The organism is Dechloromonas agitata is5 (assembly GCF_000519045.1).
GTDB lineage: Bacteria > Pseudomonadota > Gammaproteobacteria > Burkholderiales > Rhodocyclaceae > Azonexus > Azonexus agitatus.
Genome location: NZ_KI912532.1, coordinates 2,933,077 through 3,047,536, shown reverse-complemented (window position 1 = coordinate 3,047,536; position 114,460 = coordinate 2,933,077). Strand labels below are relative to the sequence as shown.

Sequence of the window (114,460 nt, the reverse complement as noted above, 5' to 3'; positions counted from 1 at the left end):
GCCATCATCGCGCGCGTGCCGATCAACACCATGTTCCTGGCTGGCGTGCTGCCGGCGGTGGTGATGGTGGTCTTCCTGCTGCTCGCCGGCGGCTATCTGCGGCGCGGCAAGCTGGCGGTCCCGGCGCTAACGCAGCCGCACGATTTCGCGGCGGTGTGGCCGGCCCTCCGGGCGGCGAAGTGGGAATTGCTGGCGCCGATGGTGGCCATCGGTTCGTTGGTCAGCGGCATCGCCACGCCGACCGAGAGTGCCGCGCTGACCGCAGCCTACGCCGTGCTGACCCAGGCCCTGGCCCATCGCGAACTGGACTGGGCGCATATCCGCGCGGCGCTGGTCGATTGCGCCGAAGTGATCGGCGGCATCATGGTCATCCTCGGCATGGCGCTTGGCCTGACCAATTACCTGATCGATGCCGGCATTCCCGACCTCGCCATCGACTGGGTGCAATCGGTCCTGCCCAACAAGTTCGCCTTCCTGATCGCGCTCAACCTGTTCCTGCTGCTGGCCGGGGCGCTGATGGAAATCTATGCCGCCATCGTCGTGCTGGTGCCGCTGCTGCTGCCGGTGGCGCTCAGCTACGGCATCGACCCGGTGCACTTCGGCGTGATTTTCCTGGCCAATATCGAAATGGGCTTCCTGTGCCCGCCGGCCGGCATGAACATCTATTTCGCCTCGGCGATGTTCGGCAAGTCGATCCGCTATGTCGCGGTGTCGGTGCTGCCGGCCGTGCTGGCCATGCTGCTCGGTGCACTGACCATCTCCGCGCTGCCTTTCCTCGCCACCTGGCTACCCGGCCTGTTCGGGTTGGCCAACGGTTAGCCGCCGTTTCCGGCGACGGCGTGCCGAACGGCCACCATTTCGGCGGCGATGCTGACGGCGATTTCCTCCGCCGTGTGGCTGCCGATGGGCAGGCCCATCGGGGCGCGCAGGAAATCGGGCTGTGCCTCGCCGGCCAGCAATGACTTGAGCTTGTGCCGGCTGCCGAGCAGGCCGAGGTAGCCGAACGGGCGGCCGACCAGGGCGCGCAGGGCGACGGCATCGCGTTCGTGGCTGTGGGTCATGATGGCGACGAAGACCCTGTCGCCTTCGGGTACTTGATCGGCCAGGCTGCCATAGGGCGTGTGGTGTTTTTCGTGGGCGGCGGTGTTGGCGACAAAGGTGGCGATGCCTGGGCGTTCCTCGAAAACCTGTACCCGGAAATCCAGCCGGTCGAGCAGCCGCGATAGGGCGAGGCTGACATGGCCGCCGCCGATCAGGCAGGCGGTGAATTTCCGCGGGGGCGTGTGATGGTAAGCCCAGCCGTCGCCAATGATCGACCAGGGCTCGCCCGTTGCCGGGAGAGCCTGGCCGGGTTGCCAGAAGCCGACGACAACGGTCTGCTGGCCGCCGCAGATCATGCCGGAGGCGTTGCTGTCCGTGGTGTGATGGATTAGCGTCTGGCGCCAAGGCTGCAGGTTTTCGGCCTGCAGGGCGGCTTGCGCGGCGGCGACCAGCGTGGTTTCGGCCTGGCCGCCACCAATCGTTCCGGCGAGCGGGCCATGCCGGCTGACCGCCATCAGCATCCCCTGGCGGCCGGGCGAACTGCCCCGGTGTTCGGACACGACGAGCAGGGCGCCGGCGCGGCCGGCCGCGAGTTCGTGCTGCAGCGCCGGCCAGATTTCCCGTTCAGCCAAACCACACCTCGCTCATTGCGTAATAGACCGCCATGATCGCCGAAAAACCGGCGCTGGCGATCACTCGCCAGTGCAGTGCCAGGCGGTTCTGGATCAGGTAGTTGGCGGCCAGGGCGACCGGCATGTTCAGCGCGAAGGAGGTGGCGCCTATGGTCAGCAGGCTGAAGTCGATCTCGCTCGTTCGCCCGCCCAGCAGGCGGATGAACAACGCGTGGCGGGCAATCCACAGCGGATTGAACCAGCACCAGGCGAGCGCCGCGCGTTGCCAGCGTTGGCCGGGGCTGGCCGGTTCCGGGTAGCGTTTGGCCAGCCAGCCGAACCAGGTGTGGATTTCCGGGGCGTAGAGCAGGCTGCCGATCAGTGTCATGCCGATCGCCCGGGCGGGCGAAAAGCCGCCGCTGATCAGGCTGGCCAGCAGGTCGCCGCTGCCGTAAATGAGGCCGACGCGCAGGATGTCGCCGGCAGGTGCCGGCCATTTCATAGGTCGTGCAACTGCGTGAAGATGCGCTCGGCGGTCAGCGGCGTTTGCTGCACCTCGTCCGGCAAGGGGCGCCACGCGGCCATGGCGGCGCGCAGGGCGAAATAGGCGCCCAGGCCATAAATCAAGGGGGGCTCGCCAACCGCCTTGCTGCCGAGCAGGCCGGCCGCTCCGGCATCCTGACGCAGCCGGATGTCGATGGCCGGGGCATCGTAGAGATCGGGAATCTTGTAGCTGGCGAGCGTGTCGGTCAGCAGACGGCCGTTTTCGTCGTACAGGATTTCCTCGCTGGTCATCCAGCCGATGCCCTGGACGATGGCACCTTCGATCTGGCCGCGGTCGAGGGTCGGGTCCAGGCTGAGGCCAACGTCGTGCACCACGGCGACGCGGTCGATGCGGCCGGTGCCGCGCAAGACATCCACCGTCGCTTCGACCAGCGCCGCGCCCATGACGTGGTAGGCAAACGGCCGACCCTGGTTGGCGGAGGGGTCGAAATGCAGGCCGGGCGTGGCGTAGTGGGCCAGGGCCGACAGTGGTACGCGACGGGCGTAGGCGGCGACGATCAGTTCGGGCCAGGCGATGCGTCGGCCATCGGCTTGCGTCGCCGCATCGTGGGCGAAAACCACCGCCGCGGGCGGGCAGGCGAGCAGTTCGGCTGCCAGCGGGCGCAGGCCCGCCAGGATGCGCAAGGCCGCCTGGCGGGCCGCTTCACCATTGAGGTCGGCACCGGTGCTGGCGGCGGTCGGTGAGACATTGGCGACGCTGCGTGTGCTGGTGCTGGCGACATGGACGCGGGCCTCGTCGACGCCGAGCGTGAGCGCGACGACGCGGCGAATCCGGTGCTGTACGCCTTGTCCCATGTCGACGGCGCCGGTCGTGATGCTGACCGAACCGTCGGCGTAGACATGCAACAGCGCCTCGGCCTGGTTGAGCAGGGTGGCGGCGAAGGAAATGCCGAAGCACACTGGCACCACGGTCAGGCCCTTGCGCAGCGGGCCGCCGCTGGCGTTGAACTGGGCGATGGCCTGCTGGCGGCCGGCCAGGTCGAAATGGCTGCTCAGTTCGTCCCAGCAGGCGGTCGCCCGGTCGTCGGCGGCCGTCATGCCGTAAGGAAAGGCATCGCCGGTGTGCAGCAGGTTCTGCCGTTGCAGGCTTTCCGGCGTGATGCCCAGTTGCCGGGCGGCCCGGCGGATGGCGGCTTCGAGGACGAAGATCGCCTGCGGTGCCCCAAAGCCGCGGAAGGCCGTGTTCGACGGCAGGTTGGTGCGGCAACTGGCGGCGGTGACGCGGACGTTGGGCAGGCGGTAGGCGTTGGTGGCGTGGAACAGCGAGCGTTCGAGAATGGCCGTGGACAGGTCGGCGGTGCAGCCGGCGTTCTGGTAGAGCGTGGCCTCGTAGGCCAGGAAATTGCCCTGCGCATCGAGCCCGAGGCGGTAGTCGGCGGAATAGGGGTGGCGTTTGCCGGTCAGCCGCATGTCGTCCGGGCGATCGAGTTGCAGGCGCACCGGCCGGCGCAGGCGCAGGGCGGCCAGCGCGGCGAGGCAGGCCCACGGCGTGGCCTGCTCCTCCTTGCCGCCGAAGCCGCCGCCCAGGCGCTCGACCTCGACTTCGATCAGGTGCATGGGCAGCCCGCTGATGGCGGCGACCGCCTTGTGCACGCCGCTCGGCGACTGGGTGGCGGAATGGATTTTCAAGCCGCCGTCGTCGCGCGGGATGGCCAGCGCACACTGGGTTTCCATATACACATGCTCGGCTGAGCCGAGTTCGACGCGGCCGCTGACGACGGTGGTGCAGCTGGCCCAGGCGGCATCGACATCGCCCAGCGCGAAGGTGCGCGGCGGCTGGATCAGCTGGCCGGCGGCGTAGGCGGCGCGGGCATCGAAAATGGCCGGCAGCGGCTGCCAGTCGGCACGGAGTTCCCGGGCGCCGCGCCAGGCGGCATCGGCGCTGTCGGCGACGACCAGGGCGTAGGGCTCGCCGACACAATGTACTTCCTCAACTGCCAGCAGCGGTTCGCCACGGAACAGGTTGCCGATGTCGTTGGTGCCGGGGATGTCGGCCGCGGTCAGCACCGCGACGACGCCCGGTTCGGCCAGCGCGGCGCTGCGGTCGATGCCGTTGAAGCAGGCATGGGCCTGCGGCGATGTGGCGACCATGGCGTGCAGGGTGCCCGGCGGCAGCGGCAGGTCGCCCGTGAAGCGGGCTTCGCCGCGGGCCAGCAGGGCGAGAGGCGAGTAGGTCATCGCAGGCAGTCGGCGAAATGGAGTTGCGGGCAGAGGGCAGTCAGGTGTCCGACCAGCAGGTGTTGCAGCAAGCGGCGCTTGTAGGCGGTGCTGCCGCGCGGGCCGCTGTGCGGCGCTACCTCGCGGCCGAGCAGTTGGCTGGCGGCGCGCACCGTGGCCGGCGTGATCGGCTTGCCGACCAGGAACTCGGCGGTTTTCGGCAGCAGCATCGGGACCGGCCCGACACCGCCGGCGCTCAGTCGCACGGCACCAAAATGTCCGGCTTCGCCCGGCCCGAGCAGCAGGGCGGAATTGATGCTGGCGATATCGTCATGCTCGCGCCGCGCCACTTTCTCCGCATGCAGGCGCCAGGCGCCGCGGTGGCTGTGCGGAAGGTGAATGGCGGTGACCAGTTCATGGGCGTGCAAACCGGTGCGATGGAAGCCGAGGTAGAAATCGGCCAGTGGCAGGCGGCGTTCGCCCTGCGGGCCGGCCAGCGTCAATTCGGCACCGAGGGCGAGCAGGATCACGGCCATGTCGGCAACCGGCGAGGCATTGACCAGGTTGCCGCCCAGGGTGGCGCTGGCCCGCACGGCGGGCGACGCGAAAAAGCTCAGGAAATGCGGCAGGTCCGGCCAGTTGGCGGCAATCGTCGGGTGACGCTGGAATTCCTCGATGGTGACGGCGGCGCCCAGGCGCAGGCCATCGGCAGTCGCTTCGATGCGGCGCAGGCCGGGCAGGTGGTGCAGTTGCAGCAGGCTTTGGCCGCCGACGCGGTGCGGGTGCTGCACCGACCAGTCGGTATCGCCGGCGATCACCGCCTCCTGGTCGGGGAAATGCAGCAGTTCGCCATAGGGCACGCGCAAGGCATGCCCGGCCTGGGCGACGGCCGGCGGCAGCAGGCCGAGGTCGGCCGCCTGGTCGAGGCTGAACGGCCCGCTCGGCAGATGGTTGCGGATGGCCGCCATCGCCCGGCGAATGCCGCCGTAGCCGGTGCAGCGACAGAGGTTGCCGCCGGCGGCATCGGCCAGGGGCTGGCCGTTGAGCAGGGCGCCGGTCAGCGCGACGACCAGGCCGGGGATGCAATAACCGCATTGCACGCCACCCTGGTCGACCAGCGCTTGCTGCACCGGGGTCAGTTGGTCGCCATTGAGGCCTTCGGCGGTGATGACGTGGCAGTCGGCAACCTGGCCGGTGGTCAGCAGGCAGGCGCTCAGGGCGCGGTAATGCGGTGTCGTGTGGCCGGCTTCGATTTCGCCGACCAGCACCAGGCAGGCGCTGCAGTCGCCACTGCCGCAGGCTGGCTTGGCGGCAGTCAGCCCCCGATCCTGGCGCAGAAAGTCGAGCAGGCTGGTATCGGCCGCTGCCGGCAAGTCCACCCAGCGACTGTTGAGCATCAGGCGGGGCATGCCACCTCCGTCAGGGCGAAGGCGCGGCCGTCGAACAAGCCGCGGTCGCTGAGCTTGAGTTCGGGAATGACCAGCAGGGCCATGAAGGAAAGCGTCATGTACGGCGCCCGCAGCGGCGAGCCGAGGCGGTGGCGCACGCCGTCGCTCAGGGCGGCATAGTGGCTGGCTACGGTGTCGCCGGCCAGGTCGCTCATCAGGCCGGCGATGGGCAGGGGCAGGCAGTCGACCTGGCCGTTGCCATCAACCAGGGCCAAGCCGCCCTGCGCAGCGATGACGGCATTGAGCGCCGTCGCCAGGCTGGTCGCATCGCAGCCGACGCCGATGACGTTGTGCGAATCGTGGGCGACGCTGGAGGCCAGCGCCCCGGCCTGCAGCCCGAAGCCGCGCACCAGCGCCACCGCCGGGGCGGTCGGCGTGTAGCGATTGACGACGGCGATGAGCAGCACGTCGTCGGCGACGGAAGGTCCGGGCAGCAGCAGGCGCAATTCGCGGGTCAGCAACTGGCCGTCTTCGGCGGCGATGACGCGGCTGAGAGCGGCGTCGGATGGGGCAACGCAGAGTTCGTCGCGGCGCACCGCACGGGCGGCGAAGCGGTTGATCGGCTGGCAAGGCACGGGCGGCAAGCAGGTCTGGCCATTTTCCGCGGCCAGTTCGCCATCCAGCCAGGTGGCGCGGACGGTGAAGTCACGCAGGTTGTCGACCAAGGCGGCGTTGAACGGGTCGCCCACCCGCAGTTGGCCGAGGGCCAGGCCGTAGTGGCGCTGTGGCGTCAGGCAGGCCGCTTCCAGCACGGCAAACAGGTCATGGCCGTGGGCGATGGCCCGGGCGACCAGACGGTCGATATGGCCGCGTGCCAGGTCGTCCGGGTGGCAGTCGTCGGTGCACAGCATGATCCGGCCGGGGTAGCGGCTGATCAGCGGATGCAGGGTTTCAAAGTTGCGAGCAGCCGAACCCTCGCGGATCAGGATCGCCATGCCGGCGCGCAGTTTGTCCTCGGCTTCGCCCAGCGTCGCGCACTCGTGATCGGTGCCGATGCCGGCTGCCGCGTAGGCGGCGGCTGCCTCGCCGCTCAGGCCCGGGGCGTGGCCATCGACCGGCAGGCCGTGCCGGCGGGCGGCGGCGATCATGGCCAGCAAACCGGGATCGCCGGCCAGCACGCCGGGGAAGTTCATCACTTCCGACAGGTAGCCGATGCCCGGCGTCGCGAGCAGCGTTTCGATGTCGGCAACGCCCAGGCGGGCACCGGCCGTCTCGAAAGCCGTCGCCGGGACGCAACTCGGCGCGCCGAACAGTACATGGAAGGGCGTTTGCGCCGCGTTGGCCAGCATCCAGCGTACGCCGTCGAGGCCCAGCACGTTGGCGATCTCGTGCGGATCGGAAACGCTCGCCACCGTGCCGTGGCGCACCGCCAGGCGGGCGAATTCAGCCGGGGGGAGCAGGCTGCTTTCGATATGCACGTGGGCATCGATGAAGCCGGGGATCAGGCAGGGCCAGGCGGGATTTGCGGCACCCAGTTCGTCGATGCGCCCGATCACGCCGGCCGACCAGCCGATTTCGGCGGCCAAAATGCGCCGGGCCGCGATGTCGACCAGGTTGGCCCGAACACTGCCGGACGGGGTGGTCATGGCGAGTCTCCCTCGTGATGGACTGGTTGCCTTCATTCTAATCCCGCGGGGCCTGGCGAATTTCATCAATGCGCCATCTGCCGGAATCCTGAAGGCCGCAGACCAAACGCGGATTTCGCCGCCACCTTGTTCAGCGGCGCAGCATTTTGCTAGCGTCCGCCGAGGCGAGCCGCGTCGAGGCGGCGGATGTCGTCGTCGGGCAGCACCTCGAACAGGTTCACCACCTTGCGCACGCCGGCCGTGGTGCGGCCGATCGCGATCGCGGCCCGAGCCTCCCGCTCGCTGACGATGCCCATCAGGAACAGCACGCCGGCTTCGGTCACCGGCTTGACGTGGTTGCTTGCTACCTGGTTGGTATCGAGCAGCCGGGCCTTGACCTTCGACGAGATGAAGACGTCGTCGCCGCGCGAGCCGAGGGAGGCGGGTGGGGCAATCCGCAGTTCGTTGTGCACCTGCTGGATGCCTTCGATGCCGGCGGCCAGCCGGCCGACCGCCTCGCGGCTGGCTTCGTCCGGCACCTCGCCGGAGACCAGCAGCCGCCGGTTGAAGGCCGTGAAGTTGATGTTGGCCCGCTCGCCCAGACCCGGCGGCAGGCGGTTGCGGCCCTTCCATTCCGCCGTTTCGTCATCGGCCTGGGTGCCGGTCGACCGGCGGTCGTGATAGCTGATCGCAGTGCCGGCAGCCCCGCCGACGATGAGGGCCGGCACGCAGGCCCCGAGCAGCGGGGCGGCAAGGGCGAGGGTGACGAGGAGGCGGCGGGAAGGGGTGTGGGGCATGGTGACGAACCTGGGCGAGTGCAGACAGCCGATAGCTTCGGCCAGCCAGTTGTCAGTTCGATGACAAGCCGATCGACGAAACACGTCGCCTGGCCTGTCTCTCCGGTTTCACGGGTGGGAAACGTTCGGCCGGCAAAGTGCGGGGCATGGAAGCGACGCACGCTCTCCGCATGGCACCCGGCCGGTTGGCCACTGAGCGAGGGTGAGGCGGGGCACCTGATGCACGTTTTCGCACTGCAGTTCATGCGCCTGAGGGCCGAGCGCCTGCACCACACCAGCCGGCTGGTGCCGGCGATCAAGGAAATCTGAGCCCCGGACAAAAAAAGAGGCGGTTGCCCGCCTCAAAGAGATTTCCGCCACGAGGGAACGTGGTGGTCAGACAACGGTGGAGCCATCCTCCCGGACCAGGGTGACCGGAACGGCGCACGGGCGCTGGAGCAGCTTGCGGGCCAGTCCGGTCGGGAAGACGCCGAGCCAGTGCGTGGCCGGCACGACGATCTCGGTGCAAGCGAGCTCTTCGGCCAGATCGACGATGCCGGGTACCGTCTCCGCCTCGCGGAAGAAACTGCGCGAGGCGAGCCCGGCTTCCTGGAGGCGGGCGGCGGCTTCGTCGAGAAAGAGGGCCGAGCGTTGCTGGAAATGCCGGCGGACCTCTTCCTCGGTATAGAAGCGCAACACTTCCCAGCTGTGCACTGGCTCGGCGACAAACAGCAGGCAGATATCCGGCGGCGTGCCGGCCTGTGCCAGGCGACGGGCGTAGGCTAGCGCCCAGCGCGACGCTTCGGTGGCATCAATCGGGATCAGCAGGCGGGGACGGGCGCCGGGGAGCGGAGCAGGGTGCAGGTGTTTCATTTCGGCGAGATTTCCCATGTCACTTCCTTTCGTCGGGAGTGTCGGCGCTTCCCTCCCGTCCGGAGCGGGCTTCGCTGTCGAGTACCCGGCGAATCCGGCGCAGGAAGAAAGGGCCGGCCATCAGAAACAGCAGGGGCAGGGCGGCCAGCAGTTGGGTCAGGAAGACAACGGCGGCCGGGCTGTCGCTGTCGCTGGCCGGGCGCAGCAACCAGGTGGTGAGGACCATGGCAGCGACGATGCCGATGCGCTCGAAGCGATCGAAATCGGTGCTGCGTACCTTCTCCATCACCGCCGGCCACTTGCCGACCGGCCAGGCCCGCAGGCGCGGGAAAATCTGGACCAGCAGCCACTGCAGGTAGGGCGAGCGAAGGATGAGGCTGGGCCGGGGCATCACAGGGCGAGGAAGGCGAAGATGGCGACGCAGGTCGGCGGCAAGGCGGCCAGGAAGAGGCCGAGCGGGCTGACCGACTGGTCGTCGAAGCTCGATTTGAGAATCGCCACGCCGGCCGGGTTGGGTGCGTTGGCGATGATGGTCAGGCCGCCGCCGGTGACTGCGCCGGCCACGATGGCGTACTTGAATTCGGCCGAAACGCCTTCGACCAGTGAAGCCAGGTAGGTCAGCGCCGCGTTGTCGGTCACGGCGGTCAGCGCGGTGGCCAGGAAGTAGAGGACAGTCGGCTCGACGCCGGTGAGCGCGCTTTGCAGCCACCATTGCTGCAGGCCGCCGAGGACGACCAGGCCGGCCAGGAAGAAGGCGACGAGCAGGCCTTCACGCAGGATCAGGCGGTCCTGGTATTTCTTGTAGGCTTCGGTGTAGCCGAGGAAGAACAGGAAGAGGCCCATGAAGACGACGGCGTGGTGGGCGAAGACAACGACACCGACGAGGAAGGCAAGGTGGATGCCGGCGACGGTGCGCGGCACGGCGGTGGCGTTGGCCGTGCCGTTGGGCTTGCCCTTGGCCGCCAGTTCACGGCGGAAGAACCAGGTCAGCACGGCGGCGTTGGTGAACACGGCGAAGGCTGCTTTCCAGCCGAAGTGGGAGAGCATGTAGAGGGTGTCCCACTGCCACTTGGCGGCGACCATCAGGACTGGCGGCGCGGCGAAATTGGTCAGCGTGCCGCCGATGGAGATGTTCACGAAGAGCAGGCCGATGGTGGCGTATTTGAGGCGGTTCGAAATCTGCTGGCTGAAGAAGCTGTCGCGCAGCATCAGGGCTGCCAGGGTCATGGCGGCCGGCTCGGTGATGAAGGAGCCGAGCATGGGGATGAAGGACAGACAGAGGAAGTAGACGGCGACGGCGCGCTGGATCGGGATCATGGCCGCGATCAGGCGGACGGTGGCCATCACCGTTTCGAGGATGGGCCGGCTGGCGGCGATGACCATGATCACGAAGACGAACATTGGCTCGGTAAAATTGCGCGCTTCCAGGTAGTCGACCGCGGCATCCTTGCCGGACAGCGAGAACAGCGCGGCAACCAGGACGAAGGCCCAGAAGCCGAATACCACCTCGACTTCGGCCAGCAGGTGCCACAGACCGGCGTGGCGCGGCTGGACATGGGCCAGGTGGGCGAAGAACTTGGTCGAGAACGTATGGAGGACGGCGATGCCGAAGATGGCGGCGGCAACGATTTCCGGCGTGGAGACGGCTGAAATGGACATGATGGGATTCGCAGGGGTGATGCGTCCGACTATAGCCATCCGCCCCCGCGGCGATAATTCGGGCAGCGCGTACGGAAAACCCGTACGGCTTCTCCTTATCCGGCCCCGGAGTGGCTTGGGTTACATTGCGCCATGCATGACTCGCTCCTTCGCACCGTGACGGCCCCAGACCTTCCCGCAACGTGAACACGCTGTCTCTCAACCTCGCCTTCGCTGCGCTCTACATCGCTCTCGATGTGACGAGCTTCATCCACCCGCTGCACGGCCTCAACATCACGCCCTGGAACCCGGCGCCAGCCCTCGGGCTGGTCTTCATATTGCGCCGCGGCCGCGCTGCCTGGTGGCCCGTGCTCGGCACCGTGCTGCTCAGCGAACTGCTGGTCCGTGGCGTTCCACAGGCCTGGTGGGCCAGCCTGCTGTCGGCGGCCATCCTGGCCGGCGGCTATATCGCGCTGGGCGAATACCTGCGCCGCCGCCTGCTATCGACCACGCTGCTCGACGACCGTGTCGCGCTGATCGCCTGGATCCTGCCGGTTGCCGGCGGCACCCTGCTGGTCAGCATCATTTACCTGAGCAGCCTGCAACTGTTCGGTCTGCTGCCGGCCGAGGGCTGGCGCACCGGGGTCGTCCAGTTCTGGGTGGGCGACAGTGTCGGCATCACGGTGGCGATGCCGCTCTTCTGGTGGCTGAGCAGCGAGCGCGGCCGCTTGTTGCTGCGCACCGCCGCCCTGCGCTGGGAAACCCTGGGCTACGTCGCCGCCAGCCTGCTGGCACTGTGGATCGCTTTCGATTTCGGCGGCGGCAGCGGCTTCAAGTTCTTCTACCTGCTCTTCCTGCCGCTGATCTGGGCCTCGGCCCGGCAGGGCATGGCCGGTGCCATCCTTGCCGCTTCGCTGCTGCAGATCGAGGTCATCGTCGCCGTCCAGGTGCTGAGCTACAACGCAGTGACCATTGCCGAGCTGCAAATGCTGTCGCTGGCCATGGCCCTGATCGGCTTTTTCGTGGGTAGCGTGGTGGACGAGCAGCGGCGGACCAGTGACGAACTGAAGCAGACGCTGCGTCTCGCGGCGGCGGGAGAAATGGCCGGAGCGCTGGCCCACGAGCTCAACCAGCCGCTGACCGCGCTGGCGGCCTACGGTTCGGCCTGCGAACGACTGCTCGAGCGCGGCGAGCAGGGCGAGCGCCTGAATGCCGCCATCCACGGCATGCTGGTCGAGTCGGCTCGGGCCGGCGAGGTGGTCCGCCGGCTACGCGACTTTTTCCGGACCGGGGCGACCAAGCTGGAAGCCGCCCGGCTGCCGGAAATCGTCGACCAGGCCGCCCGCCATTACCAGGCGCGGGCCGCGCAACGCGGCATCGCTTTCACGGTCGGCACGATTCCCGACGTCAGCCTGCTGGCCGACCGTCTGCAACTCGAAGTGGTGCTGCGCAATCTGCTCGCCAACGCCTTCGATGCCGTCGATCACCCTGACTGTGCGCAGCGCGCGGTCAGCCTGCGGGGTGAAATCCTGCCCGGGGCGCGTGTCTGCCTCGTCGTGACCGACTCCGGCCGAGGGCTATCCGAAAAGGTCGCCGGCACGCTGTTCGAGCCCTTCAATTCATCCAAGTCGAGCGGCCTGGGCCTCGGGCTGGTGATCAGCCGCGCCATCGTCGAAACCCATGGCGGCACACTGTGGGGCGAGGTGGCCGAGCATGGCATCTTCAAGATCGTTCTGCCGATTCAGGAATCCATGAACCATGTCTGACAATCTGACTGTCTTCATCGTCGATGACGATCCCTCCGTACGCGATGCCCTGAGCCTGCTGCTCGGCGTCGAGGATTACCGGGTTGCCGTGTTCGGCGATGCGGAAAGCTTCCTGAAAGCCTACAAGAAGACCTGGCGCGGCTGCCTGCTGCTCGATATCCGCATGCCCGGCATGGATGGCCTGACCCTGCAGAAGCACCTGAACCAGTTGGGCAGCGACCTGCCGGTCATCGTGATGACCGGCCATGGCGACGTGGCCTCGGCCCGCGAGGCCTTCCGGGCGCTGGCCGTGGATTTCCTGGAAAAGCCGCTCGACCACCGCAAGCTGCTGGCTGCCATCGCCGACGCCTTTGCCCGCCAGCAAAGCCAGCTGGCCGCCGATCTCAACCGCTCGGCCGTCGAGCGCCTCCTCGCCGGGTTGACGCCGCGCGAACGGGAGGTGATGGCCCGGGTGGTGGCCGGGCAGCATAACCGGGACATTGCCGCCGAGCTCGGCATCAGTCCGCGCACCGTCGAGGTGCACAAGGCGCGCATGATGGACAAGCTCGGGGTCGGCAATGTCGCCGACCTGGTCCGGTTGAACCTCGAACTGCGCGCCTGAACGGCGCGCCGCGCCTCAGTTGGCGGTCGCCGGGCCGGAGAACAGGAAGTCCACGCGGCGCATGGCTTTCCGGCAGGCGGAGGCGCGGCAATCGGCCGGGACCTGCTCGTCGCCCAATACCCGCTTGCGGATCTGGTAGGCGGCGACCCCCAGTTTCTTCAGCGCGCTGGCGACAGCGCCGATCCGGGCATCGGCCACGGCCAGGTTGAATGAGCGGCTGCCGTTGTCGTTGGCGTGCCCGACCAGGGTGACGGTCTGTCGCCGGTCGGCCTGCAGGCGGCTGGCCAGCGGCTTGAGCTTGCGTCGTTCGGCCGAAGCGATGGCGCTGGCTCCCGGCGAAAAGAAGATGCTTTCTTCCGGATTGGCCGGCATGGCCGCAGCACTGCTCGCTGCGGGCGGCGCGGCCTGCGGCATGGCCTGGCTGGCGGCGTCTGGCGGGAGTATGGCCGGGCCGGATACCCTGGCTGTGTCGGCCGCTTTCTCCGGCAGCCGGTTGCCGGCACAACCGGCCAGCAGGGCAACGATGAGCAGGGCGGCGAAGCGGGGCAGGGCTAGTCTATTCCGCATTGCGCACCATCTCCGCCAGCGGAATCCGGGCGAACTGTTCATCCGTTTCCTGCAGGTGGCCGATCAGTTCAGCTAGATTGATATGCAATGTTTTCAGGGCGACCTCGGGCAGGCTGGTCAGCGCCGCCGGCAGCACGCCTTCGGCCGGGCCGGGCAGGCGTGCGATAAGTGCCCGGCCGCTGGCGGCGAGGATCAGGCCGACCCGGCGCCGGTCGCTGGCCGCCTTCTGTTTTTCCAGATAGCCCTGGCCGACCAGCCGGTCCACCAGCTGGCTGCAGGTGGACTGGTGGATGCCCAGGCGCTGGGCGAGTTCGGTGACGCCGATGGTGGGGGTGCGCTCGACTTCCTGGAGGATCCACATCTGGCTGCCGGGCAGGCCGCAGCATTGTTCGAGGGCGCGGAAATATTGCCGCATGGTGCCGTAGATGACGCGAAATTGCTGCAGCACTTCAAGTGGCAGGCTGGGGGTGTGAGATTTCATAAGAATTGCGCGAATCAGGTGCGGGAATTATATTGATAAGCAATGTAGTGTCCAAGCGCACTCTCCGGCCCTCCCCGTTTTCGGCGAGGCGAAGCGGTGGCAGGCACAGCCTGCCGCCAATCCGGCCGCAACCAATCGACAAGGAGTTTCACGATGGCACGACGTCCGTTACGCATCGGCCTCTCGGCCCGGATCTACCATCCCCAGCCCGGGGCGACCGGCTTGCAGTCCAAGTCGCTGCATTACCTCGAACAGTCGGTCGCCCACTGGGTGATGTCGCGCGAGGTGATGGTCTTCATGATCCCGTCGGTGAGCGGCGATGGCCTGCTGCACCGGAGCAGCATCCGCCTGTCCGACTACCCGCAGTATCTCGACGGCCTGGTCCTGCAAGGCGGTGCCGACATCAGCCCGCAGTCCTACGGCGAGGAACCCGTGCAGCCGGAGTGGGCGGGCGACCGCCTGCGCGACGCCTACGAGATGGAGCTGCTGCACGAATTCATGGAGGCCGGCAAGCCGGTGCTCGGCATCTGCCGCGGCGCCCAGTTGATCAACGTGGCGCTGGGCGGCACGCTGTACCAGGATATCGCGACCCAATACGACCAGCCGGACATCCACGTTCACGACGATTACGACAAGTACGCCCATGCCATCGCCTGGGAAGCCGGCGGCAGCCTGGGCAAGCTCTACCCCGAGCAAGCCGGCGGGCGGGTGGTTTCCATCCACCATCAGGCGATCAAGGCGGTCGGCAAGGGCTTGCGGGTCGAGGCACGCAGCGTCGAGGACGGCCTGATCGAGGCCGTTCGTCTCGAAGGCAAGCCCTATGTCCTCGGCCTGCAGTGGCATCCGGAATTCCACCCGCCGGGCAGTCCGGATTTGCTGAACTGCACGCCCATCCTGGACGAATTCCTCAACGCGGCGCGGGGCCGGCGATGGTGAGGGCGCCCTTGCCCATCTTGCGATGCACGGCCGGGGGGCGAGCATGATCGAACGCCTCCTCGCCCCGCTGCGCAGCGTCTGGGAAAGCCTGATCGAGCGCCTGCTCTTCCTACCGCCCTTTCCGGAAACCATCGATTCGCTGGCCCTGTTCAGTCTGCTGCTGGTCGTCGGCCTGCTGATCGGCGAGTGGCTGCATGCCCATCTCCGCTGGCCGAAGGTCATCGGCTACGTGCTGGCCGGCATCGTTTTTGGGCCGTCGGCGCTCGGCTGGATCAGCATCGAGGCGCTGGCCCAGGCCAGGCCGATTGCCGACGCGGCGCTCGGCCTGCTGATGATGGAGGTCGGGCGGCGCCTCGACCTGAGCTGGCTGCACCGCAACCCGGAGTTGCTGCGCAGCACGCTGGCCGACATCTCGCTGTCCTTTGCGCTGATCTTCGCCTTCGCGCTCTGGCTGGTCGGCCTGTCGCCGGCCTGGGCAGCGGCCACCGCGGCGGTCACGATGGCCTCGGCGCCGGCCGTGGTGTTGCTGACCATCGAGGAATCACGCGCCCAGGGGCAGGTGACCGAGCGCATCATCCTGCATACCGCGATCAGCTCGGCCGCCTCCTTCATTGCCTTCGCCTTCGTGCTGGGTGTCGTCCATGCCGAATTGAGCGAGGACTGGCTGAATGCCGTCGTCCATCCGCTCTGGGTGGTGGCCGGCGCAGTGCTGATCGGCGGCCTGGGCGCCTGGCTGGCACTGCTCATCGCCCGGGCGCTGCCCAAACGGTCGCTGGCCCAGGTTTTCGTCCTCGTCGCCAGCGCCTTGCTCGCCGTCGGCATCGCCCGCATGCTGGCCGTGCCGGTCTTCCTGACCCTCTTCCTGATGGGCGTGCTGCTTGCTGCACGCGACCGGCGGCAGACGCTGCGCTATACCGATCTGCCGGAAGGTCACTGGCTGCTCGCCATCGTGCTCTTTGTCATCGTCGGTGCCTCCTTGCCCTGGCAGGAGTTCACCTGGCTGGCCGGCCTGCAGGCGCTCGGCCTGCTGCTCGTCAGGGCTGCTGCCAAGGCCGCCGCGCTGGCCTGGTCGGGCGGCAGCCTGCCGTTGCCCAAGCGCCTGCTGGTGGGCGTCGGCATCCAGCCCCTGTCGGCGACGGCGGTGTTCATGGCGTATGAAATCGCCGGTCTGTATCCGGAGGTTGGCCGTTCGGCGCTGGCCCTGCCGCTGTTCGCGGCGGCGATGATGGAATTGCTCGGGCCGGCCCTCTGCCGGCTGGCCCTCGGCCGATCCGGCGAATGCGGCGCCGGCGAGAAGGGAGGCATTGCATGAGCGGCAAGGGACTGGAAAGCTTCAAGGACAGCGCGCCGCTGTCGCTCGGTGTCGAACTCGAACTCCAGCTGGTCTCCCGGCGCGATTTCGATCTGACGCGGGGCGCTACCGACCTGCTTGGCAGCCTCGATTACGACGGCCGCTTCGGTGAAATCAAGCTGGAAATCACCGAAAGCATGATCGAGATCAGCACCCAGGCGCAGCGGACGGTCGATGGCATCGCGGCCGACCTGGCCGGCCTGCGCGACACGCTGCGCCAGCATGGCGAGCGCAACAACATCGGCATCTGCGGCGGCGGCACCCATCCCTTCCACCATTGGCCGGACCGCCGGATCTGCCCGGGCGACCGCTTCAGCGGCCTGTACCAGCGCTACGGCTACCTGGCCAAGCAGTTCACGGTGTTCGGCCAGCACATCCATGTCGGCTGCACCTCGGCGGATGAGGCGATCTGGCTGACCCAGGCGCTCGGCGTCCATGTCCCGGCTTTCATCGCGCTGTCGGCTTCGTCGCCCTTCGTCGATGGCGTGGACAGTTTCTACCAGTCGGCCCGTCTCAACGCGGTATCGGCCTTCCCGCTCAGCGGGCAGTGCCCGCCGCTGAACGACTGGCCGGATTTCTGCCGGCATTTCGAATTCCTGCAGGCCTGCGGCATCGCGCAGGGTATCAAGGATTTGTACTGGGATGTGCGGCCGAAACCTGAGTTCGGCACGGTCGAGATTCGCGTCTGCGATACCCCGCTGAGCATCGAGCAGGCCATCGCCCTGGCCGCCTTTGCCCAGTCGCTGGCGCGCTGGCTGCTGCGCACCCGGCCGCCGCTGCATACCGACAGGCAGGCCCATGTTGCCCGTTACAACAAGTTCCAGGCCTGCCGCTTCGGCCTCGATGCCGAAATTTCCGACCCGGTCGGGCTCTGCCAGCAGCCCTTGCGGCAGACGCTGGCCCCGCTGCTCGAAGCGATTTCCGAAGACGCCAGCGCGCTGGGTTGCCTGCACTGGTTGAACCCGTTGAAGAACCAGCTCGCCGAGGGGGCGGGCGATGCGGCCTGGCTGCGCGAGCGCTTCCAGGAACAGGGCAACCTGAACGATGTGGTGCGCGAAGCCAGCGAACGGCTGATGCGCTGAACAACCTGAAACGGAGAATAAAAATGAATCGCCGCTGGCCAGTTGTCCTGCTCCTGTTCTCGCTGTCGTCGGCCGCCCTGGCCGCGACGCCCACCTGCCAGTTCGACAGGCTGCCGGCCGGCGAGCAGAAACTCGGGCCGTGGATCGACCAGGGCAACTGGCTGGCCATCGAGCACCAGCGCCTGACGCTGCAGGCGGCGACCACCTTCATGCCGGCCTGGCGTCTCGCCCCGGCCGCCGACCGGCCCGCCGTGCCGCTGGTCGAACGTTCGCTGGACGATTGGCCGGCCGTCGATCCCTATGACGGCAAGGCGCGCAGCCTGGGCTTCCTGCTCGACAGCCGGCTGGCCGCCGACGGCGTCGTCGTGCTGCGCAACGGCCAGATCGTCGCCGAGCGCTACCGCAACGGCCTGCTGCCCGACCGGCCGCGCCTGCTGCTCGACGCAACGCGCCCCTTGCTCAACCTGCTGGGGGCGATGAGTGTCAGCCAGGGCAAGCTCGCTGCCGACAAATCGGTCTCCCGCTACATCCCCGCACTCGCCGCCTCGGGCGGCCTGCGCAAGATAGCCATCCAGCGCCTGCTCGATGGCGACGAACGCCATACCTGGAGCCCGGAGGAACTCGCCGCCTGGCAGCAGGCTGCCGGCTGGGGCGAAGGTGCCAACGGCAACGGTCTCCGGGCCTGGCTCGCCCAGCCGAGTCACTGGGACAGGCCGCTCAGCGAAGTGCCGGATGCCCGTGCTACGGCCACCCCCGACGATGACCTGCTCGCCTGGGTCCTGGTCGAAAGCAATGCCCAGCCGCTGGCCAGGCTTTTTTGTGAGCAACTGCTGCGCCGCGCGCAGCCGGAACATGAGGTGCTGTGGCTGAGCGACGCCCAGGGTGTCGAGCTGGCCAACGGCCTCGGCCTCTCGCTGCGCGACTTCGCCAGGCTTGGCCAACTCTTCGTCGAGGCGCGCGGCAGCCGCAGCCGGGCGAGGATTCCCGGCTGGTTCATCGAAACCCTGGTCGCCTCGTCCGGCCTGCGCAGCGCCGAGATCAAGGGGCTCAGCAAGGGCAGTGCGCGGCGCTACGGTTTCGTGCATCTCGGGGGGGCCGCCAACCGCGTCGCCCTGATCGGCACGCACGGCACCAGCCTCTACATCGACTTCGACAAGCGCCTGGTCATCGCCACCTTCGCCAGCCACCCCCAGGCCTATGCCCCGGCGACGCTGGCCGTACTCGAACAGGCCTGGAAGAGCATCGAGCGCGGTGTGGTGCCGGTGAAAAAGGCGAAGTAGACTGCGTTTTTCCGCGGCAAGATCAGGATAAGGAAACGCGATGCTGAAATCGCAGTCACCGGACCGCCGAATCGCGTTGACCTGACCGGCTCAAATCGACCCAAAGCGGTAGTTCTCGTGCAAGCTCAGAGATGTCTGCAAGGTGGAAAGCTGCCGTATCTTGCAGAGGAACCACGCCACGCGGATAGGTCATTTGCATTCGACATGGGTAGCCCAATCTCGTCAAAATATGTCTGGCCACCGGATGTGCCGTAGCCAGATGAATTTCACGAATGCCTGCACTCCTGGCGCTTTTCACCGCCGCTTTGAACAACTGCTGAGCAACGCCCTGCCTACGCCAAGGGGCAGACACACTGGCACCAAGCTCTGCGGCGTCTCCGTGAACAGCCAAATGGATGAAGCCAATAATGCGTTCATCCGCACTCGCCACGGCCAAACCGATGTCCCTTTCGAGGTCAATACGGTTAACGTAAGACGTAATTCCGGCATTGGATAGTGAAGTGGCAAAGCGGCCGTATCGGTCATCGTCGTTCAGGTCCAGTAGATGCGTCAGCAGTGTTGGACGGTGATATGCAATGACCCGATACGGCTCACCGACTATCGGCAGGTGCATCACTCCCAAGCCAGCGCCCCACCCGTCTGATACTCGGTCACCCGGGTCTCGAAGAAGTTTTTCTCCTTGCGCAGGTTGGCCTGCTCGTCCAGCCAGGGCAGGACATTTTCGGCACCAGGGAAAGGCTCGGCCACACCGACCTGGCGGGCGCGACGGTTGGCGATGAAGCGGAATTGCTGGACATGGAGCTCGACGTTGTAACCCAGGATGGGCTCGCGCAGGATGTAGCCGGCATAGGCGGTTTCCGCCGCTTCCGCTTCATCCCAGAGTTGGCGCAGGGCTTGCGGGTCGAGGCTCAGGTTTTCTTCCTTGAGCAATTCGCGTACAACCCGGATGCCGAAGGCGCAATGCAAGACTTCGTCGCGCATGATGTACTGCAACTGCTCGGCAGCCCCTTTCATCAATCCCCGTCGTTGCAGAGCGAAGACCGGCGTGAAGCCGTTGTAGAACCAGCAGCCCTCGAAGATGACGGCAAAGAAGAAGTACGACAGGGCGAACTCGTGGAGATTATCGCGATTGGTCAAGTCGAAGTCCGAACGCAGCACACGTTCCAGACGTCGATTGGCCAGCTTAATCTTGCCGTGAATCTCCGGCACGACGCGATAGCGGTTGTAGATTTCCTGCTGGTCGAGGCCCAGGCTCTCGATGCAGTGCTGGTAGGTCCAGGTGTGCAGGGCCTCCTCGTAGACCTGGCGAGCCTGGTAAATCTGCAACTCCGGCGCACTCATTTTTTCCATCACCGCTAGGCCGATGTTGCGCATGGCCAGGATGTCGGAAGTCGTCAGATAGGCGAGCACGTTCGAGAAGACGTGCCGTTCGGCCGATGTCAGCTTGTGGTGATAATCATGCACGTCCTGCGCCATGCTGATTTCCAGCGGCGTCCAGTGGTTGCGGTTGGCCTTGAGGAAGAATTCCCAGGCCCACGGATATTTGAACGGCGCCAGCTGGTTGATGTCAGCCTTGCCATTGACGATGCGCTTGTCGGCGGCATTGACCGCCGTCAGGGCGGTGGCGGGCGCCAGTTCTTCCCGATTCGTCGCCGGTGCCAGAGCGGCAGGACTAGCGGTTGCGGTCGACGGCGAAGTGATGGCTGAAATGGTCGGGGTCGTTGCCGGATTGGGCGTATCCCAGTCATCAAAACGGTAGGCTGCGTTCATGGTATGTCCTCGGGAATCAGTTGCCGTAATCGGCCATGGTTTGGCGCAACTCGTCCAATCCCTTGAGGAGACCTGGGCCGGGATGCGTGAAGTATTCGCCGGTCAACGGCAGGATAGGGATGCCAGGCTTGGCGATGGCCGGATTGCAGCTTTCCGCCTTGCGGTCTTGCAAGGCGAAGAGGATGTCCGGCTGGCGCCCAGCAATCCAGCCGGCCACATCGCCGTTCGGGGTATCAGGCTGGAAGTTGCGTACATTGTCGTGGTCAGCTACGACCTCGAAACCGGCCGCCGTGAAGACTTCGTGGAGTGTCGTTCCTTTGCCGAACGAGTACGGTGCCTTGCCACACGCCGAGAGAATCAGAACGCGGCGCTGGCGGCTGGGGACGTTTCGGGCGGCGGCCCGCCAATCGGCGGCAAACCGGGCGATACGCTGGTCAATGTCGGCCACCCTGGCAGCGCGGCCAACCTCAAGCAGCATGGCCTCGACCCCGTTCATTCCCCTGAAGCCCCCGACCCGCAGGGCCTGGGCAGTAGGAGGTGTCGCCGACTGCGCGGCTTCTGCTTTGGTCCATTCGGAATAAATGACGACATCGGGCTCCAGGTCTTCCATCGCCGCACGGTCGGGGTCCATGACCCCGCCGGTATGGGGGAGCGGCAGCAAGTCGTAGCGACTGACTCCGACGATGCAATCAACTCTCCCCAACCATTCCAGGGCGCGGGTGATGTACGGCGACTGGCTGATGATGCGGGGGCAATCGGCCGCTTGAGCGACGCCGGTAAGGGCTATCAGGGTCAGCACCGCCAGAATGTGTCGCAAGGCTTTCATTGGCAAGCCTCGCACTCGGGGTTGTCGATGGAGCAGAATTTGGGTTCCTCCTGCGGCATGGCATCGTCCCGCCCGCCGGCCTTTTCTGCCTGGCTGGCCCCCAGGGTGCGCAGGTAATAGGTGGTTTTCAGGCCACGGACCCAGGCGAGTTTGTACAATTCATCGAGCTTCTTGCCGGACGGCAGGGCGAGATAGAGGTTGAGCGACTGCGCTTGGTCTATCCACTTCTGACGCCGGGCAGCCGCCTCAATGAGCCACTTGGGGTCGATTTCGAATGCTGTGGCGTAGCGCGCTTTCAGCGCCTCGGGCACGCGGTCGATGCGGGACAGCGAGCCGTCAAAATACTTGAGGTCGGCGACCATCACTTCGTCCCACAGGTCGAGCACCTTGAGGTCACGGACCAGGGCTTCGTTGACCACGGTGAATTCGCCGGAGAGATTCGATTTGACGTAGATATTCTGGTAGGTCGGCTCGATGCTGGCCGAGACGCCGACGATGTTCGAGATGGTCGCGGTCGGGGCGATGGCCACGCAATTCGAGTTGCGCATGCCGAACTGGGCAATGCGAGCCTTCAGCGCCGCCCAGTCGAGGCGGGAGTCGCGGTTCACTTCCAGATAGTCGCCACGGGTGGCGGCCACCAGTTCGATGGATTCATGCGGCAGGATGCCCTGGTCCCATAGGCTGCCTGTGAAGCTGGAGTAACGCCCACGCTCCCGGGCCAGTTCGGTCGAGGCCCAGTAAGCCTGGTAGCACACCGTCTCCATACTGCGGTCGGCAAACTCGACGGCTTCCTGGGAGGCATAGGGCAGGCCCAGTGCATAGAGGCAATCGGCGAAGCCCATGATGCCCATGCCGACCGGACGGTGGCGTAGATTGGCGTTGCGTGCCTTGGGCGTGGCGTAGAAGTTGATGTCCACGACGTTGTCGAGCATGCGCATGGCGATTTGCACCGTCCTCGCCAACTTGGCGTGGTCGAGTTCTCCATCCTTCAGGTGAGCGAGCAGATTGACCGAACCGAGGTTGCAAACAGCGGTTTCCGAATCCGAGGTGTTCAGTGTGATTTCGGTACAAAGGTTGGAGCTGTGCACCACGCCGACATGCTGCTGCGGCGAGCGCAGATTGCAGACATCTTTGAAGGTAATCCACGGGTGCCCAGTCTCGAACAGCATGGTTAGCATCTTCCGCCACAGTTGCACAGCGGGAAGCTTCTTGTGCAGCTTGAGTTCGCCGGCTGCGGCCTTGGCTTCATAAGCGAGATAGGCGGCCTCAAAAGCCTTGCCAAATTTCTCATGCAGGTCCGGAACATCGACCGGGGAGAAGAGCGTCCATTCGCCGTTCTCATGGACTCGCTTCATGAACAAGTCAGGAATCCAGTTGGCGGTGTTCATGTCATGGGTGCGACGGCGCTCGTCGCCCGTGTTTTTGCGCAGTTCCAGGAATTCCTCGATATCGAGATGCCAGGTTTCCAGGTAGGCGCAGACGGCGCCCTTGCGCTTGCCGCCCTGGTTCACGGCGACGGCCGTGTCATTGACCACCTTGAGAAAGGGAATCACACCCTGGCTTTGGCCGTTGGTACCCTTGATGCGGCTGCCCAGCGCCCGCACCGGTGTCCAGTCGTTGCCGAGGCCGCCTGCGTACTTCTGCAACAGAGCGTTTTCCTTGATGGACTGGTAGATGCCTTCCAAGTCGTCGGCCACCGTGGTCAGGTAGCAGGAGGAGAGCTGGGAATGCAGGGTGCCACTGTTGAACAGGGTCGGTGTCGAGCACATGAAGTCAAAGCTGGAAATCAGGTCGTAGAACTCGATGGCGCGGGCTTCACGGTCGATTTCGTTGAGCGCTAGGCCCATGGCGACGCGCATGAAGAAAATCTGCGGCAGTTCGATACGACGGCCTTCGATGTGCAGGAAATAGCGGTCGTACAGGGTTTGCAGGCCGAGGTAGCCGAACAGGTGGTCGCGTTCGGGCTTGAGGGCAGCAGCCAGGCGGCCAAGGTCATAGTCCTTCAGGCGCGGGTCAAGCAGTTCGGCAGCGATACCGCGCTGGATGAAGGTAGGCAGGTAATCGGCGTATTGTTGCGCGGTGGACCGGCTCGAATCCGTGTGACCCAGGACCTCCAGACTCAGGCTGGCCAGCAGCAAGCGGGCGGTGGCGAAGTCGTAGCCCGGCTCGCGTTCGATGAGGGTCCGCGCCGACAGGATGAGTGCCTGCTGCACGTCCGTCATGCTGACGCCGTCGTAGAGATTCTTCAGGGCATGGTCGAGGATGAGCTTTGCCGAAACCTCGCCTTTCAGTCCGGCGCAGGCGGCTTCGCAACTGGCGAGCAAGGCAGCGACATCGAGCGGGCAGCGCTCGCCATGGATGGTGACATGCAACACCGGCGCCTGGACTTCGGTCAGGGTGGCGCGCTCGTTGGCGCGGCGTTCGCGATACAGCACGTAGGCTCGTGCTACATCGTGTTCGCCAGAGCGCATCAAGGCCAGTTCAACCTGGTCCTGAATATCCTCAATGTGCACCGTGCCACCGTCCGGCAGGCGACGGGTCAACGAGCGAACCACGGTGCCTGTCAGCAGGGCCACCACTTCGCGCACCCGTGAGGAGGTCGCACTCTGAGTACCCTCGACAGCCAGGAAGGCCTTGGTCACGGCAACTGAAATTTTCTCCGGGTCGAAGGCAACCACGGCACCATTGCGGCGGATGACCTGGAGTGCCGCCAGTGTGGATTCGCTGTTGGCAGAAAGGGCTAGGATGTTCGCGGACACGACGATTCTCCGGGATGAGGGGCGGAGAATCGAAAGAACGTGGCAGATGTAAGGCGAGCGTCACCCAGGGAAAATCCCGCTGAGGCAGCAGCTTCTCGAATGCAAACGAACCGCAACACGTACAGACCTTTCGTCAGGGACACCCCGCCCCATCGTTGATTGGAAGGACGTTGCGGCAGGTCTCCTGGCTCTCGGGTCGGTGCGCTTCACCCGCCTTCCCGGACGCATCCAGTGGCAGAGGGTGGCGAAGCACTCGCCGATAACAGTTGCGGGGGCAGCTCCGGATTTCAGGCGTTAGCCTGGCACCGAATTCCCTTTTAATCCCCGGATGGGGAACCTTCAACGGGTTCTACTCTAAATGCACCGGGAGGCCGGCGTCAAGCCAAATAAACTAGAGGTAGTGGCTTCCGGCACTGAAGCTACTATATATAGTAAATAGCGGGAGTGGGTTACGTCACTATCCGGCCGCTTTGCCACGTATTCGAGCCATCCAAGGATGATTGGCTGTATTTCTGCTATTGGCCGAGTGCTGCCAGATGGTGCCCTGGTCAGGTACGATGACTTGATGTGGTCAACTCACGTGAGATTTCGCAGCACGATGCCGAAACGCCTGTTTTCCTTGTGGGCCGGGTTGGCGCTTGTCCTTGGCGGCCAGGCCCAGGCCGTCACGCCAACGGTCATCGCCAAGGGCCTCGACCACCCGTGGGCGGTGGCCTTTCTGCCGGACGGCAATTTCCTCGTCGCCGAGCGGGCCGGGGCGTTGCGCATCGTCGCCGGTAACGGAAAAGTCGGCGTCCCGCTGAGCGGCTTGCCGGCCATCGCGGTCGGTGGCCAGGGCGGGCTGCTCGATGTCGTGCTCGATAGCGATTTTGCCAATAACCGGGTGCTCTACTTCTGCTTCTCCGAGCCTGCCCGGCCGGGCAGTGGCAACAGCACCGCCCTGGCCAGCGCCCGGCTGTCGCGGGACCAGGCGCAGCTTGAGGCGGTGCGCGTCCTGTTTTCCCAACGCCCCAAGGTGTCGAGCGAACTGCACTTCGGTTGCCGTATCGTCGAGAGCCGGAACGCCGACGGGCAGCCGGACGGCAAGCTCTTTCTGACGCTGGGCGAACGCTACAGCCGGCGCGACGATGCCCAGCGCCTCGACAATCACCACGGCAAAATCATCCGCCTCAACAAGGATGGCAGTGTACCGGCCGACAACCCCTTCCTCGGCCGACCGGGCGCCCTGCCGGAAATCTGGAGCTATGGCCACCGCAACCCGCAGGGCGCGGCGCTCAGCCCGCTTGGCGTGCTCTGGATGCATGAGCACGGGCCGCGCGGTGGCGACGAAATCAACCTGCCGCAAGCGGGGGGCAATTACGGCTGGCCTCTGGTGAGCTTCGGCCGGAACTACGACTTCACAGCGGTCGGCACCGGCCAATCAGCCATGGCCGGCACCCTGCCACCCTTGCACCAGTGGACGCCGTCGATTGCGCCTTCCGGCATGGCTTTCGTGACCAGTGAGCGATACGGCAAGGATTGGGTCGGCAACCTGCTGGTTGGCTCGCTCAAATTCAAGTATCTGGCACGTCTGGTGCTGGAACGCCCGTATGCCGGCAAGGTCGTGAAGGAAACCCGGCTGCTGGAATCGCTCGGCGAGCGTATCCGGGATGTCCGGCAGGGGCCGGATGGCTTCATCTATGTCGTGACCGATAGCGACGACGGGCGGCTGATTCGGCTGACGCCCGATTGAGGCGTACGGCTGGGCTAGGTCCAGAGCGTCCATTAAGCGGCCCTGCTGCGCACCGCCCGCCGGCACTTCGCCAGCAGCGCGCGCCTAAGGAACCACCCGGGTTGAAATCAGGCCTCGATGGCCGTCCCCGTGAGATGGGCGTAAGTACGAAATTTCAGCTGGGCTGACCACCTGAGGTCATCGTGCCTGAGCACTGATGATTGATACCCAGACCAGCACGCCATCTGGCTGCATTCGGCAAAAACGGTCGATAACATCACCGATTGAAAGCAGCCGTACAATACCAATGGCAACTCACAGTAGGCGCCTAGCATTCAAGTTTTCGCGGTACCAGAAGGAATACATATGCCATACGTAAACGTTCAAATAACAAAGGGCGCCTCTCGGCAGCAGAAGGCCGAGATCGTTAAGGACATCACGGATTCCCTCGTGCGTGTGCTGGGCAAGAAGCCCGAGCACACGCACGTCGTGATCCAAGAGATCGCCGATGAGGATTGGGGTTTCGCTGGGATGCTCACTGACGATTGGAAGGCTGCACACTCCAAGCAGTAGTCATGCGGATAAGGGTTTATCCAAGCAGAACGATCAATCGCTTCGCGATTGGTGCAGTTGCTTAATTCACGCATTGAAGGTCCGCTTTCCCAAGTAGCCAACTACCGCTTTAGCTGAATTGGAGCACGTCAGGTCGACGTGATTCGGTGGTCGGGAGAATGCGATTTCGCTTAAGCTCGATGCCGCGTTGGATTGGCCCCGTCGGGGACGCCCAGGCCCCGGTGCAACCGGAGGTGAGTGAGCAAGGAAGGAATCATGGAAAACTTTACTTTTTTCAACCCGACCCGCATCGAATTCGGTGCCGACAAGGAGCAGTTGATCGGCCAGCACCTGGCCAGGCACGGCGTCCGGAAGGTGCTGCTCTGCTACGGCAGCGAGCGGATCAAGCGCGACGGCCTGTTTGCCGTGGTGACGCAGCGCCTGGCCGAGCAGGGCGTTGGCTTCGTCGAGCTGGGGGGCATCGTCAGCAATCCGCTGCTGTCCACGGTGCGGCAAGGCGTTGCCCTGGCCCGCGCAGAGCAGGTGGATGCCATACTCAGCGTCGGCGGCGGTTCCGTGCTCGACAGCGCCAAGGCAATTGCCGCCGGTGTCGCCCATGCCGGCGATGTCTGGGAGCTGTTCACCGGCCAGGCGCGCATCGAGTCGGCCTTGCCCGTGTTCGCCATCCTGACCCTGGCGGCGACCGGTAGCGAAATGAACTGTTCGGCGGTGGTGACCAACGACGAGACCCAGGAAAAATTTTTCATCACCGCACCGGCCATCTTTCCCAGGCTGTCCATCGTCAATCCCCGGCTGATGCGGAGCGTGTCGCGGGAGTATCTGGTGTATTCCGCAGCCGATGTGATCGCCCATTCCATTGAGGCCTATTTCACCGCGACGGTGCATCCCCGCTTGCAGTCGCGGCTGGTCGAGGCGGTGATCAACACCATCATCGAGACGACCGAAACCCTACTGGCCAACCCGGCTGACGACGACGCACGCGGCGAGTTCGCCTGGGCAGCGACGCTGGCCCTGAACGGGCTGACTTTTTCCGGGTGCGCCGGCTTCGGCTACCCCAACCACGCCATTGAGCATTCGCTCTCCGCGCTGTTCAACGTACCGCATGGCGCCGGGCTATCGGTGGTCATGCCGGCCTGGATGAAGTGGTATCAGGGTCGCAACCCGCCCCAGTTCGAGCGTTTCGCCCGGCAGGTGTTCGGCCTGGCCAGCGCCGGCGAGGGGATTGCCGCGCTGGAAGCGTGGTTCGACAAGATTGGTACCCCGACACGCCTGGCGCAACTTGGTATCCGGGAAAGCGATTTGCCGACGATTGCCGACAACGTCCGGCTCAGTGTCGAGCGCTTTGGCATCGCCGAACAGTACCCACCGGATGTCGTGACCGACATTTTGCGGCGGGCGTTGTAAGCCGCCTGGGGGGCAACAAAAAGAACCCCCACCGGGGTGGGGGCGAGATGGAGAGAGTTGTATTACCCGACCAGTGTGACGGCCAGGCGTGACAAGGATGTGACAGGGGGGTCAGGCCCGGCGGTTGCCGCGGTCGGCCTGGAGGGTGTCGTCGCTCAGGGCGGCGCGCAGGGTGCCGAACTTGGCTTCGATCTCGGCCAGTTCCTGAACCGGATCGGAGCCGGCGACGATGCCGGCTCCGGCCTGCAGCAGGGCCTTGTTGCCGTCAAGCAGGGCGGAGCGCAGGGCAACCGAGAATTCGCCGTCGCCGTCCGGGGTCAGGATACCGAAGCCACCGCTGTACCAGGCATGGCGCTGTTCGCCGTGGGCCGCCAGCCAGGCGCGGGCGGCGGCGGAGGGAAAACCGCCGACGGCCGGCGTCGGGTGCAGTGCCCGCACGACGTCGAACAGGCTGCTGTCCGGCCGGGCCGTGCCGACGATGCGGCTGCGCCAGTGGCGGAGCTGGCCGGCGGCGTGTTCCTCAACGGCGCCGACCTGCGGTGCGCCATCGCACAGCGGGCTGAGCGCCTCAACCACGGCCCGTACGACGAGCGATTGTTCGTGGCGGTTTTTGTCGTCGGCCAAGGCCAGCGAACCCGGCCAGGCGGTGCCGGCCAGCGCATCGACGCGTACCTGTCGGCCGTTCTTGGCGACCAGCCGTTCCGGCGTGGCGCCGAGGAAGACCTGGGCCCCGTTGCCATGGGCGTAAACAACACTGGCTGGTTGCTGCGCGTTGAGGCGGGCGAGGATGTCGCCGGCCGCGAAGGGGGCGCTCCCTTCGATTGGCCGGCAACGGGTGAGAACGACCTTGGCCAGGCTCCCCTTGCCGATGTCGCGCAGTGCGGCGACGACGCGCGCCATCCAGGCCTGCTCGGCGAGCGGTTCGGGGCGGGCCGGCAAGGTCTTGGCGGCCTTCGTCGCCGGTCGGGCGGCAAGCAGCGTCGGCCATTCGGCCTGGGCCTGCGACAGGCGGCCGGCTGGTGTGCTCAGCGTCAGCGTGCAGCGGCCGGCGCGGCATTCGAGCAGCAGGGTGGGGATGGCGACCAGGGCATTGGGCAGGGGCGCCGCATTGTCGGCCGCGAAGGCGAAACCGGAGAAGGCGAGGGCCGGGCCATTGCGCCGCCAGTCCTTGCAGAAGCCGGCGAAAGCGCCGTCCAGCGCGGCGAAGCGGTTGTCGCCGGCGCTCGCCACCTGCAGCGCATGGCCGATGGCCAGGCGATATTCGCCGTGTGCCGGGCGAGCGCGGTACCACCAGGGCTGGCCGGCCGGCAGCAGGGACAGCCAGTCGGTCTCCTGCCCCGGCAGGTCGAGGCACAGGCTGACGGGGGCTGATGCCGGGGCACCGGCGGCCAGTGCGGCGAGGTGCTGGGCCGTTTCTGGGGCGGTGATCTGGCGGAGCAGGGCGGCGATCATGCCGGGGCTCCCGCCGCCAGGCGGCGCAGCGCGCCGCGTTCGAGCTTGCCGGCGGCGTTGCGCGGCAGGCGGTCGAGGCGGCGGATGCGGCGGGGCAGGGCGGCCGACGGCAGGTGCTGACGAGCGTGGGCGAGCAGGGCGGCGTCATCGGCCGGGCCGACGACCAGGGCGACGATGAGGTCGCCCCACACCGGATCGGGCAGGCCGGTGACGGCGATATCGACGACACCCGGGCAGCCGGCCAGGCAGGATTCGATTTCCTGCGGATGCACGTTGCGGCCGCCGCTGATCAGCATGTCGTCGGCCCGACCGAGCACGGTCAGGCGGCCGCCGGCGTCGATTTCACCGAGGTCGCCGGTGATAAGCCAGCCGTCGGCGTCGGGGCCGCCGCCGCCGAGATAGCCGATCATGACCTGGGGGCCGCGCAGGCGGATGCGGCCGTCGTCGCCAATACGGAATTCGTGGCCGGGCAGGGCGCGGCCGACCAGTCCTTCGTGCCACACGCCATCGGCGGGTTGGAAGACGGCGGCCATGGCGGCGGTTTCGCTCATGCCGTAGCTGACGAACAGCGGCCAGCCGGCAGCACTGGCCCGTTCGTAAAGCGGCCGGGAGAGCGCGGCGCCGCCGATCAGGACGGCGCGCAGCGTAGACGGCGGGGCGATGCCGTGGTCGAGGAGCCGGGCCAGCATGGCGGGGACCAGCGACACATGCGTCACCGGCCGGGTGACCAGGTCGTTGGCCAGTTCGTCGATGGCAAAGCCTTCATGCAGCAAGACGCCGGCCCCGGCGCGGGCGCAACGCCAGAGGATGCTCTGGCCGCCAATGTGGTAAAGCGGCAGGCAGGCGAGCCAGAGGTCGCCGGCCCGCAGGTCGAGCGCCGCATTGGCCGCGGCAGCAGCGGCATCAAGCTGTGCGGTGCCAAGCAGCACGGCGCGCGGCTGGCCTTCGCTGCCGCTGGTCGAGATGATCAGCGCGGTGCCAGGCGGCACCTTGTCGAGCGCCGGCGCCTGGCGTTCCGGCGGTAGCGGGAAGCAGGCGCGGCCGGCGGCGCTGCAGCGATAGGCGGCGAGGGCGAGTTCGAGCGGGGTGCCGCTGCCGGCCCAGGGACGGGTGTCGTCGACAGCTGCGGCGGCGCTGGCTTGGGCGGCCAGTTCGGCGAAGGTCCAGCTGCGGCCTTCGGCCAGCAACGCCGGCCGGGCGGGCCCTTCGGCTGCGCCGCGGGCAAGATGCGCGTGGAGAGAGGAGGCCGGCTTCATAAGCTGGCCATTATACGGAGCCGGCGCGCCCCGGCCGGTGAGCCAGATCAAAAATCGCCCGGCCGGCGGCGGGCGCCCGGCGCCTACTGGTCGACGAAGGCGCGCTCGATGACGTAGTCGCCCATTTCGCCGATGTGCGGCGAGACCTGGAAGCCATAGCCGTCGAGCATGGCCGAGATTTCCTTGAGCATGGCCGTGCTGCCGCAGATCATCGCCCGGTCGGTGGCCGGGTCGAGCGGCGTGATGCCGAGGTCGGCGTAGAGCTTGCCGCTGCGAATCAGGTCGGTCTGCCGGCCTTCATTGCGGAAGGATTCGCGGGTCACGGTCGGGTAGTAGATCAATTTCTGGCGGATTTCGTCGCCCAGATATTCGTGATCCAGCAGGTCCTGCGCGATGTAGTCGTGGTAGGCCAGTTCGCTCGTCCAGCGCACACCGTGGATGAGCACGATCTGCTCGAAGCGCTCGTACATTTCCGGATCGTGGATCAGGCTCATGAAGGGAGCGAGGCCGGTGCCGGTGGCGAACAGGAAGAGGCGCTTGCCCGGTTTGAGGTCGCGCAGGACGAGCGTGCCGGTCGGCTTCTTGCTGACCAGCAGCTTGTCGCCCGGTTTGACGTGTTGCAGCAGCGAGGTCAGCGGACCATCCGGCACCTTGATGCTGAAGAATTCGAGGTGCTCTTCATAATTGGCGCTGGCGATGCTGTAGGCGCGCATGCGCGGCCGGCCCTCGACTTCCAGACCGATGGTGACGAACTGGCCGTTGATGAAGCGCAGGCCGGGGTCGCGCGTGGTGCGGAAGCTGAACAGCGAGTCGTTCCAGTGATGGACGGAAAGGACGGTTTCGGCGTTGAGGGAGCTCATGGCGATCAGGGCTAGTCGTTTTTGATGGCCCTAGTGTAGGGCTTGATTAAAGCTGTGTTATAGGATAATTTGGCTTATCGTTATCGATATTGTCGATATGAAACTCAGCCTGCGCCAAGTCGAGATCTTCACCGCCATCGCCCGCGAACAGAACGTGTCGCGCGCTGCCGAACGCCTGTGCATGTCGCAATCGGCGGCGAGCAACGCGCTGGTCGAACTGGAGCGGCAGTTCGATTGCCCGCTCTTTGACCGCCTCGGCAAATCCCTGCACCTCAATGCCACTGGGCGCGGCCTGTTGCCGCTGGCCGAGCAACTGCTCGACCAGGCGCGGCAGATCGAGTCCTACCTCGGCGGTGGCCAGCTGGCGCCGCTCACCGTTGGCGCGACGCTGACCATCGGCAACTATCTCGGCACGCTGATCATCGCCGAATACATGCGGCAGCACCCGGCTGCGCCGGTCAGTCTGCAGGTGGCCAACACCGAGGCGATCGCCGAGCGCCTGTTGCGCTGCGATTGCGATGTCGGCCTGATCGAGGGCGAAGTGAATCATCCCGACCTGCTCGTCGAGCCCTGGCTGGAGGACGAACTGGTCGTCTTCTGCGCACCGGGCCATCCACTGGCCCAGGCCGGCCCGGCCGATGCCGCAACCCTGGCCGACCAGGCCTGGATCCTGCGCGAACCGGGCTCCGGCACACGGCGCCAGTTCGACCGCAGCCTCGCCCCCGCCCTCGGCCGCTTTACCGTGCGGCTGGAACTGGAACACACCGAGGCGATCAAGCGCGCCGTCGAATCCGGCCTCGGTATCGGCTGCCTGTCGCGCCTGGCGCTACGCGAAGCCTTCCGGCGCGGTAGCCTGGTCGAAGTCACAACCCCCGCCTTCGACCTGCGCCGCCGCTTTCACATCGTCCGCCACGCCCGGCGCCACGCAAGCAGTGCGGTGCAGGCCTTCCGGCAGATGTGCGACGCGGTGTGCGGTGCGGCAGCGCGGACCTCGGAACTGGTGTTGCCGTTCATTCCGTAGCGGCGATGTGAAGAGGGGGCCGACCCCGGGGATAACCAGGTTTCCGGAATGTCATGCAAAAAGCCGGGTTTCTCCGGCTTTTTTGTGAACATCGAGAGTTTGAAAGTTAAGCGTTTTTGCGACGGCTGGCGGCGAGGCCGGCCAACCCGAGGCCAAGCAGTAGCACTGAAGTGGGTTCGGGAATCTGGGTGCTGCCGTTGACCGTGATGTCATCAACAAAGAAAAGGCCACCGCTGAAAACGACACGATCAACCTGGCTGAAATTCAGTACGACATCTTGCCATGTGCCATTGTATGCAACCACTTCCGAGTCGACCGTTTGGTCATTGAGAAGGCCCGTAATCGTCAGCGTGCCGGATGCCCCCTGCCACCCTGCCGTCCAGAAATCCTGGATCGAGAAGGTGCCGCCCCCGACTTTGCTCAGGGTGATGGCGCCGTTCCAGTCGTTAAAGCCGGCGTAGTTGCCACTGTGGGCGCTGCCCACCCCGGTTGTCCACCAAGGCACGGTACCAGACAGGTCGAGTACGTCCGCATTGGAGAAGTGGAAGCCACTGGAGTTAAACCCTTGGGCAACGCCATCCCAGGTTGCCGTAGCGGTAGCTTCGCCAGGCAGGCCGGCATCTTCGAAGTTGATCAATGAAGCCTGGGCAGCGCCGGAAAACGCCAATGACAGCAGTGCGCCGAGCAGTGCAGATTTGATTTGCATGTTTGATTCCTGAGAGTTGTATTTTTTTGGTGCCCGCGTGCAAAGCAAATGGCGTGCCAAAAAAATTCTCTATATTATTCAGCAGCTTTTTTGTTGCTCAGGAAGTCGGTGCAAGAAAATCCGACAGGCATTGTTGATGCGCTGGGAAGGGTTTCAAGCGAGCGTTTCGGCAACGCTCGGCGCCATTACACCGGCAGCGTCACAGGAATCAGCGGGGCCCGGCCGGTGGCGAGGTAGTTGGCACAGCGGTCGGCGTATTCCTGGGTGCTCTTGGGCATGGCGGTGCGGGCGCGGGCGATGTAGAAGATCAGGTCGCGGCCCTGGCGGATCAGTTGCAGGCCGTCCGACAGGTTGTAGGTCATCGGCGACGAAAGGGCGCTGGCATCGCATTGCAGGGGCAGGGTGCACAGGCGTTCGGCGGCGGTGACCATGCGGGCCCAGACGTCGAAGATGTCGCCGTCGGTGCGCAAGGTTTCAGTCTTGATCTTGGCAGCGGAGGCCAGTTCGCTGACCGGGGCCTCGATGTCGGAAAAGGCCGGGATGCCGCTGAAGGTGTCGATCATCACTTGCGAGATGCGGTCGATGTCGCGCAGGACGCGACCGATCTTGATGTAGCGGCTTTCGTAAAAGTCTTCGAGGGGAATCGAGAAGGCGCGGAAGGGTTCTCCCCACAGTTCGTCGATGCCTTCCTCGCCACTGCGGTGCAGGACGTTGCGGCCGAGTTCCATGGCTTCGAGCAGGCACCGGCCGCATTCGCGCATCAGCGGGCTGTCGCTGAGGATTTCGATACCGCAGGCCTGCAGTTCGACCAGCTTGCGGAAAATGTCGGCCGCCCGGTTGAACAGCGCACCGGCCAGCATGGCGCCCTTGACGCGTTTGCGGGCCGGGTCGGCTTCATTTTCGTAGCTGGCACGGGCTTCGTTGAGGCGGGTGCCGGGGATGTTCAGGCCGTGCTCGGTGTGGTTGAACAGGCGGCGCGTCAGCGCGTCAATCAGTTTCTTCTTGGCTTCCAGCGTGTCAGCCGGCACCGGGTAGGTCTTGATCCAGTAGCCATCGTACATGACACGTTCCATGCCATCGATCATGCGACGGGTGCCCTCCGGCACGTCTTCCGTGGTTTTCGGGGGCGGAGTCAGAATCTGGGCGGTGTTCATAAGTCGGTTACGGATTTGCCTTTTTCATGGGCCGGCATGAAACGACCGGTCGCTGATTGTAATGCGCCTGCAATGGTGCGGTGCAATACGCGGCGCATTGTAACGCTGAATCTATGTCTTTAGTCATAGGCTGGCGCGTGAAATTCGCCCCCCAACCGGATGGGGTCGCTTATTTTCAGACCAGCGTCAGTTGGATTTGATTTATATTAAAAATATGTCTTTTTATAACGCCTGACCAACATGCGCTTTTGGCCGGCCCTGCGCCTTTTCTTCATCCTTGGGGCCGTCCTTTGGCAACCGGCAGTTGCCGCCGAAACGGTGACCCTGCAACTCAAATGGAAGCATGGCTTCCAGTTCGCCGGTTACTACATGGCGAAGGAGTTGGGCTATTACGATGAGGCCGGGCTGACCGTCGATATCCGGGAGGCCGCTCCCGGGCAGGATGTGGTGGCCGAGGTGGTAGCCGGGCGTGCCCAGTTTGGCGTCGGGACCAGCAGCCTGGTTCTCGAACGCAATGCCGGCCAGCCGGTGGTCGTACTCGGCGTGATCTTCCAGCATTCGCCGCTGGTGTTGCTTGCCCGGCGCCACGACGCGCTGGCGAATATCCATGGCGTGGCCGGCCAGCGCGTCATGTTCGAGCCGCATGCCGAGGAGCTGATCTACTATCTGGCGCGTGAGGGGGTTCCGCTCGATAGCCTGCGCCGCCTGCCGCACAGCTTTTCGGTACAGGATCTGATCGACGGCAAGACCGACCTGATATCGGCCTATGTCACGAACGAGCCGTTTTTCATGCGGCAGGCCGGAGTCGATTACCAGATCTTCACGCCGCGGGCGGCCGGCATCGATTTCTACGGCGACAATCTGTTCACCTCGGAGACCGAAATCACCCGGCACCGGGCGCGGACCGAAGCCTTCCGCCGGGCCAGCCTGCGCGGCTGGGAATATGCAATGGCGCACCCGTCCGAGGCCATTGACCTCATTCTCGACAAGTATGCGCCACAGGCCGGGCGGGATTTCCTGCACTTCGAGGCCTCCCAGACAGCGCCCCTGATCAGTGCCGAGCTGGTGCCGCCGGGTTACATGAATCCGGGACGCTGGCGGCACATTGCCGACAGCTACGCCGAAATCGGCATGCTGCCCCGGGATTATTCGCTGGCCGGCTTCCTTTTCGACAGCGAACCGGCTGCCGACTTCAGCCACCTCTACCGTTATCTGGTCGGGGCGCTGGTGGTCAGCGTGCTGGCCAGCGGCCTGCTGTTCTACGTGATCACCGTGAATCGGCGGGAAGCGCGCAGCAAGGCTCAGCTGGCCGAGCGCACCCGGGAGGTGGAACTGCACAACAGCATCCTCAAGCTGGTCAGCGAGGGGGCGCCGCTGGGAGAGGTGCTGAACGCCCTGGTCCGGCGCGTCGAGGAGCTCCACCCGGGCTGTCTATGCTCGATCGTGCTGCTCGACGAGGAGGGGCGGCATATCCGCCATGGCGCGGCACCCAGCCTGCCGGAGTTCTACAACCGGGCGATCGACGGCGTGGCGATTGGCGACGGCGTCGGATCCTGCGGTACGGCAGCCTTTCGCGGTGAACGGGTGGTCGTCGAGGATATTCAGAACCATCCCTACTGGGCCAGTTACCGCGATCTGGCGCGACAGGCCGGCCTTGGCGCCTGCTGGTCGCAGCCCTTCAAGGACCGTACCGGGCGGGTGCTCGGCACCTTCGCCATTTACCACCGCCAGCCGACCGTACCGGGTACGGCCGAGATCGGCCTGATCGAGGATTACGCCAGCCTGGCCTGCGTCGCGGTCGAACGCGAGCTGACCGAAGCGGCGCTGCAACGCAGCCAGGCGCTCTACAAGCTGATTGCCGACAACTGCCGCGATACGATCTGGCTGCTCGAATTACCGAGCCGGAAGTTCATCTACATCAGCCCCTCCGTCGCACGCATGCGCGGCTGGACGCCCGATGAGGTCGTCAGCCAGCCATTCTCGGCCACCATGACGCCGGCGTCGTTGCAGCGCGTCGACCGGATGCTGGCCGAGCGCCTCCAGCGCCTGGCAGCCGGCGACCTGTCGGCCCGCTTCGCCACGCTGGAAATCGAGCAGCCGTGCAAGGACGGCAGCCTCATCTCCAGCGAGGTGGCCGCCACCATCATGCTCGACGAGCAGGGCCGGCCGTGGCGCATCCTGGGCGTTACCCGGGATATTTCCGAGCGCAAGCAGGCCGAGGCGGCGCTGGAAAACTACCGAGCGCAGCTCGAACGCAAGGTCGATGAGCGCACAGCCGCACTGTCCGTCGCCAAGGAAGCCGCCGAAACCGCCAGCCGGGCAAAGAGCACCTTCCTGGCCAACATGAGCCATGAGTTGCGGACACCGATGAACGCCATCATGGGCATGACCGATCTTGCCCTGCGCCGGGCGACTGACGAGCGCCAGCGCGACCAGTTGACTAAGGTGGTCCAGGCGTCCAGTCACCTGCTTGGCGTAATCAACGACATCCTCGACATCTCGAAAATCGAGGCCGACCGACTGGTCCTGGAAAACACCGTGTTCCGGCTCGGCGCCGTGGTCGACAACCTGCGTCCCCTGGTCGAAGGGCCGGCTGCCGAGAAGGGCCTGCATTTCGCCATTGACCTGCCGCCGGACCTGGCGGACTTGGCCCTGGCCGGTGATCCGCTCCGTCTTGGACAGATCCTGCTCAACCTGACAGCCAACGCCATCAAGTTCACCGCGGAGGGCCGCGTCGACGTTGCCGTGGGACGGCTGGTCGATGAGGCGGACCGAGTCAGCCTGCGTTTCACCATACGCGATACCGGCATCGGCATCGCGCCGGCCGATCAGGTGCGCCTGTTCAATGCCTTCCAGCAGGCCGATGGCTCGACGACGCGCCAGTACGGCGGCACCGGTCTCGGGCTGGCGATCAGCCGCAGCCTGGCGCGCATGATGGGCGGCGACATCACGGTCGACAGCCGTCCGGGTGTCGGTAGCGTGTTCGCCTTCACGGTGACGCTCGACAAGGCGGCCATGCCGGCCAGCGATACCGCAGCCGAGCCACGCTGGCGGGCCGCCGAGGCGATGTTGCGCGCACACTACGCCGGCCGCCGCATCCTGCTGGTCGAGGATGAGCCGGTCAATCGCGAGGTTGCCCGCGAACTGCTGGTGATGGCCGGCCTGCTTGTCGACCTGGCCGAAGATGGCCGCCAGGCAGTCGCCCTGGTCATGCAGAACGCCTACGACCTGATCCTGATGGACATGCTGATGCCCAACATGAACGGTATCGATGCCACGCAGACCATTCGCTCGCTGCCCGGTGGCGCGGATGTGCCGATCCTGGCGATGACCGCCAATGCCTTCAGCGAGGATCGCCAGCGTTGTCTCGAGGTCGGCATGAATGACCATATCAGCAAGCCGGTCGAGCCGAGACGGCTGTTCGAGACCGTCCTCAAGTGGTTGTCGGAGCGCTGAGCCGGCCTATTCGCCCGGGTTGGCCGGGCTGACCGCGGACAGCAATTCGTTCATGAAGGCATGGGCCGGCAGGGGGAGGATTTTCTGCCGCAGATGCACGACCGACCACGGCTGCTGCAGCGGAAAGCCGACGACATCGAGGATGCGCAGGCCTTCCTGTTCCGGATGATCGTCCAGCACGTGGCGGGACAGGATGGAGAGGCCCATGCCACTCGCCACCAGGTCGCGGATCGCCTCGTTGCTGCCCAGCGCCAGCTTGACCTTGAGCGAGAGACCACTGGCGGCCAGGTGGCGGTCGATTGCCTTGCGCGTGCCGGAGCCGGCTTCGCGCAGCAGGAAGGGATGGACGGCGAGATCGGCCAGGCTGAGCGGCCCAGCGGGCAGCGGCAGGCTGGCCGGCGCGACAACGACCAGCGGGTTGTCGAGAAAGGGTGTGGCGACGACATCGAGTTCCTCGGGCGGGAAGGACATGATGTAGAGATCGTCCTCGTTGGCGCGCAGGCGTTCGACGATACGCGCCCGGTTGGCCACCTCCAGCTCGATGTCGATGTCGGGGTAGCGCTGGCAGAAGGCGCCCAGCATGCGCGGCAGGAAATACTTGGCGGTGGTGACGAGGGCGACGCGCAGGCGGCCCCGCTTCAGTCCCTGCAGCGCGTCGACCGCCGACTCGAAACGATTCCAGCTGTCGTCCAGTTCGCGCGCCGTGCGCAGCAGTTCCTGGCCGGCGGCGGTCAGGCGGATTTCGCGCCCGGTTTGCTCGAACAGCGGCAGGCCAACGCTTTCCGTGATCTGCCGGACCTGGATCGACACCGCCGGCTGCGTCAGGTGTAGGGCTTCGGCGGCGCGCGAAAAACTGCCGAGCCGGGCGACGGTGACGAAGGTTTCGAGTTGGCGAAAAGTCAGGTGACGGCGCGGCATATAAGTATTTATAAATGATTTGTTCGAAAAAGTTTAATTGGATTTAATGGATTGAGGATGGAATAGTGCGGGCCATCGACATTGAATGGTGCATGCCATGCCTTTTGAACCCGTCATCCTGTTCTTCCTGCTTGGCCTGCTGGCCGGTCTGGCGCGCTCGGACCTGAAGATCCCGGCCGTGCTCTACGAATCGCTGAGCATCTTCCTGCTCCTCGCCATCGGCCTGAAAGGCGGTGTCGAACTGGCCCGCCAGTCGCTGGCCGAGCTGATCCTGCCGGCGCTGGTCATCGTCGGCATCGGCGCCGCTCTGCCGCTGATCGCCTTCCCGGTGCTGCAGCGCCTCGGCAAGCTGTCGCGGGCCGATGCCGCCTCGCTGGCAGCCCATTACGGGTCGGTCAGCGTCGTCACCTTCGCCGTCGGCGCGGCCTACCTGGCCAGCGTCGGGCAGGACTACGAGGGCTACATGGTCGTCTTCCTCGTCCTGCTCGAATTCCCGGCCCTGATGATCGGCGTCTGGCTGGCGCGGCGCGGCCAGGGCGAGTCGCCGCTCGGCAAGGTGCTGCATGAGGTGTTTGCCGGCAAGAGCATCGTGCTGCTGGTGGGCGGCCTGCTCATCGGCTGGCTGGCTGGTGCCGATGGTATCAAGCCGCTCGATCGTCTGTTCTTCGATCTCTTCAAGGGCCTGCTCGCCATCTTTTTGCTCGAAATGGGACTGGTTGCGGCCAGCCGGTTCGGTGACCTGCGGCGGGCCGGTACCTTCCTGCTCGGTTTCGCGGTGACCATGCCGCTCTTCGCCGGCACGCTCGGTGCGCTGACGGCCAGCCTGCTCGGTCTCAGCGTCGGCGGCGCGGCGCTGCTTGCCACGCTGTACGCCAGCGCTTCCTACATCGCGGCACCGGCTGCCATGCGCATCGCCGTACCAGAGGCCAACCCGGCGCTGTCGATCGGTGCGGCGCTCGGCATAACGTTCCCGTTCAATCTGGTGATCGGGATTCCGACTTATTACTGGCTGGCTCGCCAGCTCGAAGGAGTGGTGTGATGACGATGCAACCGACAACAACCTCGGCTACGCCCCCGCTGGCCAGCTACACCCGGCGGACCCTGCTCACCGTGATCTGCGAAGCCTCGATCGAAGGGCGCGTCGCGGCCGACGCCCGTCGTTTGGGGGCCCATGGTTACACCGCGAGCGATGCCCGCGGCTGGGGGCAGCACGGAACGCGCGATGGCGGCTGGCCGCTGAGCGGTAACGTGCGGATCGACATCCTGTGTGAAGCCGCCATCGCCGACGCCATTGCGGGCCACCTGCAGGCCAACTACTTCGCCAGTTATGCCATGGTCTGTTACCTGAGCGACGTATCGGTGCTGCGTTCTGACAAGTTCTGAGCGGATAGGGCGTCCGGCGTGGCGCCCTGCGTTCTGTTAACCACGCCACGACAGGGTATTGCATACTAGCCGTCGTCCCGCCACCGCCGCCTGCCGGATTGCGAACCGGCAGGCAGCGGTGGCAATTTCACGGTGAATCCGATAGACGGGGGAGTTATGCAACTGACGATCAGGCAGAAGTTGTTCGTACTCGTGTTTCTGGCCCTCCTGGCATTGCTCAGCGTCGGGCTTTTCGCTTTCCTGCAGGCGAGCAAGCTGAACGATGCATCGATCCGCAGCATGGAGCGTCATCAACTGCTCGTCGAAACCATCGACAAGGCGCGCGGTGCGCAAGTCCGCTTCAAGACGCAGGTCCAGGAGTGGAAGAACATCCTGCTCCGCGGCAAGGATCCGGAAGCCTTTGCCAAGCATCTCAAGCAATTCGACGAGGAAGAAGGCGTCGTCAAGGATCGCCTGAGGCAAGTCATGGCTTCGGCCACCCGCCTGGAGATCGCCGAGCGGCTGAAAGTTTCGGCGGTGATGGCCAGCTTCGAGGCACTGGGTCCATCCTATCGCGAGGCCTTGAAGCAATACGATCGTAGCGCGGCCGACCCGGCTGCCACCGTGGATAAACTGGTGCGTGGCATGGACCGTGCCCCGACCAAGGCGATTGACGATCTGGTCATTGAAATCCAGAAAATCTCGCAGGAAATGAATGCGGAAGAGGCTGCAATCGCGGCGGCAACCTTCTCGGCGGTCAAGACCGGCTTGATCGTTTCCCTGTTGCTCGCCCTGTGCGTGCTGGTCACGCTGTCGCTGGTCTTCGTCCGCTCGATCACCGGCCCGCTGGCCGAACTGGAAGGCACGATGACCGACATCGCCACGAGTGGCAACCTGACCCAGCGTGCCCAGGTACGCAACCGGGATGAAATCGGCCGGATGGCGACCGCTTTCAACACCATGATGGGCCAGTTGCAAAAAATCATTGGCGAGGTGCATCAGGCGAGCAAGCAGGTCGATGCCGCCTCCGAACAATTGGCTGGCTCGTCGTCCTCGCTGGCTGACGTGTCCGAACAGCAATCCAATGCCGTGGCGAGTAGTGCGGCGGCCATCGAACAACTGACGGTGGCCATTTCATCGGTCTCCGATACGGCGCAGGACGTCCAGCGCCAGGCCTCGGAAAGTGTCGAGCGGGCGGACGAGGGATCGCAGAAGGTCTCGCAACTGGTCGGCGAGGTCGCCCGGATTCACCAGAACATGGGCGAAATCGCCCGCACGGTGGATGAATTTGTCAGGAGCACGCAGGCGATTACCAGCATGACCAAGGAAGTGCGCGACATCGCCGACCAGACGAACTTGCTTGCCCTCAACGCGGCCATCGAGGCAGCCCGCGCCGGTGAGGCCGGGCGAGGTTTTGCCGTGGTGGCCGACGAGGTGCGCAAACTGGCCGAGAAGTCGGGCAAGTCGGCCAACGAAATCGATGCCGTCACCCAGTCGATCATGGCGCAGTCGGATGCCGTGCAGGCGGCCATCGATGCAGGCGAACAGTCCATCGCTGCCAGCACGCAACTGGCTGGCGAGGTGGAAGGTGTGCTTTCCCATTCCCGGGAGGCCGTGCTGCAGTCGCGGCATGGCGTGAACGACATTACCGAATCGGTCTCGGAACAGAAGGTTGCATCGACCGAAATCGCCCAGAGCATGGAGCGCATCGCCAACATGGTCGAAGAAACCAACGCAGCAGCCCAGAGCGTCAGCACCTCGACCGGCGACCTGCGGGCACTGTCCCAGAGCCTGGCCATGGCTGTTTCCGGTTTTCGCGTCGCCTAGGCCGGAGGGCAAGCGACCGGTAGCGGCTGGAGGAAAAATGAAACGCCGGCTCCTCGGGGCCGGCGTTTTTGCGTTTACCGAGGTTGAGTGGTTACTCCTTGATCGCCTCGATCGCCACCTCGATGCGCACGTCGTCGCCGACGTACGGCGCGTACTTGCCGGCGTTGAATTCGGAGCGCTTGACGACGGTGTAGGCATTGGCGCCGATGGCGTCCTTCTTGACCATCGGGTGCGGCATGGCCTGGAAGCTGGTAACGGTCAGGGTCACCGGCTTGGTCACGCCCTTCAGGGTCAGGTTGCCTTCGATCTTGGCCGGTTTGTCGCCTTCGAAAATCACGCGGGTGGACTTGAAGGTGGCGGTCGGGTACTTGGCCGTGTCGAGGAAATCCTCGCCCTGGATGTGCTCGTTGAAGGTGTCGCTACCGGTGTCGACCGACTTGGTGTCGATCACGATGTCGACCGAGCCGGTCTTGGCGACCTTGTCGAAAACGACCTTGCCGCTGTTCTTGTTGAAGCGCGACTGCTGGGTCGAGTAGCCGAAGTGGCTGTACGAAAAGCGCGAGAAGGTGTGGCTGCTGTCGGCGACATAGGTCTCCGGTGCAGCAAAGGCCGCGGTGTTAAGACTCGCAGCGGCGAGGGCGAGGGCAAGGGTGGTGAGTTGCTTTTTCATGGTGGTTTCTCCGTAGGGGTTGGGGTTACTTGCTGTTGGCGGTGATGCGGAACTTGATCACGACATCGTTGGCGACGATATCGAACTTGGCCCAGGAGCCTTCGCCGATGGAAAAGTCGGCGCGACGGATGGTGAAGCTGCCGTCGAACACGCCGGTGTTGACCTGGGGGGTGAAGGTGGCCGGCACGACGACATCCTGCGTCTTGCCCTTGATGGTCAGCTGGCCACCGACTTCATACTTGTTGCCGCCGAGCGGCTTGACGGCGCCGGAGACAAACTTGGCAGTCGGGAAGGCCTTGGTGTTGAACCACGGCTTGCCGGCAACTTCCTGGTCGCCTTCCGGGGCGCCGGTGTCGACGCTGGCCAGTTCGACCTCGAAGGTGGCCTTGGCGGTCGTCGGCTTCGTCGGGTCGAAATTCAGCTGGCTGGTGAATTTCCTGAACTTGCCATCGACCGCGACGCCCATCTGCTTGTAGGTGAAATTGATGGCGCTCTTGTCTGGCTGGACCTGGGTGTATTCGACGGCCTGGGCCGAGAAGGCAGTGGCCAGGGCAAGGGCGAGAATGATTTTTTTCATGTCGTTTCTCCGTTTGGGGTGGGGTGTCAGTGCTTGGGCAGCATCCGGGTCAGGATGTCGTCCTTGTCGATGAAGTGGTGCTTCAGCGCGGCGCCAATGTGGCCGGCCAGCACGGCGATGAAGAGGAGGTTCAGGCTCTTGTGCACCAGGGCCAGCAGGTCGCCGATCTCCTTGTTCTTGTCGAGCAGGTCGGGAATGGGCAGCACGCCGAAATAGACGGTCTGGAAACCCTTGGCCGAACTCATCAGCCAGCCGGACAGCGGGATGGCGATCATCAGCCCGTAGAGCAACAGGTGGCCGGCATGGGCAGCGAACTGCATCCGCTTCGGCATGCTGGCCGGCAGGGCCGGCGGGCGATGGGCCAGGCGCCAGAAGAGGCGGAAGGCAACGAGCAGGAAGGCAGTGACGCCGGCCCATTTGTGCCACGAATAGAGCTGCAGTTTTTCCGGCGACAGCGGCAGGTCTTGCATATAGAAGCCGAGGGCGAGCAGGCCGAAGAGCAGGGCGGCCATCAGCCAGTGCAGGGCCTTGGCGGTCTTGGTGTAGCTCATTGGGGTTCTCCTTGTTCGAAAGCGTAGGCATCCATGGCGATCACGTAATCATCGATGCCGGCATGAAAGCGCGTGGCACGGGCGTTGTCGCCGCCGGCACCGAGTGCGACATGGAAGGGCAACAGATGTTCCTCGCTCGGGTGGGCCTGCGCGCCGCCCGGCGCCTGGCGGCGGTAATCGAGCAGGGCCGGCACGTCGCCAGAGGCAACCCGTCCGGCCAGCCAGTCGGCGAACTGGCGCACGTAGGCTGGCGTCTGGCCCCCATTCTGCCAGGCGGCCTGGTAGTCGCGCAGGTTGTGTGTGAGGCTGCCCGAGCCGATGATCAGGAAGCCCTTGTCGCGCAACGGGGCGAGTGCCTGGCCCAGGCGGTAGGCCTGCTCCGGGCCGCCCCGGCTCTGTACCGAAACGGGAACAACCGGCACTTCGGCATGCGGGAACATCAGGCGTAGCGGCACCCAGGCGCCGTGGTCCAGGCCACGGCGGGCGTCGCTGGCTACCGGCAGGCCGGCCGCGGCGATGGCGGCAGCCACTTCGCGCGCGGCCTCCGGGCAGCCGGTGGCCGGGTAGCGGATGGCATACAGTGCTTCCGGAAAACCCCAGAAATCGTGGATCGTCTCCAGCTTCTCGGCAAAGCCGACGGTCGGCACCGCCGTGTCCCAGTGGGCGCTGACGATGACGATGGCGCGCGGCGAGGCCAGCATGGCAGCCTTGGTAGCCAGCGCGGCGCCGGCCGCACCGGGGTTCAGCGCGAAGGTCGGTGCACCGTGCGGGACGAAGAGGGCAGGTTGGGACGGGTTCATGGTGAGGAGTCCGTTGGCGATGGGCGTACTGTATTCGCCTTTTTTGCATCGAAATAGAGGACAATAGGCAAATCACTATTGCTAATAGGGCAACAATGGACCGACTCGATGCCATGCAACTCTTCGTCCGGGTGGCCGAACTGGGCAGCTTCGCCGCGGCCGCCCAGCAACTGGGCGTGGCCCGTTCCGTCGTTACCCGGCAGATCGCCGGGCTGGAGGCGCATCTCGGCGCCAAGCTGATGGCCCGCAGCACCCGGCGCCTGACCCTGACCTCGGCCGGTGCCGCCTACCTGGAGAAATGCCGCGTCATCCTCAACCTAGTCGAGGCGGCGGAAACCGGCATCGCGGAGGAAGGCCAGGCGCCGCGCGGCAACATCCGGCTCAGCCTGCCGCTCAGTTTCGGCCTCAAGCGCCTGGCGCCGCTGCTGCTCGATTTCTCGCGGCGTTACCCGGAAGTGATGCTCGACATGGATTATTCGGATCGCCGGATCAACCTGATCGAGGAAGGCCTCGATCTCGCCATCCGCGTCACCCGGCGGCTCGAGGCGGGCGATATCGCCCGTCGCCTCGGGGCTTGCCGCATGCTGACCCTGGCCGCACCGGATTACCTGGCGCGGCACGGCCGGCCGGCCCATCCTTCCGAACTGGCTCATCATCTCTGCCTGGGCTACACCAATGCCGGCAATACGCTGAGCTGGCAATTCGTCGTCGACGGCCAACTCGTCAGCGTCCCGGTGCGCAGCGGCTTGAACGCCAACAATGGCGAGGTACTGACCGAGGCGGCGGCGCTCGGCCTCGGCATCACTTGCCAGCCGGATTTCATCGCTGAACCATTTCTCGCCTCGGGCCGGGTGGTCGAGATCCTTGCCGATTTCCCCGGGCCGGAACTCGGCGTGCACGCGCTGCTCCCCGGCAACCGCCACGTGCCCCACCGGGTGCGGGCCTTGATCGATCATCTGGCGGCCGGCCTGGCATAACCCCAGATTGTCCATTCGGCGGCCGTACGGGCCTGCACGCGCGCTGGCGGCCGTTTTGCGGCATCTTGCCACCGTCGTTTCGCGCCCATGGAACCGCCATGGGCTTGGCGCGCCAGCGACAATCTGCTCGCAAGCCGCCTCGCCAGCATCCCGTGCCCTAATGAACAATCTGGGATAACAATTCTTTACCGTTTGCCGACAACCGCTGAAACAGCGTAGCGTTAACCTGAGTTGTCTCAACCGGCGCGCTCGCGCCACTCAAGAGGGAGGTACTTCATGGGTATCGTCTGGACCATCGTGGTCGGCTTCGTGATCGGCGTCGTCGCCAAGTTCCTGCATCCCGGCAAGGACAACATGGGTTTCATCGCCACCGTCGTGCTCGGCATGCTCGGCTCCTTCCTTGCCGGCATCATCGGCCAGGCCATGGGCTGGTATCAGGCGGGCGAAGGTGCCGGCTTCATCGCCTCGGTCGTCGTCGCCATCGTGCTGCTCGTCGTCTATGGCCGCCTGCGCGACAAGGGGGGCGTATGAACAAGAACTTGCTCGCTCCGCTGCTGGCTGCTCTGGCCTGCACCGCTCAGGCCGGCGCACTGGTCGATCTGTCGGCCGAAGCCAGCCGCCCGGCCACCAACGACATGGTGCGGGCCCGCGTCTTCAGCGAAGCCAGCGGCAGCAACCCGGCCGACCTGGCACGCCAGGTCAATGGCACGGTTGCCGAGGCGCTCAAGGCCATCCGCGAGAAGAAGGAGGTCACGGTGAAGACCGGCAACCAGTCGACCTATCCGATCTATACCCAGTCCCGCAAGATCGACGGTTGGCGCATGCGTAGCGAGCTGCTGATCGAGTCGAAGGATTTCGGCGCCGTGTCCGAACTGCTCGGCCGCCTGCAGCAGATGCGCCTGGCGGTGGGCGACATCGTCCAGATGCCGTCGCCTGAAACGCGCCGCCAGGCCGAGGACGAAGCCATGCGCGACGCCATCCACGCCTTCCGTAACCGGGCAGCGGTGGTGGCCGAGCAACTGGGCAAGGGCTGGAAGATCAAGCAGATGAATATCAACCAGGGCGGCGGTGGTCCGGTGCCGATCATGCGCGGCACCCGCGCCACCATGCTCGCCGCCGAAGCCGCCCCGGCCCCGATCGAGGCCGGCGAAAGCACGATCACCACTAACGTCACCGGGCAGATCGAACTGGACGACTGAAAGGCCTTACCGCAAAGGCGCGAAGGCGCAGAGATTCGCAGAGAAAGACAAAACCCGATCAGGTTCTATGTCATTCCTCTGCGCCCCCAGGCGTCTTCGCGGTGAAAAGCCCTTGATCGATCAGAAGTGCAGCGTGGTGCGCAGCATGGCGCTGCGCCCGAATTGCGGCATTTGCCAGCGGCGGGCGCCGAGGATTTCGTCGGTGGCGACCGGGTCGGTGTAGTGGCGGTCGAACAGGTTGTAGATGCCGAGCGCGATTTCCCACGGCTGGCCGGCCGGGGTGTAGAGCAGGTTGAGGTTGGCCAGCAGGTAGGACGGTACTTTCTGCGTACCGTAGTCGGCCGTGCGGGCGCTGATCCACTGGCTTTCCAGGCCGGCCATCAGGTGGGGAATGCCGGTCGGCAGGCCGAGGTTGGCCTTGACCATGTGGCGCGGCGAATTGTCGAAGCGGCGCGTTGCGTCGGCTGCATGCTGGATGCTGTAGCCGGTACGCAGGCGGCTGCCGTTGTTCCAGCGCTGCTCGTATTCGAGTTCGAGGCCGGTGGCCTCGACCTTTGAGCCGTCATTGACGGTCGTGCCATTCTCGTCGGTGGTCACCATCCGTGCGATGTGGAAGTGGTAAACGCTGGCCGTCAGGCGCGATTGCTGGGTGAAGCGTTTTTCCCAGGCCATTTCCAGCGAGCGCATCTTTTCAGGTACCAGCGCGGGATTGCCGTAGCTGAAGGACGGTGAGGTGTAGTAACGCTCGTAAACCGAGGGGACCCGGAAGGCGGTACCGTACAGCAGTTTGAAAATCCCGGCCTGGCCGGCATCGTGCGTCACCCCGAGGCGCGGGCTCCAGAACGAACCAAACTGGCTGACATGGTCGTAGCTGGCGCCGATGGTGAGCAGGGTGGCGGAGCCGATCTGGATTTCATCCTGCGCCATCACGGATACCTGCTGGCTGCTGCGCTGATCGTTCAGGCAGGGGTCGCTGCTCACGCCGCTGGTCGAGACGCAGCCATAGCCCCGGTCGCTATTGCGCTGGTTCTGCCGCCAGTTCGACTTGTATTCGATTCCCAAGGTGATGCGCTGGCCGTTCCATCGGGTATTGACCAGCCGGTTCTCGATACCCCACCAACTGCCCTTCGCCAGGTCGACGTTCATCAGGCGCGGGTCGGCGATGGCCGGATCAGCGGAGTAGTCGTAGGGAAAGACCCCGTCGTAGCGGTAATCACCCAGGTAGAGGCGCTGGTGCAGCGTGTTGGCAGCATTCAGCTTCCATTCTTTGCCCAGGTTGAGCAGGGTGTAGGTATCGGTTTCGGCATGGCCGTGGTCATCGGCGATGGTGTCATAGCTGGCGGTCGGCACGATGCGCTCACGCTTGCTGTGGATCAGCGAAAAGCTCCAGTCGCTGCCGCGCACCTTGGCGAACAACTGCCCGCCGTCCTCGCCACCGACGCGATGCAGGTCGCGCCGACTGCCATCCCCATTGACGTCGTCGACCGACAGCGTGCGGCCATGCACACCGAAGCCGGTGGCCGAAACCAGCACATCGGCTCCGCCGACCTGGCCGCCCCAGCTCAAACGCAGGCGGCGGTCGGCGCCGCTGCCCAGTTTGAGGCTGGCTACGCGGCCGACGCTGGTGCCGCTGCGGGTGACGACGTTGATCACGCCGAACATTGCATCGCCGCCGTAGATCGCCGCACTCGGGCCGCGGATGACCTCGATGCGCTCGATCAGCCCGAGATCGAGCGGGAAGGCCGAGTCGACCGGGGCGCTGGCGTAGATGTTGTCGTTCATCGATTGCCCGTCGATCAGGATCTGCTGGCGCGGCCGGTAGTCGCCGGGCTGCGAGATGCCGCGCACACCGCCATAGGCATAGGTGTGGTCGTCGGTGACGTTGAAACCCTGCAGGCTGCGCAGTGCGGCGCCCAGTGTGCGCCAGCCGTAGAGCCGGATGTCGGCAGCGCTGATGATCGACACGACGGACGGGATCTGATCTGGGTTCTCGGTGAATTTCGGTGCCGAAACAATGCTGACCTGCAGCAGGTCTTCCAGCGACATGTCGATGGCGTCCAGCGCCTGGGCCGGTGCGGCGGCCAGCCAGAGCCCGGCGGCGATCAGCCAGTGCAGGCGGGGGCGGGTATTTCGGCTCATGTTGACGCGGCCTCCCGGCCGGTTACGAATTCGATGAAGTCCGCTGCCGGCATCGGGCGGGCGAACAGGTAGCCCTGGAAGACATCGCAGCCGATGTCGCGCAGCAGGGCAGCCTGGGTTTCGGTTTCGACCCCCTCGGCCACCACGCTCAGGCCCAGCGCATGGCCGAGGGTGATGATCGCCTCGACCAGGGCCCGTTCACGCGTGTCGCCTTCGAGGTCGATGACGAAGGAGCGGTCGATCTTGATCTCGTCGATGTTGAAGCGGTTCAGGTAGCCGAGCGACGAGAAGCCGGTGCCAAAATCGTCGAGCGAGACATGGATGCCGCGCTGGCGCAGTTGGGCGATGACGTTTTGTGCCACATCGGCGTTCTGCATCAGCACGCTTTCGGTCAGCTCGACGGCGAGCATCTCGGTCGGCAGGCCGGTGCGCGCCAGTTGCTCGTCGAAGAACGGGATCAGCGCGTGTTCGAACAGGCTGTCGGCCGACAGGTTGATGCTGACCCGCCCAGGATTCAGCCCCCAGGCCCGCCAGTCGGCGAGCAGGTCGAAAACGTGGGCAATCAGCCATTCGCTGATCGGGTGGATCAGCCCGACTTCCTCGGCCAGCGGGATGAACTGGGCGGGCGATACCATGCCCATCTCCGGGTGCAGCCAGCGAAGCAGGACTTCCGCCCCGGCCAGCCGGCCGGTGCGGGCACACAGCTTGGGCTGGAAATAGGGTTGCAACTGGCCGCCCTGCTCAAGGGCCGTACGCAGGCTGCGCTCCAGCATCATGCGCTGGCTTGCCGCGCGGTCGTGCTGCGGGTCGAAATAGGCCACGCTCGACCCGCCACTGGCCGATGCCTGCAGCGCCACCAGCATGGCCCGGCGCATCAGGTCCGGGATGTCGTCGGCATGTTCCGGGTAAGTGGCGATACCGACGAACGGCCGGATCAGCACTTCCTCACCCTGCAGCATCAATGGCCGGCAGAGGTTCTCGACCAGTCGCCGGGCGAAGCAATCCACCTGCTCCCGGCTCATCCGGCCGGGCAGGGTGGCGACGAAGGCATGTTCGTCGTAACGCCCGAGTTTCACATCCTGCAGGCACTCCGCTTCCGTCACGCAACTGCCGTCGTGCTCTTCGAGCATGCCCTTGAGCCGGCGGGAGAGCGCCCGGATGGCCGCATCGGCGATTTCCTGGCCGAGCACGGTCTGCACTTCGCGCAGGTTGGCCAGGTGAATGAAAGCGATCGACAGGCGGTGGCCGTCGGTATCCTCACCGATTTCACGCTCGAGCAGCTCGATCAGGCGGGTACGGTTGCTCAGGCCGCTGACCGGGTCATGCCAGGCGAGGTGGCGTATCCGCTCCTCCTGGGCAACGCGCTCGGTGATGTCCTGCGTGAACCCCTCGGCCCCGACATACTGCTGCCGCTCGTCGAAACGCGGGAAGCCGCGCTCATGGACGTGGAGCCAGACACGGTCGTCGGTCGCGCTACGTAGCCGGTAGTCGATCTGGTAAGAGCGCCCCATGCGCATTTCGGCACGCTGGCGAAGCAGCACCGTGCGGTCTTCGCGATGTACGCGCAGCATCAGGCGCTGTTCCGGCACCGGCAACTGGCTGGCGCCGATGATGTCGAGGTATTCCCGCGAGGCGCGGACGATGTTGCCCTTCGTATCCATCCGCCAGTTGCCGAGGCGGGCGATCTGCTGTGTGTTGATCAGCGTGATCTGGCTGTCGTACAGCTCGCGCACGGCGAGCGACGAGCGCAGCAGGTAGCGGATGCGATGCGGCAGCAGCGGGATGTTGAGCGGCTTGGTGATGAAGTCGGTGGCGCCGCAGCGGTAGGCCTCGTCGATCGAGTCCTGGTCATCAAGCGCGGTGAGCATGATGATCGGCAGATGCTCCAGCCGGTGTCGCCGGCGGAGGATGCGACAGGCCTCGAAACCGTTCATGCCGGGCATCAGCACGTCGAGCAGCAGCAGATCGGGCACGAAGCCCTCGCTGATCATCAGGATGGCCTGCTCGGCCGACTCCGTCGTGCTGACCTCGAATTCGTGCTGTGCGAGCACCGATTCGGTAATCGTCCGCATGACGGGCTCGTCATCGACGACCAGGATGCGTGGCTTGTGGTTATCCATGCTCACCGACCTCCGCCTTGTGTCAGTTCGGCCAGCATGTCTTCCGCCGCCTGGCGGACGACTTCGAAGCCGGCGACGATGCCCGGCGCCAGTTCCCTGACCTTGTCCTTCTGTGCCGCCCGGGCCGCTGTTTCGGCGGCCTTGCAGCGTTCTGCGAAGTCCTTGAGGCCGAGTGCGGCGCTCGAGCTCTTCAGGTTATGCACGATGCGGGTGATGCGTTCGAGGTCGAAATCCTCGCCAATGGTGGCCAGCACAGTGACATGCGCCTTGCCCTCGCGCAGGTAGGAGTTGACGATGTTCGGAATCACGCTGTCCGCCGCTTTGCCCAGGCTGGTGCGCAGGTCGCGGAAATCGAAGGTGGGCACGGCGGGCAGGGCGGGGGCCGGCTGCGGAGTGTGGCCGGGGGGCTGTTCGCTCTCGCCCTCTCCGGCGACGATGCGGCTGGCCGGCAGCCAGCGCAGCATGGCCGTGCTCAGGCTGCCGATGGTGACCGGCTTGGGAACATAGTCGTCCATGCCGGCTTGCAGGCACATTTCGCGGTCGCCGGTCAGCGCATTGGCCGTCAGGGCGATGATCGGCCGGCGCGGCAGGCCCTGCGCCATCTCGCGTTGGCGAATCAGACTGGCTGCGGTGAGGCCGTCCATCACCGGCATCTGGACGTCCATCAGCACCAGGTCGAAGGCCTGCCGGTTCAGGATGTCCAGCGCTTCCTGGCCGTTGGTGGCCTGGCTGACGCTGCAGCCCAGGGCAGTCAGGATCTGTTCGAGGATCAGGCGATTGGTTTCGTTGTCCTCGACCATCAGCACGCGGGCGCCGAAATGCAGGGTGCCGCCTTCCTCGGCCCTTGCTTCGTCCTCCTCGGCCAGGTCCCAGACCTGGGCCAGTTCTGTCCACAGCGCAAGGTCGCCGAAGGGTTCATGCAATTCGCCCTCGACCCATTCAGGCATGGGCTGGGCCTGGCCTTCCGGGCTGCCTACGCCGAGCACCATCAACACCGGCGCATCCGGCCAGGTGTCGCGCAGTTCCAGGATGTTGCGGAAATCGGTGTCATCCTCGACCAGGAGGGCATCGGCCATGAAGCCGGCAGGTTTGGCGTTGCCGATGCCGGAAGTGGCTTCGATGCCCGCCCAGCGCAGCAGGTTCAACCAGTGCTGGCGGCGTGCTGCATCGTTGCAGGCAACCACGACGCGCCGGCCACGCAGTTGCGGCATCCATTCCGGCAGGCGGCGATTGAGTCCGGTGCCATGGGTCATCGGCAAGGCGATGGTAAAGCGCGACCCCTTGCCGAGCGTGCTGTCCACCTTGATCTCGCCGCCCATCAGGTGCACCAGGTCATGGACGATGGCCAGGCCGAGGCCGCTGCCGCCGAAGCGCCGGCTCATGCTGTTGTCGGCCTGGCGGAAGGGGGAAAAGATGTCGTGCAGGGCCTCGTCGCTGATGCCGATGCCCGTATCGCGGACCAGTATCTGCAGATACTCCCGTCCATCGGCTGCCGTTGCGGGGTGGCAGGAAATGCGGATGCTGCCGCTGTTCGTGAATTTGACGGCGTTGTTGACCAGGTTGTTGATGATCTGGCCCAGCCGGTACTTGTCGCCGAGGATGTGCTCGGGTAGCGATGGATCGATGTCGAACCACAGGGCCAGCCCCTTCTTGCGAGCCGCCGGGGCGAAGGACTGGGCGACCTGGCCGATCACATCACGGAAATTGAAGGGCAGCTTTTCCAGTTGCAGGCCGCCGGCCTCGATGCGCGAGAAGTCGAGAATGTCGTTGAGCAGGAAGAGTAACGAGTCGGCCGAGCCGCGCAGGGTGGCCAGCTGGCTTTGCTGCTGGGGCGTCAGGCGGCTGGCAGCCAGCAGGTCGGCGACGCCGATGATGCCGTTCATCGGCGTGCGGATTTCGTGGCTCATGTTGGCCAGGAAGGCGCTCTTCGCCCGGTTGGCGCCTTCGGCGGCTTCCTTGGCGAGCAACAGTTCCGCGGTGCGGCGGGCGACTTCCTCCTCGAGGTGCTCCCGATGCCGGGCCAGTTCCACGTCCCGGTCGGCGATCTCGATCAGCATCGTATTGAAGGCGTCGGCAAGTTGGCCGATCTCGTCATTCGAGTGCTTGTGCGCCCGTTCGCTGTAATTCTTGGTGCTGGCGACGCGGTTGGCCGTATCGGTCAGCGAGCCGAGGGCGGCGAGCAGCGAGCGCTGCATGCGGTGGGCGATGAGTAGCGCAATGAGGAAGGCGGCGATGGCGGCCACCGTCATCGTTGCGAACTCGACGGCAACGTCGCCCCAGACGCGCTGCAGGCTGGCGGTCAAGGCCACGGAGCCGACCCGCCTCCCGTTCATCACGATCGGGACAATGGTCGTGACGTGCCGCCAGTCGGCGATCTGCCGGTGGCCATTGGCCAGCCTCGGCTGGCGATGTTCGGCCGCGGGCGGCTGGGCACCCGGCTGCTGGTAGGGATAAGAGAAGCTGCCATCGCTGTTGCTCATGTCGGCAGCGACGATGTCCGGATACAAGCCGAGCGGTGCGAACAGGTGTTCGGCGGCCGGCCGGTCCTGGAACTCGACGACGGCCGTTGCGTTGAAGGCGATGACCTCGGCCATCGAGCGCAGTTCGGTCAGCTTGGCGCTGCGTCGGTGGTCGATCTGGCGGGCGGCGAAGAACAGCGAGGTGAGCAGCAGGCTGATGCCGAGCGAGACGGCAATGATCAGGGCCAGGCGGCGGCGGATGGGCAGGTCGCGTTTCATCGGCTGCCTCCGACGATCTGCCGCGCCAGGCGCAGCATTTGTGAACTGGCTTTCAGGCCGGCCCGGCCGATCGCCTCGTGATTGACGTCGAACTGCAGGCGGCTGTCGGTGCGGATCAGCGCGATGGCACCGCCGTCACGGGTGAAGGTTTCGACATCGCTGACCGTCAGGATCGGCTGCCGGTCCACCCAGCGCAGCACCGCGCCGACGCGGGCTTCCTCGGTTTCCGGGATGAACAGTTCCTGGCAGTCGGTCAGTTGTTCCGGGCTGCTAACCTTGCGGATACGCAGTTCGCGGCCGGCGATCTGGCGACCCTCGTAGCCGGCGAGGTAGGGGCCGAGGCTGTCGCGGCCGAACAGGCAGATATTGATGGTGCTGCGGCTGGCCGGCCATTCGACATATTTCAGGAAATTGACCAGGTAGGCCGCCTTCAGTTGCGACTCCGAGGTCACTTCGCCGAAGGTCGACGGTATCGCCAGTGCCAGGCAGATGGCCAGTGCCAGGCGATGGACGAGGCGTCGAAGCAGTGGGCGGGCCATGCTTTGCTCAGAACGCCCAGCGGGTGGTCAGCATCAGCGACGGCGCCAGTTCGGTGGCGACGCTGGAGATGTAGTCGGAAATGTACTCGAAGCGGCGGGCACCGATCAGGTTGCGCCCGATCAGGGCGACTTCGAGATTGCGGTCGAAACGGTAGGCGTAGCGCAGGTCGATCGTCACATAGCCGGGGACGCGGATGGACGTGGTGTAGGGCGCGTTGTAGCGCTCGAAACCGCCCGATGTGCGCAGCCAGAGATCGAGTTGTTGCCGGGTATCGATATTCCATTGCGAGCGCAGCGAGCCATAGTGGCGGGGCGTGGACTTTTCTTGGAAGCGGGCCATGTTTTGCTGGGCCGTGTTGCTGTACTCGTTCATGTCCAGCTGGCTCCAGCTGTACGACAACTGCAGGCGCCAGTCGGGGGTGGCCAGCCAGTCGATGGAAAGCTCGGCGCCATTGCTCCAGCCGGCCAGTTCATTGGCCACCTGGCTTGTCGCGTAATAGGCAGCCTTGCCCTGGAGTGCTGCCGGACAGGCGCCCGCCACATAGCCGGGAAAGGCTGGCGAGCAGCTGTAGAGGCTGCCCAGGGAGCCGCCGCGCAGGTCGGTGTAGCGGTAGCGGTAGAGACTGATGTCCCCGCTCAACGCGGGCGAGAACTGTTTGCGGTAGCCAATCTCGACGCCTTGCGTCCGTTCTGCCCGCAAACCGGCCCGGCTGCCCGGCAAGGCAAAAATGAAGGTCGGGATGCTGAGACCACCGGAGTTGGTCACGTTGACGCTCGAAAAGACCGAGATGTCCTGCTCGGCGCGGGCCATCGTGCGTGGAGCCTCGGCGTACTTGAACCAGATCGAGTCGCTGCGCGACGGCGTCCACAATAGCGTGGCATTGGGTGATATGTAGCTGCCGTTGCGGCTGGCATGATCCCAGCGGATGCCGAGTCCGAGCTTGAGGGTCTCCGGCAGGAGTGTCCAGTCGTCGTGCAGGAAGATGCCGGAGTTGCGCTGGGTGTAGGCGGTTCGATCGATGCCGAGATAATCGGTTGCCGTGCCCGGCACGGTGATGTCGTCCGATGAACTGCGGTGGGAGAAGCCCCACAACAGGTCGTGAGCGGCGAAGGAGTAGCGGGACTGGTAGTCCACATCGAAGGTGGTGCGCTCTTCCTTGATGACGTGGTCGATATCGATGCTAGAGCGGTTGGCCGATAGCTGCACCGAGGACTCGACGCCGCTATCGCTCAGCCAGCGATAGCGGCCGACCAGGCTCTGGCTTTCCGTCGTCTGGCGCAGCCTGATCGGGGTGATGCCGGCGAAGACCGCAGTCGGGCCGAGACCCGGAATGGTCACGGTCCGGAATTGCGGGTTGATCATCCACAGGTCGTCGAGCGTCGAAAGCGAGGCGTTGGCCCAGACGCTCAGGTCGCGGCCGGCGTTCAGGTCACGGTCGAAGCGAAAATCGACGACGGCATTGCTCAGCCGGTCGTCTGAATCCTGGCGGTTGGCATATTGCTTCGAGGGTTCCTTGTGCCGCCCCTGGGCAGACAGCTTCCAGCTCGAGCCGGATTGGTCGGCCCGGCCGAGGCGGGCGTAGACATTGCCGGCTCCCTGCGTTCCCGCCCCGACGTTGATCGCCCCGCCAGCCTGGCTGCGGCTGTGGCGGGTAATGATGTTGATCACGCCATTGACCGCATTGGCACCCCACATCACGGCGCCGGCTCCGCGGATGATCTCGATGCGCTCGATGTCGTCGAGCGGCGCCGGATCGAGCTCCCACATGACGCCGGAGAACAGCGGGTGATAGATGCTGCGGCCATCGACCAGCACCAGCAGCTTGTTGGCGAAACGGCCGTTGAAGCCACGTGCCGAAACGGCATAGCGGCCGCTGTCGATCTGCGCCACCTCGATGCCGGGCGCCATCCGCAGCACGTCGGGCAGCGCCTGGGCTCCGGAACGCCGGATATCCTCCGACGAAATGACGAAGGCCGCCGCCGCCACGTCGGCCAGGCTCTGGCTCTTGCGCGAGACCGAGGTGATGTCGGTCTTGACCAGATCCTCGAGGCCGAGGTCCTCGATGGACGGGGGGGCTGCCTGGCTGTTGGCTGTCCAGAAAGCAGCGAGGGCGGAGAGAAATATCGCGGACTTCATGCTTCGTTTCAGGATTGCGCTGCCAAAGATCGCTTTTTTCATATTTTCTGGACGTGTCAGCTATTGTCGTCATCAGCCGGCGGCAATGCAAGCAAAACTATGACTAAAGTGACAAATTCACTGGAAAATTCGTGAGGATGTGCGCACTCCCCGGCCGTGGCGGCTGGCGCGAGGTGGCTGCTTGCTCAGGCGAGCAAGGCGACCGACTTGATCTGGGCACGCAGCGCAAGGCCAGGGCGGATGCCGAGTTTTTCGGCTGAGCGCCGGGTGATGCGGGCGAGCATCGGGTCGCTGCCGACGGCGAGGCGGACGAGCATGTGGCCGGGCGTCTCGGTCGGGGCAAGATCGACCACCGTGGCCGCCACGCAGTTCAGGATGCTCGACTGACTGGCCGGAACCAATGCCAGGCTGACGTCCCGGGCGTGGATGCGGCAACGCAGGCGGGTACCGACCGCCTCCGGGCGCCGCGACACATAGATCGTCCCGCCAGGAAACTCGAGCCGCGTCAGGTCGTCTGCTTCATGCTCGGCGACGCGGGTTTCGAGCACAACCCCGGCATCGTCGGCGAAGACGGCCGACAGGTCGGTGCGGCTGAGCACGCTGTTGAGCGGGCCGCTGGCGACGACCCGGCCGGCATCGAGCAGGACGAGATGATCGGCCAGGCGGGCCACTTCGTCCGGCGCGTGACTGACGTAGATGACCGGAATGTCCAGTTCCCGATGCAGGTTTTCGAGATAGGGCAGGATTTCCAGCTTGCGCTTGAGATCGAGCGCTGCCAGCGGTTCGTCCATCAGCAGCACGCGCGGCGCGGTGAGCAGGGCGCGGGCGATGGCGACGCGCTGCCGCTCCCCACCCGACAGTTGCGCCGGTCGTCGGTCGAGCAGATGAGCGATGCCGAGCAGCTCGGCGATGTCGCCCAGGGCGACCGATCCGGCGGCGGCCCGCCGCTGCCCGAACTCCATGTTGCCGCGTACCGACAGATGGGGGAACAACCCGGCATCCTGGAACACCATGCCGAGGGCGCGCCGGTGGGTCGGCAGAAATAGCCCGCGCGCTTCGTCCTGCCAGATCTCGCCGTTCAGCGCGACATAGCCGCCCGGCGTGCGCAGCAAGCCGGCCATGGCGCGCAGGCAGGTCGTCTTGCCCGAGCCGGAGTGGCCAAACAGCGCACTGACACCGTGACCGGGCAGCGCCAGGTCGACATCGAGCCGGAAGTCACCGCGGTCGAGACGGAAGCGGGCTTCGATTTGGCCGCTCATGGCGTTTTCTTCCGTGCCGGGTTGAAGGTGTACAGCGCCATCAGCACGACGAAGCTGAACAGCACCATGCCGCCGGCCAGCCAGTGGGCCTGGGTATATTCCAGCGCCTCGACATGGTCGTAGATCTGTACCGAGACGACGCGCGTCTTCTCCGGAATGTTGCCGCCGATCATCAGCACGATGCCGAATTCGCCCACCGTATGGGCGAAGCCGAGGATGGCGCCGGACAGGAAACCGGGCCTGGCCAGCGGCACGGCAACCGACCAGAAGCTGTCCCACGGGCTGGCGCGCAGCGTGGCGGCGACCTCCAGTGGTCCGTCGCCAATCGCCTCGAAGGCGTTCTGGATGGGCTGCACGACAAAAGGCAGCGAATAGATGACCGACGCGATGACCAGGCCGGGAAAGGTGAAAGGCAGCAGGCCGAGGCCGAGCGCCTGGGTCAGTTGCCCGATCGGCCCGTTCGGCCCCATGGTGATGAGCAGGTAGAAGCCGAGGACGGTCGGCGGCAAGACCAGCGGCAAGGCGACGACCGCACCCACGGCCCCCTTGAAAGCCGAACGCGTGCGGGCCAGCCACCAGGCGAGGGGCGTGCCGACGATGAGCAGCAACAGGGTGACCACCGTGGCAAGCTTCAGCGTCAGCCAGACGGCGGCGAGATCGGGACTGTCCATGGACCGGGATCGGGTGAGCGGTGGGCGCAGTTTACACAGGGGCGGCCACTTTCCGAAACGCCGGGTGCCACGGCGTGTGATTCCATGTGAATTTCATCACGGCAGAATTGCGCTGGCTGGGTAAAACTGCAGTCGAGTCACCAAGGAGCACGATCATGTCAGCCAACCATCCCCAGACGTTACGCCCGCAACCCGCTAACGCCAGCACTGGCCGGGGTGTGGCAATGGCCGGGCAGGGCGACAACGGCCCATTCAACCTGCGCGACACGCTGAGTTGCATTTCGGTGCGGGAAACCAGCTTCAGCGAATTCCTGGCTGCCCTGAAGCAGCGCATGCCGCAGGGCGCCAAGCCCTGACAGGGCTTGCCGGCGGGGACAAGCTGGAAACCGGAGATTCGGCCGCAAGGCCGTAAGCGGGTGGTGCCCATGGGCAGGATCGAACTGCCGACCTCTCCCTTACCAAGGGAGTGCTCTACCACTGAGCCACATGGGCAACCTGGTGCTCCTGACGGGGTCAAAGTAACCGCTGTGTTGGCCGTGGTTACGTTGTTTCATCCGGTTCGATCTTTTCGATACCATCAGATATACCATCAGGTGCAATGCGCTTGAGGCTTGATGCTGCTTTCTTCCTCAGATCGTGATCGGTGGTCACGACTCAAAGCGGGGCGGATTGTATCAGTTAAATTCGTCTAGACAAGAAAAAGCAGAGTATTTAGCCCAGCCAAGCCTGAGATGAGGATTCTTGGCTACAAGAATTTGTTTGACTCAAGCTATCAATCGCTAACTCTCTGGATACTACTTCGGCATCGTTATCGGCAACTCAATAAGGCACTTAGCATGTTGCCGCAACGCGAGCATCGAGTCTTTCCTTAGGTCGAGGCGATGAGTTTTGCCACCTTTGTAGTGACGTTATGGCTTCAATCGATATAGAGGTGTACGGGTCCAGCTCAAGTGGGAATACTGCGGCTATAACATCAACATAGCGGCTGCTGAGTTGAGTTGGTCCTGGACAAAGGTGTATGACTATCAGGCGTCTTGCTTAAAAAACCTAGCAATCGCCAATGTCCGTTGTTCAGTATGCCTCTGTCCAGCGATCTCGGCTGTTTCCGATGAAGGGGATGGAGTTAGCACCTTTTGCCATCTCGGGATCCTTAGAGGGCAAATGATGACACCGATACGCAGTATTTCGATTAATGATTTATTCTTAAAAGTCAATGGTTTGTGATTGTTTTGATGCCGGAAATTGACGGATTTAAAACTTTATTGACTTTCTGTTTCATTAAGCTTGTGCCATGTTTAACAACGTCCAAGAAGGCACAATCATGGAAAATACCGTTCTGAATACAGCACTAATTCCGTTGGAGGGGTACGCACGATTGCCCCAAGTCCTAGCGGTTATCCCGGTTAGCAAATCCGCATGGTGGGCGGGGATCAGATTGGGCAAGTTCCCCGCTCCGGTCAAATTGGGCCCCCGAACGACTGCATGGCGCGTGGAGGATATCCGCGAATTGATTAAACGGATGGGGTAGTTTGGTTGGTGGGGTAATCCCCCCAGAATTAGGGGCGATCAGAAGTAGAGCTACGCGGCCATGGCCAGCCGCTGTTTTGGCGTGATGCCGCCCAAGGCCATGTTTGGGCGGTCGTGATTGTAGTCGTACATCCACTGGGTGGCGAAGAGCTGGACTTCATCGAGGTCTGCCCAGCAATATTGCGATAGCCACTCGTAGCGCACTGTCCGGTTGAAGCGCTCGACGTAGGCGTTCTGCTGGGGCTTGCCCGGCTGGATGTAATCCATCTTGATCTGCCGCTTTTCTGCCCAGTTTTGCACCAGGCCGCTGATGTTCTCCGGGCCATTGTCACATCGAATGGCGGCTGGTTTCCCCCGCCATTCGATGATCTGCTCCAGGGCACGGATCACCCTCTCGGCCGGCAGCGAGAAATCGATCTCGATGCCCAGGGCTTCCCGGTTGAAGTCATCGATCACATTGAACAACCGGAAACAGCGCCCGTCTTCGAGCTGGTCATGCATGAAATCCATAGACCACACCTGGTTGATGGCAGTCGGCACGGCCAGCGGTTCCGGTTTCTCCCGCACCAGCCGTTTCCTGGGCTTGATCCGCAGATTCAATTCCAACTCCCGGTAAATCCGATACACCCGCTTGTGATTCCAACCAAAGCCCTTCACGTTGCGCAGGTACAGGAAGCACAGCCCAAATCCCCAGTTGCGGTGGTTGTCGGTTAGCCGCATCAGCCAGTCGGCGATTTCCTCATTCTCGGCATTCTTCTTGGCCGAATACCGATAGCAGGTCTCGCTCACCTGGAAAATGTCGCAGGCCAAGCGGATCGAAATTCGCTTTCCGGCCACCACTTCCTTGGCCATCTCACGCCGGCGAGATGGCCGACCTACTTTTTTCCCAGGTACTCCTTCAGAATATCCGCCTTCAGGCGCTCCTCGGCGTACATCTTTTTGAGCCGCGCATTCTCGGCTTCCAACTCCTTCATCCGGGCCATCATGGACACGTCCAGGCCGCCGTATTTCGCCCGCCATTTGTAGAACGTCGCCGAGCTGATTCCCAACTCCCGGCACAACTCCGGCACCGATAGCCCACCCTCGACCCGCTTCAACGCCTCGATGATCTGGCTGTCCGAAAACTTCGACTTCTTCATGCAGAACTCTCCCTTTACGAGAAAATTCTACCTCTGACCGCCTTTATTGGCCGGGGGGATTACCCAGCCGCTAGCGGAAGTCAGTTAGTGACTTGGTTAGTGCCGAATCCTGGCCTTGGGGCAGCCTGATTAAGGAACAATCTGTTCGTGGATCTGTGTAGCAATCGGCTTCACATACGGCTAAGCAAAATGCTTTAGTTGCATATGCCTGGTTATATAAGCAGAGCCATGTAATGGAATAGGTTACCAAGCGGGTTACCAGAGAATTGGATGCAATAATCACACTTTCGGAAGTTACAGATGCAGCTTCACCTACTGAGATGCGTTGCTAATTGGCTTTTACGGCGGAAACTCAAGCCGTCGCGTCTTCAGGTTGTACGGGGGTACGCGAATTCGCGATTCGGGTATTTCGGGAATTCGAACACCGGCAGCGGTGAATAGAAATCTCCAGCACTTGGGTGGATGAGTACGATATCGCCGTTGATATAAGGCTGGATTTGGGCCGAAGCGGACCGTGGAGTGCTGGCCAGAGTCAGGCGGCAATTTACTGCTTACCGGTCTGTCAGCGGGTAAAGGCGTTCAAAGTCCTTTATCGTCTCTGGCGTAGGAGGGAGGGCTGACTCAAAAATTCATCTTGGCTATTTTAGTCTGCCGATGTCTCGTACTTACTCCTCGCGGCCTGCTTTACACAAAACATTCAAAATACGTCATAAATTGGACGTAAACCAGCTTAGGTAGGCGGACTCCGTGTTATGCCGTGACTGATGTGAGATAGACTTACTCGTTCGGCATTAGCAGCCAGCCTATCAAGCAGATTCACAGAAAACAAAGACAAAGGAAGCAACTTGGAAATCGAAATTTGGGACGGAGGTCTTCAAGAACAAGAGATTGAGGCGATCAAAATAATTGGGGCGGCGTTCTCCGATACCCAGGCTGATGACAAGTCCCAAGCAAGAGGCGGTTCACTTCGAGATCAGCTTCAAATGTTGACGCTCGTTGAAAACTGACCAGAAAAGCGAGGTTGTGCGCGCTGAAAATTGACCAGGGTGATTAACTCGTCCGCTCATTTTTTGAGCAGGATTTTAGGAGATGATCACCATGAAGGATCTGGGAAGGATTCGGCGGTTGTTTTATCGGGATGGCCTGTCGCTGTCCGAGATTTCGCGGAAGACGGGGTATAGCCGGAACACCGTCAAACGTTGGTTACGGACACCGGAAGGGACGGAGCCGAGGTACGAACGGCAGAACCCGAACGTCAAGATTGCCCCGTATGCGGCGCGCCTGATCAAGGCACTGGAGGCGGATGCCCGGCGCCCGAAACGGGATCGGCGTACCGCGCTGAAACTCTTTGGCGAATTGCAGGCTGCCGGATTCACCGGCACCTACTGCCGGGTCACCGAGTTCATCCGGCGCTGGCGGGCCGATGGCGGTGCAGCCGTCAGTAAAGCCTTCGTTCCGCTCCACTTCGAGTTGGGCGAAGCCTTCCAGTTCGACTGGAGCGAAGAGCATCTGGTCATTGGCGGCGTCTGGCGGAAGATACTTGCCTCACATCTGAAACTCTGCGCCAGTCGGGCCTTTGTCGTTCAAGCCTACCCGACGCAAGGTCACGAAATGCTGTTTGATGCCCACACCCGCTCGTTTGCTGCCTTGGGCGGCATTCCCCGACGCGGCATCTACGACAACATGAAGACGGCCGTCGATAAGGTGCAGAAAGGCAAATCCCGCATCGTCAATTCGCGCTTCTCGGCGATGGCCTCCCACTACCTGTTTGATCCGGATTTCTGCAATGTCGCCAGCGGCTGGGAGAAAGGCGTTGTCGAGAAGAACGTCCAGGATAGTCGGCTGCGGCTCTGGCAGGATGCCGGTAAGGAACGGTTCAGTTCGTTCACCGAACTGAACGTTTGGCTGCTCGAGCGCTGCCGGGGGCTGTGGCAGGAATTGCGTCATCCCGAGTACGCCGATCTGACGGTGGCCGAGATGCTCGAACACGAGCAACCCAGCCTGATGCCGATGGTGGCGCCGTTCGATGGCTATGTCGAAACATTGGGCAAGGTATCGAGCACTTGTCTGGTGACACTGGATCGCAACCGCTACTCGGTCCCTTGCGAACTCGTGGGCCAGGCCGTCAGCCTGCGTCTTTATCCAGAGCGGATCGACATTGTGGCGCACGATACTCGGGTGGCCAGTCATCCCCGCAACTTCAGTCGCCAGCAAACCCTCTACGACTGGCAGCACTACATTCCGCTGATTGAACGAAAGCCCGGTGCCTTGAGAAACGGTGCGCCGTTTGCCGACATGCCGGAACCGTTGCAACGATTACGCAACTTGCTCCTGCGCCGGGAAGGTGGGGATCGGGTGATGGCCAAAGTGCTGTCAGCGATTGCGCAGTTTGACCTGGAAGCGGTGCTGGTCGCCGTCGATCTGGTGCTGGAGTCCGGCCTACCCAGTGCCGAGCACATCGAGAACATGCTCAACCGCCTGAAGTCGGGTCCCATGCCGCCACCGGTGGAAACGCCACTCACCCTCAGCGAAGTGCCGATTGCCGATACTGGCCGCTATGACCGCTTGCGTACCGAGGTGACTGATCATGCGTGAGCTGATGAGCGAGTTCAAGGAACTGCGTCTGCACGGCATGGCCGGTGCGTGGGAGGAACTGACAGCCAACGGTGGCAGCCGTGTCGAAGCCTCCCGCTGGCTGATCGAGCATCTACTGCAAGCCGAGCATACGGATCGCGTGATGCGTTCGATTGGCTATCAGATGCATGCGGCCCGCTTCCCGGTACATCGTGATCTGGCCGGATTCGACTTCGAGCAATCGAAAGTGGATCAGAAGCTGATCCGGCAACTGGCCGACCTCTCCTTTGCCGAGGAAGCCCAGAACGTCGTGTTCATTGGCGGTACGGGCACCGGCAAGACGCACCTGGCCACGGCGCTGGGTGTCTCGGGCATCACCCATCACAGCAAACGGGTGCGTTTCTTCTCGACAGTCGATCTGGTCAATGCGCTGGAACAGGAGAAGGCTGCCGGCAAAGCCGGGCGGATTGCCTTGGGGCTGCTGCGTATGGACCTGGTCATTCTCGATGAGTTGGGCTACCTGCCGTTCAGCCAGGCCGGTGGCGCCTTGCTGTTCCACTTGCTCTCAAAGCTCTACGAGCACACCAGTGTGATGATCACGACCAATCTGACCTTCGCTGAATGGCCGAGCGTCTTCGGTGATGCCAAGATGACCACCGCCTTGCTCGACCGGCTGACGCATCACTGCCATATCGTGGAAACGGGCAACGAGTCGTTTCGCTTCCGGCACAGCACGGCCACTGCCAAGTCGAGGATCAAGGCACGGGAGCAGAGCAAGCGGGGAAATCCACCCGAAGCAGATCCGTTCTGATCGGGGCCGCGTTGGGAAATCCGTTCCGGACTTCGTCCTCCACGGCTTCCCCAACGCATTCGTCGTGGCTCGGAAATCAGTTGTTCTGAGCTACACTTATCCACAAGCCAACCTATGTCAGGCGGCTATCACACCTGGTCAAAATTCAACGCGCACAGGTGGTCAAATTTAAACGCGCGCCGACAGCCAGGTACAGGAAAGACGGAATTCATCGCAGCATTCGTCCACTTTCTCGTTGAAAAACTGAATGTGCGAAGAATCCTGCTGGTCAGCCAGTCTCACGAAGCGGTCAATACGGCTGCCGAACGGATAAGAAAGCACTGTGGAAGGTTGGGGACTCCGCTTGAGGTCGTCAGATTCAGCAACCGAGAAGGCGCGGTTTCGCATGGCCTGAAAGACGTCTATTCCCACGCCATCACCGCAGAAAAGCGCGAGTTGTTCAATGCCGAATATCGCTATCGAGTTGAGGCACTGTCGGATGCTCTAGGTCTCGACGCCGAATTCATCTCCAAGGTCGTTGACGCAGAGTTGAAGCTGTTCAAGCAAATTGACCATCTCGAATTTCTCCTCAAGAGCTTTGAAAACGTTGACGACGAGGGAGATATCAAAGCCCTGAAACCGATCGCCGTTGAACTGGATGAAGGCATCCGAACCAAACTTCACACGGACTATGGAATCACGCTCTCGAAGGAAAGCTCCGTTTCAGAAGCGAAATCCATCCTGCTCTCAAATATTTGTTCCGAGTATGGAGTCCGTCCAAATGAGGCCAAAAGGGTTCGGGCGTTGGCTCGTATATCCCGTGACATCCAAGATGCACTGTCGGCTGAGAGGGTCAATATCGACGAGTTTTATGCTCGTTCAAGACAACTGGTAACAGGTACCTGTGTCGGCATTGGGCAAGGACACATTGGCATTCATGACAACATCTACGATTTCGTGATTATTGATGAGGCGGCTCGTTCAATCGCGAGCGAACTGGCAATTGCAATGCAGTCTGCAAAACGCGTTCTTCTGGTCGGCGACCATTTGCAACTGCCCCCTTTGTACTCCGACGCTCACAAATCTGCCTTGGCTCGCCGGCTTGGGATCAATGACAAACACACCGAGCTTGATGAGGTGCTGCGAAGCGACTTTGCGCGTGCCTTCAACTCGGGATATGGAAAGCAAGCGAGCGCCACGCTGTTAACTCAGTATCGGATGGCTCCTCCCATCGGCAATCTCGTTTCCCATACCTTCTACGACGGCAAATTAAATAATGGGAATCGGGCAATTCCCGATATCTATGCGGGTGCTCCGAGTCCGCTTCGCTCTACCGTGACATGGCTAGACACATCATCGCTTGGTGAACATGCCAATCACCAGAGCGACCGTGGCGTCAGTATTTACAACCGTTGTGAGGCAGAACAGGTCATTGACCTGCTCAAGCAGATTTCTGAGAGCGGACAATTCCTGAATGACCTTTCAGATCTCAACGACAAGGATGATGCGCTGATCGGTGTCATCTGCATGTATGCCGAACAAAAGCGGCTGATTCGCCAGAAGTTCAATCAGGGTATCTGGAGCGACGGGTTCAAGGCATTGGTGAAAATCGACACTGTCGATAGCTATCAGGGCAAGGAGAACCGAATCATCATCCTGAGCCTGACGCGTTCCGATAAACAAAAGAGTCCTGGCTTCCTGCGTACCCCCAATCGAATCAACGTGGCGATGTCCCGAGCAATGGACAGGCTGTTGGTCATTGGCAATGCGGAAATGTGGAAGACACATAACAAGGACAAGCCTCTCGGACAGGTTGTTTCCTACATGAACGATATGGGCGAGGGTGCCGGCTACAAGTTCATGTCCGCGAAGAAGACACGCTAAGGTGACGACAATGGAAAACACGACGATTTATCACGAGATTGACTTCCTGTTGCCAGCGCAACGCTTCAATATCCATTTCTCGTACATCACTGAAAAAGGGCTGCCGTTCGTTCGGGAATTCGTTCTCCGACTTATCCACCTTGCTCCAATGTCCATGTCGCAGGTCGCAACCTTCTTCGGCTTCTCGCGCAAGGAAGTTCAAGAGGCGATTGATGACCTCGTGGAGCGGGATGAATTGACTCTGTCTGAAAACGGTCGCCTGACTCTTACGGAAAAATCGAGCAGCTACTTCACTGAACTCGGTGAGGTTCCGCGTTTGTCGCTGCTTCGAGACAGTACGGCTTGCTTGTCTTTCGACCTCGCAACCTTCTCTTGTCTTGGCAAAGACAAATATTCGGACAAGTGGAAGGCGGGCATTCCAATCAAGGTCGACGACGAGAATGCATCTTGCAGCCAGACTCACGTAAGAAAGCATTTCCAGCGTCAATTCCATGAAATCTTGCAGAAGGGGTTCCTTTCCAAGGCACTGACCCAAGACGACAAGGACTCGCCGAACGTCTACACCGTGAACTCGGTGAACAAGATTAAGCATATGCCCGTCAGACTGCCGGTTCATTTCCAGGTGGACGAGGAAGGGCGAAATGTCGAGCGAGAGGATTTTGAGAAACTGAAAAGCTCAGATTACGTCCATGAGCAGATTTCTCTCGAACTGGATCATCTGGCACGACCCAGCAATTTCGGTGAGATTGCAAAAATCATGATCGAAATCGGGGACGGTGACACGCTGAAACTCTTCGACTCGAAGGGCAGTTCCGTGAGCCTTCAATTCTTCGAGGACTTGGCAAAGCTTGAATCCAATAGCCAGAAGAAAAGAACCACCTTTATCGGACCAATCTACTCGTCAGCAAATTGGAAACTGCTCCAGAATTACTTGGCTCCGGTTATCAAGTCAAGACAGGAGAGCAAGACCGACATGGGACAGACCCCATTTCTTTGGGTCGCGCCCAGCGACCCGTATTGGGGAATGAGCAGCAATCTGCAAGTCAGAGTCAGTCAGCTTCTTGAGCAGGCGAGTACGAAGGATAAGAAGCTCTATTCGCCGACCATCTATTTGCCCGTCGGCGGTCCCGATGACCATAGGGCAGCACAACAGTGGAAAAGGGAGTTTGAACCCAACGCCAGCAAGGTTCACGGACTCATTGAGGGGTTCCTTGGTGGCAGTGTTGAGGTGCTGCATTTCGAAGGGGAATTCGTAGTGGTCGTGTATCACGTCTCGCTTCGCGACTCATACCCCGTCAGCTTCCCCGTTGGGTTCATCAGTGCAGAGAAGGGCGTGGTTTCTTCCATCAGCCGGATTTTGAAGTCTTATGTTGAGGGGGCCTCGGGGTTTGAACAGCCGAATGACTGCGGGTTAATTTCCAAGATTGGACGGGTTGTATAGGTGTCAGCATTAGTTGGCTTCCAATCGCCAGTGAGGTGCCCCCGGTTTTAGTGCCAAGGGCGTTTTAGTAAAAGTCCTTGGGTTGTACCGTTAAAGACATTCTTCGGCGGCTGGCTGGGCAGAGGTGGTTGCCCGATGCTCGGCCGCGAACTCTGCCGGGGTTTGATAATTCAATGCGCTGTGCGGCCGATGCTGGTTGTAGTCCCGGCGCCAGGCGGCGATCAGGATACGAGCCTGTGGCAAGCTCGTAAACCAATAGTCATTCAGGCACTCATCTCGGAAGCGTCCGTTGAAGCTCTCGATGAACGCGTTCTGCGTGGGTTTCCCGGCCTGGATCAGTTTGAGCTGAACGCCATGCTGGCAGGCCCACTGGTCGAGCGCTTTGCCGGTAAATTCTGGTCCCTGGTCAGTTCGAATGGCCTTGGGGTAGCCCCGGAAGCGAGCCGCCTGATCAAGAACACGCGTAACGTAATGGCCTGAAATGCCGAAGTCGACCGCGAGATCGATGGCCTCCTTGCTGAAATCATCGACGATGGTCAGCACCTTGATCCGGCGGCCATTGGCCAGCGCGTCACTGACAAAATCCATCGACCAAACTTGGTTGGGCTCGGTAGGGCGTTCCAGTGCCTGCCGCTCAACAGCCACACCATGTCGCTTTTTGCGGCGCCGAACTGACAGACCGGCATCACTGTAGAGCCGATAAATCCGTTTGTGATTGGCTCGAACGCCCTCTCGCCGAACCAGCGCATGCAAGCGGCGATAGCCGAGCCGGCGGCGCTCGCCGGCCAGTTCGACCAGCCTGGCTTGCAACTGCTCGTTCTCCGGCTGCGCCTTCGATACGTAATGCAGGACCGTGCGTGACAAACCCACCAGCTGGCAGGCACGGCGTTGGGAAATTGCTGTCGCTTTCCGCATCACCATGACTGACTCACGCTTTTGCTGGGGGCTCAGCGCTTTCGGCCCAAGGCCGCTTTGAGAGCTTCGGCATCAAGGATCGATTCGGCCAGTAGGCGTTTGAGCTTGGCGTTCTCGGCTTCCAGTTCCTTCAGGCGCTTCGCATCCGGAACTGACATGCCGCCGAATTTCGCCCGCCAGTTGTAGAACGAGGCGTCACTGAAGCCGTGTTGCCGGCACAGTTCCTTGATCGCCACGCCGGCTTCCGCCTGCTGCAAAAAACCGATGATCTGCTCTTCTGAAAACCGCTTCTTCAAGTCCATTCTCCTTCTCGAAAACGGACTTTACTAAATTGCCGGTGGCACTGATTACGGGGGGCACCTCAGGCAATACATATGATTTCTCGCCTGGACGATTTTTGTCCTCACGATGGTGCAGGAGAAAATTGTTACCCAACCGAATAAACGCCCATGCAACATGTACCGTTCTGATTGTCTTGGCCTGTGGGTTGAACTTTAATCGGCCGAGTTCTACCCGATGCAACAGAGAACGCTGCTCCTCTTTTATCTCGGGAGGACGGCCATCCCCTTGTTCCCAATAGTCAGTGGGCAGCAGTACTTGACCGGGAGTGGCTAGGGTCATTAGCCAGGAACGCCCCAGCAAGGATGCTGGAAATGAAACAAACGCCCACTTGCCACTCCGAAGCTCAAGCGGATCAAGCAGCGACAACGCTTCAAATTGGCGTCGTAACGTGAAGACCAGCGACAGGGCAGTTTCCTCTGTGGCGCTGTCATGGGCAATAAGCGCTGTAACGAGTTCAGCTTCGGGGAGGCTATCTCGTTGCCGCCCCTCTTCCGCATGTAGCGGGAGCATCGCAAGCACGACACTAAGCAGTGTCGCTGGATCAGCCTTGATTTCGTTTTTTTTCACGGGAATGTTATCCGCTGACTGCTGGCATCCCCATTCATCTCCCCTAAGTCTCCTCTAACGTTTTGTTTTCTGCGCCCATAGTTCGTTCCAGCGAGCAGCACATCCCGTGTTGCCAACCAAGCAAGGAGTGAATCATGGCACAAAACAATTCGAACGGCATCATCATCGGCAAGAGCAATGCCGGCCACAGCGCGGTGGTTTCCAAAACAGCCTACGAAGGCACGGTCATCGCACGAGCAATGGAACGCGCCGGCCGCAACCCCCACCTCAAGGGACACATCCACGAGGTTCTGGTGAAGGATGTGCGCAATGCCTGCAACCTGCTCACCCTGAACGGCGCCAGCACCGAACTGACCAAAAGTACCACGGCCGGTACCGTCGATCTGGTGACCACCAAGGGCGGCAAGGTAATTGAGCGCCTTCAGGTCAAGGATGTCACCAGTCAGGCGGGTATCGACAAGCTGGTCAAGCAGTGCGCCGACGGCAAGTATCGCAGCGCGCAACTGGTCGGTTCCGAGGAAAGCGCACAGGCATTCAACAAAGCCGCCGAAAAGGCGGGCATCTCCAAACGCATGACCAGTACCGGCGTGTCGTCGAAAAGCACTCAGTCGCTGGCCCAGCGCGCCGGTGCCACCGGTAGCGGCAGTCTCGGCAGTGCCATGGGCCAGGCCGCCAAGGCGGGCGGTGCCGCCGGAGCAATCATCGGCGGGGGCGTCGCGGCCGTGAAGGGCTGCATCGACCTGATCGACGGTCGGGCGGATGCCGTGGAAGTAGCCGGCACCGTGGTCAAGGCCGGCGCCAAGGGTGGTGTCAGCGGCGCTGCTGCCGGGGCTGCTGCGACAGCGACAGGGGCTGGTGCCGTAGCCGCAGTCTCTGCGCTTGGCATGACCGGAATAGCAGCCACTGCCGTCACAGTCGGAGCACCACTTGCCGTCGCCGTCGGGGTGGGCTACGTCGCCTCGGAAATCTTCGACTGGATTTTCGACTGAACGAGCGATCGCCACAACACAGGAGAAACCACTATGAGCCTCACCGTTCGCAGCGCCACAGGAGAATCCGTCCAGTTGTCCGACACTCCGTTCGCCCAGGGCGGCGAAGCGGCTGTCCATGCAGTCCCCCGGTTTCCGGGCGTGGTAGTCAAACTGTACCACCCGCAAGTGCTGCAAAAGCGGGCCGACACCCTGCGCGCCAAGATCGATGCCATGAGCAGCGATCCCAAGCTCGTCAGCCTCAAGCAGCATCCGGGTCTGGCTTGGCCGCGATTTTCTGTGTTCGATGAGCGTGGTCAGTGGCGTGGCTATGCCATGCGTAAGGCTGCCGGAGTGCGCATGAATGTGCTCGCCCATGCCATGGCCTATCGTGAGCAGTTCCCTAACCTTGATCGCCCGGCTGTGGTGGCCTATCTGCTGAGTCTGCTCGGCACACTGCAGGAGCTGCACACGGCGGGCGTGATGGTCGGCGATTACAACCTGGCCAACTTTCTGTGTGATCCGAATAGCGATACGGTCACGCTGATCGATTGCGACAGCTGGCAGGTCAACGCGGCGGGCAAGACATTCCGCTGCCCGGTGGCTGCCCCCGACATGCTTGCTCCCGAGTTACAGGGCAAAGAGCTTGGCAAGGTCAACCGGACACTGGAAAGCGAGTACTTTTCATTGGCCATCCTACTCTTCAAGGCACTGATGCTCGGCCGTCATCCCTACGACGTGGTCGGCGGTGCCGGCCCCGTGGAGAACATCCGCAAGGGCTACTTTCCCTACGGCCAGGGTGGTGGCGGTATCCCAAAGGGGCCGTGGTTCAACATCTGGAGTCATCTACCCTTCAAGTTGAAGGAGCAACTCATCGGCACCTTCAAGGAAGGCGCTCCGAATGCGTCTGCGCGCACGTCCATCCCGGAGTGGATCGACTTCCTCAAGCTCTACCAGCGCGAACTTGGCAAGGGGTGGCACGACACCCAGATCAAGCCCGCCAACCCCAAGACCAAGGAATACCGGGGCACCCAGTCCATTTCTCAGCCGATTGCGGCTTGAACAAGGAGAACACCATGTTTGCTTTTGCCAATTTCATGAACACGCCCAAGGAGACGACCATGAACGAATCGCACGATGACCTCATCGACAATCCTACGCCGCGCTGCCCGGTGGCGCTGGTGCTGGATACCTCCGGCTCCATGTCCGGCCAGCCCATCGAGCAATTGAACGCCGGCATCGAGTTATTCATCGACGAAGTGAAACGCGATGACTTGGCGCGCTGGTCGGTGGATTTGGCGGTCTATACCGCTGGCGGTTTGGCTGACTGCATTCAGTCGTTCATCGGTGTCGAGCAGATTGTGGGATTTTCCCCGCTCGATGCAAGTGGAGGCACTCCGCTCGGGCAAGCAACACGCATGGCCCTTGACGACCTGGAAGCGCGCAAGAAATCCTACCGCGATGCTGGCGTGCCCTACTACCAGCCGTGGTTGGTGCTGATCAGCGACGGGGCGCCGGACTATGGCTGGCAAGATGCCGCACAGCGTGCCAGCGCGCTGTCCGCCCAGCGCAAGCTGGTCAGCCTGCCCATCGGGGTGCAGGGTGCCGATCTGAGTGTGCTATCGCAGTTCTCCAGCAAGCCCGCAGTGGCGCTTGACGGACTCAAATTCCGCGAGTTGTTCCAGTGGCTGTCGGCATCTATGGCGCGGGTTTCGGCCAGCACTTCGTCCGACGCCTCGGTGCATCTTCCGAGCGTGGACAGCTGGGGGAGTGTCTAACATGGCACGCACGCACAAGCCCCTATTTCGGCGTAAAGCCGAAGTCGTCGCCACGAACGCAACCACGTCGCCAGCGTCATATGCCTGCCCCATGTCAGATATTGAAGCTGACACACCACTGCTCATACCTGAAGTCGATACACCGGCATCCACCAGCGCGCCAGCAGCAGTGAAGATACCCATGACGGACTGGCAGCTTTGTGGCGACACCGTCATCGGATTGGCTCACCGGCGCAAGGGCATACCCTGCCAAGACGCCGTGGCCTTTCGCAACTTGCCGCGTCCGATTCTCGGTTTAAGCGACGGCGCGGGCTCTGCGGCCATCAGCGAGCGTGGTGCCCAGGCGCTGGTCATCGGGATCACCCGTTTTTTGCGAACCTTGGAAGATGACCTCGCGTCCTGGCTGGATGGCGATGACGACGCATCGCAGGCACAGTCGACGCGCTGGGCAGAAAGGCTGCGGATGCACGCGAAGGGGCTTCTTGCTGACCTGGCGAGCACGGAGCGACGCGATGTGCGTGACGTTCGCGCAACCCTGCAGGTTGTCGTCATCGGCGAGCGCCATGTCTTCTGGTGGAAAGTCGGTGATGGTGCCATTGTGGCCAGGAATTCCGAAGGATTGTGGTCGCTAGGTAACCAGGCAAGCGCAAAGGGCGAGTTTGCCAATCAGACCTGTTTTGTTGATACGGCAAGCACAAGCGACGTCCAATTCGGTGTGTTGTCCGCCAGCGAAGTTTTCGGTATCGCCCTGATGAGTGACGGTGGAGCGGAACGACTGGTTTCCCACGACGGTAGCAAAGTGGCAAGTCGCCTTGGCGAATGGTTCGATGACGTGGCGGAACAGAGATTCACTATCGATAGAATTGCCCTTGCCTTTCATGAACCCGCCATGTGGGAACGAACAAGCCTGGATGATCGTTCCATAGTGCTCGCCGCCAGAGCGATTAATAAATTTTCGTTGTAAATTGAACAGGCTTCATCCACACATCGAGAGGATTGCTTTGAGTCTGAAAGCGGTCGGAGTCTGGAGCAGAGTCGAATGTCAGCTTTGGCCGAGGAGTTCGCGTTCAGTCAGCGTTCTGAACGCCTGCTCCGCTTTGTAAGCTGCCGTTGCACCGCCTGAGCGTTGAAGGTCAGCCGAGGGCTCGGATCTGCTGTAGCCTGAATTGGAAAGCGGTAATTGCCCACGACTACGACGGAATGGTAGAGAGGTGGCGCATTGCTGCCCAACAATACTTATGGGGCAATGACCGCAAAGGCCGACCTGTTGCAATGGGCATCAGGTCGTTGTTCGGCCTTTCCTGTCGTTGGCTAAAACAATAGGTCCGGCCGCAATCCCCCGTTTTCCAGCTGTTCAGCCAAGAATGGGCGCCACCGCCAGCTATTCTTGGCAGTGAAAGCGAGTTCCCGAGCCAGAGCTGAAGTTCGCCTCATCAAAACTGGCAGTCTGTCCGTCTGCCAAAGCTCTCGTGAGCACTAGTGTCTGAATCTGATAGCGATGTTGTCGGCTTAGGAAATCGGCTAAGATGCCGCGCGTATAATTGGGCGACATGTGATGGATTGGACGGACGCTCAAAAAGGCCCAGATGCTTGTTTGCCACCAATGTGCAGAGTAGTCGTTGGAACGTTGAGAGCTGCAAGATATTACTAAGAGCTAGAGGATTGGGAATGAACGACCTTATCAATGAACCAGACGCTCCACGACTGATTTTTGGTCTTCGCGACACAGGTTATAACGTCAAGACAGCCGCCGCGGACATCATTGACAACTCGATCGCTGCTAAGGCGGACACGGTAATCCCCCCAGAATTAGGGGCGATCAGAAGTAGAGCTACGCGGCCATGGCCAGCCGCTGTTTTGGCGTGATGCCGCCCAAGGCCATGTTTGGGCGGTCGTGATTGTAGTCGTACATCCACTGGGTGGCGAAGAGCTGGACTTCATCGAGGTCTGCCCAGCAATATTGCGATAGCCACTCGTAGCGCACTGTCCGGTTGAAGCGCTCGACGTAGGCGTTCTGCTGGGGCTTGCCCGGCTGGATGTAATCCATCTTGATCTGCCGCTTTTCTGCCCAGTTTTGCACCAGGCCGCTGATGTTCTCCGGGCCATTGTCACATCGAATGGCGGCTGGTTTCCCCCGCCATTCGATGATCTGCTCCAGGGCACGGATCACCCTCTCGGCCGGCAGCGAGAAATCGATCTCGATGCCCAGGGCTTCCCGGTTGAAGTCATCGATCACATTGAACAACCGGAAACAGCGCCCGTCTTCGAGCTGGTCATGCATGAAATCCATAGACCACACCTGGTTGATGGCAGTCGGCACGGCCAGCGGTTCCGGTTTCTCCCGCCCCAGCCGTTTCCTGGGCTTGATCCGCAGATTCAATTCCAACTCCCGGTAAATCCGATACACCCGCTTGTGATTCCAACCAAAGCCCTTCACGTTGCGCAGGTACAGGAAGCACAGCCCAAATCCCCAGTTGCGGTGGTTGTCGGTTAGCCGCATCAGCCAGTCGGCGATTTCCTCATTCTCGGCATTCTTCTTGGCCGAATACCGATAGCAGGTCTCGCTCACCTGGAAAATGTCGCAGGCCAAGCGGATCGAAATTCGCTTTCCGGCCACCACTTCCTTGGCCATCTCACGCCGGCGAGATGGCCGACCTACTTTTTTCCCAGGTACTCCTTCAGAATATCCGCCTTCAGGCGCTCCTCGGCGTACATCTTTTTGAGCCGCGCATTCTCGGCTTCCAACTCCTTCATCCGGGCCATCATGGACACGTCCAGGCCGCCGTATTTCGCCCGCCATTTGTAGAACGTCGCCGAGCTGATTCCCAACTCCCGGCACAACTCCGGCACCGATAGCCCACCCTCGACCCGCTTCAACGCCTCGATGATCTGGCTGTCCGAAAACTTCGACTTCTTCATGCAGAACTCTCCCTTTACGAGAAAATTCTACCTCTGACCGCCTTTATTGGCCGGGGGGATTACCACACGATCAATGTCGAAATCGTTCTGCGCGATGACGGACGCAAATTAGTCTACTTTGGAGACAATGGCCATGGTATGGACGCGAAAGGTATTCATGCAGCAATGCGCTATGGTGCTCCAGCTCGCGAAAATCCGGAAAGTCTCGGAAAATTCGGCCTAGGGTTGAAAACTGCATCCAGTTCTGTCTGCCTTAAGTACACCCTTATTTCACGCAAGGCATCCAATCAAGAATTAGAAAAGCTTGCTTGGGACCTCGAACATGTTGCCGATGAAGGGGTATGGGCAATGCTTCGGGAGCCGATTACCGCCGATGAACGTGAAATGTTTGATGAATTGTGTGGCGCCAAGGGAACCCTTGTCATCTGGGAAAAATGCGACCGAATTCTGACTAAGGAATATGAACCCGGCGGAGCCAAGGAGATGGCCGCCATCGGTAGGCTCGCGGACAGTCTTGCGAAGCATCTTTCTCTCGTTTTTCATCGCTTCCTCGATAAGGCGGACGAACGGGAGCGTGACATTAATATCGTTATCAATGGGAATCCCATCGAACCATGGAACCCGTTCTATCCGGCACGTTCAGAACAAGTCCTGCCGGAGAAGAAGCAAATCATCGAGGTGGAATTGCTGGATGGTTCGGTGGAGACCGCAAGAATAAGGGCATGGATTCTTCCGCATCGCAATGATATGACCAAGGAAGAAGAAAAGACCCATGCGCGTATTGCGAACCGCGCGCAGGGCTTTTACGTATATCGCGAGGGTCGCCTGATCCAAGATGGCGGATGGATGGAAGTTTTCGGTGTGCCCGAACCGCACTATTCGTTGCTGCGTATCGAATTTGACTTCGGTCATGAGCTGGACGATGCATTCCGGATTGACGTGAAGAAGTCCCGCATTCTCTTCCACCCTGAACTGGCAGAGGGCCTACACACTCTGCTTCAACCTATCTACCGTGAAGCGGGGCAGCGCTATCGCAGGAAGAATCGTGAGCACGCAAACTCTCATGGGATCGACCACACCAGTGCAAATAAGAACATTGCTGATACAAACAATGCGCAGAAACCACAAGTAACCTCGGTTGATCCAGCGACGCAATCGGCTGTTATTGCTAACAATCAAGGTCCCAAGATCACGATCAAATTGGCAATTCAAAGCCACGTTAGTATTGACACAGTATTTGTCGACGCAGTTGAGGACATCACTACAGGTGAGCTTTGGCAGCCCGCTTTACGAAGTGCCGGCGACAGCGGTCATATGCCAGCGGTTCTGCTCAACAAGCATCATGACTTCTACCAGAAGATCTACCAGCGGGCGGCGGCCAACGGCTACGCGGTGGAAGGGATGGACCTGCTTCTTTGGGCTTTCGCAGTTGCTGAACAGAACAATACCAATGAAGAGTTGGAACCCATCTTCGAGGACATCCGAACCGAAATCTCAAACAACCTAAGAAAGTTGTTGCGCAAAGTGCCTGATCCCGAGCCGGACGAGCTGAACGGTGACGAAGCGGACTGAGATGATTTCAGGCAAAAAGGAGCTGATTCTTAGGGAGTTGGAAGAGGGGACCGGCGCCGCTATGGCAGCAGCTGTCGACCGAAGTGGTCTTCGCTCCGGCCTACGGATCTGGTTTGACGATCTGGATGAAAAGCATGGTCCGGTCGCCGATCTTCGCCCTTTTGGACTGAAGGGGCACCGTGTGGAACTGTCATTTGGCAACTTCTCTGGAGAGGTTCTTGCGCAGATCAGGAATGCCGTACCGGAGGATATTGATCTGGCGCGAGCATTGGTGGGGTCGATCCGGGCAGACGTCGAGGTCGAAACTCCCGGGCAAAGTCTTGCCGAGTGGAACGTTACTGGTGGTACCTTTAGGATGACCGCGACAATACGTGCTCAGGAGCATCCACAGGAGGACGCAGCGATCATCGCCACATGTAGAGATGTAATCGTGCCGATGATGGCTGCTATGGCAGAACTCATTGGCTATGATGTTATCGAAGAGCCTGCGGACGACGAAGTACCGGCTTTTGAAGGAGCCATACTGCGGTCTGTCGTGAAACGGCGGGAACGCAACCCACGGAACCGCCTTCTTTGCATCCGCCTCCATGGCGAGAAATGTGCGGCTTGCGGTGCGGAGCCAAGGCTGACGTATGGAGATGCCGGTTCGATAATTGAGGTTCATCACCTTGAACCCGTAGGGTTGCTTGTGAAACCCCGTCCGTACGATCCGCGAACGGATCTGGTACCGCTGTGCCCGAATTGTCACCGAGCGGTCCACACGAAGCGTCCGATCCCGATCAGTATCGAAGAACTCAGAAACTTGATTGAGGCTTGCCGTGACTGATATTTCCGGCCTGCCGGAGACTGTCGAGGAGCTGCGTGTAAGGCCACCCGAGGGCTTCACGCTTTCGGAACGCGTGATCTCACCAGTCATTCTCATCGATAAGATCGGACGGAACATCGTGGCGCGTCTTGCAGGTGTCCGTGTGCAGGGCGGAAACAGAATCATCCACTTGGCCCCTGGCAATGGCCACGCTTGGGTCTTGGATGGCACTACGATCCGTCCTCTACCACGCGATGCGGCCCGCCTATTCGCTGAGATGCTGAATGGTTTAGACCCGGACAATATGCCCTACAGCGAGGCGATCCGCCTGATGCGCAATACGGACACCGCGATAGGCGTAGAACCTAGTGAGTCGTTCCTCAAGGCGGGACGGGTTGCAGCTGAGAATCTCGATGACAATTTTGCAGTTCCCGGTCTGACTGCGGTCCTTTTTCCGTATCAGGCGCGCGGTGTCCGTTGGATGTGGGAAACCATCTGCCATACCGGGGGGCTGATCCTTGCCGACGAGATGGGATTGGGTAAAACTCTCCAGATCATTGCACTGCTGCTGATTGAACCGCCGCAGACCGAAGCTCCGGCCTTGATCGTTTGCCCTACAAGCCTTATAGCCAACTGGGTACGGGAGTTCGCGCGCTTCGCTGCAGGCATATCTGTCAAGGTGCATCGAGGTCCGGACAGGGCCGGTGTCTATCGGGGACTTCAAAAGACCAGTGTCGTGATCACTACCTATGACACGATGGTCAATGACATCTCAATCTTTTCTTCTTTCGAATGGTCATGGGTGATCTGCGACGAGGCACAGGCAATCAAGAATCCGGACTCGAACCGGCGGCAGGCCATCGTGACCATCCCCCGCCGGCGAGCTATTCCCATGACAGGGACACCGGTAGAGAACGGGCTTTTGGACCTTTGGTCTCTGGCTGATTTTGCCATTCCAGGCCTGCTTGGCTCACGCCATGACTTCGAAGTGGCGTATCCCGACAATATTGATTCGGCACAGGCTATTGGGCGTTTCACAGACCCATTGATCCTTAGGCGCCGAGTTGCTGACGTTGCTAGTGATTTACCCGAACGCATCAACATCGATGTGCCCCTCGAACTGGACGATCTGCTGGCGGAGCACTACCTGCAGGTCAGGAAACAAACTCTAGCCAAGTATCCTGTTGCAGGTGCGTTGGTGGCAACACTTCAGCTGCAATTGGTTTGCGCCCATCCATGGCTCCGACGCGCTGATGAAAACGACACCCACGGTGAGGATGCGGAAATCGTGCGTGCGCGCGCATATCCTCTAATGACCCAAAAAATGGAACGTGCAACAGATCTAATTCGAGAGGCATTTTTCAATGGGCGAAAGGTAATTGTTTTTTCATTGTTTAACCGGATCGGCGATTTGTTGATAGATGCTTTCTCCGGGTTTCGTGACGTCCATTGGGGCGCAATCAATGGCTCGACTCCGCAAGATAGGCGGCAGCCGATAATCGATGCCTTCGCGGCGCATGATGGCCCAGCATGCTTGGTATTGAACCCCAAAGCTGCCGGAGCCGGCCTCAACATTACTGCTGCGACGGTAGTAATCCACTTCACTCCAGTTTGGAACCCGGCGCTGGAAGCCCAAGCAAGCGCTAGAGCCCATCGTCGAGGTCAAACGCAACCCGTTACGGTATATCGTCTTTTCTATAAGGACACTGTGGAGGAAGTGATGATTGATCGATCCCTTTGGAAAAGCGAACTGGCGAATGAAAGTGTCCCCATTTCATCTAGGGATGCAACCGATCTGAGACGTGCACTCGAAATTGCACCGAGGAAAATATGACGAAAAAGACTTTCAGCAAGATGCTTAGCGCCAACGATGTGGGCTCGACCGGCGGACACCAAGGTGGAATTCTCGTTCCAAAATCGGAAGCGGAGCTTCTGGCTTTCCTGCCGCATCTCGATCCTGCAGTGAAGAACCCTGATGCATGGATCGAATGTGAGGATGAAGTTGGGGGCTTACGTCGTTTCAGGTTCGTCTACTACAACAATCGACTTCATGACCCAAACGGCACACGGAATGAATATCGTATCACCTATATGACGAAGTATTTTCGTGAAGTTAGGGCGCGTGAAGGCGATACCTTCGAAATATCCAGAGAAGAGGGGTCTCGTTACAAAATTCGGATCGTCCGCCCCATAGCAGAATCTGTTACTCCGCAGGACGAAAAGGCATTTCGGATTCGAATTACCTCGGGCTGGTCCCGGGTTCACTGATATGGAAACAGGGAACCCACTGGCCATGAAGTTATTGTCCGACTCTTTCAAGAGTCGACGTCCCCCCGTTTTCAGTAGCAGAGTGCTTTAGAGTCCGTGGGTAATTTACCCGATTTTTGGGTGAGTGATTTGGCATAAGCCGCAGGCGTCAAACCGCCCAGGGATTTTTTCGGTCGCTCCTCGTTGTATTCACGGCGCCAGCCTTCAATAACAATCTGAGCATGGCGTAGGCTGGTGAACCAGTGTTCGTTCAGGCATTCATCCCGGAAACGCCCATTGAACGATTCGATATAGGCGTTCTGATTGGGCTTGCCGGGTTCAATGAGGAAGAGTTGAACGCTACGGGCATGCGCCCAGGTCAGCATGGCACGACTACAGAACTCCTTGCCGTTGTCCGTCCGGATCGCCTTGGGCAATCCCCGTGTTTTGGCTAACTGATCGAGCACTCTGGTGAGTTGCATGCCACCGATCGCACGCTCCGGGACAATCGCAACCGCCTCGTGCGTTGCATCATCTACAACGGTCAGGCTTTTGATGACTCGTCCTTCCGCCGTCCGGTCAAACACGAAATCCATTGACCAGACCTGATTGGCTGCAGAAGGACGCTCTAGCGGGTGGCGATCCGATACAGGGATCTTCTTACGCTTTCGCCTTCTCACTTGCAGACCGGCCTCGGCGTAGAGCCGATCCACCCGCTTGTGATTCACCACCATGCCGGCCTGCCGCAGTTTCAAATAGATCATCCCGGCTCCGTAGCGCCGATGGCGTTGGGCGAGTGTGACGATCCGCTCCTTCAAAGCCGCATTGCGATCCGTCACCGGCCGGTAACGGAATGAGCTCGGACTCATCCCGATAAACCGCAATGACCTTCGCTCGCTGAGCCCCTTGTCGATCAGATAGCGCACCAGATCACGCCGTGATGGTGCGCTCACCACTTTTTTCTCAGGGCTTCCTTGGCGATCTCATTTTCCAGCATCGTTTCGGCCAGCAGCTTCTTCAAGCGCGTGTTTTCCGTTTCGAGCTCCTTGAGCCGCTTGGCGTCCGACACACTCATGCCGCCGAACTTGCTGCGCCAGAGGTAGTAACTCGCTTCTGAGAAGGCGTGTTTGCGGCACAGTTCCGCAACCGGCATCCCTGCCTCCGCTTCCCGCAGGAAACCAATGATCTGTTCTTCGGTGAATCGCTTCTTCATGTCCAATCTCCTTATCGTGAAAGATTGGACTCTAAAGTCAGCCGCTACTCAATTCCGGGGGGACGTCGGAGTGGCGCTATGAACCATCGATCGGAGCCGGAAATTTCCAGTTAAGGCTGGTACAAAAACCGGTGCAGCCTCAAACCGGGGGTGCCTAAGTCTTTTATCGATCTGAATGGAAATGACTGCTTTACACAAACTTCTTTACAAGCTCGTTCGCGGACATGGCCGAAGGCTGAGCGCCGCGCCTGGTGCGCGGTTCGGTCACACCTTTCTAGACCAGCCTCCTCCTGCCCCGTGATGTGCACTGCGGCCACGGCGAAAAACGTGTTCAGGTTCGGTTCCGGGATGGCACGCTACGCCTTGGCCGCGACAAGCCCCTTTGCCATCCACAGAGGCCAGCGCTCCACGGCAATGTCGGCCTCGAAAAAGGTCTTGAACGAGAGGACGGACGAGTGCTTTTTATACTCTGTCGTGTCTGACGTTTTCAGGCTCTCGGGGACGACGAGTTTGATACCTTGTGCCGCCATGTCCTCAATGGCGTTGGCGGCGATGTTCTCGTCCACCGTGGCGAGGTAGAGTTCGCAGTTTTTCATTTCCGTTCCGACCTGCTTCCAGCGCTCCCGCAGGGTCGTCTTGGCGCTCAAAACAAGGGCCTCGCAGCTGTCGATTCGGTCCGGGGCGGCATAGAGGGCTAGGGAAGGCAGGATGAAGTCCGGGCGCTTCTTCGCCTCGATGACGACCTGCTTCTCGAAGGGGACTTTGCCGGCCTCTAGCATGGCCTCGATGTGGTGCTCGAACGAGTAGCCCGCGCGGGACTTTCGCTGCTGGGCGGCGGAGAGTAGGATGGCGTCGATTCGCGGATACTCGAGGATGATCGCCCGGAGAGCCTTTTCGGGCGAGACCGCCTTGGGGTCGTCCCCAAGGATGATCCGCACGAGGTCGAGGGCCCGCCCGCGGCTCTGCAACTCCTTGAAAATCTCGTATTCCACGCCCCGACTTATCTCGCGCAGAGCATCGCCCGGCTTGTCCATGGCGAACGGGTCCAGCTTACCTATACCGTGCACTTCCATGAAGCGCTTGCGGGCAGCTAGGGCAAGTTCGGTCGTGGAGGGCATGGCGGCATGGGCTGCGGCAAGCTCTGCGATCCTGCCCTCGAAAAACGCCTTTACGGCGTCCTCGATGAACAAGAGGACCTTCTCCTCACGTTCAGCCTTGACTACTGAAAGGGTGAAAACCCCGGAGCGAAAGTCCGGCGGAAGCGAAAGCATGTCGTGGAGCAGGTCGTAGTCCGTGCTCTCCGAATCGACCGTTACCGCGCGATAGGCACCACCCCGCAGTCCAATGACCAGAAGGGACGCTGGGGAAACCTCTCGAAACGGAGGCTTGGGAAGTCCGGTGAGATGAGTCTCCTCGCCTTTACTCCGAAAGTTGACTAAGTGGGCAAGCTTGCTCTCCCCGACGGTCGGCCATTCGATTTCGAAGTAGGCTTCGCGAATCTCCGCAGCAGGCTTTTTCCGGTCCTTGATAGCCAACGGAGGGAAGAACCCGCTATCTCGCTCTTCCACCGGGACATAGATTCCACCCTGATGCTTACCGGGAAGTCGTGCCCAATCCCAGTCGTTGAGTGAGAGCTTCTTGACGTAGAGCGCCTCGGAGTCCTCGAGAACGGAGGCAAGGAGACCGTCCGGCTCGCTCTCCACAAAAAACTCGGGTGTGGTGAATATGTCGGCCTTTTTTGTCTTTGTCATGGACCGGGATGCTACTAAACGCCGGGCACCCGGTCCATCCCCTCAAGCTCCAGTAGGCCCCCGGAGCCTCGAATCCAAGCCGCAAGCTCCGAGCAGACCTCATCCATGCCGCGCCGTCCCCGGCCCCGGATCGAGCACTCTCGGACGACCCCGACACGCCAGCCCAAGGCTGCAAGCTCCGCGAGGACGCGCCGATCCCGCTCTCGGTTCCCGCCGATCTTCTTTTCCCAGAACTCCGTCCGCGTCCCCGGAAGCCTGAACAACGCGCACCCCTCGTGCCCGTGCCAGAAGCATCCGTGGAAAAATACCGCGACCCTGTGCCTGGGGAAAACCATGTCCGGCTTCCCGGGCAGCTTTGAGCCGAGCGTGAAGCGCAGCCCGAGGCGGTGAAGCCTGGAGCGCAGATCGACCTCCGGCTTCGTGTCCCTCCCCTTGATCCCCGCCATCATGCGCGAGCGCATCTCCGGAGGGACTATGTCTACCATGGGCTATGCAGCGAACAATCGCGGTGTTCCCGCGTCCTTCTCGATCAGGGAGAGGATGTGGGGCCTCATGTGGGCGGCGACTGCCGAGAAGACCGGGACGGCCACGGCGTTCCCGAACTGCCTGTAGGCCTGTGTGTCCGAGACCGGGATTTTCCAGTCGGAGGGGAAGCCCATGAGCCGAGCGCACTCGCGGGGGGTGAGGCGCCGAGGGTTCTTTCCCTCTCCCCTTGAGACAAGAATCTCCGAACCGTCCTTGTGGTAGCGCGCGGAAAGGGTGCGGGCCACGTCATTGGGGCCGACGAGGCCGAACCCGAAACCGTTCCCGGCTGCCTTGTGCTTGGCGGCATAAGCTTGGAGGTAGGCCCACAGGTTGTCTGTAAGCGTGTATTTGTCGGCGACCTTGGCTTTTTTTCCCTCGGTGAATGGGGCCTCGGCCTCCTCGCTACCGTCCTCGGGGTGCAGGATGGACGAGAGCCGTGGCCCCTCCTCGGGAAGCTCGAGATCGTCGAAAGAGAAGCCGGTGTCCTCGCGGAAACCCACGATCACGATTCGCTCGCGATGCTGGGGGACGAAGCGCTTTGCGTCGATGACCTTGGCTTGGACGGTGTAGCCTAGTTCGTCCCGCAGCGTCCGCAGGATGACGTCGAACGTGCGGCCTTTGTCGTGGCTGAGCAGGTTCTTGACGTTCTCGAGCAGGAAGGCTTTCGGCTTTTTGGCTTCGATGATCCGGGCAACGTCGAAGAAGAGCGTTCCCTGCGTCTCACAGGCGAAACCGTGGGCCCGGCCGAGCGAGTTCTTTTTCGAGACTCCGGCGATGCTGAAAGGCTGGCAGGGGAAACCTGCCAGAAGGACATCGTGCTCGGGGACCTCGTCGGCATGGACCTTTGTTATGTCGCCGTTCAGTTCGTGGTCTTTGCCGAAGTTGGCCTCATAGGTCTTTTGCGAGTAGGTGTTCCACTCGCTCGTGAAGACGCAGCGGCCGCCGTTCTGCTGGAAGCCGAGGCGAATGCCCCCGATCCCCGCGAAAAGGTCAATGAAGGTGAAATCGGCTTCCTGGCGCTTGTCGAGGACTGGGGGCGGGGTCGCGCTCTTCGTGCGCAGTAGTTCGCGGATCGCAAGTCCGACCATTGCTGGAGGTGGGACCTTGCCGCTCTCCCAGCGGGAGACTGTCTTCGCATCCACGCCGAGAAGGTCCGCGAGGTCTTTCTGTGTCCAAGCCTTGCGCGCTTCGGCAAGAATATTCTCGATCTCCATCGGGTCGCCCATTTTTTTCTCCGCCGTCGCTGGGAATAATGGCGGACATTATGACCACAAACAGTCCCATTGTCTATGCGACACTGTATATATAATCAGTTTTATTGAACGGTGCGTGGATGGGGTTCTACATATGGCGAGGGGGGGGGCTTTGGACCAATTGGCGGATAAATCGCTAGTACGCAGCGAAGTACGCATGGAAAACGCTGTTTTCGGAATTGTGCTCAGGCTTATGACTCACAGAATCTAAGCGGCTGTGCCAACTAACGGTATGACTTCTGCTCCGGTTTTCAGTTTGTCCAGGTAGCTCGCCCAGTCCTGCATCATTTTCTTTCGCTCGGGTAGGTACTCTGCGCGGTTGTAAGCTGCGCGAACTTGGTTTTGCTCCGAGTGTGCAAGTTGACGCTCGATAACGTCATGCCGGTAACCTTGCTCATTCAGGATCGTGGAGGCCACAGAACGGAAGCCGTGTCCAGTCATGCGGCCTTTGAAGCCCATGCGAGCGAGGGCATAGGTAACTGTATTCTCTGAAATTGGACGGCTACGATTCGTGGTCGACGGAAACAATAATGATCCGTTGCCTGTGAGCGTTTTAAGTTCCTGCAGGATGGCAATAACTTGCTTGCTGAGTGGAACGATGTGTGCCTCTCGCATCTTCATGACTTCGGCGGGAATGCGCCACAACGCTCCATCCAGATCGAATTGCGACCATTCGGCAAACCGTATCTCTTTCGTGCGCTGAAAGGTGTATGCCAGCAACTGCATTGCGACTTTGGTAGTTACCTCGCCCCGATAATTGTCGATGCTACGCAGTAGCTCTGCATAGTCTTTGGGGTCGGTAAGCGCAGCGTAATGCTCAGTCTTGACTGTTGAGAGCGCACCATGAAGGGCAGGGGTGGGGTCGGCGCCTACTGTGCCAATGCTCATTGCAAAGCGAAAGATCGCGCCACAGTGCTGTTGGATACGGTGCGCCATGTCGACAGTGCCACGCTTCTCGATGGCTCGCAGCATGGAAAGAAGCTCGGGGGCGGTTATGTCTTTCATTGGCTTGCTGCCTATTACCGGAAAGGCGTGGCGTTCAAGGCATGCCTTCGTTTTCCGGGCGTAGGTGTCAGACCACTCTTTGCCCTTGATCTTCATCCATTCACGCCCGGTGGCTTCAAAGGTGTTCTGCTGGTCAATCTTTCTTTCCAGCTTCTCTTGCTTGCGCTGAGCGCAGGGATCGATTTCTTGAGCTAACAGCTTTCGTGCGGCATCGCGTTTTTCTCGGGCGAGGGCGAGTCCGGTGTCAGGATAGGTGCCAATGGCGAGCGTTTGTTGTTTTCCGTCGAATCGGTAATTCATCCGCCATAGCTTCCCGCCATTGGGCCGGATCAACAGGTACAGGCCTTTTTCGTCAGTCAGCTTGCGGGCCTTCTCAGACGGTTTGGCTGTACGGATTGCAACGTCGGTCAATGCCATGTCTTGCCTCCAATTTGGCTGTTTTCAGGGTGTGTACCATCACCCCTGCAAAGTACCATCAGAAATACCATCACCGCTGATGGTATTTCATGGATCAACTTTAGACCTTGTTGGACGACTGGGCAATAAAAAACCCCGCCGGAGCGGGGTTTTCAGGACTTCGATGACTTTCATCGGAGTGGTATTTGGTGCGTCCTGACGGGGTCGAACCGCCGACATTCGCCTTGTAAGGGCGACGCTCTACCAACTGAGCTAAGGACGCGAAAGGGCGCGCATTATAACCAATATCCGCCCGGCGTCGACTTTTTATTCGGAGGTCTGGCCGAAGGCGGGGCAGGGAATCGACCATTGAATTTCTATCGATTCTGATGAATCATCTCCTGTCATGGTTGCCCGTCTCCTCCATCCCGCCGCCGCTGTATCGACCGACCGCTTGCAGCTTTCCGAACTCATCTCGGCGCTCAGTCACGCGCTGGACATCACGGAAGGCCAGCCGGAGGGGCATTGCGTACGCTGTTGCTGGATCGGCATGCATATCGGCCGACAGATCGGGCTCGATGACGATGCCCTGTGGCATCTCTACTACACACTGCTGCTCAAGGATCTCGGCTGCAGCAGCAACGCGGCGCGCATCTGCGAGCTGTACCTGACCGACGATCTCGCCTTCAAGCGCGATTTCAAGACGGTGGGCGACAGCCTGCCGCAAGTGCTCGGCTTCGTGCTCGGCCACACCGGACTCAAGGCGCCGCTGGCCGAGCGTTTCCGCAGTGTGCTGACGATCTTCAAGGACGGCCGGCAGATCGCCGATGAGCTGATTTCGACGCGCTGCCACCGGGGGGCCGATATTGCCCGTCAGCTGCGTTTTCCGGAACGCGTTGCCGCCGGCATCTTCAGCCTGGACGAGCATTTCAACGGGCAGGGACGCCCCGATGGCTTGGCCGGCGAGGCGATCCCGCTCTTTTCGCGCATTGCACTGCTCGCCCAGGTGGTCGACGTTTTCCATACGGCGGGCGGCCGGCAGGCCGCGCTGGCTGAGGTGCGCGGGCGTTCCGGCAGCTGGTTCGACCCGGCGTTGGTCGCCGCTTTCGAAGCGGTGGCCGTCGCCGAGGATTTCTGGGCGAAGCTGGCCGATCCCGGGGTGATGACTGCGGTGCTCGCTCTGGAGCCGGCGGCGCATGTCGTCGAACTCGATGACGATTATCTCGACGACATTGCCGCTGCCTTCGGCCAGGTCGTCGACTCGAAAAGCCCCTACACCAGTGGTCACAGCGCCCGTGTCGCGCTGTATGCCGACCTGATCGCCGAAACCCTCGGCCTCTCGTTGGAACGTCGCCGCTGGCTGAAGCGTGGCGCGTTGTTGCACGACGTTGGCAAGCTCGGCGTCAGCAACAGTGTGCTCGACAAACCGGGCAAGCTCGACGCCGACGAATGGGCGGCGGTGCAGGCGCACGCCGCCTACACCGAGGCCATCCTGATCCGCATCAGTGCCTTTGCCGAACTGGCGGTCGTTTCCGCCGCCCACCACGAGCGGCTCGATGGCCAGGGCTATCCGCGCGGCCTGACGGCAGAGCAGATCACGTTGGAAACCCGCATCATCACGACGGCCGACATCTTCGATGCGATCACCGCCGAGCGTCCGTATCGCGGCGCCATTCCGATCCCGAAAACGCTTGAGATGATGGCCGAAAACGTCGGTACCGCCATCGATCCCGCCTGTTTCGCGGCACTGAAGCAAGCCATCGACCGCCTGCCGGATGCCTTCTGCCGGTAAAATACGGCTTTTGCTCGCCGGCCGCGCCGGACAAGGTTTCTTCGCATGACTATTGAACAGAAAGTGCCGACCGTCGGCATCGTTTCCCTTGGCTGTCCCAAGGCAGGTTCCGACACCGAACGCATCCTCACCAAGCTGCGCGCCGAGGGCTACAACCTGTCGCCCAATTACGACGATGCTGACCTGGTGATCGTCAACACCTGCGGCTTCATCGATGCCGCCGTCGAAGAATCGCTCGATGCCATCGGCGAGGCGCTCAACGAGAACGGCAAGGTCATCGTCACCGGCTGTCTGGGCGCCAAGGGCGATATCGTGCAGACGACGCACCCGGCCGTGCTCGCCGTCACCGGCCCGCACGCCGCTGACGAGGTGATGGGCTACGTACACCAGCACCTGCCCAAGCCGCACGATCCCTACACCGACCTCGTGCCGCCGCAGGGTGTGCGCCTGACGCCGGACCACTTCGCTTACCTGAAGATTTCCGAAGGCTGCAACCACAGCTGCACCTTCTGCATCATCCCGTCGCTGCGCGGTCCGCTTGTCTCGCGCCCGGTCGGCGATGTGCTGGCCGAGGCCGAGAACCTGGCCCGCGCCGGCGTCAAGGAACTGCTGGTCATCTCGCAGGACACCTCGGCCTATGGCGTCGATCTGAAGTACCGCACCGGATTCTGGGGTGGCAAGCCGGTGAAGACCCGCCTGAAGGAATTGTGCGACGCGCTGTCGCAATTCGGCATCTGGGTCCGCCTGCACTACGTCTATCCCTATCCGTCGGTCGATGACGTGATTCCGCTGATGGCCGAGGGCAAGATCCTGCCTTACCTGGATGTACCCTTCCAGCACGCCAGCCCGAAGATCCTCAAGGCCATGAAGCGCCCGGCCTCGGCCGAGAACACGCTGGAGCGCATTGCCAAGTGGCGCTCGATCTGCCCGGAAATCGTCATCCGCTCGACCTTCATCACCGGCTTCCCCGGCGAGACGGAAGAGGATTTCGACCAGCTGATCCAGTTCCTCGAAGATGCCAAGCTCGACCGCGTCGGCGCCTTCGCCTACTCGCCGGTCGAGGGGGCGGCCGCCAACGACCTCGGGCTGATCCTGCCGGAAGATGTCCGCGAGGATCGCCGCCGCTGGCTGATGCAGGTGCAGGAAGACATCTCCGCGGAAAAGCTCGCTGCCAAGATCGACACGGTGATCGAAGTGCTGGTCGACGAGGTGGACGAGGAGGGTACCATCGCCCGCTCCAAGGCCGACGCACCGGAAATCGACGGCCTGGTCTACATCGATGGCCATTTCGATGCCCAGCCGGGCGACTTCCTGCAGGTCAAGGTCATCGACGCCGACCACCATGACCTCTACGCCCAGCTCGCCTGACCTGATCCCAACCCTTGTCGGCATCGTCGGCGCCGCGCAGGTGCTGACCGAGCCGGCCGACATCGCGCCTTTCGTCAACGACTGGCGTGGGCGTTACCGGGGTGCGGCGCGCTGCGTCGTGCGGCCGGGCAGCGTCGAAGACGTGGCGGCAGTGGTCAGGGCCTGCGTAGCGGCCGGCGTGCCCATCGTGCCGCAGGGCGGCAACACCAGCCTGTGCGGGGCGGCGACCCCCGATGCGGCCGGGCAGGCCGTCGTGCTCTGCCTCGGCCGCCTGAACCGCGTGCTGGCCGTCGATACCGGCAACAACACCATCACCGTCGAAGCCGGTTGCACGCTGGCGGCAGTACAGGAGGCAGCGTACGCGGCGGGACGCCTCTTCCCGCTCGCCCTGGCGTCGGAAGGCAGCTGCCAGATTGGCGGCAACCTCTCCACCAACGCCGGCGGCGTGCAGGTGCTGCGCTACGGCAACATGCGCGAACTGACGCTCGGCTTGCAGGTCGTGCTGCCCAGCGGCGAAATCTGGGATGGCCTGCGCGGCCTGCGCAAGGACAATACCGGCTACGACCTCAAGCACCTGTTCATCGGCGCCGAAGGCACGCTCGGCGTCATTACCGCTGCGGTGCTCAAACTCTATCCGCTGCCGGCCCGGCAAACCACGGGCTGGCTCAATGTCGCTTCACCAGCTGCCGCCGTCGACCTGCTCACTGCCGCCAAGGGCGCCTTCGATGCGCAATTGACTGCCTTCGAACTGATCTCGGAAACCGCGCTCAGCCTGGTGCTGCGCCACATTCCGGGGGCCTGCCGGCCGAGCGGGGTCAGCCCGTGGTACGTGCTGGCCGAGTTTTCCGACGCCGATCCGGAGACGGTCGAACAGTGGCTGGCGGCGCGCCTGGCAGACGGTGCGGTGATGGATGGCACGCTGGCCCGTTCCGAAGCCCAGGTCCGGCAACTGTGGGCGTTACGCGAGACCATTTCCGAAGCCCAGAAGATCGAGGGCGTCAGCATCAAGCACGACATCGCGGTGCCGGTATCGCGCATTCCCGAGTTCCTGCACCGAGCCGATACTGCGTTGAGCGAGGCCTACCCGGGCATTCGCGTCGTCGCCTTCGGCCACGTTGGCGACGGTAACCTGCATTACAACCTGTCGAAGGCCGATGCTCAGGATAACGCGGCCTTCATGGCTGCCCAGCCGAGGGTCAATCTTCTGGTTCATGACCTGGTGCATGCCCTGAATGGCTCGATCTCGGCCGAACATGGCCTGGGGCAACTGAAACGCGAGGAAATCCTGCGTTACAAGAGCCCGGTCGAAATGGCACTGATGCGCAGCATCAAGCAGGCACTCGACCCGGCCGGCCTGATGAATCCGGGTAAGCTGATTTGATTCGGTGTTAAGTATCACAAATCTCGGAAGTAACAAAATTGCGTTCATTGGTATAATAGGCTCCTCGTCATGAAGGAGTCTTGCCGATGGCGCCGTCGAATCAGGAGCACATTGCACAACTGCTACCCGCAGATCACCGCTGGTTGACTGTCGAATTGCTCGAGCCCGGCATGGTGCTGGCCAGGCCCGTGGTGGCAGTAGCCAATCGCGTGTTGTCGTTCAAGCTCGGCGAAGGAAGCGAGTTGACGCCGTCGATGATTGGTCAGTTGTATGCGCGTGGCATCGAATGCGTCGCGGTCGCCATCCCGCCGCCGGACGAGGTTGAGATGGAGGCCTGGCGGGCGCAATGTGCCGCTTATGCCCAGCGTCTCGATATCATTTTTTCCGACGGCCAGGGCGGTATCGATCCGTCTTGCCGGCCGCTGTATGACCTGTTGCTCACCCAGGGGCCGCAGCGATGACGAACCGGATTACGCCAGCCCTGATCCCGGATATTGCCACGCGCCTGCCAGCCTTTCCCCGCGTCGTGCCGGAACTGCTCGACCGCCTGCAAAGCGATACCATTTCGGTGGACAGCCTGGTGCACATCGCTCGTCAGGACTCAGTCATTGCTGCCGCCATCCTGTCGGCTGCCAACGGCCTGCGCCGGCTGCGCGCCCAGCCCGATACCGCCGACCTGTTCGCGGCCGCCTCCCTGATCGGGACCAACAAGCTGAAGCAGATCATCGTCCGGATCGGACTCAACAAGCTACTCAGTGAGGGGAGCGGTCAGGCCTTCTTCTTCGAGCACTCGCTGGCAGTCGCGATCGTTTCGCAGGAGCTGGCACAACTGGTCCCCGGTGTGTCGCCGGACGAAGCCTACATCGCCGGCATCCTGCACGACATCGGCCAGCTGGCGTATTTTGTCGTCGATACCGAGGCCTATCGTCGTGTGCGTCATCAGGCCATTGGCGATGGCCTGTTGCTGGCGCACGAGGCTGCCGCCTTCGGCCTTGATCATGCCGAAGTCGGGCGACTGCTGACCAGCCACTGGCAATTACCGACGAGCATCCTGCAGGCCATCGGGCGACACCACGAGACGGACGGCATCTGGCATAGCAAGCTGGAGGCCGTGATCAACCTGGCCGAAACGCTGAGCCGGGCGCTCGACATTCCCGCCTCGCCGCATAACCGGGTGCTGTCGTTGAATGCGGCGGCGCTCGACTATCTCGGCCTGAACTGGGCGATGCCTGAAATGGCCGACCTGATCGGCCGCAGCCGGGCCCGCTTCACCTACGCTTGCAGTTAGCGCCCCCTGAGTCGACGTTCGCTTGCGCGCAGGGCAGGGCGCTGGCCGAAGGTACAGCCAGGCCCCGGCCTGGCTGTCGACCTCGTCGCAGAGCGTGGGCCTGTCGATCTACTGGCGGCCGATCGGGGGAGCAAGACGGGCAATGACGATCGAAACGGCTGCGGCGTGCAGCCGTTTGCGCTAGAGAAGGTCGCGCCGCCGGGCCAGGCTGTACGCGTCGTTTGGCCGGATCAGTTCAGGGCCTTGCCCTGACTGGCGGCGAACAGGTCGGCAACGTCCTGGGCTGAGAAGCGGTAGGTCCGGTTGCAGATATCGTCATTGATGACGATCTCGCCATGCTCGGCCAGGATGGCCTCGGCGTCGGCCCGGCCGATGCCGCGGATCATGTCGCGCACCTTCTCCCAGTTTTCCGGGCAGTGGTAGGTCACCGGCAGCGGGTCGTAGAGGCGGATGCCATGTTCGGCGATGTCTTCGTGGAACAGGCGGCCGAGCAGGCTTTCGGCGTCGAGTTCGAGCAGTTCCGCCGTCTTGACCGTGGACGCCAGCTGGGTGACACGGTGCCAGCCGTCCGGGTCGCGCTGGTCGGCGTCCGGCATTTTCTGCAGGAAGAGGCAGCAGGCCGCCTGGCGGTTGGCCGTGGCGAACAGGCGCGATGGCTGCTGTTCGGATTGCTCCAGGTAATGCTCGAAAATGGCTGCGATGCTGTCGCCGACCAGTGGCACGTAGCTCTGGTAGGGCTGGCGGGCGGTCGGCAGATCGAGGCTCATCAGCAACTGGCCACCCTGGTGGGCGCCGAGCAGATCGGGCACCGGTGCCGGCAGGACGACCGGGTTGCTGCGTGCCATGCCGCGCATCTGCAATTGCTCGTTGCAATCCATGACCAGCATCTGGACCGGACCGTTGCCGCGCAGTTGCAGCGTCAGGCGGCCGGGTTGCTTGAGCTGGGCAGCGATCAGTGCCGTGACGGCGGCTGTTTCGCCGAGCAATTGGGCGACGGTCGGTTGGTAATTGCGGCCGGCCTGCATGCCCTGCCAGGCATCGCCGAGGTGAACGATGGCGCCCCGGATATCGAGGCCTTCGAAGAGGAAGCGGCGAACGAAACTGGCGCTCATTGGAGTTGCTCCGCGTAGGTTTCCGGGGTGAAGCCGACGATCAGCCGGCTGCCGGTATCGAGCACCGGGCGTTTGATCAGTGCCGGATATTGCGCCATCAGCGCCAGCGCCTTGGCTTCGTCGACATCGGCACGCTCCGCCTCGCTCAACTTCTTCCACATCAGGCCGCGCGTGTTGAGCAGCTTCTGCCAGCCGGCCTTCGCCGCCCACTCGGGGAGGTTGGCCTCGGCCACGCCGGCTTTCTTGTAATCGATGAATTCGTAGGCGATACCCTGCCCGGAAAGCCAGGTCATCGCCTTCTTCATGGTGTCGCAGTTCTTGATGCCAAATAGTTTGATCATGGTTATATTCTCGGTGGGATGGAGAATTTTAGCATTCACGAATCAGGCGCAACGGGCTGGCCAAAGAGGATGCATGGCGAGCGGGGTTGTGACGGAAGCGCACCCGTTTCGGCCGGGTGTTCGACAGGAAGTCAACAATATTGCCAGTTTGTTTTATGGTGCTTTTAAATTCATATTGATGTTGAATTTAATATTTAACTGCCCTTGCCTATGACTCCGGATCCACTTGTTCGCCACAAGGTCACGGTGACCGGCAAGCCCGATGCCGCAAGGACGATCGTGTTCATCAATGGCATCGGCACCGATCAGTTGGTCTGGCGTCATGTCACACCGGCTTTCGCGGCGGAGTACCGCATCGTCACCTTCGATCATGTCGGCAGCGTGCCGTCCAACTTCGCCGATTTCCGCGGTAATCAGGTGCGCTACCTCAACGCGAAGGGCTATGCGCTGGATCTCCTCGATATTTGCACGGCGCTCAATCTGCCGGACGACACCTTGCTGGTCGGTCACTCCCTTGGGGCGGTCACCGCCATGCTGGCCGCGGCAAGGCAGCCGGGGCGGTTCGGCCAGTTGATCCTGATCGGGGCTTCGCCACGCTATCTCGATGCCGACGACTATACGGGCGGTTTTACGAGCCGCGATATCGAAAAGGTGTACGAGGCGCTCCGGCTCAACTACCGCTCCTGGGCCGAGGCGTTCGCCGCACACGCGATGGGGGCCGCTCACGGCCAGCCGACCGACAGGATGGCCGACGCCCTGGTCAGCGTTCCCGAGGACATGATGCTGACCACATTGTGCGCCGTCCTGCAGGGCGATCATCGGAGCATGCTGTCGCAGTTGAAGCTGCCGACGCTGATCGTCCAGTCGCGGGTCGATTACTTCGTGCCGCTGGCGGTGGCCGAGTACCTGCAACGGCAGATTGCAGGCAGCGAACTCGCCGTGATCGACGCCGAAGGGCATTTGCCGCACATCTCCGCGCCGGATGCCCTGATCGCCGTCATGCAGCGTTTCATGGCCGCTCATGGCTGTCCTCCGGCAACACCTCCTGGCGCAGGGGCGCCGGGCGAGGCTGCGTGAGCTTGCGCCGCCTCTCTTCCTACCTGGTGAGCCTGATCTGGCTCTGCATGGCCCCCTTGTTGTTGCTTGCCGCCTGGTTGGCCAACGACCAGTTGCGCGAACAGGAATCCCGCCATCTGCGCGAAGCAGCCGATCTGGCGCGCAATATCGCGTCGACGCTGGATACGCGGCTGCAGTGGTATGTCAATGGCCTGAACGCGCTGGCGCTGTCGCCCCGGATCGACACTGCGGCGGGTTGGCCGGAAATCTTCGAGGAAGCTCGGCGATTCCAGAAAAGTTTCGGCACCCATGTTGCGCTGGCCGATGCGGAGGGACGGGTGCTGTTCACCACGCAGCAGCCATTCGGCAGCCCAATTCCCAGGCTCCCCGTCCCGCAGGGCAAGAGTGCTGCTCGCAGTGCGCTGAATACCGGTCGGCCGCAGGTTGGTGATCTGGCCAAAGATGCGTCCTTGCTGGCCGTCGCCGTGCCGGTATTGCGCGATGGCAGGTCGCCGCGCCTGGTGCTGTTGAGCATCCTGGAGACATCATCGCTCCAGGAGCGCATCGAGCAGTTTGTGTTGCCAGCAGGGTGGGCGTTGAGCCTGCTCGATGGATCAGGCGCCGTTATCGCCCGTCGGGCGCCACCGGGCACCGCGGTTTCCCCTGCGCTGGCAGATGATCATCGGTTTGCCGTTCCCCTGGAACAGGCTGCCTGGCAGGTCGTCATCGAAGTGCCGGTATCTGCCTACCAGGAGATCACGAGTCGGGCCTTCTGGCCGCTGGCCTGGTCCATCCTGTTCGCCTCCGCCCTCGGTTTCGTTGGCGCGATGCTCGCCAGCCGGCGGCTTGCCAGGCAGATACGCAGCCTGGCCGACCCGGCCGGGGCGCCGCGCGTGCGGCTTGATATTGCGGAAATCGCCAGCGCCAGGGATCTGCTGCGCCAGGCGACGGACGAGCGTCGGGCCAGCGAGATACGCTTCCAGCGCTTGTTCGAGCTGATTCCCCTGCCACTGGTTTATGTTGCGCCGGATGGTCGATTTTTGGCCAGAAACGAGCGTTTCATGCAGGTTTTCGGCCATCAGCAGGAAGATCTTCACTGCCTGGAGGACTGGTGGACGTTGGCGTATCCCGATCCGGATGACCGTCAGCGTGCCCGGACAGCCTGGGAAGCGGATGTGGCGGCTGCCTTGCGCGATGGTTCCGACATTGTGCCAAAGGAGTATCGCATCACCTGCCGGGATGGTAGCCAGCGTGACATGGTCGTTTCCGGAATCGCCATGCCGGAAGGCTTTCTGGCCACTTTCTACGATGTCACCGAGCGCAAGCGGACCGATGCCGCATTGCGCGAAAGCCAGGAACGCCTGCAGTTGCTGATCGACCATGCGCCGGCGTCGCTTGCGATGTTCGACCGGGAGATGCGCTACATGGCGGTCAGCCGCCGCTGGCGGGACGATTACCGTCTGGGTGAGCGCGACTTGATCGGCCAGTCGCACTATGTGATTTTTCCCGACATTCCCGTGCGTTGGCGGGCGGTGCATCGTCGTGCCATGGCGGGCGAAGTGCTGAGCGCCGCGGCTGACCGCTTCGAACGGGCCGATGGCGGCGCGTTGTGGCTGCACTGGGAAGTCCGCCCCTGGCACAAGGATGACGGCAGTATCGGCGGCATCGTCATCTTCACGGAAGACATCACGGAGCGCCGGTTGGCGGATGGCGCGGTGCGCAAATTGTCGATGGCTGTCGAACAGAGTCCGGAGAGCATCGTCATTACCGATCTGACCGGCAACATCGAGTACGTCAACGAGGCAGTCGTCCGGCAGACAGGCTACGCCCGCGAGGAGCTGATCGGCCGTAACCCGCGTGTTCTGCATTCCGGCAAGACGCCGGCGGAAACGTATGCCTCTTTGTGGGATTCGCTCCAGCGTGGCGAGACCTGGAAAGGCGAATTCTGCAATCGGCGCAAGGATGGCAGCGAATACACCGAATTCGCGATCGTCACACCGATCCGCGGCGAGGACGGGCAGCCGACGCATTACGTGGCGATCAAGGAAGACATTACCGAGCGCAAGCAAGTCGCCGCCGAATTGGCCGCCTACCGCTTCCATCTCGAAACCCTCGTCGCCGAGCGCACGGTCGAACTCGAGCGGGCGCGTGAGCTGGCGGAGGCGGCCAATGTGGCGAAATCCGCCTTCCTGGCCAACATGAGCCATGAAATCCGGACGCCGATGAACGCCATCATCGGCCTGACGCACTTGCTCCACAAAGAGGCAAGCAGTCAATCGGATATCGCCAGGCTGGACAAGATTGCCGGTGCTGCCGAGCATCTGCTGGGCGTCATCAACGACATCCTGGATCTCTCGAAGATCGAGGCCGGGAAGCTCCTGCTCGAAGTGCGCGATTTCTCGACGACGGAACTGCTCGACGAGGTCGCGACGATGATCGGTGAAGCCGCCTCCGCCAAGGGACTGCAGGTTGCGGTCGATCCTGGTGGTGCCGGCTGGTTGCGCGGCGACGTGACCCGCCTGCGGCAGGCTTTGCTCAATTTTGCCGGCAATGCGGTCAAGTTTACCGAACGCGGCAGCATCACGCTGCGCTGTTCGCTGCTTCAGGAACAGGAAGGCCGCTGCGAGGTGCGTTTCTCGGTCTCGGACAGCGGCATCGGCATTCCGGCGGAGGCCTTGTCGCGTCTGTTCAACACCTTCGAGCAGGCCGATGTCTCGACTACCCGGCGTTTCGGCGGTACCGGCCTGGGCCTCTCGATCACCCGCCACCTGGCCCGCATGATGGGCGGCGAGGCAGGTGCCGAGAGTGCCGTCGGGGTTGGCAGCACCTTCTGGTTCACCGCCTGGTTGACCCGTGGCCAGCCGACCGGCGACAGCCGGCCCAGCCCGCGCCAGCAGGCGAGCAGTGAGGAACAGGTACTGGCCGAGCATGCCGGCCGGCGGATACTGCTCGCCGAGGATAATCCGATCAACGGCGAGGTGGCGCTCGAATTGCTGCTGGGCGCGGGGCTGGTGGTCGATGTCGCCAGCAATGGCCGTGAGGCGGTCGACCGGGTCGTTGCCAACGACTACGCCCTGGTCCTGATGGATGTGCAGATGCCCGAGATGGATGGCCTGGAAGCGACGCGGGCCATCCGGGCGCTACCCGGCCGACAGGCGCTGCCGATTCTGGCGATGACCGCCAACGCCTTCGACGAGGATCGCGCCGCCTGCGAAGCGGCGGGCATGAATGGCTTCGTCGCCAAACCGGTGAATCCGCCGGCCCTGTTTTCGACCTTGTTCGACTTCCTGCCGCGACAGGCACCAGCGAGCCGTCCGGCATCCGTCGTGGCTGCCGTTGCGGCAAACGCCGGGGACGGCATCGATGCCACACTGCGCCGCCTGGCTTCGTGTGGGGCGGTCGATGTGGCCCACGGCCTGAGCATCCTGAAAGGCAAAGGCCAGCGTTTCGTCCAGCTCCTGAGGTTGCTGGACGAGCAGCATGGCGACGATCCCGGCAAGATTCGGCAGTGTCTGGAGGCCGGCGATCTGAGCGGAGCGCTGCACGTCGTCCATTCGCTGAAAGGCGTCAGTGCGACACTGGGGGCGGTGTCGCTGGCCGATTCGGCCGAACAGCTCGAAGCAGCGATGAAGGAGGTACGCGGCGATGCGCTGGCCGATCTGGAGCCGTTGATCGCCGTGTTGGCAGGGCAACTCGGCCGACTGCACGACGATCTCGCGGCGGACTGAGTCGTACCCCCCGATCCTGAACGGGTTGCCGCCTCACTTTTTCAGCTTGGCGAACGCCGCCGCCATGGCGTTGCCGGAGGGGGGCGGAGCATTGTGGCGGGCCTGTTGGCGCGAGAGCGGGGCACCGCGCTGGGTGCCGGCCTCGTGGCTCCGCCCCTTGCCCGGTTCGTCGCTCATGCGCATGGTCAGTGCGATGCGCTGACGCGGCAGGTCGACTTCCAGCACTTTCACCTTGACCACCTGGCCCGCCTTGACCACGTCGTGCGGGTCCTTGACGAAGGTGTTGGAGAGGGCGGAAACGTGTACCAGGCCGTCCTGATGCACACCGATGTCGACGAAGGCGCCAAACGCTGCGACGTTGGTGACGACCCCTTCGAGGATCATGCCGGGCTGCAGATCCTTCACCTCGGTGACGCCGTCGGCGAAGGTAGCCGTCTTGAACTCCGGGCGCGGGTCGCGGCCGGGCTTTTCCAGTTCCTTCAGGATGTCCTGCACGGTCGGCAGGCCGAAGCGCTCGTCGGTATATTGGCTGGCGTTGACGCTCTTCAGGGTGCGGCTGTCGCCGAGCAGTTCCTTGATCGGTTTCTTGAGGTCGACAATGATCTTCTCGACCACCGGGTAGGCTTCCGGGTGCACCGACGAGGCGTCGAGCGGGTTGTCGCCATTCGGCACGCGCAGGAAGCCGGCGGCCTGCTCGAAAGTCTTGTCGCCGAGGCGCGGCACTTTCTTGAGGTCGTCGCGCGTCCGGAAAGCGCCGTGGGCATCGCGGTAATTGACGATATTGGCCGCCAGCCCGGCATTGAGGCCGGAGATGCGGGTGAGCAGCGGCACCGAGGCCGTATTCACATCGACGCCGACGGCGTTCACGCAGTCCTCGACCACGGCATCGAGCGAGCGGGCCAGTTTGGTCTGCGACACGTCATGCTGGTACTGGCCGACGCCGATCGATTTCGGCTCGATCTTGACCAGTTCGGCCAGTGGGTCCTGCAGGCGGCGGGCAATCGAGACGGCGCCGCGCAGCGAGACGTCAAGCTCGGGGAATTCCCTGGCGGCGAGTTCGGAGGCGGAATAGACCGAGGCACCGGCTTCGGAGACGACGATCTTGGTCAGGCGCGCTTCCGGGTACTTCTTCATGACGTCCTGGACCAGCTTGTCCGTTTCGCGGCTGGCCGTGCCGTTGCCGATGGCAACCAGCGAGACGCCGTGCTGGCTGGCCAGGCGGGCGATGGTATGGATCGAGCCGGCCCAGTCGCAGCGCGGCTCGTGCGGGTAGATGGTTTCGGTGGCAAGCAGCTTGCCGGTGGCGTCGACGACGGCGATCTTGCAGCCGGTGCGGATACCGGGGTCGATGCCCATCGTGACGTGCTGGCCGGCCGGGGCGGCGAGCAGCAGGTCCTTGAGGTTGCGGCCGAAGACGCGGATCGCTTCTTCCTCAGCCCGCTCGCGCAGTTCGTTCATCAGTTCGAGTTCGAGGTGGGTGTAGACCTTGATTTTCCAGGTCCAGCGCACGGTGTCGGCCAGCCACTTGTCGGCCGGGCGGCCCTGTGCCTTGATGCCGAACTTGCTGGCAATGCGCATTTCACAGGGGTTTGGGCCCGGCTTGACGGCTTCTTCGTCGAGTTCCGAGTCGAGGACCAGCGTCACCGACAGCACGCCTTCGTTGCGGCCGCGCAGCAGGGCGAGGGCGCGGTGCGAGGGCATGTCGGCGATGGCCTCGGCGAAGTCGAACCAGTCGCGGAATTTGGCCCCTTCGGTTTCCTTGCCTTCGACCACCTTCGAGCGGACGAGGCCGTGTTCGTTGAGGTATTCGCGCAGGCCGCGCAGCAGGTCGGCGTCCTCGGCGAATTTTTCCATCAGGATCTGGCGGGCGCCGTCGAGCACCGCCTTGCTGTCGGCAAAGCCGGCCTCGGCGTTGAGGTATTTTTCGGCTTCCTCGTCCGGCGTCAGTTCCGGATTTTCCAGCAGGGCGAGCGCCAGCGGCTCGATGCCGGCTTCGCGGGCGATCTGCGCCTTGGTACGGCGCTTCTGCTTGTAGGGCAGGTAGAGGTCTTCGAGGCGCTGCTTCGTCTCGGCGTCGTCGATCTCGGCCTTCAGTTCCGGCGTCAGCTTGCCCTGTTCCTCGATGCTGGCCAGGATGGCCGCACGGCGGTCTTCCAGTTCGCGCAGGTAGCCGAGGCGCTCTTCCAGCGTGCGCAGTTGCGTGTCGTCCAGGCCGCCGGTCACTTCCTTGCGGTAGCGGGCGATGAAGGGCACGGTGGCGCCTTCGTCGAGCAACTGGATGGCGGCCATGACCTGCGACGGACGGACGTTGAGTTCGACGGCAATGCGGTGTTCGATGGGTGCGAGCATGGGTGCGGCGGAACGGCAAAAAAGGGGCGTGCACTATGCGCAATCCGGCTGGAAAATACAACCGCCGATGCTTGGTGTAGGATGTCCGGGCTAGTAATTCCAATCGAATGGAGGAGAGGGCTAATGAAAGTGGACACCTATTTGTTCGGCGCTGTCGAAGTCGATCCGGCCAAGGTCATCGAATTCCCGAACGGCTTGGTCGGTTTCGAGGAAAGCAAGCGCTTCATGCTGGTGCACGAGGACGACCAGGCTCAGCCGGCCAGCTACACGCTCCAGTCGCTGGACGAGCCGACACTGGCCTTCCAGATCGTCGATCCGGCGTCGCTCGGCTTTCACTACGAACTCAACCTGAGCGATGCCGAAACCGCCTTGCTCAAATCGCCGGCCCCCGAAGACGTGCAGGTCATGCAGGTGCTGTTCAAGCAGGAGGATGGCGGCCAGTCGCAGATCACGCCCAGCTTGCGTGCCCCGCTGCTGATCAACACCAAGGCTCGCGTCGGCCTGCAGAAAGTCATGGAAACGCTGCGTTCCAACATCACCCTGAGCAACCTGGCCAGCGCCGTCTAAGCGCCCGCCGGATCGATCAGGCAAGCCCGCCGGGCGGTCACCGGCGGGCTTTGTCGTTTACGGGGTGGCGGCTTTGCCCGGTTTCAGCCGCTTGCTGATTTCGCCATCGCAGGCATTGGCCACCCGGTCGTATTCCTCCGGCGTATCGATCAGCGCCTGGGCCGCCTCGACCTTGGCGATTTCACGCTGCACGTAGGGAAGCCAGCGCGTGTCGAGTTCCTGCTGCAGGCGGCGGGCCAATTGCCCGGCCTGCCCGCGCCAGGGGCTGCTCCCGGCGAAACGTCGGTTCAGGGTGGCGGTGAGGTCTTGCTCGATGGCCGCCAGATGCGCCTGGTAGGTCTCGACATGGCGCATCTCGTGGGCGTGGATTTCCTTGTAGGCACAGGTGTCGGGCGGGAATTCGCGGGCGACATGAACGGTCAGCGGCGCGAAGCCGTAGGTCAGCGTGATCTGCGGGCTGGCGCATTCCCAGCGGCCGTCGGCCGAGACGATCACCGGCGTCGTCGAGGCGAAGCGCACGCTGGCGTTGCCGCGGGTCAGCCCGAGTACCTGCTGCCCCGGTCGTGCCTTGGCGCTCCCCAGGTTGGTCAGCGCCCGGTAGCCGTAGCGGAGATTGAACTCCGGCGCGCTCTCCAGGCGCTTGACGACGACCGAGGGCTTGGGCAGTTCATCGCAGGGGTCGGCAGCCCAGGCTGGCAGGGCGGCCAGCAGCCCGAGCCAGAGTGGGCTGGTCCGGCAGGCGCTCACAGGGGTTCGAGCGTTGTCCGGTAGCGGCGGGCGTTGTCGACGTAGTGCTCGGCCGATTTCTTGAGTTTCGCCACATCTTCGTCGCTCAGTTCGCGCACCACCTTGCCGGGCGACCCGACGATCAGCACCTTGTCCGGGAATACCTTGCCTTCCGGAATCAGCGTATTGGCGCCGACGATGCAGCCCTTGCCGATCACCGCCCGGTTGAGGATGACCGAGCCGATGCCGATCAGGCTGCCGTCGCCGACCGTGCAGCCGTGCAGCATGACCAGATGGCCGACCGTGACGTCGTTGCCGATGTGCATTGGCACGCCTTCGTCGGTGTGCAGCACCGAGCCGTCCTGAATATTGGTGTTGTCGCCGATGTGGATCGGATCGTTGTCGCCACGCAGCGTGGCGCTCCACCAGATCGAGGCGTTCCTGCCGAGGCGCACGTCGCCAATCACGGTCGCGTTGGGCGCGACCCAGGCGTCGTTGCCGAGTTGCGGGGTCTTGTCGCCGAGTTTGAAGAGGGGCATGGAGTTCTCCTTGGACTATCGGGGTTTCTCGCCTGGCCGGTCGACCGCAGGCAAACCCGCACATGTTACGCTGACAGTCGCCTGCGGGGCATCGTCAAGGAGTCGACATGAATTTTCGCGCCATCAAATCGTGGCAATGGGTACTGATCGTCATGGCGCTGCTGGTGGCGCTCGACTGGGCCATCCGCCGCCCCGATGCCCGCACCCGCGAACTGAACCACATCCTCGAAACGCAGGCCAGCCAGAAGTTGAAGGATTACCCCTACCAATTCCAGGTCCTCCGGGTGGAAGGTACGACGGCGGTGATGACCACACCGCGCAATGTCGATGTGCCGGCCTTCCGCTTGCTCGGTGTGCTCTACCCGGAGATCAACGTCAAGGATGCCAACAACCCGGCCTTCATTGCCGTCCAGAACCAGCTCGGGAGGATGCAGGACGAGGCCAAGGACATCGTTCTCGCTCAGCCGGGCATCGAGCAGGTGCGTTGGGAACTCGACAAACAGTGGCTCCGGCGCAAGGGTATCGAGGTGCCGGATCGCTGAGCGTCAGCTCTTGGGGATGTCGCCGGCCAGCTTCTGAACGATCAGGCTGCCCACCATGTCGCCTTCGACATTGACGGCTGTGCGTACGGTGTCGAGCAGGCGGTCGATGGGCAGCAGGATGGCGATGGCCTCGGTCGGCAGGCCGACCGATTCGAGAACCAGCACCATCGACAGCATGCCGACGCTGGGAATGCCCGGCGCGCCGACGGCGCCAAGCATGGCGACGAAAAACACGACCATCTGGCTGGCCAGGTCGAGTTCGATGCCGGCCAGGCGGGCGACGAAGAGGGCGGCAGCCGCTTCGTAGAGGGCGGTGCCGTCCATGTTCATGGTGGCGCCGAGCGGCACGACGAAGCTGGCGATATCCTTTTTGACGTGCAGGTGCTGTTCGGTGCAGCGCAGCGTGACGGGCAGCGTTGCCGCGCTGGAACTGGTGACGAAGGCGGTGAGCAGCGCCTCGCGGGCACCCTTGAAGAAATGCAGCGGCGAAACGCCGGTGACCAGCCACAGGATGCCGGGCAGCACGATGGCTCCGTGGAACAGCGTCGAACCGACGACGACGGCGATGAAATGCCCGAGGCTGCCGAGCAGCGCGCCGTCCTGCGTGGCAACCAGTTGCAGGAGCAGGGCCGCGAGGCCGAGCGGGGCGAGATGCATGATCCAGCCGACGACCATCAGGCAGAGTTCCTGCAGTTCCGTCATCAGGTTGCGGATGTTGCGATAGCGCTCGCCCCCGACGACCAGTGCGATGCCGAGGAAGAGGGCGATCATCACGACCGCCAGGATCTCGCCATTGGCCAGCGCCTTGAACGGATTCTGAAAGAGGCCGCGCAGGAACTGGGCGATGTAGTCGGGCAGGGGCATCTGGCGCGTCTGGTAGTCGCGCGTCGCCTCGGCGAACATGGCCAGGTGCAGGCCCTCGCCGGGCCGGAAGAGGTGCGCTGCGCCAAAACCGATGACGATGGCGATGGCCATGGTCAGCACAAAAAAGGCCAGCGTCGTCGTCCACACCCGATGCATCTGGTGATGGGCGCGCAGATTGGCCACCCCGGTCACGATGGAGGCGAAGACCAGCGGCACCAGCACCATGCGCAACAGGTCGAGGAAGAGGTTGCCGGCCAGGCGGGCACCGTACAGCACGTGGCCGGCCAGCGGCGTCGCGCCCTCGGCGGCCAGCCAGCTGCCGCCGGCCAGCCCGAGCAGGCAGCCGAACAGGATCTGGGAATTCAGGGATGGGCGTCGCATGGCGTGATTCTAATGGCGTTGTCGTCGCAAGCGACGGCTGGCATGATCGCCGCTTCGACTGAAAGGAAACGGGAAATGAGCGATATTTCGGCCCTCACCGCCGCCGTGCAGGCCTTCCGCGATGCGCGCGACTGGCGCCAGTTTCACTCGCTGCGCAACCTGATCGTCTCGCTCAACCTGGAGGCAGCGGAGTTGCTCGAACTGACGCAATGGCGGAGCGATGCCGAAATCGACGCACTGCCCGACGATCCGCAGGCAGCCGAGGAATTGCGCGACGAATGTGCCGACATCCTGTTGTTGCTGTTGCTGGTTGCCGACAAGGCCGGCATCGACCTGACCGCGGCGGCCTATGCCAAGCTGCGCAAGAACGAGCAGAAATACCCGGTCGACAAGGCCTACGGTTCGCGCGCCAAATACACCCAGTTAGGCTGACTCGCTCTCCAGCACGTATTTCGCCCCGTCGCCCTGGGCCAGCAGTTCGGTCAGGCGGGGCAGGGTTTCGTGCAGCTTCTTCTCGAGTGTCCAGGGCGGATTGATGATGAACATCCCGCTGCCGTTCATGCCGAAACCGTCCTTGGCCGGCGCTTTCACTTCCAGCGTCGCATGCAGCCAGTTCTTCGCACCCAGTGATTTCAGGCGACCCGGCAGCTGGCGCGATTCGAGCTTGGCCAGCATCGGGTACCACACGGCATAGGTGCCGGTGGCAAAGCGCTTCAACGCCTCCTGCAGCGCCTTGATCACGGCCGCGTAGTCGCCCTTGGTTTCGTAGGACGGGTCGATCAGTACCAGGCCGCGCCGGGTCGGGGGCGGCAGCAGGGCCTTGAGGCCGGCGAAGCCGTCGCCTTCGGAAACGGTGACGGCCCGCCCGGCGCCCTTGAAGCATTCCTGCAGCAGCTTGATATCGGTGCTGTGCATCTCGAAAACCCGCAGGCGGTCGCCCTCGCGCAGCAGCTGGCGCGCCAGCCAGGGTGAGCCGGGGTAGTGCTTCAGCGGCCCGTCCGGGTTGAGCTGGCGCACCAGGTCGACATAATCGGTGACCGCCGGTGGCAGGCCCTTGGCGTCCCACAGGCGGCCGATGCCGTCCTTGTATTCGCCGAGCTTGGTGGCATGTGGCGATTCCAGCGCGTAGCGGCCGGCTCCGGCGTGGGTGTCGACGATCCAGAACGGGGCCGGCTTCTCGCCCATGTATTCGGCGATCTGGATCAGGATCAGGTGTTTCAGCACGTCGGCGTGGTTGCCGGCGTGATAGGCATGGCGGTAGCTGAGCATCGGGGGCCTGTGTCGGTGAGGTCATGCCCGCTGCGGGGCGGGTGAGGCGCGGATTGTGCAGTGTAGCGAGGGCGGCGGGCAAGCCGCAACGGCCGGCCGGCTGGCCGGGGCTAGTCGGGGATTTGTTCGAGGGTGAAGAATTCCAGCCCGTCGTTCGCCTCCAGGCAGCTGCCGAGCTGGCGATGCAGGGCCCGGCCGGGCAGCTGGATGACGATGCGCTCGCCAGCCCGGTAGATGCGCGGCGGGATGATCAGGCCGGCGAACTTGCCGTAGGCGGGCAGGCTGTGCAGGAAAATGGCGCGGCTTTCCTGGGCATCGGCACCGACGACCTCGACCACGCTGACCTGCGGCGACATCAGTTGCAGGCCGATCTCCAGCCGGACCTGCGACGACGCGATGCGGCGCACCAGGCAGACGTGGATCTTGCTCGATTCGCGTGGCTGCAGTGCGACGATGTCGCCAGCCCCGAGCGTTTTCTTCTCGCCCTTGATGAAGCGCAGGCGGAAACCGTCCGGACTCTCGTCGACCAGCGCCCATTCACTGGAAGTGAATTCCCGCCCGTCGTCGCGGCTGGCTGCATCGACCGCGCGCCGCGAGAAGGCGTTGCCGTCGACAAAGCTGATCACCGCAGCGAGCCCTGCGACGAGATCGCCGCGCGGCCGGAAATGGGTGCGGCTGAAGCGCCGCGAGCTCTTGCCGCCGATCGCGACACGCAAGGACTGCAACATGGCCGGCGCAGCGTTGAGGTCGGGTTCCACGGCCTTGCCGGGGCGTCGCGTCAGGTTGCGGTCGAGGGCGGCCAGCACCTGCGAGCAATCGACCAGCAGGCCGCCGAAGGTCGAGACACTGGCCGGCAGTCGCGACAAGGGGTAGCCGGGTGCGGCTTCGTCGGGCCGGACGAGAAAGCAGGAGTCGGGATGCTTGACCGCCGCCGGGTCAGCCAGCGCATCGCCGATGGTGGCGTAGGCAGCCAGTTGGCGCGAGCAGGCGTGGATGGTGTCGAGCTCGCTGCGCGGCAGCTTGCTCGGTTCCAGGTAGGCGAAGAGCAGGGCGCCGACATATTCGTGCTCGATCGGTGCCGTTTCGCCGTTGAGCGGCGTGTTCAGCGGCCCGCGCACGAGCTGGTAGAGGTCGTGCAGGCTCTGCCAGGAGGTGGCCGATGGCGCGGCGTAGGCGCGGTAGGCCAGCAACTGGCGCCGGGCGATCATTGCCATCGCGCGATGGATGTTGCGATGGAAGAGATGGCTCAAGCCGCCTTCCAGTTGGCTCTTGAGCATGCTCCGGGCGATGCCGGCGTAGGCAATGGCCAGGCCTTTCAGCAGGTTGTCGGCCTGCAGTGCCGCCGCCGTCACTTCGTAGGGCAGGGGCAGGACGGCCTGGCAGACTTCGTTTTCCAGGGGGGGGAGGGCTTGTTCTGCTTCGTGCCGGATGTCTTCCAGCAACTTGAAACGCATGTGCAGGTTGGGCTGCTGGCTGGCCGTGGGGAGCACGCTGGAGGCCAGCTTGGCGATGGTTTCCTGGGGCGACAGCCCGGCCACCGTGTCCAGCAGGCCACGGACTGCTGCGGTACCCTTCTGCTCGGCACTGCTCGGGCCGAACGGAAGCAAGTCGCGGAATATCTGCAGCGGCGAGTCCATGGTATTTGGGTAATTTTTGACGAACGAATTATCAGTGAAAAATGATTTATTTTCTGTGGAGAATTTCCGCCTTTCGTATACTTACGCGATGAATTGGTTCGAATTACTGCTTCTCTGTGCCCTGGGCGCCGCCCTGTGGTTCTGGCTGGACAGCCTGCGGGCGCGTGAAATCGGCATCGCGGCGGCACGCCAGTCGTGTGCCGAGGAAGGCCTGCAGTTTCTCGATGAAACGGTTGCCGGCCGTTCCCTGAAACTGGTTCGCGATGATGACGGCGTCCTCCGCTGGCAGCGGGTTTTCGCCTTCGAATACAGCGATACCGGCAATAACCGTTGTTCTGGCAGCGTGACCATGCTCGGCCATCAGGTCGAGTTGCTCCACGTCCGCCCCCACCTTTACGTTGTGCCGAGTGCTCATGAAACCCTCCATTGAAGAAATCGAATTCCACGGTATCGCCGCCCTGCGCCTGAATGGCCCGCAGGGCGCCAGTGCCGTCATCAGCAAGCTGGGTGCGCAAGTGCTCTCCTGGACTACGCCGGACGGCCGCGAGCGCTTGTTCCTCTCCGACAAGGCCGTGTTCGACGGCAGCGTCGCCATTCGGGGCGGCATTCCGGTCTGCTGGCCGCAGTTTGCCGGGCTGGGCGACCTGCCCAAGCACGGTTTCGTGCGAACCCGCGAATGGCAGGTCAGTGCCCGGCGCTGTGGTGACGACTATGCGCTGCTCACCCTCGAACTGGCCGATGACGAGGCGACCCGCGCCCTGTGGCCGCATCCCTTCCGCCTTGAGCTGACGGTGATGATCGAGACCGATCGTCTCGATCTCGAACTGTGTGTCGCCAATACCGGTACAGCCGCGTTCGCCTTCACCGGCGCGCTGCACACCTATCTGCGCGTCGTCCAGGTCGAGGATGTGACGCTGGAAGGGCTTTACGGCCACGATTATCGCGATGCCGCCAAGGGCGATGTCGTCGTCCGCGATACCGGCACGCACATTGCGGTCGAGGCCGAGATGGATCGCGTCTATCGCCGGGTCAAACGGCCGCAACTGCTGCAGGCCGGTAATCTCAGCCTGGCCGTGCAGGGCCAGGGCTTCCCCGATGTCGTGGTCTGGAATCCCTGGGTCGAGAAGTGCGCGACGCTGACCGACATGCCGGCCGATGGCTGGCGGCACATGCTGTGCGTCGAGGCGGTGGCCGAGCAGCCGGTCGTCGTGCCGGCCGGCGAGGAGTGGTACGGGCGGCAGACGCTGGTCGCCGTGTAAACGCCGGCAATTTTGATCTGCATTACGGTTGTCGGCAGTGGGCTGGGCTAGGCTCCTGCCGAGATCGGCCAGCCTGGCCCCTTTTTTCCGGAAATGCCATGAAAACCCAAGCGCTCAGCCTCGATAGCCTGTTCGACGCCCTGGCCGAAGGCTGGCGCGTTGCCAATGAAACCCGGGGCATCAGTATTGCCTACACCGCACTGTTTGTCGTCGGTGGCGTGCTGATCATGGGGGGGCTGCTGGCCCGTGGCTGGACACCTTTCGTCATCGCCGCGGCGGGGGCCTTCATGCTGGTCGGGCCGGCGGTGCTCGCCGGTTATTTCGGCATCGCAGCGGCGCTGGCGGCCGGGCAGCGTCCCGGCCTGGGCGACGTCGCAGCCGGCTTTGCCGGAGCCAGCCGGACGCTGTGGGCGCTGGCCCTGGTTTGCGGCTTGTTGTTCATGATTTTCGTGACCGATGCAGCGATCCTCTATGCCTACATGATCGGCGACGTACCGGTCTGGCTGGGCGAGTTGCTGCCGGTTGCAGAGGGCGTTTCGCGTTTCGTGCTGTGGTCGTCGGTGTCGGGCGGTGTCGTCGCCTTCCTGCTGTTCACCGTGTCGGCCTTTGCCGTGCCGCTGCTCTGCGAGCGTCGGGCGACGCTGGTCGAGGCGGTGGTGAGCAGCGTGCGGGTCGTCTTTGGCAATTTCTTCATCGCCATGGTCTGGGCGGTCCTGCTGTCGACGACTGTCATGGCCAGTATCCTCTTGCTGCCCCTGCTGCTGCTTACCTTGCCCTGGCTGGCCTACGCCAGCCGGGCGCTCTACCGGATCGCGCTGCCGGTCTGAGGGGGCGGGCTTCGCGGGTATAATCTCCGGTTTCCCCGATTTTCCCTGCCTGCCGTGTCCGCTCTCGACCAAGAAATCTCCCGCCGCCGTACCTTTGCGATCATCTCCCACCCCGACGCGGGTAAAACCACGCTGACCGAAAAGCTGCTGTGGTTCGGCGGCGCCATTCAGGTCGCCGGCGAAGTACGCGCCCGCAAGGCCTCGCGCCACGCGACGTCGGACTGGATGGAGCTGGAAAAGCAGCGCGGCATTTCGGTGACCTCGTCGGTCATGCAGTTCCCCTACCGCGAGTGCATGATCAACCTGCTCGACACCCCGGGCCACGAAGACTTCTCGGAGGATACCTACCGCACGCTGACCGCCGTGGATTCGGCGACCATGGTCATCGACTCGGTGAACGGGGTCGAAGCGCAGACCATCAAGCTGTTGAACGTCTGCCGCATGCGCGACACGCCGATCCTGACCTTCATCAACAAGCTCGACCGCGAAGGCAAGGAGCCGATCGACCTGCTCGACGAAATCGAGTCGGTGCTCGGCATGCAGTGCGCGCCGATCACCTGGCCGATCGGCATGGGCAAGCGTTTCCGCGGCGTTTATCACCTGTACGACGACACCATCGCCTTCTTCGACCCGCAGGCCGAGAAGGGCACGGCCGAGATCATCCAGGGGCTGGACAATCCGCGCCTCGACGAACTGATCGGCAGCCAGGCCGACGAACTGCGCACCGATATCGAACTGGTGCGCGGCGCGTCGCATCCCTTCGATGCCGATGCCTACCTCTCAGGCAAGCAGACGCCGGTCTTCTTCGGTTCGGCGGTCAACAACTTCGGTGTGCAGAGCTTGCTCGATGCCGTGGTCGAGTTGTCGCCCGCCCCCAAGGCGCGCAATGCCGTGGTCAAGGGCGAGGCGCGCGAAGTGGCGCCGAACGAGGCCAAGTTCTCCGGCTTCGTGTTCAAGATCCAGGCCAACATGGACCCCAAGCACCGCGACCGCATCGCCTTCCTGCGCGTCTGTTCCGGTCGTTTCGACCGGGGCATGAAGGTCAAGCAGGTGGCGACCGGCAAGACCCTGTCGATCAACAACGCCATCACCTTCATGGCGCGCGACCGGTCGACGGCCGACGAAGCGTGGTCGGGCGACATCATCGGCATCCCGAACCACGGTACCATCCGCCTCGGCGAAACCTTCTCGGAAGGCGAAGACTTGCGCTTCACCGGCATCCCGTCCTTCGCGCCGGAAATGTTCCGCCTCGCCCGCATCGGCAACCCGCTGAAGATCAAGCAACTGCAGAAGGGCCTACACCAGTTGGCGGAGGAGGGCGCGACCCAGTTGTTCCGGCCGATTTCCGGTTCCGACATGATCCTTGGTGCGGTCGGCGCACTGCAGTTCGATGTGGTGGCACACCGTCTGGAGCATGAATACGGCGTGCAGGTCATCTTCGAAAGCTATAACTGCTCGACGGCGCGCTGGATCGTCGGCGACCCGGCCGAACTGCGCCAGCTCTCCGAGCGCTACAGCGCCAACGTGGCGCTCGATGGGGCGGACGATCCGGTCTACCTGGCGCCGAACAATGTCTATCTGAACATGGTCAAGGAAAAATATCCCAACCTGCGCTTCCTCGAAGCGCGCGAGGTGGCCTGATCATGGCGGTCCGGGTGCAGGAGGCGGATTTCGACGTCGGCGCCGAACTGGCGGCCCTGCGTGCGCAGGATGCCCGGGTCGGTGCGCTGGCCAGTTTTCTTGGTCTGGTGCGTGATATCAACGACGGTGCCCGTGTTGCCGGCATGACGCTGGAGCACTATCCCGGCATGACCGAAAAGGCACTGGAGGCCATCGTTACCGAGGCCAAGGGCCGCTGGGATATCTACGAAGCACTGGTCATCCATCGTGTCGGGCCGCTCAAGCCGTGCGACCAGATCGTGCTGGTCGCCGTGACCAGCGCCCATCGCGGCGAAGCCTTTGCCGCCTGCGAGTTCATCATGGATTACCTGAAGACCCGCGCTCCCTTCTGGAAGAAGGAAGAAACGCCGGATGGCGGCCGCTGGGTGGATGCTCGCGAGACCGACGACAGCGCCGCAGCCCGCTGGCAATAATGAAAAAGGGGAGCCTCGGCTCCCCTTGTTGTTTCCGGTGCGGTCGGGATCAGGTCCGGAATTGCGCGACAGCCTGATGCAGCGAGGCGGATAGCGACTGCAGGTGGCGGGCGGCATCGGCGGTGTGGCGGACGGCGACGGCGCTTTCTTCCGACATTTGGGCGATGGTTTCCAGCTGTTGGGCGATTTCGTTGCTGGCGATGCTCTGCTCGGCGATCGAGTCGGAAATGCCATTGACCACGACGGTAACGCGCAGTGCGCCATCGCGAATGCGGTTGATCGAATCGCCCGCCTGATTGGCCAGCTCGACGCCCTTGCTGACCTGTTCGACCCCCGCCTGCATGCTGTTGACAGCATTGCGCGTGCCAATCTGGATTTTGGACACCATGTCGGTGATCTCGGTGGTGGACAGGCTGGTCCGTTCGGCCAGCTTGCGCACTTCGTCGGCGACGACGGCGAAACCGCGCCCTTGCTCACCGGCCCGGGCCGCCTCGATGGCGGCGTTGAGAGCCAGTAGGTTGGTCTGGTCGGCGATTTCCTTGATGGTATTGACGATGGTGGTGATGCGATCCGACTGGCGGCCGAGTTCCTCGACGATTTCGGAAGAGGACTGCACGGCCTGGGAAATATTGCGCATTTCGTTGGCGGCGCCGTGGATGACGGCCGCTCCTTCCTCGGAAATTTGCCCGGAGTCCTGCGAAATGCCATGCGCCTCGGTGGCGTTTTCCTTGACCTGATCGATGCTGACGGCCATTTCCTCGACCGAGGCGGCCATCGATGAGGCGGCATCGCTCTGCTGGCTGGCGCGTTGCGAGACTTCCTCCGAGGCGTGCAGCAACTGGTCGGCGGCGCTGGCCACCTGCTCGGCATTGTTGACGATGGTCGCGATGATGCTGCGCAGCGTTTCCTGCATGGTGCGGATATTGGCCAGCAGGCTGTCCTTGTCGTCCGCCGGGCAGTCGACCGGTGTTGCCAGGTCGCCGCTGGCGATCCGGCGGGTAATGGCCGAGGCGAGGCTCGGGTCACCGCCCAGCGTGCGGATGATGTTACGCGACAGGAGGAGCAGGGAAATGGCGATGAAACCACCGATCCCCAGGCCCCAGAGCAGCAGCTTGACGGCATCGGCGCGGAACTTGGCTTCGACATCGTCAATGTAGATGCCCGAGCCGATCACCCAGCCCCACGGCGCGAAGCCCATGACATAGGAAATTTTCGGCACGCCTTCCTCGGAACCCGGTTTCGGCCACAGGTAGTCGACGAATCCGGCACCCTGAGCCTTGACCACCCGGTTGAATTCGAGGAACAGCTGCTTGCCGTTCTTGTCCTTCAGTTGGTCGAGTTTCTTACCCTCGAGGTCCGGCTTGATCGGGTGCATGACCATCAGGTCCTGCAGGTTGTTGATCCAGAAATATTCGACCGTGTCGTAGCGCATGCTGCGAATCGCGGCAGCGGCTTTCTGCTGGGCTTCCTCGACCGGCATCTGGCCGTCGCGGGCTGCCTTCTCGAAATGCGCCACGGTGGCATGGGCTACCTCAACGAGGTTACGTACCTTGGCCTGGCGGTCTTCCAGCATCTGGCTCTTGCTGTTGAGGAGCAGCACGACAAAAAGTGCGGCCAACGCGATGACGGTGGCAGCCGTCATGGCGAAGAGCTTGCCACGCAGTGTCAATCCCGAGTTTGACATGGGTTTTTCCTCTACTGACTTTTATAGCAGAAATAACAAATTTGTTTTTGTTTTGCAGGGAATGTATCACGTCATCGCATGCGTCGAAAACAACTCCCTGAGAAAAGCCCCTGCGTGAGGTGTTGAAAATGGAATTTACGTCCTCATGTAGGGTGCATCCGACATTTCGCAGAGGGAGAGCAGCGATGCGCCTTGACAAGTTCACGACCAAATTCCAGCAAGCTTTAGCCGACGCGCAAAGCCTGGCGCTCGGCAACGACCAGCAGTTCATCGAGCCGCAGCACCTGTTGCTGGCCCTGATCAATCAGGATGACGGCGGCACGACTTCGCTGTTGTCGCGCGCCGGCGTCAATGTGCCCGGCCTGAAGCGCGACCTCGAGCAGGCGTTGACGCGCTTGCCGAAGGTCGAAGGCCATGGTGGTGACGTATCGGTTGGCCGCGACCTGGCCAACCTGCTCAACCTGACCGACAAGGAAGCGCAAAAGCGGGGCGACCAGTTCATCGCCAGCGAAATGTTCCTGCTCGCCCTCTGTAACGACAAGAACGAAACCGGGCGCATCGCCAAGCAGCATGGCTTCTCCCGCAAGTCCATCGAGGCGGCCATCATGGCCGTGCGCGGCGGGCAGGGCGTCGATAGCCAGGAAGCCGAAGGCCAGCGCGAATCGCTGAAGAAATACTGCATCGACCTGACCGAACGCGCCGCCCAAGGGAAACTCGACCCGGTGATCGGCCGCGACGACGAGATTCGTCGCGCCATCCAGATTCTGCAGCGCCGTACCAAGAACAACCCGGTGCTGATCGGCGAGCCGGGCGTCGGCAAGACGGCCATCGTCGAAGGGCTGGCCCAGCGCATCGTCAATGACGAAGTGCCGGAAACCCTGAAGGGCAAGAAGGTGCTGGTCCTCGACATGGCCGGCCTGCTGGCTGGGGCCAAGTACCGCGGCGAGTTCGAGGAGCGCCTGAAGGCCGTGTTGAAGGAGGTGGCGCAGGACGAAGGGCGCATCATTCTGTTCATCGACGAAATCCACACCATGGTCGGCGCCGGCAAGGCCGAGGGCGCGATCGACGCCGGCAACATGCTGAAGCCGGCCTTGGCGCGCGGCGAGCTGCACTGCATCGGCGCCACGACGCTGGACGAATACCGCAAGTACATCGAAAAGGACGCCGCGCTGGAACGCCGTTTCCAGAAGGTATTGGTCGACGAGCCGAGTGTCGAATCGACCATCGCCATCCTGCGCGGTTTGCAGGAGAAATACGAACTGCATCATGGCGTCGACATCACCGATCCGGCGATTGTGGCGGCTGCCGAGTTGTCGCACCGCTACATCACCGACCGCTTCCTGCCGGACAAGGCCATCGATTTGATCGACGAGGCCGCGGCGCGCATCAAGATGGAAATCGACTCCAAGCCGGAATCGATGGACAAGCTCGACCGTCGCATCATCCAGCTGAAGATCGAGCGCGAGGCGGTGAAGAAAGAGAAGGACGAGGCTTCGCAGAAACGTCTCGGCCTGATCGAGGACGAAATCGCCCGCCTGACCAAGGAATATTCCGACCTCGAGGAAATTTGGAAAGCCGAGAAGTCGGCCGTGTTGGGCTCGGCGCAGATCAAGGAGGAGATCGACCACCTGAAGGCCGATATCGCCAGGCTGCAGCGCGAGGGCAAGCTGGAGAAGGTGGCCGAGCTGCAATACGGCAAGCTGCCGCAACTTGAAGCGCAATTGAAGAAGGCGGAAGCGGCCGGCGAGGGCAGCCAGCAGAAGAACAAGCTGCTGCGCACGCAAGTCGGTGCCGAGGAAATCGCCGAAGTGGTCAGCCGCGCCACCGGCATCCCGGTCAGCAAGATGATGCAGGGCGAGCGCGACAAGCTGTTGAGG

Annotated in this window: 99 protein-coding genes, 2 tRNA genes and 1 riboswitch (2 of these 102 running past the window's edge); of the genes, 49 read left to right on the top strand and 52 right to left on the bottom strand. The window is 62.8% G+C overall.

The genetic code is table 11. The features are described 5' to 3' along the window. Positions 1–819: the 3' portion of a TRAP transporter large permease subunit gene (locus tag K420_RS0114900; protein ID WP_035854873.1), read on the top strand. The gene continues 1,023 nt to the left of window position 1, outside the view; only the last 819 of its 1,842 coding nucleotides appear in the window; the start codon falls outside the window, past its left edge; it ends in the stop codon at positions 817–819. Here K420_RS0114900 and K420_RS0114895 read toward each other — a convergent pair. The 9 genes from K420_RS0114895 to K420_RS0114850 all read right to left on the bottom strand — a co-directional run bounded on the left by K420_RS0114895 (position 816) and on the right by K420_RS0114850 (position 10,694). Further along, positions 816–1,673, bottom strand: a complete 858-nt coding sequence (locus K420_RS0114895) for an XdhC family protein (RefSeq protein ID WP_051453166.1) — start codon at positions 1,671–1,673, stop codon at positions 816–818. The genes K420_RS0114900 and K420_RS0114895 overlap by 4 nt on opposite strands. Beyond that, complete coding sequence (locus K420_RS0114890; protein ID WP_051453165.1) at positions 1,666–2,154, bottom strand: hypothetical protein; 489 nt, start codon at positions 2,152–2,154, stop codon at positions 1,666–1,668. Before K420_RS0114890 ends, K420_RS0114895 begins: the two co-directional genes overlap by 8 nt. Beyond that, on the bottom strand, positions 2,151–4,394 hold the full coding sequence (locus K420_RS0114885; protein WP_027458754.1) for a molybdopterin cofactor-binding domain-containing protein: 2,244 nt from the start codon (positions 4,392–4,394) through the stop codon (positions 2,151–2,153). The genes K420_RS0114890 and K420_RS0114885 overlap by 4 nt, the downstream gene beginning before the upstream one ends. Continuing rightward, the gene (locus K420_RS19180; protein WP_051453164.1) at positions 4,391–5,782 is read right to left on the bottom strand and encodes an FAD binding domain-containing protein; all 1,392 of its coding nucleotides are present in this window, start codon (positions 5,780–5,782) and stop codon (positions 4,391–4,393) included. Before K420_RS19180 ends, K420_RS0114885 begins: the two co-directional genes overlap by 4 nt. Next, complete coding sequence (gene ade / locus K420_RS0114875) at positions 5,770–7,407, bottom strand: adenine deaminase (RefSeq protein WP_027458753.1); 1,638 nt, start codon at positions 7,405–7,407, stop codon at positions 5,770–5,772. The genes K420_RS19180 and ade overlap by 13 nt, the downstream gene beginning before the upstream one ends. Positions 7,408–7,556: 149 nt before the next feature. Next, positions 7,557–8,183 (bottom strand): BON domain-containing protein, encoded by a 627-nt coding sequence (locus K420_RS0114870; RefSeq protein WP_027458752.1) that lies wholly within the window; start codon positions 8,181–8,183, stop codon positions 7,557–7,559. A 375-nt stretch (positions 8,184–8,558) separates the two neighbouring features. Further along, on the bottom strand, positions 8,559–9,053 hold the full coding sequence (locus tag K420_RS0114860) for a universal stress protein (RefSeq protein ID WP_084019673.1): 495 nt from the start codon (positions 9,051–9,053) through the stop codon (positions 8,559–8,561). Position 9,054: 1 nt separating this feature from the next. Next, positions 9,055–9,426: a hypothetical protein gene (locus K420_RS0114855; protein WP_027458750.1), complete on the bottom strand. Its 372-nt coding sequence runs from the start codon at positions 9,424–9,426 to the stop codon at positions 9,055–9,057. Continuing rightward, positions 9,426–10,694, bottom strand: a complete 1,269-nt coding sequence (locus tag K420_RS0114850; RefSeq protein ID WP_027458749.1) for a putative Na+/H+ antiporter — start codon at positions 10,692–10,694, stop codon at positions 9,426–9,428. The genes K420_RS0114855 and K420_RS0114850 overlap by 1 nt, the downstream gene beginning before the upstream one ends. Before the next feature lie 182 nt (positions 10,695–10,876). Here K420_RS0114850 and K420_RS0114845 point away from each other — a divergent pair, with 182 nt between their 5' ends. Then, positions 10,877–12,439, top strand: a complete 1,563-nt coding sequence (locus K420_RS0114845) for an ATP-binding protein (RefSeq protein WP_027458748.1) — start codon at positions 10,877–10,879, stop codon at positions 12,437–12,439. Beyond that, the gene (locus K420_RS0114840; RefSeq protein WP_027458747.1) at positions 12,432–13,040 is read left to right on the top strand and encodes a response regulator transcription factor; all 609 of its coding nucleotides are present in this window, start codon (positions 12,432–12,434) and stop codon (positions 13,038–13,040) included. Before K420_RS0114845 ends, K420_RS0114840 begins: the two co-directional genes overlap by 8 nt. A gap of 15 nt (positions 13,041–13,055) precedes the next feature. Here the strand turns inward: K420_RS0114840 and K420_RS0114835 are convergent, their stop codons facing one another. After that, positions 13,056–13,607 (bottom strand): OmpA family protein, encoded by a 552-nt coding sequence (locus tag K420_RS0114835; protein WP_027458746.1) that lies wholly within the window; start codon positions 13,605–13,607, stop codon positions 13,056–13,058. Then, positions 13,597–14,088 (bottom strand): MarR family winged helix-turn-helix transcriptional regulator, encoded by a 492-nt coding sequence (locus K420_RS0114830; RefSeq protein ID WP_027458745.1) that lies wholly within the window; start codon positions 14,086–14,088, stop codon positions 13,597–13,599. Before K420_RS0114830 ends, K420_RS0114835 begins: the two co-directional genes overlap by 11 nt. A 153-nt stretch (positions 14,089–14,241) precedes the next feature. Between K420_RS0114830 and K420_RS0114825 the strand changes: the two genes are divergently transcribed. Genes K420_RS0114825 through K420_RS0114810 form a run of 4 tightly spaced genes read left to right on the top strand, consistent with a single transcriptional unit; the run spans position 14,242 to position 18,737 of the window. After that, positions 14,242–15,024: a gamma-glutamyl-gamma-aminobutyrate hydrolase family protein gene (locus tag K420_RS0114825; RefSeq protein ID WP_027458744.1), complete on the top strand. Its 783-nt coding sequence runs from the start codon at positions 14,242–14,244 to the stop codon at positions 15,022–15,024. Positions 15,025–15,067: 43 nt separating this feature from the next. Next, on the top strand, positions 15,068–16,336 hold the full coding sequence (locus K420_RS0114820; RefSeq protein WP_027458743.1) for a cation:proton antiporter: 1,269 nt from the start codon (positions 15,068–15,070) through the stop codon (positions 16,334–16,336). After that, positions 16,333–17,457 carry a YbdK family carboxylate-amine ligase gene (locus K420_RS0114815; RefSeq protein ID WP_027458742.1) on the top strand — a complete coding sequence of 375 codons (1,125 nt, stop codon included), beginning with the start codon at positions 16,333–16,335 and terminating at the stop codon, positions 17,455–17,457. The genes K420_RS0114820 and K420_RS0114815 overlap by 4 nt, the downstream gene beginning before the upstream one ends. Positions 17,458–17,480: 23 nt before the next feature. After that, positions 17,481–18,737, top strand: a complete 1,257-nt coding sequence (locus tag K420_RS0114810; RefSeq protein ID WP_027458741.1) for a serine hydrolase domain-containing protein — start codon at positions 17,481–17,483, stop codon at positions 18,735–18,737. Between the two features lie 55 nt (positions 18,738–18,792). On the opposite strand, the gene K420_RS19845 is transcribed toward K420_RS0114810, so the two are convergent. The 4 genes from K420_RS19845 to K420_RS0114790 are packed head-to-tail and all read right to left on the bottom strand — an operon-like array spanning position 18,793 to position 24,092. Next, positions 18,793–19,350 (bottom strand): GNAT family N-acetyltransferase, encoded by a 558-nt coding sequence (locus K420_RS19845; protein ID WP_051453163.1) that lies wholly within the window; start codon positions 19,348–19,350, stop codon positions 18,793–18,795. Then, entirely contained in the window at positions 19,350–20,507 is a 1,158-nt protein-coding gene (locus K420_RS0114800; RefSeq protein ID WP_027458740.1) for a ribonucleotide-diphosphate reductase subunit beta, read from the bottom strand. The genes K420_RS19845 and K420_RS0114800 overlap by 1 nt, the downstream gene beginning before the upstream one ends. 16 nt (positions 20,508–20,523) lie before the next feature. Continuing rightward, positions 20,524–21,333 (bottom strand): ABC transporter substrate-binding protein, encoded by an 810-nt coding sequence (locus K420_RS0114795; protein ID WP_027458739.1) that lies wholly within the window; start codon positions 21,331–21,333, stop codon positions 20,524–20,526. Further along, the gene (locus K420_RS0114790; RefSeq protein ID WP_232422793.1) at positions 21,330–24,092 is read right to left on the bottom strand and encodes a ribonucleoside-diphosphate reductase subunit alpha; all 2,763 of its coding nucleotides are present in this window, start codon (positions 24,090–24,092) and stop codon (positions 21,330–21,332) included. Before K420_RS0114790 ends, K420_RS0114795 begins: the two co-directional genes overlap by 4 nt. A gap of 157 nt (positions 24,093–24,249) precedes the next feature. Continuing rightward, positions 24,250–24,449, bottom strand: a riboswitch (cobalamin riboswitch). Between the two features lie 241 nt (positions 24,450–24,690). On the opposite strand from K420_RS0114790, the gene K420_RS0114785 reads away from it, so the two are divergent. The 3 genes from K420_RS0114785 to K420_RS0114770 all read left to right on the top strand — a co-directional run bounded on the left by K420_RS0114785 (position 24,691) and on the right by K420_RS0114770 (position 27,780). Further along, entirely contained in the window at positions 24,691–25,824 is a 1,134-nt protein-coding gene (locus tag K420_RS0114785) for a PQQ-dependent sugar dehydrogenase (protein WP_035854868.1), read from the top strand. Positions 25,825–26,169: 345 nt separating this feature from the next. Further along, on the top strand, positions 26,170–26,376 hold the full coding sequence (locus K420_RS0114775; protein ID WP_027458735.1) for a tautomerase family protein: 207 nt from the start codon (positions 26,170–26,172) through the stop codon (positions 26,374–26,376). Positions 26,377–26,631: 255 nt separating this feature from the next. Then, positions 26,632–27,780 carry an iron-containing alcohol dehydrogenase gene (locus K420_RS0114770; protein ID WP_027458734.1) on the top strand — a complete coding sequence of 383 codons (1,149 nt, stop codon included), beginning with the start codon at positions 26,632–26,634 and terminating at the stop codon, positions 27,778–27,780. A 111-nt stretch (positions 27,781–27,891) separates the two neighbouring features. On the opposite strand, the gene K420_RS19840 is transcribed toward K420_RS0114770, so the two are convergent. The 3 genes from K420_RS19840 to K420_RS0114755 form a co-directional block, all read right to left on the bottom strand. Beyond that, the gene (locus tag K420_RS19840) at positions 27,892–29,232 is read right to left on the bottom strand and encodes an isochorismate synthase (RefSeq protein WP_027458733.1); all 1,341 of its coding nucleotides are present in this window, start codon (positions 29,230–29,232) and stop codon (positions 27,892–27,894) included. After that, complete coding sequence (locus K420_RS19165) at positions 29,229–30,488, bottom strand: class I adenylate-forming enzyme family protein (protein ID WP_051453162.1); 1,260 nt, start codon at positions 30,486–30,488, stop codon at positions 29,229–29,231. The genes K420_RS19840 and K420_RS19165 overlap by 4 nt, the downstream gene beginning before the upstream one ends. Before the next feature lie 83 nt (positions 30,489–30,571). After that, entirely contained in the window at positions 30,572–31,348 is a 777-nt protein-coding gene (locus tag K420_RS0114755) for a ferredoxin--NADP reductase (RefSeq protein ID WP_027458732.1), read from the bottom strand. 97 nt (positions 31,349–31,445) lie between these two features. Between K420_RS0114755 and K420_RS0114750 the strand changes: the two genes are divergently transcribed. Then, positions 31,446–32,369, top strand: a complete 924-nt coding sequence (locus K420_RS0114750; protein WP_027458731.1) for a LysR family transcriptional regulator — start codon at positions 31,446–31,448, stop codon at positions 32,367–32,369. 106 nt (positions 32,370–32,475) lie between these two features. Here the strand turns inward: K420_RS0114750 and K420_RS0114745 are convergent, their stop codons facing one another. Further along, entirely contained in the window at positions 32,476–33,075 is a 600-nt protein-coding gene (locus K420_RS0114745; RefSeq protein ID WP_027458730.1) for a PEP-CTERM sorting domain-containing protein, read from the bottom strand. Between the two features lie 185 nt (positions 33,076–33,260). Then, positions 33,261–34,229, bottom strand: coding sequence for a hypothetical protein (locus tag K420_RS0114740; protein ID WP_051453161.1), 969 nt, complete (start codon positions 34,227–34,229; stop codon positions 33,261–33,263). Between the two features lie 240 nt (positions 34,230–34,469). Here K420_RS0114740 and K420_RS19835 point away from each other — a divergent pair, with 240 nt between their 5' ends. Next, the gene (locus K420_RS19835; RefSeq protein ID WP_051453160.1) at positions 34,470–37,685 is read left to right on the top strand and encodes an ABC transporter substrate-binding protein; all 3,216 of its coding nucleotides are present in this window, start codon (positions 34,470–34,472) and stop codon (positions 37,683–37,685) included. A gap of 6 nt (positions 37,686–37,691) precedes the next feature. On the opposite strand, the gene K420_RS0114730 is transcribed toward K420_RS19835, so the two are convergent. Next, positions 37,692–38,603, bottom strand: a complete 912-nt coding sequence (locus K420_RS0114730) for a LysR family transcriptional regulator (RefSeq protein WP_027458728.1) — start codon at positions 38,601–38,603, stop codon at positions 37,692–37,694. 97 nt (positions 38,604–38,700) lie between these two features. On the opposite strand from K420_RS0114730, the gene K420_RS0114725 reads away from it, so the two are divergent. The 3 genes from K420_RS0114725 to K420_RS0114715 all read left to right on the top strand — a co-directional run bounded on the left by K420_RS0114725 (position 38,701) and on the right by K420_RS0114715 (position 41,792). Beyond that, positions 38,701–39,642, top strand: a complete 942-nt coding sequence (locus tag K420_RS0114725) for a sodium-dependent bicarbonate transport family permease (RefSeq protein ID WP_027458727.1) — start codon at positions 38,701–38,703, stop codon at positions 39,640–39,642. Further along, positions 39,642–39,986 (top strand): P-II family nitrogen regulator, encoded by a 345-nt coding sequence (locus K420_RS0114720; protein ID WP_232422792.1) that lies wholly within the window; start codon positions 39,642–39,644, stop codon positions 39,984–39,986. The genes K420_RS0114725 and K420_RS0114720 overlap by 1 nt, the downstream gene beginning before the upstream one ends. A gap of 156 nt (positions 39,987–40,142) precedes the next feature. Next, positions 40,143–41,792: a methyl-accepting chemotaxis protein gene (locus tag K420_RS0114715; RefSeq protein WP_035854865.1), complete on the top strand. Its 1,650-nt coding sequence runs from the start codon at positions 40,143–40,145 to the stop codon at positions 41,790–41,792. 91 nt (positions 41,793–41,883) lie between these two features. On the opposite strand, the gene K420_RS0114710 is transcribed toward K420_RS0114715, so the two are convergent. The 4 genes from K420_RS0114710 to K420_RS0114695 are packed head-to-tail and all read right to left on the bottom strand — an operon-like array spanning position 41,884 to position 44,390. Further along, entirely contained in the window at positions 41,884–42,462 is a 579-nt protein-coding gene (locus K420_RS0114710; RefSeq protein WP_027458724.1) for a YceI family protein, read from the bottom strand. A gap of 25 nt (positions 42,463–42,487) precedes the next feature. Next, entirely contained in the window at positions 42,488–43,039 is a 552-nt protein-coding gene (locus tag K420_RS0114705) for a YceI family protein (protein WP_027458723.1), read from the bottom strand. Between the two features lie 26 nt (positions 43,040–43,065). Then, entirely contained in the window at positions 43,066–43,590 is a 525-nt protein-coding gene (locus tag K420_RS0114700) for a cytochrome b (protein WP_027458722.1), read from the bottom strand. After that, positions 43,587–44,390, bottom strand: a complete 804-nt coding sequence (locus K420_RS0114695; protein ID WP_027458721.1) for a DODA-type extradiol aromatic ring-opening family dioxygenase — start codon at positions 44,388–44,390, stop codon at positions 43,587–43,589. Before K420_RS0114695 ends, K420_RS0114700 begins: the two co-directional genes overlap by 4 nt. Positions 44,391–44,485: 95 nt before the next feature. Between K420_RS0114695 and K420_RS0114690 the strand changes: the two genes are divergently transcribed. The 3 genes from K420_RS0114690 (at position 44,486) to K420_RS0114680 (ending at position 46,566) form a co-directional block, all read left to right on the top strand. After that, positions 44,486–45,367 carry a LysR family transcriptional regulator gene (locus tag K420_RS0114690; protein WP_027458720.1) on the top strand — a complete coding sequence of 294 codons (882 nt, stop codon included), beginning with the start codon at positions 44,486–44,488 and terminating at the stop codon, positions 45,365–45,367. Between the two features lie 276 nt (positions 45,368–45,643). Further along, positions 45,644–45,898: a GlsB/YeaQ/YmgE family stress response membrane protein gene (locus K420_RS0114685; RefSeq protein WP_027458719.1), complete on the top strand. Its 255-nt coding sequence runs from the start codon at positions 45,644–45,646 to the stop codon at positions 45,896–45,898. Then, positions 45,895–46,566: an SIMPL domain-containing protein gene (locus K420_RS0114680; RefSeq protein WP_027458718.1), complete on the top strand. Its 672-nt coding sequence runs from the start codon at positions 45,895–45,897 to the stop codon at positions 46,564–46,566. The genes K420_RS0114685 and K420_RS0114680 overlap by 4 nt, the downstream gene beginning before the upstream one ends. A gap of 120 nt (positions 46,567–46,686) precedes the next feature. Here the strand turns inward: K420_RS0114680 and K420_RS0114675 are convergent, their stop codons facing one another. From K420_RS0114675 to modB, 7 genes are all read right to left on the bottom strand, one after another. Continuing rightward, entirely contained in the window at positions 46,687–48,705 is a 2,019-nt protein-coding gene (locus K420_RS0114675) for a TonB-dependent receptor plug domain-containing protein (RefSeq protein WP_027458717.1), read from the bottom strand. After that, positions 48,702–50,825: a two-component system response regulator gene (locus tag K420_RS0114670; RefSeq protein WP_035854862.1), complete on the bottom strand. Its 2,124-nt coding sequence runs from the start codon at positions 50,823–50,825 to the stop codon at positions 48,702–48,704. Before K420_RS0114670 ends, K420_RS0114675 begins: the two co-directional genes overlap by 4 nt. Positions 50,826–50,827: 2 nt before the next feature. Further along, positions 50,828–53,563, bottom strand: coding sequence for an ATP-binding protein (locus K420_RS0114665; RefSeq protein ID WP_027458715.1), 2,736 nt, complete (start codon positions 53,561–53,563; stop codon positions 50,828–50,830). Continuing rightward, positions 53,560–54,102 carry a YfiR family protein gene (locus K420_RS0114660; RefSeq protein ID WP_051453159.1) on the bottom strand — a complete coding sequence of 181 codons (543 nt, stop codon included), beginning with the start codon at positions 54,100–54,102 and terminating at the stop codon, positions 53,560–53,562. Before K420_RS0114660 ends, K420_RS0114665 begins: the two co-directional genes overlap by 4 nt. 7 nt (positions 54,103–54,109) lie before the next feature. Then, positions 54,110–56,239, bottom strand: coding sequence for a TonB-dependent receptor plug domain-containing protein (locus K420_RS0114655; protein ID WP_027458713.1), 2,130 nt, complete (start codon positions 56,237–56,239; stop codon positions 54,110–54,112). A 185-nt stretch (positions 56,240–56,424) separates the two neighbouring features. Beyond that, positions 56,425–57,498 carry a molybdenum ABC transporter ATP-binding protein gene (gene modC / locus K420_RS0114650; protein WP_027458712.1) on the bottom strand — a complete coding sequence of 358 codons (1,074 nt, stop codon included), beginning with the start codon at positions 57,496–57,498 and terminating at the stop codon, positions 56,425–56,427. After that, positions 57,495–58,169: a molybdate ABC transporter permease subunit gene (gene modB, locus K420_RS0114645; RefSeq protein WP_027458711.1), complete on the bottom strand. Its 675-nt coding sequence runs from the start codon at positions 58,167–58,169 to the stop codon at positions 57,495–57,497. The genes modC and modB overlap by 4 nt, the downstream gene beginning before the upstream one ends. Before the next feature lie 155 nt (positions 58,170–58,324). On the opposite strand from modB, the gene K420_RS20590 reads away from it, so the two are divergent. After that, positions 58,325–58,525 (top strand): hypothetical protein, encoded by a 201-nt coding sequence (locus tag K420_RS20590; RefSeq protein WP_157275112.1) that lies wholly within the window; start codon positions 58,325–58,327, stop codon positions 58,523–58,525. A gap of 61 nt (positions 58,526–58,586) precedes the next feature. On the opposite strand, the gene K420_RS0114635 is transcribed toward K420_RS20590, so the two are convergent. After that, a tRNA-Thr gene (locus K420_RS0114635) sits at positions 58,587–58,661 on the bottom strand. Between the two features lie 799 nt (positions 58,662–59,460). On the opposite strand from K420_RS0114635, the gene K420_RS0114630 reads away from it, so the two are divergent. Continuing rightward, complete coding sequence (locus tag K420_RS0114630; protein ID WP_332308172.1) at positions 59,461–59,697, top strand: helix-turn-helix transcriptional regulator; 237 nt, start codon at positions 59,461–59,463, stop codon at positions 59,695–59,697. Between the two features lie 50 nt (positions 59,698–59,747). Here K420_RS0114630 and K420_RS0114625 read toward each other — a convergent pair. Continuing rightward, positions 59,748–60,835 (bottom strand): IS3 family transposase gene (locus tag K420_RS0114625; RefSeq protein WP_198293780.1). Its coding sequence is split into 2 segments (ribosomal slippage): positions 59,748–60,583 and positions 60,583–60,835, totalling 1,089 coding nucleotides; the frame shifts between segments, so codons are not numbered across the junction. Between the two features lie 845 nt (positions 60,836–61,680). Here K420_RS0114625 and K420_RS20585 point away from each other — a divergent pair. The 5 genes from K420_RS20585 to K420_RS0114595 all read left to right on the top strand — a co-directional run bounded on the left by K420_RS20585 (position 61,681) and on the right by K420_RS0114595 (position 67,524). Further along, a complete protein-coding gene (locus K420_RS20585) occupies positions 61,681–61,842 on the top strand; it encodes a hypothetical protein (protein ID WP_157275111.1) in 162 nt (53 codons plus the stop codon). 91 nt (positions 61,843–61,933) lie between these two features. Next, on the top strand, positions 61,934–63,430 hold the full coding sequence (istA, locus tag K420_RS0114610) for an IS21 family transposase (RefSeq protein WP_157275146.1): 1,497 nt from the start codon (positions 61,934–61,936) through the stop codon (positions 63,428–63,430). Next, the gene (gene istB, locus K420_RS0114605; protein WP_456297580.1) at positions 63,420–64,220 is read left to right on the top strand and encodes an IS21-like element helper ATPase IstB; all 801 of its coding nucleotides are present in this window, start codon (positions 63,420–63,422) and stop codon (positions 64,218–64,220) included. The genes istA and istB overlap by 11 nt, the downstream gene beginning before the upstream one ends. A gap of 114 nt (positions 64,221–64,334) precedes the next feature. Continuing rightward, on the top strand, positions 64,335–66,083 hold the full coding sequence (locus tag K420_RS0114600; protein WP_198293861.1) for a DEAD/DEAH box helicase: 1,749 nt from the start codon (positions 64,335–64,337) through the stop codon (positions 66,081–66,083). A gap of 10 nt (positions 66,084–66,093) precedes the next feature. Beyond that, complete coding sequence (locus K420_RS0114595; RefSeq protein WP_027458708.1) at positions 66,094–67,524, top strand: hypothetical protein; 1,431 nt, start codon at positions 66,094–66,096, stop codon at positions 67,522–67,524. 90 nt (positions 67,525–67,614) lie between these two features. On the opposite strand, the gene K420_RS0114585 is transcribed toward K420_RS0114595, so the two are convergent. Together K420_RS0114585 and K420_RS20580 are read right to left on the bottom strand one after the other, a co-directional pair. Next, positions 67,615–68,735 (bottom strand): IS3 family transposase gene (locus tag K420_RS0114585; RefSeq protein WP_088177879.1). Its coding sequence is split into 2 segments (ribosomal slippage): positions 67,615–68,486 and positions 68,486–68,735, totalling 1,122 coding nucleotides; the frame shifts between segments, so codons are not numbered across the junction. Next, the gene (locus K420_RS20580; RefSeq protein WP_157275110.1) at positions 68,635–69,348 is read right to left on the bottom strand and encodes a hypothetical protein; all 714 of its coding nucleotides are present in this window, start codon (positions 69,346–69,348) and stop codon (positions 68,635–68,637) included. The genes K420_RS0114585 and K420_RS20580 overlap by 101 nt, the downstream gene beginning before the upstream one ends. 134 nt (positions 69,349–69,482) lie before the next feature. Here K420_RS20580 and K420_RS19155 point away from each other — a divergent pair, with 134 nt between their 5' ends. From K420_RS19155 to K420_RS0114555, 4 genes are read left to right on the top strand one after another with little or no spacing between them, the layout of a single operon-like run. After that, positions 69,483–70,337: a hypothetical protein gene (locus tag K420_RS19155; RefSeq protein WP_051453158.1), complete on the top strand. Its 855-nt coding sequence runs from the start codon at positions 69,483–69,485 to the stop codon at positions 70,335–70,337. Between the two features lie 33 nt (positions 70,338–70,370). After that, entirely contained in the window at positions 70,371–71,378 is a 1,008-nt protein-coding gene (locus K420_RS19150) for a hypothetical protein (protein WP_198293860.1), read from the top strand. 14 nt (positions 71,379–71,392) lie between these two features. Next, positions 71,393–72,094, top strand: a complete 702-nt coding sequence (locus K420_RS0114560; protein WP_198293859.1) for a vWA domain-containing protein — start codon at positions 71,393–71,395, stop codon at positions 72,092–72,094. A gap of 1 nt (position 72,095) precedes the next feature. Further along, a complete protein-coding gene (locus K420_RS0114555; RefSeq protein ID WP_084019669.1) occupies positions 72,096–73,058 on the top strand; it encodes a PP2C family serine/threonine-protein phosphatase in 963 nt (320 codons plus the stop codon). 867 nt (positions 73,059–73,925) lie between these two features. On the opposite strand, the gene K420_RS0114550 is transcribed toward K420_RS0114555, so the two are convergent. Next, positions 73,926–75,013, bottom strand: a protein-coding gene (locus K420_RS0114550; protein ID WP_198293824.1) for an IS3 family transposase whose coding sequence is annotated in 2 segments (ribosomal slippage) — positions 73,926–74,761 and positions 74,761–75,013 — 1,089 coding nt in all. Because the reading frame shifts where the segments join, the coding sequence is not laid out codon by codon here. Here K420_RS0114550 and K420_RS0114540 point away from each other — a divergent pair. Genes K420_RS0114540 through K420_RS20220 form a run of 4 tightly spaced genes read left to right on the top strand, consistent with a single transcriptional unit; the run spans position 74,984 to position 79,658 of the window. After that, positions 74,984–76,585: an ATP-binding protein gene (locus K420_RS0114540; RefSeq protein WP_198293902.1), complete on the top strand. Its 1,602-nt coding sequence runs from the start codon at positions 74,984–74,986 to the stop codon at positions 76,583–76,585. The two genes, K420_RS0114550 and K420_RS0114540, sit on opposite strands and share 30 nt — an antisense overlap. After that, positions 76,569–77,411 carry an HNH endonuclease gene (locus K420_RS0114535; protein WP_198293858.1) on the top strand — a complete coding sequence of 281 codons (843 nt, stop codon included), beginning with the start codon at positions 76,569–76,571 and terminating at the stop codon, positions 77,409–77,411. The genes K420_RS0114540 and K420_RS0114535 overlap by 17 nt, the downstream gene beginning before the upstream one ends. Continuing rightward, positions 77,404–79,224, top strand: coding sequence for a DEAD/DEAH box helicase (locus K420_RS0114530; RefSeq protein ID WP_027458703.1), 1,821 nt, complete (start codon positions 77,404–77,406; stop codon positions 79,222–79,224). Before K420_RS0114535 ends, K420_RS0114530 begins: the two co-directional genes overlap by 8 nt. After that, positions 79,221–79,658, top strand: coding sequence for an EcoRII N-terminal effector-binding domain-containing protein (locus K420_RS20220; RefSeq protein ID WP_084019667.1), 438 nt, complete (start codon positions 79,221–79,223; stop codon positions 79,656–79,658). The genes K420_RS0114530 and K420_RS20220 overlap by 4 nt, the downstream gene beginning before the upstream one ends. A 71-nt stretch (positions 79,659–79,729) precedes the next feature. Here K420_RS20220 and K420_RS0114525 read toward each other — a convergent pair. From K420_RS0114525 to K420_RS0114490, 6 genes are all read right to left on the bottom strand, one after another. Next, positions 79,730–80,850 (bottom strand): IS3 family transposase gene (locus tag K420_RS0114525; protein ID WP_157275099.1). Its coding sequence is split into 2 segments (ribosomal slippage): positions 79,730–80,598 and positions 80,598–80,850, totalling 1,122 coding nucleotides; the frame shifts between segments, so codons are not numbered across the junction. Between the two features lie 356 nt (positions 80,851–81,206). After that, complete coding sequence (locus K420_RS0114515; RefSeq protein ID WP_027458702.1) at positions 81,207–82,601, bottom strand: type II restriction endonuclease; 1,395 nt, start codon at positions 82,599–82,601, stop codon at positions 81,207–81,209. Positions 82,602–82,615: 14 nt separating this feature from the next. Next, positions 82,616–83,086: a very short patch repair endonuclease gene (locus K420_RS0114510; protein ID WP_027458701.1), complete on the bottom strand. Its 471-nt coding sequence runs from the start codon at positions 83,084–83,086 to the stop codon at positions 82,616–82,618. Between the two features lie 3 nt (positions 83,087–83,089). Next, the gene (gene dcm / locus K420_RS0114505; RefSeq protein WP_027458700.1) at positions 83,090–84,352 is read right to left on the bottom strand and encodes a DNA (cytosine-5-)-methyltransferase; all 1,263 of its coding nucleotides are present in this window, start codon (positions 84,350–84,352) and stop codon (positions 83,090–83,092) included. A gap of 234 nt (positions 84,353–84,586) precedes the next feature. Then, positions 84,587–85,801, bottom strand: coding sequence for a tyrosine-type recombinase/integrase (locus K420_RS0114495; protein ID WP_027458699.1), 1,215 nt, complete (start codon positions 85,799–85,801; stop codon positions 84,587–84,589). A gap of 186 nt (positions 85,802–85,987) precedes the next feature. Continuing rightward, a tRNA-Val gene (locus K420_RS0114490) sits at positions 85,988–86,063 on the bottom strand. A 123-nt stretch (positions 86,064–86,186) separates the two neighbouring features. Here K420_RS0114490 and K420_RS0114485 point away from each other — a divergent pair. The 5 genes from K420_RS0114485 (at position 86,187) to K420_RS19830 (ending at position 91,609) form a co-directional block, all read left to right on the top strand. Continuing rightward, positions 86,187–87,572, top strand: a complete 1,386-nt coding sequence (locus K420_RS0114485; protein ID WP_051453156.1) for an HD-GYP domain-containing protein — start codon at positions 86,187–86,189, stop codon at positions 87,570–87,572. A 45-nt stretch (positions 87,573–87,617) separates the two neighbouring features. Beyond that, positions 87,618–88,940 carry a 30S ribosomal protein S12 methylthiotransferase RimO gene (gene rimO, locus K420_RS0114480; RefSeq protein WP_027458697.1) on the top strand — a complete coding sequence of 441 codons (1,323 nt, stop codon included), beginning with the start codon at positions 87,618–87,620 and terminating at the stop codon, positions 88,938–88,940. Next, on the top strand, positions 88,915–90,321 hold the full coding sequence (locus tag K420_RS0114475; RefSeq protein ID WP_027458696.1) for an FAD-binding oxidoreductase: 1,407 nt from the start codon (positions 88,915–88,917) through the stop codon (positions 90,319–90,321). Before rimO ends, K420_RS0114475 begins: the two co-directional genes overlap by 26 nt. A gap of 86 nt (positions 90,322–90,407) precedes the next feature. Then, entirely contained in the window at positions 90,408–90,782 is a 375-nt protein-coding gene (locus tag K420_RS0114470) for a hypothetical protein (protein WP_157275109.1), read from the top strand. Continuing rightward, complete coding sequence (locus K420_RS19830) at positions 90,779–91,609, top strand: HDOD domain-containing protein (protein WP_027458694.1); 831 nt, start codon at positions 90,779–90,781, stop codon at positions 91,607–91,609. The genes K420_RS0114470 and K420_RS19830 overlap by 4 nt, the downstream gene beginning before the upstream one ends. A gap of 230 nt (positions 91,610–91,839) precedes the next feature. On the opposite strand, the gene hslO is transcribed toward K420_RS19830, so the two are convergent. Continuing rightward, on the bottom strand, positions 91,840–92,721 hold the full coding sequence (gene hslO, locus K420_RS0114460) for an Hsp33 family molecular chaperone HslO (RefSeq protein WP_027458693.1): 882 nt from the start codon (positions 92,719–92,721) through the stop codon (positions 91,840–91,842). Continuing rightward, on the bottom strand, positions 92,718–93,062 hold the full coding sequence (locus K420_RS0114455; RefSeq protein WP_035854859.1) for an arsenate reductase: 345 nt from the start codon (positions 93,060–93,062) through the stop codon (positions 92,718–92,720). Before K420_RS0114455 ends, hslO begins: the two co-directional genes overlap by 4 nt. A 210-nt stretch (positions 93,063–93,272) precedes the next feature. On the opposite strand from K420_RS0114455, the gene K420_RS19140 reads away from it, so the two are divergent. Further along, positions 93,273–94,139: an alpha/beta fold hydrolase gene (locus K420_RS19140; RefSeq protein WP_051453155.1), complete on the top strand. Its 867-nt coding sequence runs from the start codon at positions 93,273–93,275 to the stop codon at positions 94,137–94,139. Continuing rightward, entirely contained in the window at positions 94,136–97,846 is a 3,711-nt protein-coding gene (locus tag K420_RS19825; RefSeq protein ID WP_051453154.1) for a PAS domain S-box protein, read from the top strand. Before K420_RS19140 ends, K420_RS19825 begins: the two co-directional genes overlap by 4 nt. Positions 97,847–97,879: 33 nt before the next feature. Here the strand turns inward: K420_RS19825 and K420_RS0114440 are convergent, their stop codons facing one another. After that, positions 97,880–100,195, bottom strand: coding sequence for a Tex family protein (locus K420_RS0114440; RefSeq protein WP_027458691.1), 2,316 nt, complete (start codon positions 100,193–100,195; stop codon positions 97,880–97,882). 123 nt (positions 100,196–100,318) lie between these two features. Between K420_RS0114440 and fliW the strand changes: the two genes are divergently transcribed. Beyond that, a complete protein-coding gene (gene fliW, locus K420_RS0114435; RefSeq protein WP_027458690.1) occupies positions 100,319–100,762 on the top strand; it encodes a flagellar assembly protein FliW in 444 nt (147 codons plus the stop codon). 57 nt (positions 100,763–100,819) lie between these two features. Here the strand turns inward: fliW and K420_RS19130 are convergent, their stop codons facing one another. Then, a complete protein-coding gene (locus K420_RS19130; protein ID WP_051453153.1) occupies positions 100,820–101,509 on the bottom strand; it encodes a hypothetical protein in 690 nt (229 codons plus the stop codon). Beyond that, positions 101,506–102,027 carry a gamma carbonic anhydrase family protein gene (locus tag K420_RS0114425; protein ID WP_027458689.1) on the bottom strand — a complete coding sequence of 174 codons (522 nt, stop codon included), beginning with the start codon at positions 102,025–102,027 and terminating at the stop codon, positions 101,506–101,508. The genes K420_RS19130 and K420_RS0114425 overlap by 4 nt, the downstream gene beginning before the upstream one ends. A 107-nt stretch (positions 102,028–102,134) precedes the next feature. Between K420_RS0114425 and K420_RS19125 the strand changes: the two genes are divergently transcribed. Then, positions 102,135–102,569 carry a hypothetical protein gene (locus tag K420_RS19125; RefSeq protein WP_051453152.1) on the top strand — a complete coding sequence of 145 codons (435 nt, stop codon included), beginning with the start codon at positions 102,135–102,137 and terminating at the stop codon, positions 102,567–102,569. A gap of 3 nt (positions 102,570–102,572) precedes the next feature. Here the strand turns inward: K420_RS19125 and K420_RS0114415 are convergent, their stop codons facing one another. Then, the gene (locus K420_RS0114415; RefSeq protein WP_027458688.1) at positions 102,573–103,814 is read right to left on the bottom strand and encodes a dicarboxylate/amino acid:cation symporter; all 1,242 of its coding nucleotides are present in this window, start codon (positions 103,812–103,814) and stop codon (positions 102,573–102,575) included. A 75-nt stretch (positions 103,815–103,889) separates the two neighbouring features. Here K420_RS0114415 and K420_RS0114410 point away from each other — a divergent pair, with 75 nt between their 5' ends. Continuing rightward, complete coding sequence (locus tag K420_RS0114410) at positions 103,890–104,246, top strand: nucleotide pyrophosphohydrolase (RefSeq protein ID WP_027458687.1); 357 nt, start codon at positions 103,890–103,892, stop codon at positions 104,244–104,246. On the opposite strand, the gene K420_RS0114405 is transcribed toward K420_RS0114410, so the two are convergent. After that, positions 104,238–105,083: a 23S rRNA (adenine(2030)-N(6))-methyltransferase RlmJ gene (locus K420_RS0114405; protein WP_027458686.1), complete on the bottom strand. Its 846-nt coding sequence runs from the start codon at positions 105,081–105,083 to the stop codon at positions 104,238–104,240. The two genes, K420_RS0114410 and K420_RS0114405, sit on opposite strands and share 9 nt — an antisense overlap. Positions 105,084–105,193: 110 nt before the next feature. Then, the gene (locus K420_RS0114400) at positions 105,194–106,720 is read right to left on the bottom strand and encodes a hypothetical protein (RefSeq protein ID WP_027458685.1); all 1,527 of its coding nucleotides are present in this window, start codon (positions 106,718–106,720) and stop codon (positions 105,194–105,196) included. 88 nt (positions 106,721–106,808) lie between these two features. Here K420_RS0114400 and K420_RS0114395 point away from each other — a divergent pair, with 88 nt between their 5' ends. The 5 genes from K420_RS0114395 (at position 106,809) to moaE (ending at position 110,899) form a co-directional block, all read left to right on the top strand. Next, positions 106,809–107,150 (top strand): DUF3301 domain-containing protein, encoded by a 342-nt coding sequence (locus tag K420_RS0114395; protein ID WP_027458684.1) that lies wholly within the window; start codon positions 106,809–106,811, stop codon positions 107,148–107,150. Next, complete coding sequence (locus tag K420_RS0114390; protein WP_027458683.1) at positions 107,134–107,979, top strand: D-hexose-6-phosphate mutarotase; 846 nt, start codon at positions 107,134–107,136, stop codon at positions 107,977–107,979. Before K420_RS0114395 ends, K420_RS0114390 begins: the two co-directional genes overlap by 17 nt. A 98-nt stretch (positions 107,980–108,077) precedes the next feature. Next, positions 108,078–108,806, top strand: coding sequence for a DUF2189 domain-containing protein (locus K420_RS0114385; protein ID WP_027458682.1), 729 nt, complete (start codon positions 108,078–108,080; stop codon positions 108,804–108,806). Between the two features lie 54 nt (positions 108,807–108,860). Further along, on the top strand, positions 108,861–110,447 hold the full coding sequence (locus K420_RS0114380) for a peptide chain release factor 3 (RefSeq protein WP_027458681.1): 1,587 nt from the start codon (positions 108,861–108,863) through the stop codon (positions 110,445–110,447). A gap of 2 nt (positions 110,448–110,449) precedes the next feature. Next, positions 110,450–110,899 carry a molybdopterin synthase catalytic subunit MoaE gene (moaE, locus tag K420_RS0114375; RefSeq protein WP_027458680.1) on the top strand — a complete coding sequence of 150 codons (450 nt, stop codon included), beginning with the start codon at positions 110,450–110,452 and terminating at the stop codon, positions 110,897–110,899. Positions 110,900–110,948: 49 nt separating this feature from the next. Here the strand turns inward: moaE and K420_RS0114370 are convergent, their stop codons facing one another. Then, entirely contained in the window at positions 110,949–112,583 is a 1,635-nt protein-coding gene (locus K420_RS0114370; RefSeq protein WP_027458679.1) for a methyl-accepting chemotaxis protein, read from the bottom strand. A 185-nt stretch (positions 112,584–112,768) separates the two neighbouring features. On the opposite strand from K420_RS0114370, the gene clpB reads away from it, so the two are divergent. Beyond that, positions 112,769–114,460 carry the 5' portion of an ATP-dependent chaperone ClpB gene (gene clpB, locus K420_RS0114365; RefSeq protein WP_027458678.1) on the top strand. It continues 891 nt past the right edge of the window, so 1,692 of the gene's 2,583 nt are visible here — the first part of the coding sequence; its start codon is at positions 112,769–112,771; its stop codon lies off the right edge, out of view.

Bases quoted from the DNA above. Each gene is read 5' to 3' on its own strand.
- K420_RS0114510 (WP_027458701.1), bottom strand. From the start codon at position 83,086: ATGGTAGACATAGTCCCTCCGGAGATGCGCTCGCGCATGATGGCGGGG.
- K420_RS0114370 (WP_027458679.1), bottom strand. From the start codon at position 112,583: ATGTCAAACTCGGGATTGACACTGCGTGGCAAGCTCTTCGCCATGACG.
- K420_RS0114440 (WP_027458691.1), bottom strand. From the start codon at position 100,195: ATGCTCGCACCCATCGAACACCGCATTGCCGTCGAACTCAACGTCCGT.
- K420_RS19180 (WP_051453164.1), bottom strand. From the start codon at position 5,782: ATGCCCCGCCTGATGCTCAACAGTCGCTGGGTGGACTTGCCGGCAGCG.
- K420_RS0114775 (WP_027458735.1), top strand. From the start codon at position 26,170: ATGCCATACGTAAACGTTCAAATAACAAAGGGCGCCTCTCGGCAGCAG.
- K420_RS19155 (WP_051453158.1), top strand. From the start codon at position 69,483: ATGGCACAAAACAATTCGAACGGCATCATCATCGGCAAGAGCAATGCC.
- K420_RS0114785 (WP_035854868.1), top strand. From the start codon at position 24,691: ATGCCGAAACGCCTGTTTTCCTTGTGGGCCGGGTTGGCGCTTGTCCTT.
- K420_RS0114685 (WP_027458719.1), top strand. From the start codon at position 45,644: ATGGGTATCGTCTGGACCATCGTGGTCGGCTTCGTGATCGGCGTCGTC.
- K420_RS0114695 (WP_027458721.1), bottom strand. From the start codon at position 44,390: ATGAACCCGTCCCAACCTGCCCTCTTCGTCCCGCACGGTGCACCGACC.
- K420_RS0114810 (WP_027458741.1), top strand. From the start codon at position 17,481: ATGAATCGCCGCTGGCCAGTTGTCCTGCTCCTGTTCTCGCTGTCGTCG.
- istA (WP_157275146.1), top strand. From the start codon at position 61,934: ATGAAGGATCTGGGAAGGATTCGGCGGTTGTTTTATCGGGATGGCCTG.
- modB (WP_027458711.1), bottom strand. From the start codon at position 58,169: ATGGACAGTCCCGATCTCGCCGCCGTCTGGCTGACGCTGAAGCTTGCC.
- K420_RS19140 (WP_051453155.1), top strand. From the start codon at position 93,273: ATGACTCCGGATCCACTTGTTCGCCACAAGGTCACGGTGACCGGCAAG.
- K420_RS0114705 (WP_027458723.1), bottom strand. From the start codon at position 43,039: ATGAAAAAAATCATTCTCGCCCTTGCCCTGGCCACTGCCTTCTCGGCC.
- K420_RS0114870 (WP_027458752.1), bottom strand. From the start codon at position 8,183: ATGCCCCACACCCCTTCCCGCCGCCTCCTCGTCACCCTCGCCCTTGCC.
- K420_RS0114555 (WP_084019669.1), top strand. From the start codon at position 72,096: ATGGCACGCACGCACAAGCCCCTATTTCGGCGTAAAGCCGAAGTCGTC.
- K420_RS0114715 (WP_035854865.1), top strand. From the start codon at position 40,143: ATGCAACTGACGATCAGGCAGAAGTTGTTCGTACTCGTGTTTCTGGCC.
- K420_RS0114495 (WP_027458699.1), bottom strand. From the start codon at position 85,801: ATGGCATTGACCGACGTTGCAATCCGTACAGCCAAACCGTCTGAGAAG.
- K420_RS0114630 (WP_332308172.1), top strand. From the start codon at position 59,461: ATGTTTAACAACGTCCAAGAAGGCACAATCATGGAAAATACCGTTCTG.
- modC (WP_027458712.1), bottom strand. From the start codon at position 57,498: ATGAGCGGCCAAATCGAAGCCCGCTTCCGTCTCGACCGCGGTGACTTC.
- ade (WP_027458753.1), bottom strand. From the start codon at position 7,407: ATGACCACCCCGTCCGGCAGTGTTCGGGCCAACCTGGTCGACATCGCG.
- K420_RS0114840 (WP_027458747.1), top strand. From the start codon at position 12,432: ATGTCTGACAATCTGACTGTCTTCATCGTCGATGACGATCCCTCCGTA.
- K420_RS0114725 (WP_027458727.1), top strand. From the start codon at position 38,701: ATGCCTTTTGAACCCGTCATCCTGTTCTTCCTGCTTGGCCTGCTGGCC.
- K420_RS0114470 (WP_157275109.1), top strand. From the start codon at position 90,408: ATGGCGCCGTCGAATCAGGAGCACATTGCACAACTGCTACCCGCAGAT.
- K420_RS0114720 (WP_232422792.1), top strand. From the start codon at position 39,642: ATGACGATGCAACCGACAACAACCTCGGCTACGCCCCCGCTGGCCAGC.
- K420_RS0114830 (WP_027458745.1), bottom strand. From the start codon at position 14,088: ATGAAATCTCACACCCCCAGCCTGCCACTTGAAGTGCTGCAGCAATTT.
- K420_RS19840 (WP_027458733.1), bottom strand. From the start codon at position 29,232: ATGATCGCCGCCCTGCTCCGCCAGATCACCGCCCCAGAAACGGCCCAG.
- K420_RS0114410 (WP_027458687.1), top strand. From the start codon at position 103,890: ATGAGCGATATTTCGGCCCTCACCGCCGCCGTGCAGGCCTTCCGCGAT.
- K420_RS0114405 (WP_027458686.1), bottom strand. From the start codon at position 105,083: ATGCTCAGCTACCGCCATGCCTATCACGCCGGCAACCACGCCGACGTG.
- rimO (WP_027458697.1), top strand. From the start codon at position 87,618: ATGACTATTGAACAGAAAGTGCCGACCGTCGGCATCGTTTCCCTTGGC.
- K420_RS0114770 (WP_027458734.1), top strand. From the start codon at position 26,632: ATGGAAAACTTTACTTTTTTCAACCCGACCCGCATCGAATTCGGTGCC.
- K420_RS0114860 (WP_084019673.1), bottom strand. From the start codon at position 9,053: ATGGGAAATCTCGCCGAAATGAAACACCTGCACCCTGCTCCGCTCCCC.
- K420_RS0114675 (WP_027458717.1), bottom strand. From the start codon at position 48,705: ATGAGCCGAAATACCCGCCCCCGCCTGCACTGGCTGATCGCCGCCGGG.
- dcm (WP_027458700.1), bottom strand. From the start codon at position 84,352: ATGGGCGACCCGATGGAGATCGAGAATATTCTTGCCGAAGCGCGCAAG.
- K420_RS19835 (WP_051453160.1), top strand. From the start codon at position 34,470: ATGCGCTTTTGGCCGGCCCTGCGCCTTTTCTTCATCCTTGGGGCCGTC.
- K420_RS0114885 (WP_027458754.1), bottom strand. From the start codon at position 4,394: ATGACCTACTCGCCTCTCGCCCTGCTGGCCCGCGGCGAAGCCCGCTTC.
- K420_RS19845 (WP_051453163.1), bottom strand. From the start codon at position 19,350: ATGCACCTGCCGATAGTCGGTGAGCCGTATCGGGTCATTGCATATCAC.
- K420_RS0114710 (WP_027458724.1), bottom strand. From the start codon at position 42,462: ATGAAAAAGCAACTCACCACCCTTGCCCTCGCCCTCGCCGCTGCGAGT.
- K420_RS0114670 (WP_035854862.1), bottom strand. From the start codon at position 50,825: ATGGATAACCACAAGCCACGCATCCTGGTCGTCGATGACGAGCCCGTC.
- K420_RS0114415 (WP_027458688.1), bottom strand. From the start codon at position 103,814: ATGCGACGCCCATCCCTGAATTCCCAGATCCTGTTCGGCTGCCTGCTC.
- K420_RS0114680 (WP_027458718.1), top strand. From the start codon at position 45,895: ATGAACAAGAACTTGCTCGCTCCGCTGCTGGCTGCTCTGGCCTGCACC.
- K420_RS20220 (WP_084019667.1), top strand. From the start codon at position 79,221: ATGACGAAAAAGACTTTCAGCAAGATGCTTAGCGCCAACGATGTGGGC.
- K420_RS0114660 (WP_051453159.1), bottom strand. From the start codon at position 54,102: ATGGCCCGCCCACTGCTTCGACGCCTCGTCCATCGCCTGGCACTGGCC.
- K420_RS0114600 (WP_198293861.1), top strand. From the start codon at position 64,335: ATGTCAGGCGGCTATCACACCTGGTCAAAATTCAACGCGCACAGGTGG.
- K420_RS0114690 (WP_027458720.1), top strand. From the start codon at position 44,486: ATGGACCGACTCGATGCCATGCAACTCTTCGTCCGGGTGGCCGAACTG.
- K420_RS0114850 (WP_027458749.1), bottom strand. From the start codon at position 10,694: ATGTCCATTTCAGCCGTCTCCACGCCGGAAATCGTTGCCGCCGCCATC.
- K420_RS0114395 (WP_027458684.1), top strand. From the start codon at position 106,809: ATGAATTGGTTCGAATTACTGCTTCTCTGTGCCCTGGGCGCCGCCCTG.
- K420_RS0114665 (WP_027458715.1), bottom strand. From the start codon at position 53,563: ATGAAACGCGACCTGCCCATCCGCCGCCGCCTGGCCCTGATCATTGCC.
- K420_RS0114755 (WP_027458732.1), bottom strand. From the start codon at position 31,348: ATGAGCTCCCTCAACGCCGAAACCGTCCTTTCCGTCCATCACTGGAAC.
- K420_RS0114890 (WP_051453165.1), bottom strand. From the start codon at position 2,154: ATGAAATGGCCGGCACCTGCCGGCGACATCCTGCGCGTCGGCCTCATT.
- K420_RS0114855 (WP_027458750.1), bottom strand. From the start codon at position 9,426: ATGCCCCGGCCCAGCCTCATCCTTCGCTCGCCCTACCTGCAGTGGCTG.
- K420_RS0114800 (WP_027458740.1), bottom strand. From the start codon at position 20,507: ATGAACGCAGCCTACCGTTTTGATGACTGGGATACGCCCAATCCGGCA.
- K420_RS0114815 (WP_027458742.1), top strand. From the start codon at position 16,333: ATGAGCGGCAAGGGACTGGAAAGCTTCAAGGACAGCGCGCCGCTGTCG.
- K420_RS0114515 (WP_027458702.1), bottom strand. From the start codon at position 82,601: ATGACAAAGACAAAAAAGGCCGACATATTCACCACACCCGAGTTTTTT.
- K420_RS0114730 (WP_027458728.1), bottom strand. From the start codon at position 38,603: ATGCCGCGCCGTCACCTGACTTTTCGCCAACTCGAAACCTTCGTCACC.
- K420_RS19165 (WP_051453162.1), bottom strand. From the start codon at position 30,488: ATGAAGCCGGCCTCCTCTCTCCACGCGCATCTTGCCCGCGGCGCAGCC.
- K420_RS0114745 (WP_027458730.1), bottom strand. From the start codon at position 33,075: ATGCAAATCAAATCTGCACTGCTCGGCGCACTGCTGTCATTGGCGTTT.
- K420_RS0114485 (WP_051453156.1), top strand. From the start codon at position 86,187: ATGGTTGCCCGTCTCCTCCATCCCGCCGCCGCTGTATCGACCGACCGC.
- K420_RS19150 (WP_198293860.1), top strand. From the start codon at position 70,371: ATGAGCCTCACCGTTCGCAGCGCCACAGGAGAATCCGTCCAGTTGTCC.
- fliW (WP_027458690.1), top strand. From the start codon at position 100,319: ATGAAAGTGGACACCTATTTGTTCGGCGCTGTCGAAGTCGATCCGGCC.
- K420_RS0114475 (WP_027458696.1), top strand. From the start codon at position 88,915: ATGACCTCTACGCCCAGCTCGCCTGACCTGATCCCAACCCTTGTCGGC.
- K420_RS19830 (WP_027458694.1), top strand. From the start codon at position 90,779: ATGACGAACCGGATTACGCCAGCCCTGATCCCGGATATTGCCACGCGC.
- K420_RS0114740 (WP_051453161.1), bottom strand. From the start codon at position 34,229: ATGAACACCGCCCAGATTCTGACTCCGCCCCCGAAAACCACGGAAGAC.
- K420_RS0114795 (WP_027458739.1), bottom strand. From the start codon at position 21,333: ATGAAAGCCTTGCGACACATTCTGGCGGTGCTGACCCTGATAGCCCTT.
- K420_RS0114825 (WP_027458744.1), top strand. From the start codon at position 14,242: ATGGCACGACGTCCGTTACGCATCGGCCTCTCGGCCCGGATCTACCAT.
- moaE (WP_027458680.1), top strand. From the start codon at position 110,450: ATGGCGGTCCGGGTGCAGGAGGCGGATTTCGACGTCGGCGCCGAACTG.
- K420_RS0114425 (WP_027458689.1), bottom strand. From the start codon at position 102,027: ATGCCCCTCTTCAAACTCGGCGACAAGACCCCGCAACTCGGCAACGAC.
- K420_RS0114655 (WP_027458713.1), bottom strand. From the start codon at position 56,239: ATGAAGTCCGCGATATTTCTCTCCGCCCTCGCTGCTTTCTGGACAGCC.
- K420_RS0114455 (WP_035854859.1), bottom strand. From the start codon at position 93,062: ATGATCAAACTATTTGGCATCAAGAACTGCGACACCATGAAGAAGGCG.
- K420_RS20590 (WP_157275112.1), top strand. From the start codon at position 58,325: ATGTCAGCCAACCATCCCCAGACGTTACGCCCGCAACCCGCTAACGCC.
- hslO (WP_027458693.1), bottom strand. From the start codon at position 92,721: ATGAGCGCCAGTTTCGTTCGCCGCTTCCTCTTCGAAGGCCTCGATATC.
- K420_RS0114750 (WP_027458731.1), top strand. From the start codon at position 31,446: ATGAAACTCAGCCTGCGCCAAGTCGAGATCTTCACCGCCATCGCCCGC.
- K420_RS0114390 (WP_027458683.1), top strand. From the start codon at position 107,134: ATGAAACCCTCCATTGAAGAAATCGAATTCCACGGTATCGCCGCCCTG.
- K420_RS0114835 (WP_027458746.1), bottom strand. From the start codon at position 13,607: ATGCGGAATAGACTAGCCCTGCCCCGCTTCGCCGCCCTGCTCATCGTT.
- K420_RS0114400 (WP_027458685.1), bottom strand. From the start codon at position 106,720: ATGGACTCGCCGCTGCAGATATTCCGCGACTTGCTTCCGTTCGGCCCG.
- K420_RS0114385 (WP_027458682.1), top strand. From the start codon at position 108,078: ATGAAAACCCAAGCGCTCAGCCTCGATAGCCTGTTCGACGCCCTGGCC.
- K420_RS0114560 (WP_198293859.1), top strand. From the start codon at position 71,393: ATGTTTGCTTTTGCCAATTTCATGAACACGCCCAAGGAGACGACCATG.
- K420_RS0114700 (WP_027458722.1), bottom strand. From the start codon at position 43,590: ATGAGCTACACCAAGACCGCCAAGGCCCTGCACTGGCTGATGGCCGCC.
- K420_RS19125 (WP_051453152.1), top strand. From the start codon at position 102,135: ATGAATTTTCGCGCCATCAAATCGTGGCAATGGGTACTGATCGTCATG.
- K420_RS0114820 (WP_027458743.1), top strand. From the start codon at position 15,068: ATGATCGAACGCCTCCTCGCCCCGCTGCGCAGCGTCTGGGAAAGCCTG.
- K420_RS0114595 (WP_027458708.1), top strand. From the start codon at position 66,094: ATGGAAAACACGACGATTTATCACGAGATTGACTTCCTGTTGCCAGCG.